Annotated in this window: 87 protein-coding genes (2 of these 87 cut by a window edge); 49 read left to right on the top strand and 38 right to left on the bottom strand. The window is 42.9% G+C overall.

Going from position 1 to position 115,343, the window contains the following annotated elements; genetic code table 11:
• Window positions 1–766, top strand: partial view of a pyruvate dehydrogenase (acetyl-transferring), homodimeric type gene (gene aceE / locus ACT3TH_RS00670; protein ID WP_444753937.1) — the 3' end only. Its footprint begins 2,048 nt before the window's first position; the window shows 766 of its 2,814 coding nt (coding positions 2,049–2,814); its start codon lies off the left edge, out of view; the stop codon is at window positions 764–766.
• 24 nt (window positions 767–790) lie between these two features.
• Window positions 791–2,563 (top strand): 2-oxo acid dehydrogenase subunit E2, encoded by a 1,773-nt coding sequence (locus ACT3TH_RS00665; protein ID WP_444753936.1) that lies wholly within the window; start codon window positions 791–793, stop codon window positions 2,561–2,563.
• A 181-nt stretch (window positions 2,564–2,744) separates the two neighbouring features.
• Here the strand turns inward: ACT3TH_RS00665 and ACT3TH_RS00660 are convergent, their stop codons facing one another.
• Window positions 2,745–3,383, bottom strand: a complete 639-nt coding sequence (locus tag ACT3TH_RS00660) for an OmpW/AlkL family protein (protein ID WP_444753935.1) — start codon at window positions 3,381–3,383, stop codon at window positions 2,745–2,747.
• 794 nt (window positions 3,384–4,177) lie between these two features.
• On the opposite strand from ACT3TH_RS00660, the gene ACT3TH_RS00655 reads away from it, so the two are divergent.
• The gene (locus ACT3TH_RS00655) at window positions 4,178–5,161 is read left to right on the top strand and encodes an ion transporter (RefSeq protein ID WP_444753934.1); all 984 of its coding nucleotides are present in this window, start codon (window positions 4,178–4,180) and stop codon (window positions 5,159–5,161) included.
• A gap of 175 nt (window positions 5,162–5,336) precedes the next feature.
• Here ACT3TH_RS00655 and ACT3TH_RS00650 read toward each other — a convergent pair whose 3' ends face one another.
• The 3 genes from ACT3TH_RS00650 to ACT3TH_RS00640 form a co-directional block, all read right to left on the bottom strand.
• Window positions 5,337–5,984 carry a TerD family protein gene (locus tag ACT3TH_RS00650; protein ID WP_444753933.1) on the bottom strand — a complete coding sequence of 216 codons (648 nt, stop codon included), beginning with the start codon at window positions 5,982–5,984 and terminating at the stop codon, window positions 5,337–5,339.
• Window positions 5,985–6,084: 100 nt separating this feature from the next.
• Window positions 6,085–7,209: a helix-turn-helix transcriptional regulator gene (locus tag ACT3TH_RS00645; RefSeq protein WP_444753932.1), complete on the bottom strand. Its 1,125-nt coding sequence runs from the start codon at window positions 7,207–7,209 to the stop codon at window positions 6,085–6,087.
• A gap of 307 nt (window positions 7,210–7,516) precedes the next feature.
• Entirely contained in the window at window positions 7,517–10,330 is a 2,814-nt protein-coding gene (locus ACT3TH_RS00640) for an AAA family ATPase (RefSeq protein ID WP_444753931.1), read from the bottom strand.
• 558 nt (window positions 10,331–10,888) lie between these two features.
• Between ACT3TH_RS00640 and rsmG the strand changes: the two genes are divergently transcribed.
• From rsmG to ACT3TH_RS00585, 11 genes are all read left to right on the top strand, one after another.
• Window positions 10,889–11,605 carry a 16S rRNA (guanine(527)-N(7))-methyltransferase RsmG gene (gene rsmG, locus ACT3TH_RS00635; RefSeq protein WP_444753930.1) on the top strand — a complete coding sequence of 239 codons (717 nt, stop codon included), beginning with the start codon at window positions 10,889–10,891 and terminating at the stop codon, window positions 11,603–11,605.
• Between the two features lie 282 nt (window positions 11,606–11,887).
• Window positions 11,888–12,670, top strand: coding sequence for a ParA family protein (locus ACT3TH_RS00630; RefSeq protein WP_444753929.1), 783 nt, complete (start codon window positions 11,888–11,890; stop codon window positions 12,668–12,670).
• A 152-nt stretch (window positions 12,671–12,822) separates the two neighbouring features.
• Complete coding sequence (locus ACT3TH_RS00625; RefSeq protein WP_444753928.1) at window positions 12,823–13,956, top strand: ParB/RepB/Spo0J family partition protein; 1,134 nt, start codon at window positions 12,823–12,825, stop codon at window positions 13,954–13,956.
• Window positions 13,957–14,033: 77 nt separating this feature from the next.
• On the top strand, window positions 14,034–14,744 hold the full coding sequence (locus ACT3TH_RS00620) for a MotA/TolQ/ExbB proton channel family protein (RefSeq protein WP_444753927.1): 711 nt from the start codon (window positions 14,034–14,036) through the stop codon (window positions 14,742–14,744).
• A 73-nt stretch (window positions 14,745–14,817) separates the two neighbouring features.
• Complete coding sequence (locus ACT3TH_RS00615; RefSeq protein WP_444753926.1) at window positions 14,818–15,654, top strand: sulfurtransferase; 837 nt, start codon at window positions 14,818–14,820, stop codon at window positions 15,652–15,654.
• 100 nt (window positions 15,655–15,754) lie between these two features.
• Complete coding sequence (locus ACT3TH_RS00610) at window positions 15,755–16,186, top strand: ExbD/TolR family protein (protein WP_444753925.1); 432 nt, start codon at window positions 15,755–15,757, stop codon at window positions 16,184–16,186.
• 91 nt (window positions 16,187–16,277) lie between these two features.
• A complete protein-coding gene (gene msbA / locus ACT3TH_RS00605) occupies window positions 16,278–18,056 on the top strand; it encodes a lipid A export permease/ATP-binding protein MsbA (RefSeq protein ID WP_444753924.1) in 1,779 nt (592 codons plus the stop codon).
• Between the two features lie 71 nt (window positions 18,057–18,127).
• Window positions 18,128–19,249, top strand: a complete 1,122-nt coding sequence (gene lpxK / locus ACT3TH_RS00600) for a tetraacyldisaccharide 4'-kinase (RefSeq protein ID WP_444753923.1) — start codon at window positions 18,128–18,130, stop codon at window positions 19,247–19,249.
• Between the two features lie 73 nt (window positions 19,250–19,322).
• A complete protein-coding gene (gene kdsB, locus ACT3TH_RS00595; RefSeq protein WP_444753922.1) occupies window positions 19,323–20,135 on the top strand; it encodes a 3-deoxy-manno-octulosonate cytidylyltransferase in 813 nt (270 codons plus the stop codon).
• A gap of 33 nt (window positions 20,136–20,168) precedes the next feature.
• Window positions 20,169–21,302 (top strand): DNA polymerase III subunit delta', encoded by a 1,134-nt coding sequence (locus ACT3TH_RS00590; RefSeq protein WP_444753921.1) that lies wholly within the window; start codon window positions 20,169–20,171, stop codon window positions 21,300–21,302.
• Window positions 21,303–21,412: 110 nt separating this feature from the next.
• Window positions 21,413–21,760, top strand: a complete 348-nt coding sequence (locus ACT3TH_RS00585) for a PilZ domain-containing protein (protein WP_444753920.1) — start codon at window positions 21,413–21,415, stop codon at window positions 21,758–21,760.
• A gap of 143 nt (window positions 21,761–21,903) precedes the next feature.
• On the opposite strand, the gene ppk2 is transcribed toward ACT3TH_RS00585, so the two are convergent.
• Window positions 21,904–22,917 carry a polyphosphate kinase 2 gene (gene ppk2, locus ACT3TH_RS00580; RefSeq protein WP_444753919.1) on the bottom strand — a complete coding sequence of 338 codons (1,014 nt, stop codon included), beginning with the start codon at window positions 22,915–22,917 and terminating at the stop codon, window positions 21,904–21,906.
• A gap of 501 nt (window positions 22,918–23,418) precedes the next feature.
• Window positions 23,419–24,819: an acetyl-CoA C-acetyltransferase gene (locus tag ACT3TH_RS00575; RefSeq protein WP_444753918.1), complete on the bottom strand. Its 1,401-nt coding sequence runs from the start codon at window positions 24,817–24,819 to the stop codon at window positions 23,419–23,421.
• Window positions 24,820–25,386: 567 nt separating this feature from the next.
• On the opposite strand from ACT3TH_RS00575, the gene ACT3TH_RS00570 reads away from it, so the two are divergent.
• The 4 genes from ACT3TH_RS00570 to ACT3TH_RS00555 all read left to right on the top strand — a co-directional run bounded on the left by ACT3TH_RS00570 (window position 25,387) and on the right by ACT3TH_RS00555 (window position 30,252).
• Entirely contained in the window at window positions 25,387–26,787 is a 1,401-nt protein-coding gene (locus ACT3TH_RS00570; protein WP_444753917.1) for a 3-oxoacyl-ACP reductase, read from the top strand.
• Window positions 26,788–27,102: 315 nt separating this feature from the next.
• Entirely contained in the window at window positions 27,103–28,020 is a 918-nt protein-coding gene (locus ACT3TH_RS00565; protein WP_444753916.1) for a MaoC family dehydratase, read from the top strand.
• 52 nt (window positions 28,021–28,072) lie between these two features.
• Complete coding sequence (locus ACT3TH_RS00560) at window positions 28,073–28,627, top strand: beta-lactamase hydrolase domain-containing protein (protein ID WP_444753915.1); 555 nt, start codon at window positions 28,073–28,075, stop codon at window positions 28,625–28,627.
• Between the two features lie 179 nt (window positions 28,628–28,806).
• A complete protein-coding gene (locus ACT3TH_RS00555; protein ID WP_444753914.1) occupies window positions 28,807–30,252 on the top strand; it encodes a serine hydrolase domain-containing protein in 1,446 nt (481 codons plus the stop codon).
• An 87-nt stretch (window positions 30,253–30,339) separates the two neighbouring features.
• Here the strand turns inward: ACT3TH_RS00555 and ACT3TH_RS00550 are convergent, their stop codons facing one another.
• The 3 genes from ACT3TH_RS00550 to ACT3TH_RS00540 form a co-directional block, all read right to left on the bottom strand.
• Window positions 30,340–31,584 (bottom strand): cation:proton antiporter, encoded by a 1,245-nt coding sequence (locus tag ACT3TH_RS00550; protein WP_444753913.1) that lies wholly within the window; start codon window positions 31,582–31,584, stop codon window positions 30,340–30,342.
• A gap of 284 nt (window positions 31,585–31,868) precedes the next feature.
• On the bottom strand, window positions 31,869–33,779 hold the full coding sequence (ilvD, locus tag ACT3TH_RS00545; RefSeq protein ID WP_444753912.1) for a dihydroxy-acid dehydratase: 1,911 nt from the start codon (window positions 33,777–33,779) through the stop codon (window positions 31,869–31,871).
• Between the two features lie 210 nt (window positions 33,780–33,989).
• On the bottom strand, window positions 33,990–34,772 hold the full coding sequence (locus ACT3TH_RS00540; RefSeq protein ID WP_444753911.1) for a hypothetical protein: 783 nt from the start codon (window positions 34,770–34,772) through the stop codon (window positions 33,990–33,992).
• A 218-nt stretch (window positions 34,773–34,990) separates the two neighbouring features.
• On the opposite strand from ACT3TH_RS00540, the gene ACT3TH_RS00535 reads away from it, so the two are divergent.
• From ACT3TH_RS00535 to dusB, 3 genes are all read left to right on the top strand, one after another.
• A complete protein-coding gene (locus tag ACT3TH_RS00535; RefSeq protein WP_444753910.1) occupies window positions 34,991–35,431 on the top strand; it encodes an HIT family protein in 441 nt (146 codons plus the stop codon).
• A gap of 273 nt (window positions 35,432–35,704) precedes the next feature.
• The gene (locus ACT3TH_RS00530) at window positions 35,705–37,753 is read left to right on the top strand and encodes a BCCT family transporter (protein ID WP_444753909.1); all 2,049 of its coding nucleotides are present in this window, start codon (window positions 35,705–35,707) and stop codon (window positions 37,751–37,753) included.
• 124 nt (window positions 37,754–37,877) lie between these two features.
• Window positions 37,878–38,894, top strand: a complete 1,017-nt coding sequence (gene dusB, locus ACT3TH_RS00525) for a tRNA dihydrouridine synthase DusB (protein ID WP_444753908.1) — start codon at window positions 37,878–37,880, stop codon at window positions 38,892–38,894.
• A gap of 38 nt (window positions 38,895–38,932) precedes the next feature.
• On the opposite strand, the gene ACT3TH_RS00520 is transcribed toward dusB, so the two are convergent.
• The gene (locus ACT3TH_RS00520) at window positions 38,933–39,322 is read right to left on the bottom strand and encodes a DUF1622 domain-containing protein (protein ID WP_444753907.1); all 390 of its coding nucleotides are present in this window, start codon (window positions 39,320–39,322) and stop codon (window positions 38,933–38,935) included.
• Window positions 39,323–39,523: 201 nt separating this feature from the next.
• Between ACT3TH_RS00520 and ACT3TH_RS00515 the strand changes: the two genes are divergently transcribed.
• Entirely contained in the window at window positions 39,524–40,411 is an 888-nt protein-coding gene (locus ACT3TH_RS00515; RefSeq protein ID WP_444753906.1) for an SDR family NAD(P)-dependent oxidoreductase, read from the top strand.
• Window positions 40,412–40,750: 339 nt separating this feature from the next.
• Here the strand turns inward: ACT3TH_RS00515 and ACT3TH_RS00510 are convergent, their stop codons facing one another.
• Window positions 40,751–41,497 carry an NADPH-dependent F420 reductase gene (locus ACT3TH_RS00510; RefSeq protein WP_444753905.1) on the bottom strand — a complete coding sequence of 249 codons (747 nt, stop codon included), beginning with the start codon at window positions 41,495–41,497 and terminating at the stop codon, window positions 40,751–40,753.
• Between the two features lie 100 nt (window positions 41,498–41,597).
• Here ACT3TH_RS00510 and ACT3TH_RS00505 point away from each other — a divergent pair, with 100 nt between their 5' ends.
• The gene (locus tag ACT3TH_RS00505; RefSeq protein WP_444753904.1) at window positions 41,598–41,969 is read left to right on the top strand and encodes a winged helix-turn-helix transcriptional regulator; all 372 of its coding nucleotides are present in this window, start codon (window positions 41,598–41,600) and stop codon (window positions 41,967–41,969) included.
• Window positions 41,970–42,074: 105 nt separating this feature from the next.
• On the opposite strand, the gene ACT3TH_RS00500 is transcribed toward ACT3TH_RS00505, so the two are convergent.
• From ACT3TH_RS00500 to lipB, 3 genes are all read right to left on the bottom strand, one after another.
• Complete coding sequence (locus ACT3TH_RS00500; RefSeq protein WP_444753903.1) at window positions 42,075–42,545, bottom strand: hypothetical protein; 471 nt, start codon at window positions 42,543–42,545, stop codon at window positions 42,075–42,077.
• A gap of 159 nt (window positions 42,546–42,704) precedes the next feature.
• Complete coding sequence (locus ACT3TH_RS00495) at window positions 42,705–43,235, bottom strand: inorganic diphosphatase (protein WP_444753902.1); 531 nt, start codon at window positions 43,233–43,235, stop codon at window positions 42,705–42,707.
• Window positions 43,236–43,423: 188 nt separating this feature from the next.
• Entirely contained in the window at window positions 43,424–44,203 is a 780-nt protein-coding gene (gene lipB, locus ACT3TH_RS00490) for a lipoyl(octanoyl) transferase LipB (protein ID WP_444754261.1), read from the bottom strand.
• Between the two features lie 508 nt (window positions 44,204–44,711).
• Here lipB and ACT3TH_RS00485 point away from each other — a divergent pair.
• The 5 genes from ACT3TH_RS00485 (at window position 44,712) to pncB (ending at window position 53,522) form a co-directional block, all read left to right on the top strand.
• Window positions 44,712–46,196, top strand: coding sequence for a coniferyl aldehyde dehydrogenase (locus ACT3TH_RS00485; RefSeq protein WP_444753901.1), 1,485 nt, complete (start codon window positions 44,712–44,714; stop codon window positions 46,194–46,196).
• A gap of 401 nt (window positions 46,197–46,597) precedes the next feature.
• Window positions 46,598–48,541 (top strand): glycine betaine ABC transporter substrate-binding protein, encoded by a 1,944-nt coding sequence (locus ACT3TH_RS00480; protein ID WP_444753900.1) that lies wholly within the window; start codon window positions 46,598–46,600, stop codon window positions 48,539–48,541.
• An 84-nt stretch (window positions 48,542–48,625) separates the two neighbouring features.
• On the top strand, window positions 48,626–49,576 hold the full coding sequence (locus ACT3TH_RS00475; RefSeq protein WP_444753899.1) for an ATP-binding cassette domain-containing protein: 951 nt from the start codon (window positions 48,626–48,628) through the stop codon (window positions 49,574–49,576).
• Window positions 49,577–50,062: 486 nt separating this feature from the next.
• Window positions 50,063–51,862 (top strand): bifunctional peptide-methionine (S)-S-oxide reductase MsrA/peptide-methionine (R)-S-oxide reductase MsrB, encoded by a 1,800-nt coding sequence (msrAB, locus tag ACT3TH_RS00470; RefSeq protein WP_444753898.1) that lies wholly within the window; start codon window positions 50,063–50,065, stop codon window positions 51,860–51,862.
• A gap of 433 nt (window positions 51,863–52,295) precedes the next feature.
• On the top strand, window positions 52,296–53,522 hold the full coding sequence (gene pncB / locus ACT3TH_RS00465; RefSeq protein ID WP_444753897.1) for a nicotinate phosphoribosyltransferase: 1,227 nt from the start codon (window positions 52,296–52,298) through the stop codon (window positions 53,520–53,522).
• A gap of 7 nt (window positions 53,523–53,529) precedes the next feature.
• Here the strand turns inward: pncB and xseB are convergent, their stop codons facing one another.
• The 3 genes from xseB to ACT3TH_RS00450 form a co-directional block, all read right to left on the bottom strand.
• On the bottom strand, window positions 53,530–53,775 hold the full coding sequence (xseB, locus tag ACT3TH_RS00460) for an exodeoxyribonuclease VII small subunit (protein ID WP_444753896.1): 246 nt from the start codon (window positions 53,773–53,775) through the stop codon (window positions 53,530–53,532).
• A gap of 99 nt (window positions 53,776–53,874) precedes the next feature.
• Window positions 53,875–55,374, bottom strand: coding sequence for an exodeoxyribonuclease VII large subunit (gene xseA, locus ACT3TH_RS00455; RefSeq protein WP_444753895.1), 1,500 nt, complete (start codon window positions 55,372–55,374; stop codon window positions 53,875–53,877).
• A gap of 284 nt (window positions 55,375–55,658) precedes the next feature.
• Window positions 55,659–56,027 (bottom strand): hypothetical protein, encoded by a 369-nt coding sequence (locus ACT3TH_RS00450; protein WP_444753894.1) that lies wholly within the window; start codon window positions 56,025–56,027, stop codon window positions 55,659–55,661.
• Window positions 56,028–56,290: 263 nt separating this feature from the next.
• On the opposite strand from ACT3TH_RS00450, the gene ACT3TH_RS00445 reads away from it, so the two are divergent.
• From ACT3TH_RS00445 to purF, 11 genes are all read left to right on the top strand, one after another.
• Complete coding sequence (locus ACT3TH_RS00445) at window positions 56,291–56,950, top strand: alpha/beta hydrolase (RefSeq protein WP_444753893.1); 660 nt, start codon at window positions 56,291–56,293, stop codon at window positions 56,948–56,950.
• A gap of 99 nt (window positions 56,951–57,049) precedes the next feature.
• Entirely contained in the window at window positions 57,050–58,150 is a 1,101-nt protein-coding gene (gene zapE / locus ACT3TH_RS00440) for a cell division protein ZapE (RefSeq protein WP_444753892.1), read from the top strand.
• A 147-nt stretch (window positions 58,151–58,297) separates the two neighbouring features.
• Window positions 58,298–58,957 carry a nitroreductase family protein gene (locus tag ACT3TH_RS00435; RefSeq protein ID WP_444753891.1) on the top strand — a complete coding sequence of 220 codons (660 nt, stop codon included), beginning with the start codon at window positions 58,298–58,300 and terminating at the stop codon, window positions 58,955–58,957.
• A 115-nt stretch (window positions 58,958–59,072) separates the two neighbouring features.
• Complete coding sequence (locus tag ACT3TH_RS00430; RefSeq protein ID WP_444753890.1) at window positions 59,073–60,413, top strand: NAD(P)H-dependent glycerol-3-phosphate dehydrogenase; 1,341 nt, start codon at window positions 59,073–59,075, stop codon at window positions 60,411–60,413.
• A 106-nt stretch (window positions 60,414–60,519) separates the two neighbouring features.
• A complete protein-coding gene (locus tag ACT3TH_RS00425) occupies window positions 60,520–60,978 on the top strand; it encodes a SixA phosphatase family protein (RefSeq protein WP_444753889.1) in 459 nt (152 codons plus the stop codon).
• 47 nt (window positions 60,979–61,025) lie between these two features.
• Window positions 61,026–62,357 carry a type II secretion system protein GspL gene (gene gspL / locus ACT3TH_RS00420; RefSeq protein WP_444753888.1) on the top strand — a complete coding sequence of 444 codons (1,332 nt, stop codon included), beginning with the start codon at window positions 61,026–61,028 and terminating at the stop codon, window positions 62,355–62,357.
• A 39-nt stretch (window positions 62,358–62,396) separates the two neighbouring features.
• Entirely contained in the window at window positions 62,397–62,972 is a 576-nt protein-coding gene (gene gspM / locus ACT3TH_RS00415; RefSeq protein WP_444753887.1) for a type II secretion system protein GspM, read from the top strand.
• 147 nt (window positions 62,973–63,119) lie between these two features.
• On the top strand, window positions 63,120–63,653 hold the full coding sequence (locus tag ACT3TH_RS00410) for a DUF4870 family protein (protein ID WP_444753886.1): 534 nt from the start codon (window positions 63,120–63,122) through the stop codon (window positions 63,651–63,653).
• A 280-nt stretch (window positions 63,654–63,933) separates the two neighbouring features.
• A complete protein-coding gene (locus ACT3TH_RS00405; RefSeq protein WP_444753885.1) occupies window positions 63,934–64,968 on the top strand; it encodes a quinone-dependent dihydroorotate dehydrogenase in 1,035 nt (344 codons plus the stop codon).
• A 132-nt stretch (window positions 64,969–65,100) separates the two neighbouring features.
• A complete protein-coding gene (locus tag ACT3TH_RS00400; RefSeq protein ID WP_444753884.1) occupies window positions 65,101–65,598 on the top strand; it encodes a CvpA family protein in 498 nt (165 codons plus the stop codon).
• A gap of 288 nt (window positions 65,599–65,886) precedes the next feature.
• Window positions 65,887–67,422, top strand: a complete 1,536-nt coding sequence (gene purF, locus ACT3TH_RS00395; protein ID WP_444753883.1) for an amidophosphoribosyltransferase — start codon at window positions 65,887–65,889, stop codon at window positions 67,420–67,422.
• Window positions 67,423–67,579: 157 nt separating this feature from the next.
• On the opposite strand, the gene ACT3TH_RS00390 is transcribed toward purF, so the two are convergent.
• The 6 genes from ACT3TH_RS00390 to yajC all read right to left on the bottom strand — a co-directional run bounded on the left by ACT3TH_RS00390 (window position 67,580) and on the right by yajC (window position 74,341).
• On the bottom strand, window positions 67,580–67,939 hold the full coding sequence (locus ACT3TH_RS00390; protein WP_444753882.1) for an AzlD domain-containing protein: 360 nt from the start codon (window positions 67,937–67,939) through the stop codon (window positions 67,580–67,582).
• Complete coding sequence (locus tag ACT3TH_RS00385; RefSeq protein ID WP_444753881.1) at window positions 67,929–68,660, bottom strand: AzlC family ABC transporter permease; 732 nt, start codon at window positions 68,658–68,660, stop codon at window positions 67,929–67,931. Before ACT3TH_RS00385 ends, ACT3TH_RS00390 begins: the two co-directional genes overlap by 11 nt.
• Window positions 68,661–68,771: 111 nt before the next feature.
• A complete protein-coding gene (locus tag ACT3TH_RS00380) occupies window positions 68,772–70,196 on the bottom strand; it encodes an MATE family efflux transporter (protein ID WP_444753880.1) in 1,425 nt (474 codons plus the stop codon).
• Between the two features lie 253 nt (window positions 70,197–70,449).
• Entirely contained in the window at window positions 70,450–71,724 is a 1,275-nt protein-coding gene (secF, locus tag ACT3TH_RS00375) for a protein translocase subunit SecF (RefSeq protein WP_444753879.1), read from the bottom strand.
• Between the two features lie 9 nt (window positions 71,725–71,733).
• Window positions 71,734–73,611, bottom strand: coding sequence for a protein translocase subunit SecD (gene secD / locus ACT3TH_RS00370; protein WP_444753878.1), 1,878 nt, complete (start codon window positions 73,609–73,611; stop codon window positions 71,734–71,736).
• A gap of 400 nt (window positions 73,612–74,011) precedes the next feature.
• Entirely contained in the window at window positions 74,012–74,341 is a 330-nt protein-coding gene (gene yajC / locus ACT3TH_RS00365) for a preprotein translocase subunit YajC (protein ID WP_444753877.1), read from the bottom strand.
• A gap of 676 nt (window positions 74,342–75,017) precedes the next feature.
• Between yajC and ACT3TH_RS00360 the strand changes: the two genes are divergently transcribed.
• The 3 genes from ACT3TH_RS00360 (at window position 75,018) to ACT3TH_RS00350 (ending at window position 80,235) form a co-directional block, all read left to right on the top strand.
• Complete coding sequence (locus ACT3TH_RS00360; protein WP_444754260.1) at window positions 75,018–76,202, top strand: hemolysin family protein; 1,185 nt, start codon at window positions 75,018–75,020, stop codon at window positions 76,200–76,202.
• 348 nt (window positions 76,203–76,550) lie between these two features.
• A complete protein-coding gene (locus ACT3TH_RS00355; RefSeq protein ID WP_444753876.1) occupies window positions 76,551–77,045 on the top strand; it encodes a nuclear transport factor 2 family protein in 495 nt (164 codons plus the stop codon).
• 214 nt (window positions 77,046–77,259) lie between these two features.
• Window positions 77,260–80,235 carry a LysM peptidoglycan-binding domain-containing protein gene (locus ACT3TH_RS00350; RefSeq protein WP_444753875.1) on the top strand — a complete coding sequence of 992 codons (2,976 nt, stop codon included), beginning with the start codon at window positions 77,260–77,262 and terminating at the stop codon, window positions 80,233–80,235.
• Between the two features lie 142 nt (window positions 80,236–80,377).
• Here ACT3TH_RS00350 and ACT3TH_RS00345 read toward each other — a convergent pair whose 3' ends face one another.
• Together ACT3TH_RS00345 and ACT3TH_RS00340 are read right to left on the bottom strand one after the other, a co-directional pair.
• Entirely contained in the window at window positions 80,378–81,583 is a 1,206-nt protein-coding gene (locus ACT3TH_RS00345; RefSeq protein WP_444753874.1) for a transglycosylase SLT domain-containing protein, read from the bottom strand.
• A gap of 1,016 nt (window positions 81,584–82,599) precedes the next feature.
• Window positions 82,600–83,433 carry a Nif3-like dinuclear metal center hexameric protein gene (locus tag ACT3TH_RS00340; protein WP_444753873.1) on the bottom strand — a complete coding sequence of 278 codons (834 nt, stop codon included), beginning with the start codon at window positions 83,431–83,433 and terminating at the stop codon, window positions 82,600–82,602.
• A gap of 326 nt (window positions 83,434–83,759) precedes the next feature.
• On the opposite strand from ACT3TH_RS00340, the gene ACT3TH_RS00335 reads away from it, so the two are divergent.
• A complete protein-coding gene (locus ACT3TH_RS00335) occupies window positions 83,760–85,082 on the top strand; it encodes a S1C family serine protease (protein WP_444753872.1) in 1,323 nt (440 codons plus the stop codon).
• A gap of 182 nt (window positions 85,083–85,264) precedes the next feature.
• Here the strand turns inward: ACT3TH_RS00335 and yfaE are convergent, their stop codons facing one another.
• The 7 genes from yfaE to ACT3TH_RS00300 all read right to left on the bottom strand — a co-directional run bounded on the left by yfaE (window position 85,265) and on the right by ACT3TH_RS00300 (window position 92,867).
• Complete coding sequence (gene yfaE / locus ACT3TH_RS00330) at window positions 85,265–85,531, bottom strand: class I ribonucleotide reductase maintenance protein YfaE (RefSeq protein ID WP_444753871.1); 267 nt, start codon at window positions 85,529–85,531, stop codon at window positions 85,265–85,267.
• Window positions 85,532–85,591: 60 nt separating this feature from the next.
• Window positions 85,592–86,725: a class Ia ribonucleoside-diphosphate reductase subunit beta gene (gene nrdB, locus ACT3TH_RS00325; RefSeq protein WP_444753870.1), complete on the bottom strand. Its 1,134-nt coding sequence runs from the start codon at window positions 86,723–86,725 to the stop codon at window positions 85,592–85,594.
• Between the two features lie 86 nt (window positions 86,726–86,811).
• Window positions 86,812–87,168, bottom strand: a complete 357-nt coding sequence (locus ACT3TH_RS00320) for a hypothetical protein (protein ID WP_444753869.1) — start codon at window positions 87,166–87,168, stop codon at window positions 86,812–86,814.
• A 65-nt stretch (window positions 87,169–87,233) separates the two neighbouring features.
• Complete coding sequence (locus ACT3TH_RS00315) at window positions 87,234–88,415, bottom strand: ComEA family DNA-binding protein (protein WP_444753868.1); 1,182 nt, start codon at window positions 88,413–88,415, stop codon at window positions 87,234–87,236.
• Between the two features lie 140 nt (window positions 88,416–88,555).
• Complete coding sequence (gene nrdA / locus ACT3TH_RS00310; protein WP_444753867.1) at window positions 88,556–90,832, bottom strand: class 1a ribonucleoside-diphosphate reductase subunit alpha; 2,277 nt, start codon at window positions 90,830–90,832, stop codon at window positions 88,556–88,558.
• A 500-nt stretch (window positions 90,833–91,332) separates the two neighbouring features.
• Window positions 91,333–91,710, bottom strand: coding sequence for a YbeD family protein (locus tag ACT3TH_RS00305; RefSeq protein WP_444753866.1), 378 nt, complete (start codon window positions 91,708–91,710; stop codon window positions 91,333–91,335).
• Window positions 91,711–91,940: 230 nt separating this feature from the next.
• Entirely contained in the window at window positions 91,941–92,867 is a 927-nt protein-coding gene (locus tag ACT3TH_RS00300) for a bestrophin family protein (protein ID WP_444753865.1), read from the bottom strand.
• 147 nt (window positions 92,868–93,014) lie between these two features.
• Here ACT3TH_RS00300 and ACT3TH_RS00295 point away from each other — a divergent pair, with 147 nt between their 5' ends.
• From ACT3TH_RS00295 to ACT3TH_RS00285, 3 genes are all read left to right on the top strand, one after another.
• Window positions 93,015–94,775, top strand: a complete 1,761-nt coding sequence (locus ACT3TH_RS00295) for a ShlB/FhaC/HecB family hemolysin secretion/activation protein (protein WP_444753864.1) — start codon at window positions 93,015–93,017, stop codon at window positions 94,773–94,775.
• Window positions 94,776–95,131: 356 nt separating this feature from the next.
• Window positions 95,132–102,205 carry a two-partner secretion domain-containing protein gene (locus ACT3TH_RS00290; RefSeq protein WP_444753863.1) on the top strand — a complete coding sequence of 2,358 codons (7,074 nt, stop codon included), beginning with the start codon at window positions 95,132–95,134 and terminating at the stop codon, window positions 102,203–102,205.
• A gap of 1 nt (window position 102,206) precedes the next feature.
• The gene (locus ACT3TH_RS00285; RefSeq protein ID WP_444753862.1) at window positions 102,207–102,512 is read left to right on the top strand and encodes a hypothetical protein; all 306 of its coding nucleotides are present in this window, start codon (window positions 102,207–102,209) and stop codon (window positions 102,510–102,512) included.
• Between the two features lie 183 nt (window positions 102,513–102,695).
• Here the strand turns inward: ACT3TH_RS00285 and ACT3TH_RS00280 are convergent, their stop codons facing one another.
• The 4 genes from ACT3TH_RS00280 to ACT3TH_RS00265 all read right to left on the bottom strand — a co-directional run bounded on the left by ACT3TH_RS00280 (window position 102,696) and on the right by ACT3TH_RS00265 (window position 109,568).
• Entirely contained in the window at window positions 102,696–103,226 is a 531-nt protein-coding gene (locus ACT3TH_RS00280; RefSeq protein ID WP_444753861.1) for a hypothetical protein, read from the bottom strand.
• Window positions 103,227–103,470: 244 nt separating this feature from the next.
• Entirely contained in the window at window positions 103,471–105,393 is a 1,923-nt protein-coding gene (gene rpoD / locus ACT3TH_RS00275) for an RNA polymerase sigma factor RpoD (protein WP_444753860.1), read from the bottom strand.
• 610 nt (window positions 105,394–106,003) lie between these two features.
• On the bottom strand, window positions 106,004–108,187 hold the full coding sequence (locus ACT3TH_RS00270; RefSeq protein WP_444753859.1) for a DNA primase: 2,184 nt from the start codon (window positions 108,185–108,187) through the stop codon (window positions 106,004–106,006).
• A 157-nt stretch (window positions 108,188–108,344) separates the two neighbouring features.
• Window positions 108,345–109,568, bottom strand: coding sequence for an outer membrane protein assembly factor BamD (locus tag ACT3TH_RS00265; protein WP_444753858.1), 1,224 nt, complete (start codon window positions 109,566–109,568; stop codon window positions 108,345–108,347).
• Between the two features lie 703 nt (window positions 109,569–110,271).
• On the opposite strand from ACT3TH_RS00265, the gene ACT3TH_RS00260 reads away from it, so the two are divergent.
• Complete coding sequence (locus ACT3TH_RS00260; protein WP_444754259.1) at window positions 110,272–111,321, top strand: RluA family pseudouridine synthase; 1,050 nt, start codon at window positions 110,272–110,274, stop codon at window positions 111,319–111,321.
• A gap of 105 nt (window positions 111,322–111,426) precedes the next feature.
• Entirely contained in the window at window positions 111,427–112,326 is a 900-nt protein-coding gene (locus ACT3TH_RS00255; protein ID WP_444753857.1) for a polyphenol oxidase family protein, read from the top strand.
• Between the two features lie 118 nt (window positions 112,327–112,444).
• On the opposite strand, the gene ACT3TH_RS00250 is transcribed toward ACT3TH_RS00255, so the two are convergent.
• Window positions 112,445–113,707, bottom strand: coding sequence for a YeeE/YedE family protein (locus ACT3TH_RS00250; protein ID WP_444753856.1), 1,263 nt, complete (start codon window positions 113,705–113,707; stop codon window positions 112,445–112,447).
• A 610-nt stretch (window positions 113,708–114,317) separates the two neighbouring features.
• On the opposite strand from ACT3TH_RS00250, the gene ACT3TH_RS00245 reads away from it, so the two are divergent.
• Window positions 114,318–114,935, top strand: coding sequence for a flavodoxin family protein (locus ACT3TH_RS00245; RefSeq protein WP_444753855.1), 618 nt, complete (start codon window positions 114,318–114,320; stop codon window positions 114,933–114,935).
• A 379-nt stretch (window positions 114,936–115,314) separates the two neighbouring features.
• Here the strand turns inward: ACT3TH_RS00245 and ACT3TH_RS00240 are convergent, their stop codons facing one another.
• Window positions 115,315–115,343: the end of a translocation protein TolB gene (locus ACT3TH_RS00240; RefSeq protein WP_444753854.1), read on the bottom strand. Its footprint extends 1,264 nt past the window's final position; 29 of the gene's 1,293 nt are visible here — the last part of the coding sequence; the start codon falls outside the window, past its right edge; the stop codon is at window positions 115,315–115,317.

The raw sequence follows: 115,343 nt of genomic DNA, 5'->3' as shown, positions 1-115,343 counted from the left end.
TTACTTGACCTTGATGAACGAAAACTACGATCAGCCTGCGATGCCAGAAGGCGCGGAAGAAGGCATCAAGCGCGGTATGTATCTGCTAGAAGACAATGGTTCAACTCAGGTACAGCTATTGGGTTCTGGCGTCATCTTACGCGAAGTACAAAAAGCGGCGAAGATTTTAAAAGATGAATTCAACATTACATCAAACGTCTGGAGCGTGACCAGCTTCAACGAGCTGACGCGTGATGGTATGGCATGTGATGACTACAATCGTTTGCATCCAATGGATGAAGAGAAGGTGCCTTGGGTTACTGAACAATTGGCACCGCATGAAGGCATTGTAGTAGCTGCAACTGACTATATGCGCAATTACTCAGAACAAATACGTGGATGGTTGCCTGATAACCGTCCTTATACAACTCTTGGTACAGATGGTTATGGCCGTTCTGACACACGTGAAAAGCTACGCAGTTTCTTTCACGTAGACGCGGCTCATATCGTCGTCGCAACCCTAAAACGCTTGGCAGATGAAGGCGAAGTAGAGATGCGTTTGGTGAAAGATGCGATTTCAAGCTTCGGTATTGAAGCGGATCAGCCACCTGCATGGCAGCAGCAGCCTCATTATGATCACTTCCCAGATGCACCAGCACCTGATAAAGTCAATCCAAATCCGGTACCTGAGTTTGTCGGTGAGGAAGACGAGGAAGTCAGCAGCGAAGGCCGTGCTGAAGATCCAGCAGATGCGGCACTACTTAATAGTGGCGATGTCAAAGAATAATAACCATAAGGCGAGGAGATAAACATGGACATTAAAGCCCCCGATTTGGGTGTGGATAGCGCCGAAGTCAGCGAAATTATGGTAGAAGTTGGTGATGTTATCGAAAAAGATGACAACATTGTTTTGCTAGAGTCTGATAAGGCTTCGGTCGAAGTACCAAGCTCTGCTGCTGGTAAAGTCACCAAAATCAGCGTTGCTGTTGGTGATCAGGTCAGTGAAGGTATGGTACTGATTGAGCTTGAGAGCGATACTAGCGAAGGTGATGATGCTAGTAATGACAGTGCAAGTAACGAAAAAGATACTGACGCTGATAGTAAAAATGATGATAGCGACAGCCAAGAACAAGTAGCAGAAGACAAGCAATCGTCTTCTGCCGCTGAAGATGATGCTGAGTCACCTGCACCTGCCAAAAGTGCAAACAATGCAGGTAAGGCAACCACGCACGCACTGCCTGACCTAGGCGTCGATGAAGCGCAAGTGGCTGAGATCATGGTTAGTGTGGGCGATACCGTCACTGCGGACCAATCTATTTTGTTAATTGAGTCTGACAAAGCCTCAGTTGAGGTGCCAGCGCCAGAAGCGGGCAAAATTGAGAAAATACTGGTTGCAGCGGGTGATATGGTCGCCAATGGTCAGGACTTTATTGTCATCATTGGTGGCGGCGCAGATGATGCAGGTAGTGCGAGCAAAGCGGATGAACCTAAGGCTGCTGACTCTAAGTCGCAAGATGCAACGAAAGCTGCGCTGAGTGCCAAGGCCAACAAGCAAACGACTGGTGAGCCCAAGCAAGAAGCAAAATCTACTACGACCAATACTGCCGATAGTGACAAGAAAGGTAAGCTGACTGAAAATCAGGTGAACGAAAAGCTTGTCAATGTATATGCAGGGCCTGCTGTACGTAAGCTGGCACGTCAATTAGGTGTAGACATCACGCAAGTGAGTGGTTCAGCATTGAATGACCGCATTTTAAAAGAAGACTTATTTGCACACGTCAAAGAAAGTCTGAGCACTCAAAAAGCGGCGCCTGCTAGTGCTAGCAGTAATGTGTCTAGTGCAAGCCTACCAAGTTTACCTGACATGAGTAAAACTGAGATTTGGGGTGAGACTGAAACACAAGACCTTAGTCGTCTACAGAAAGTCTCGATACCGCAGCTTAACTACAATACGTTACTGCCGCAAGTGACACAGTTTGATTTATCAGACATCACTGAGACTGAAAAACTGCGCGGTGAGCTAAAAGGTGGTATGAAAGCTGAAGGCATTGGTTTCACAATCTTAGCCTTCGTGGTGAAAGCAACTGCCTACGCCTTAACACAGCATCCACGTTTTAACAGCCACTTAAGCGATGATAATACTCAAATTATCTTGCGCAAAAGTGTCAATATGGGTATTGCTGTGGCAACTGATGATGGGCTTATCGTACCTGTCATCAAAGATGTGCAAGACAAAGGTCTTAAGCAAATCGCTATTGAGATTGGTGAGCTTGCAGTAAAAGCACGTGATAAAAAACTCAGTACCAAAGACTTACAAGGCGCAAGCTTTACGATATCGAGTCAAGGTAACTTAGGCGGCACTGCATTTACACCGCTGGTCAATTGGCCACAAGTGGGTATCTTAGGTGTGTCTGAAGCAAGTATGCAGCCACGCTGGGATGCTAAGAAGCAGAGCTTTGAGCCACGTTTGATGTTGCCGCTGTCATTGTCTTATGACCACCGTGTGATTAACGGGGCAGATGCTGCTGTATTTACCCGTTATATCGCAACGTTACTGGCTGATCCGCGCCGTATCTTAATTTAGATTTAATTATTAACTTATAAAATTATGTTTGAAAAAGACTGTCTACGGATGGTCTTTTTTATGCCTAATATTTCTTGGTAGAATATTTTTGCCGGCACCCTTTTACTCTGTCCCAACATGACATTGGCAAAAAAAAGCCAGCTAATAAGCTGACTTTTTTGTTTATGCTGTTTTCACATTGTTAAAACTGTTTAACAAATGCCATACCGTATACCCAAGGGCTAATATCAACTTCGCCGATATCATTACCGTTCAAACTCGCGTCTGTCTTAATGTCCATGTAACGGGCGTCGATACGGAAGGCTTCGGTCGGTGCAAATGGAATATCAAGGCCGATATGACCAGCAACGCCCACACTGTCATCAAGCTCTAAGTCATTGCCATTACCAAGATAGACTCTTTCTTTGAAGAAAGTTGTATAGTTCACACCTACGCCGACAAAAGGTTTCATATTCATAGGCATATTATAGCCGTCGAAGTGATATTGTAGAGATAGCGTAGGGGGTAGGTGCTGAGTTTTTGCATCCACTTGATTGCCTTCATTATCTGTCAAGGTGATGTCATGATGAAATGGAATCGCTGCCAATAACTCCACACCAATATTATCAGCAATAAAATACTCACCACTGATGGTTGGGCGTACATCACCATCGACGTCAACAGAAAAATCTGTGCCACCCACATTTACAGTGCCATTATCGCTTTTAGGTTCAACATAGTGGGCGCCTGCTGCAACAGACCAAGTTCCGGCAGGGACAGCAAAAGCGGTGGTCATAGTAAGTGCAGTGGCTATCGCTAAAACTAGGGATTGTAGTTTCATCATTGGATTCCTCAACATAATAGATGATGGTTGGTAAATAACTAATGAGGGATGACATTAGTTACCGACACACAATGTTATGATCATTAATTAACCTGTAACATTGTAATTACATTATAGTATAAAACCACTCTAACTGTAAGGTTTTAATTAGACCTTCAAAAATTTAATTAGTGACCACAGATGCTATATTTATCAATACCCTTAGTATTTTTTGAAATCAGTTGTTGTGAGCAAGGAGCTGTCCATAGTGTTACCTCATAAGTAAACTTAGCGTTGCCAACTTTGAACTCTAAAGAGTCATTTCATAGTTCTAAAGGTGGTAACAACCCATTTATTATTCTTTGGATTAATAATGAGGGTACAAGAAGAGGCGTGATATATTATGCTGGGCTATTGTAGTAATTCTCCTCTACGTTGTGAAAATGCACGTTCTATGAAGATACTGAATCAAATAGATTCTTGTTGTCCAGAATGTGATTTGTATTTGCTGCCGGCTCAAGACATAAGCCAGCAATTACGTGCGGAAGAGAGGTTTTTACTATTTGCTGTTCTAGTTATTGCAGTTATGCTGTTTGCGTCTGTCTACATGTATTATTCAAATTTTGTATAAGCAGTTGACTATTACCATTAAGATCAATAAGCCAGCTGTCTTAAACATTGTACATACCTTTTGACGAGATGACAGTTAAGTTAGCGATATGATTTTCGATAATCAAATGCTGATGATATATTTTGTGAGGGTGGTTTTATTTTATTAACACAAGACCGGTGTTTCACCGAATAGGGGCGGCATGCTATTTCAATCTATACGGCGCTTGCGTCTCTTTGTCTACAATATCCTGCAAAACGATGACCACGACACGCTATTTAGCCGTTACGTTGATTACTTTTTAATATTTTTAATCATGACCAACGTAGCAGCTGTCATCGCTGAATCCGTTGATCATTTGTATTACCCATATCAAACATATTTTACTTGGTTTGAAAATTTCTCCATTATGGTGTTTTCTATTGAGTATCTACTGCGGTTGTGGAGTGTCGCTGAAGAAAAACCAGAGCACACAACTTGGCGACAGCGCTGGCAGTGGCTAAAAAGCCCTTCAGCGTTGATCGATTTAATCGCTATTGTGCCTGCTTTCCTGAACTTCTTTGTCACTATTGACTTGCGCTTCTTACGTATTTTACGTCTGTTCCGTATCCTTAAACTGACACGTTATTTTGCCTCTTTGCGTATCTTATTGGTGGTTATCAATAAAGAAAAAGGGTCATTTCAAGCAGTCATTTTTATCTTGATTATTATGATTGTAACTGCCTCTAGCGGGATTTATTTGGTTGAAAATCATGCTCAGCCACAAGAGTTTGAGTCGATACCCAAGGCAATGTGGTGGGCGGTGGTGACACTTACCACTGTAGGTTACGGCGATGTCATTCCGATTACCAATGCGGGTAAAATATTAGGGGCTGTGATTACCATATTGGGTGTGGGTCTAGCGGCACTACCTGCTGGTATTTTAGCCACAGGTCTAGCAAATGAGCTTGCCCAACGCCGTGAAGAGCTTGAACAGCATTTCCGAGAGCAGCTAATCGACAGTGATTTTGATTTGGTACAGAACCAGATGATGATAGATAAAATTCGCCGCGAGCTTGGACTGGATAAAGAACAGGCACAAAACATCGTACTACAGGTATTGCGTGAACAGGAGCTTGAACGCCGCGAAAGAGAAGTAGACGTCAGGAAAAAGAATTTTTGTCCCAATTGCGGCGAAGCATTGTAAGGCCTTGTAATAACGGATAAAACAGCGATATACAATGAAGCAATAAGATATAAATAGATCAGATAATAATTTTTTATAATGGTTGCTAGGGTTTTTGGCGCAAGAAAAAAGGTGCGACGTTATCAAACGTAGCACCTTTTTTTATGTTTTTACGGAATTGAATGCCGTTACGACTCTAGATATCTTGTGGAATAGGGAGTGCCCGTGCCAATTCATGTGCCACTTCTTGCGCTGCGTTTTCTATGTCTTCAGCAGGGAGCGGTAAATTTTGTAAGGTTAGATGCCAATCGTCTACTTCTCGGCGCAAATGCGCAACCCAAAGCGTGGTGCAATCACGCGGGAGCTGCTTTAAATTGACTTCAAAACATCGGTTACCCTCGTCATCACTTAGATGAATTTCACCCTTTTCGACTTTAGAAAATGGATGACTGTGATAAGAGTTGGCAATCATAGCAATGTGGGTAATATGAGCTGGGATTTTATCTAACGACAGTCTGATTTGTTCTTGGTCAAGAGGCGCTTGATACATCGCTTGTTCACCGCGATCTTTACCATTAAGACTGTCGCCTTGATGTTTTACCGATTCTGCTTTATCACGCAATTGTTTGAACCAGACGATATCACTAATGGTGCAATGGTTGTCATACAGCACGCACGCCAAATCGATATCAATCGCATCTTTGCTTTTTTTAAAGCGCTTTAACAGACCTTTTGATTCAATCTTAGTAAACTCGTAATTTAGTGCAAAAAACAAGGTTCCCGCATCTAAACCCAGCCCTCTTAAACTGTTTGAAAGTAATGGTAATGGGGCAGTGGTCGACATAACATTCCTTTTTGGTTCTTAATTTTTTAGATGATTGTAGCCATCTGAATACAGTTAAATTTAAGCGCTGTTCTTATAAAATACTAATTTTCATTAACTGCTATTTATTATTTATAGACTTGTCTAATACAGCTTGATGGAGCAGCTCAGGTTTGGCATTTAATAAACCATTACCAAAGCCACGTAACCACCAAACCAGCTGAGAGGTCAAATTCACTGTGGCACAAATAGTTAGTGTGTCATCATCATTTAGCGTGACAGTTTGATCATCACTGAGCTTACTTTCAGTGAGGCTCCTGCCCGCCTGCTTGTTAAATTGTAGCTCAATGGCTGTATTTTTGCCATGATTAGGCAGTTCACTAAATAACGGATGGCTAAAGCCCATACCGCCTGCATCCAAGTACGTATCGAGGTGGAAGCCATCTGGCGTTCGCGCGGCAGTATCGAGGATCTCAACGCTGGCAAAACGATGCAAGGCAAAGGTGCGAATAACGGCCTCAAAATCATCAGTACGGGTGGCGACTAGATATATGATAACGCCACGTTGGATAATAGCGATGGGGTTTAGAGTATATTCACTCGCTTGGGATTTATCGCCGCGAGTGTAGCAGGCTTTGATTTGTAATTGATAAAACAAAGCATGGTAAATATTGTCTTTACTAACCAAATTAATGTTCGGTGCAATTAATGGTTGGGTGGCAGGTTCGATACGGACTCTATCAATCCATGAATGCGTCACTTTACTGTTTTTAAGCTGGCGTCTGGCCAAATCAAACCAAGGGAACAGCTCATCTAAAATAACAGGGGGTAATAGCTGAGTGAGATTGGCTTCCACCATATTGAAAGCGACGGCTTGCGATAAGTTCATATGCGGTAAGCTTTGCAGGGGAGCATCTTCTTTCCAGCGCCAGCCTTGCGGATTGGCGTTGTTTTTCTCAATCGGAAAACGTTTGGCCAGCGCATTCAAATCACGTTGAACCGTGCGTAGACTGATATCAAAACCTGCCATGATAAGCTGCTCAAACACATGCGTGGTGCCCACCCAGCGATTGCGCTGCAGTTGAGACAGCACTTGCCATTGCCGTGCCGTCGTCGCGGCTCCATGTCGATTATCGCTTGAATCTTCCAAGACTTGACTGTTATCTGTAGCTGCTGGAGTATGAGTCTGCTCATCAGTATCTATCGGAGTTTGAAGAGAGTTGGCGTCAGTAGGATGTACAGTCATCTAGAATAACCTTTATGAAGTTACAGTCAGTTTTTACACGTTTTTAGCGCGCCATGAACCATTTATCATCGCAGAAAAGCGTGGTAGCGTCTAGGCACGTTCGTCTTTGTTTGTGTCCAATTAATGATTTGTGTCTAATTAGAGGCGTTAGTAAACTGGGCTTTTACGGATCACGTTATACAATATAAGCAATCCAAAATAAAAGAGTGACACAAAAAAGCATTACGTTGGTATGAGTTTTTCTCGTTCGCTGTGCCGTTACAGACAGAGATTTCGAAAGACTCATTCCAGCAACACAGTAATTTTTCTAAATGGAGTCGATTATAGCAGGTGATGCTTTATCATTATTTATAAACGCTTCGTCATCAAGCGCAACTTCACTGTCATCTTTTTCATTCCTGTCTATGTCTTTTCTTTTTTTATCCTCTTTTTTCTGACGTTTGGCCTTACGCTTCTTTTCATCTTTCTTTTTTGACTTTTTATGATCAATATCATCATCGCTGTCTTGATTCTCATCCCATAACATCAGACGATTCAAAACTTTGCCAAATAGTGTGTCTTTACGGTAACGACCCTTTTTATTCATTGTGTCGATAGGCAAGCCAGTCATCAATGTTAGAGCTTCACTCAAGGTATGGACACCATAAATATGAAAACGGTCAGCTCTAACGGCTTCAATGATGTCGTCACGCAACATGAGTTGTTTGACATTGGCCATTGGAATGACCACGCCTTGCTGACCAGTCAATTCCTGCTCGCGACACGCATCGAAGAATCCCGCAATCTTTGCATTGATACCGCCGACGGCTTGTACTTCACCCAGCTGATTCATAGAACCAGTAATAGCATAAGATTGATCAATAGGGACGTTTGCTAGTGCAGACAATAGCGCACAGCCTTCACTGACGGTAGCACTATCGCCATCTATATGGGCGTAACTTTGCTCAAAAGCGAGCGAGGCACTAAAGTTCAAAGCATGATGCTGACTAAACAAAGCACGCAGATAGCTGGTCATAATGAGCATGCCTTTGGCGTGTAAACTACCACCCAAGTCTACATCGCGCTCAATGTCGAGAATCTCGCCCGCGCCGATATTTGGTTGAATGACGGCAGTGAGACGTGCTGGCATGCCAAACTCGCTATCGGCATAACTGACCACCGTTAGAGCATTCACTTGTCCGACCGCGTTGCCTTGGGTTTGAATAAGCTGTTGACCGTTTTTGAGCTCATCCCAATACAGATCACGCAAGTATCCTGAGCGCTCATCCATATCGTTGATGGCTTGCGTGACGTGCTCGGCAGTGACAATGCTTTCCTCATTCAAGCGCGCATGACGGTTTGATTCATGAAGCAGCTTAATCAGTAAGTCACTATGTAGGCTCAAGCGATCTTGCTCTTCCGCTTGTAAGCTTAAATGCTCAAGCAAAGTCGCTTGTGCATGACGATCAAAGGGATACAAATTGGCATAATCAATAATGTCAGCCATCTTTGCGACCAGCGCCAATTCGTGCTCGCTAGTACGAACCACATCATCGTGAAAGTCGGCACGTACTTTAAATACCGCATCAAACTCAGGCTCAAGCTCAAGCAGCTCATAATACAAATCCGCTTCGCCTAATAAAATAACTTTAATATCAAGATCAATTGGCGCAGGCGATAATGATAAGCTGCCTGTTAAGGTTAGCATTTGCTCAAGGCTAGACAGTTTGATTTTGCGTGATTGCAAGGCACGCTTAAGCCCTTGCCATGCGTAAGGGTGTTCTAGTAAATGACTGGCCTCTAATAATAGGTAGCCGCCATTGGCGCGGTGTAGGGCGCCTGCTCGAATCATACTGACATCAGTAGTCACCGTTCCCAATTGCGTGATTTGCTCAACATGACCCAATAAGTTTAAATGTGTTGGCAAGTCTTCGAAGATGACAGGTGCACCATTATCAGGCGCGTGACTGACAATCACATTGACCCCATAGCGGCTTGGTGTGGTGGCGAGCACAGCTGTCACAAACTCTTCATCATCGCCATTGACGATGCGTTCTACATGAGTGACCATGTCGGCAAACACCGCTTTTAGGTAGTCAACGACAAGTGGATGAGTGGCAAATTGCTCATAGACAGGCGAAAACAGAGGCTGTAATGCACGCCTTGCAATACTACGATGCAACGTTTCTATAGCATCATTGGCTTCGTCTTCTAGCTGCTCTAAAGCAATAGTCAGCTGACTGAGTCGCTTTTGCATGTGGTTTTTTTGGACAAAGTTACTCAGCTCAGCTTCGTATTCGCTATTACCATATTTAGTATCGCTATCTTCAGTGCCAAGGGCACTCGCTTTTTTGCTGCCATCTATCGCTAATTTATTTTTATAACTGTTAGAGATTTGAGGGTCATCATTATCACTGTCGCTATTTTCTGTCGGTAGCTGACTGGGACGTACAAACACGGCCTTATTATCAAATGAGCGAAACGTCAATGCTAAGTCATATTGCTTGCCTTCTTCATTTAACACCTCGTACGCATGACTTTCTTGCTCATGCGTGTTGTTTTTTATCGCTTCAATTTTGCTTTGATATTGGTCGCTACGAAAACGCTGGCTCAGCCGTTTTTTTGCTTGTTGCCATAAATGATTGACTTGTTGCTGTAACAAATCTGCTTGACCCGCAGGCAAGCGCAGTGCAAGTGGGGTACGTGGATCCGTAAAATTATGGACATAAACCCAATCATCAGGCGTTGGCGTGTCAGCTGCAATGCGGGTGAGCAAGCGGCTAATAATAGTACGTTTGCCCAAGCCGTTTTCGCCAGCCGCAAACACATGATAGCCACTGGCTTTGATGTCCAACGCTGTTTGCAAGGCTTTTAGGGCGCGCTCTTGACCGAAACCTACATCCAAATCAGGTGCAGTACGTGTGTCTGTCGGCAGCTCGTTTGGCTCGCTATAACGCTTAAGTTGTTCTGCGCTAATACGGCAGCGTTCCTTCACCTCAGTAAAAATAGGGTGCGGGGTGTTCGGTGTTGTTTGCTCAGTATCTGTCAATTCAGAAGTGGGCGTTGATATATTAGTGGATGTTGCCATATTAAGAGTGTCTTTTGATACTTGATGGGTAGGAGTACGAAATGGTTCGGTCATAGGCTTATGGTAGATCGTCTTAAAATAGATAAATGATATTTATTTTTTACAGCTTCATTTTTTGCACTTGGACTTTGCACTTAGTTTTTATAGTTAAATGCTTGTACTTAGGTTTTCTGCTCGTTTTTCTATGCTTAATTTTTGATAATAAATAAGACATCTTACAAGATATAGCAGTGCTTTAAACAAGTCATTAAACGCAGTTTTGTATCATAATGAACGATCTAATTGAATCTAGTAAATATAGTCAGTCCTACATAAAATTAAGATAAACGTTATAATGCGCGGCCAAGATAAATTTTCCTTGCTGGCTGTAGCGTTGCTGACAGAAGCTGTGCAAAATTCATCTTAGTAGCAGTGCGTTTATCTTATAGTGGATCGTCTATCAAAACACAACCTCATTAATTGCTGGTTTAAAGGCATTAAAATAGAATAACGCACTTAATGTTAGTGCCGATAGTATAAGATGTCTCACATTGGCGCAATCTGCAACTATTCAATGGGCAGGCTGCATGATAAAATAAACGGTTCACATGTCAAAACTGGATAACTCGTTGTATGTCAGCTTCCGCTAAAACCTCTTCATCTTCTGTCAGCACTGGCAATATCCATATTGATCCGACTGGCTTTGTAAAGCTTGGTTCGCAATTACCAGGGCTCGCCAAGACCTTGTCGCAAGCGATAGATAAGCTAGGTCTGCCTTTAAGCGCAGCACAGCAGCGCACGTTATTATTGTACTTAGACCAGCTTTTATTATGGAATAAAGCGTATAATCTGACCGCAATTACTGATCCAGAAGAAGCATTGATCAAACATGTGATTGATTGTTTGGCTATTATAACGCATTTGCCAGCAGGGTCACTGCTTGATATTGGCACTGGTGCTGGTTTACCGGCCGTTATTATCGCGATTTGTCAGCCTGAACGTCAGTGTACAGCGCTTGATAGTAATCAGAAAAAAATCCGTTTTATCAAGCAGATCAGTAGCGAGCTTGGTTTGACCAATATGCAGCCTATTGCTTCTCGCATTGAAGCACATGAGGCAAGCTATGATGTGGTCACATCCCGAGCATTTGCCAGCTTGATCGACTTTGTCAATGTGGCGCAGCCGCGATTGGCAGAGGGTGGTTATTTGTGTGCGATGAAAGGTAAGGCGCCTAGCGAGGAAGAATTGCAAGCACTTGAGCATAATTGGCAAATCAAAACGATCCCGCTTAAAGTGCCTTATTTGCATGACAGTCGTCATTTGATTGAATTGTCTTACAAAGATGTCTAAGCTATGGACGCTCGTTAGTTATAAGACTGTATTTATAAAACAACGACTGTGAAACCAAATTGACTTTTTTGTGAAACGCAGTTTACGTTCGTCTCCAAATGACATAGCATTTAAATAATAGGTTATTTAAAATGCATTGAGGCAGAGTGGGCCGTTTGCATCATAAATTTCTTGTATAGCTAAGATGTAAGTGTTGCATTGATAAAAGCCTAGTGACCAATTATAAAAAGTAAACCGCTAAAAGAATAACAGTAACAGACCCTAATTAAATTGAGTGAGTGTATGGAAATCATAGCAATTGCGAATCAAAAAGGCGGCGTGGGTAAAACCACGACGGCGGTAAATTTGACCGCCAGTTTGGCTGCTAAGAACAAGCATGTACTGCTGATTGACTTAGACCCACAAGGCAATGCAACCAGTGGTACTGGTGTAGACAAGAATGAATTGGCGCTGACGATAGCCGATGTGCTGCTTGATGGTGTTCCATTAGCGGATACCATTGTCACCAGTCCAGCAGGGTTTGATGTTATTGGTGCCAATCGTGATTTGGCAGGTATGGACATCACTTTGATGAGTAAATCCGACAGTCATGAATTGTTCAAGAGCGCGATGGCCGATCTTGTGGATAGTCAAGTAGCATCGCAAAAACCTACTTATGATTATATCATTATCGACTGCGCGCCCAGTTTGAATTTGCTGACCATTAACGCTTTGGTTGCAACCGATAGTGTTATCATTCCTATGCAGTGTGAGTATTATGCATTAGAAGGCTTAGCTGACTTGTCGCAAACCATTGAGCGTCTAACTGAACTCAACCCTGATCTGTATATTCGCGGCGTGGTAAGAACCTTATTTGACGCGCGTAATACACTGGCTCGCGATGTATCAGCTGAGCTTGAAGCACACTTTGGCGATATTATGTACAAAACCCATATTCCAAGAAACATACGTTTGGCAGAGGCGCCTGCCCACGGTCTGCCAGTTATCGCTTATGAAAGGTGGTCGAAAGGCGCGCGTGCTTATCAAAAACTGGCTGCAGAAGTAATGAAGCAAAGCCGACAGTAATACGGGTTGTAAGCGATCATAACGGGTATGAGAGAAACTGAGCAGTCAAAAGCGCACACACCGTTAGCTCAGAAAACACTTAAAATTGTATGTTTGGTAAGCCGTATCAACAATCATTTGGCTTTTAATTTAGCGTTAGAGGATAGGTAATCATGGCGAAGAAAAGAGGGTTGGCCGCCAATCGAGGCTTGGATGCCTTATTAGGGTCAATCAAAAAAGAAAAGCAAATTACCGCCTCTGCCTTGCAAGATGATATGGCTGCGCGTGAGCATACTTTGCCCGTTGACGCGTCAAATACAGATGAACCTGCTGAAACAGATCAGGCAGAAGCCGATAAAAAATCAGCGGCAAAAACAGTAAATATCGAGACGTCTGAAAACAGTAATCGTAAAGCACGTTTGCCACGTGCTACCAATAAAACACCTGTCAATAAAGTACGTGCTAACGGAGCTGATACGAGTGTAACGGAAGATCAGATCAGCTTGGTGCAAATCGATGTGATGCGTTTGCAAGCTGGTAAATATCAGCCACGCCGCGATATGAGTGAAACGGCGCTGGCAGAGCTTGCATCTTCTATTGAGCAGCATGGCGTGATGCAGCCGATCGTTATTCGTCCACTGCTAGCCAACGAAGATAAGAGCGAAGCGTTCGTTACTCACGAAATCATTGCCGGTGAGCGGCGCTGGCGTGCAGCGAAAATGGCAGGAAAATCTGTTATTCCAGCGATTGAGCGCGCTTTATCTGATGAATTAGCGATTGCTTTGGCACTCATTGAAAATATACAGCGTGAAGATTTATCTGTGATTGAGCAGGCAGCTGCCTTACAGCGTTTTCATACAGAGTTTGGTATGAGTCATGCCATGATTGCCGATGTCGTCGGTAAGGCCCGTACCACAGTATCAAATTTACTGCGTTTGAATCAGCTGCATGACACCGTAAAAGACCATTTAGCAAACAGTGCCCTAGACATGGGTCATGCTCGCACACTACTGGCCTTGTCGTCCGATCAGCAGCCTATCATTGCCCAAAAAATTATTGATGGTGGCATGACAGTACGAGAAGCTGAAAAGCTGGTCAAATCAATTTTGCAACCTGCGCCCAAAGCCACCCGTACCGAACAAGTAAATACTCGCGATGCCGAGCAATTGACACGAAGATTGACAGACATGCTGGGGGCTGAGGTAAAACTCAAGCATAAAAAAGATGGGCAGGGCAGCGTTGAGATATTCTTCCACAGCCAAGACCAATTAGCTGCTTTGATCAAGCATATAGAAGCACAAGCCTAGGAGACTGTTTAGGTTTGTAGTAACGATTTAAATATCTTGATAGTAACTTTTTCATAAGAATCTAGAAGAGAGTTAATATGTGGGAGTTGGTGAAAGCAGGTGGTTGGTTGATGACACCTATCGTGGTGTGCTCGATATTGGCACTGGTTATCATCATTGAGCGTAGCCATACTTTGCAATTTAAAAAAATTGTACCAAGCAGATTGCGTGAGCAGTTAATAACCCGTTTGCGTGAAAATGGCGATATTGGGCGCACACAATTGATGAATGTTAAAGAAAAAACCGCGCTTGGTGATATTTTAGCGACTGGTTTGCTATACCGCCAGTACGGGCTAGAGTCGATGACAATGCATATGCAGAATCGCGCCAGCGTGCAAGTTCATCAATTAGAAAAAAACATCAACATGCTTGGCACCATAGGAGCGATTGCACCGCTACTTGGTTTGTTGGGTACGGTGTTGGGTATTATTTCTTCATTTTTGGCTATTACTGATGGTGCGATGCAAGATCCAACAATGCTTGCCGCTGGCGTGTCTCAAGCGTTGATTACCACGGCAGCAGGTATGATTGTTGCCATACCAGCACTGGTTGCCTATCGTTATTTTCAGCGCCGTATCATTGATATCAACGCTCAGTTTGAGACCCAAGCGGGGCTAATGATTCAAGAGCTATACGATTACCAGTTGCTCGAAAATACGCATACTGCTGGTTTTAATCAGTCTCGTACCCATACGGTAGTAAATGGTGAAGGCTTGAACCATGAGCGTCCAATGAGCGCGTCAAACTAAAATAAAATGGCAATAATTACAGTGTGATGGAGGAAAGTCTAAGCAAAGTCTGCTCTTTCTTAGTATAGCGCTTATGAAAAAAATATTGATTTCAGCACAAGAGCTTGCCAACCAAATGGCAATGGGTAAAAAAATAAAAATTTTAGATGCGTCTTTAGGATCAACGGTTTCAAATACAACGAACGAAATGGCAAGTGGAATAATTCCTCGCGCACTAAAGTTTGACCTTGACGATGGCTTCTCAGACAGTTTGAGCGTCTTTCCTCATACTTTGCCTTCTAGCGATGTGATCGCTGAGTCCTGCCGGAAATTAGGAATTGATATTGAGGATTCTATCGTTGTCTACGACAATAAGGGCATTTACTCATCTCCAAGGGCTTACTGGATGTTAACCGAGTCTGGTTTCAAAGATGTACTAATATTGGATGGTGGACTAAAATCGTGGGTTGAAAGTGGACACAGAGTTGATAATGCTTTCTCAGTGCCTAACGCATTGAAGTCCTGTCCCAATGTGAACTCAATATCAAATGTAAAGAACACGCAAGAAGTCAGAGATAATTTGAGCAGTAAGCATTTCAAATTGATTGATGCCCGTAGCTCTGGTAGGTTTTTAGGCAACGATCCTGAACCTAGAAAAGGTTTAAAAAGTGGAAGCATCCCAAAATCCTTAAACATACCGTTCGCAAATGTTCTGAACGAAGCGTTTTATCTGGACGAAAAGCAGATTTATGACGTTTTTGCCAAAAAAGGAATTGTGAAGTCTGATTCGCTCGTTTTTAGTTGTGGGTCAGGAATAACGGCGTGTATCGTGTTAGTAGCTGCAAAAATAGCTGGTTTTGAGAATACTTCTTTATATGACGGTTCATGGTCTGAGTGGGCGGCAGATGAAAAGAATGAGATTGTTATATAAAGTGGAGCCTTAATGTATTTTAATGGTTTGAACCCTGTCATTAACGCTTAACCAACCATGTCTCAAGGACATTAGTACTACGCGGATTAAAGAGAGTGATATGCGCTTTAGAAAACCAACAGTTGAGCCACTTGAAATCAATCTAACGCCGATGATTGACTGTTTACTGTTTTTGATCGTATTTTTGCTGCTGGCAACATCGTTCAATCACTTTAGTCGCTTAAATATTATTCTTCCTGAAGCTGAAGGCGTCGCACTGACAGAACAAAGCAACAGCATCGAAGTGGCCGTACAAGAAGACGGCAGTTATTTAGTCAATGGCATTACCCTTGCTAGTAGCAATGAGGCTGAATTGACCAGTATGCTACAGCAAGAGGCTGGCAGTAACCGTGATATGCTATTCGTCATTGCTGCGGACGCTAACGCCACCCACCAGTCAGTGGTGCGGGTAATGGATATCGCTGGTAAACTGGGCTTTTTAAACCTTAATATCAGCACCGTCGTGCCACTTGGCCAACCTTTACCACCATAACGCATAGCCAGTTTTGCTATACATTATGCTCTTGTAAAACTGTGCGGTAAGCGCATTCCATTCATTTGATGACACTCAAATCGAGGCTTTTATGAGCCAAATATATCAATCTGACTCTACAAAAACTTCTGCTAAAGCAGCCACAGCAAGCGTATCTAGGTATGAGACATTGCTGCGTCTATTGAGCTACCTAAAACCATACTGGTGGGCCTTACTGCTTACTATTTTAGGGTTTGCTATTAACGCAGCAACAGAGATTTGGATTGCCAAGCTACTGCAATATATTACTGATGCCATTAACCAGAATGATCAGAGTAAACAGGACTTGTTCCCCTTATTGATTATTGGCTTGTTCTTTGTTCGGGGTATTGGCAGCTTTTTGGGTAACTATTATTCTGCTCTTGTATCACGCAATTTGGTCTATGAGCTGCGAGTAGAAGTCTTTAATAAACTGTTACGCTTACCAAGCTCATTTTATTTGGCAAATCCGGCTGGTACGATATCGTCAAAACTGATATTTGACGTTGAGCAAGTAACGGCAGCCAGTACTGATTCAATGAAAACGCTATTGCGTGATGGTTTGACAGTCGTAGCGCTACTAGGCTTTTTACTTTATAGCAATTGGCGTTTGACCTTGATTTTGTTTGTCGTGCTACCGCCTATTTTGTGGTTAATTCGTGTTGCCTCCAAACGGTATCTTAAGCTCTCTAAGGGTATTCAAGAGACGATGGGCGATGTCAGTCATATCACTAATGAAGTCATTGGTGGCTATCAAGTGGTCAAAAATTATGGCGGACAAGCTTATGAAGCCAGTCGTTTTGATACAACATCAAAAAAGAATTTACGCCAAGGTATGAAAGTAGTCGTTACCAACAGTATTAATACGCCAGCAGTGCAGCTTTTAATGGCGGTCGCAATGTCGGTTGTGGTATGGCTTGCATTACGTCCAGCAGTGATAAACGATATCTCAGCGGGTGCCTTTATCTCCTACATTGCTGCGGCGGGCTTACTCAGTAAACCGGTCCGCTCATTGACTGATATTAACCAAAAATTGCAGAAGGGTATTGCCGCAGGTGAGTCGATATTTGCCCTATTAGACGAGCCAGAAGAGGAAGATACAGGTGTGCTTAACCCTACATTGTCAGGACAGATTCGTCTAGACAACGTCGGTTTGGTTTATCCGGATTCGACTGTGGCGCTGCGTAACTTCACATTAGATGTACGAGCGGGTGAGACGGTGGCTTTGGTTGGACGAAGTGGGGCTGGTAAGTCGTCGTTGGTTAATTTATTGACCCGGACTTTATCGACTACTTCAGGGCAGATTACTTTGGATGGCATGCCAATTGAGGACATTACTTTAGAAAGCCTACGTTCGCAAATTGCGATGGTTAATCAGCAAGTAGTATTGTTCAATACTACAGTGTTTAACAACATCGCTTATGGTAGCTTAGCCAATAGAACGCAGGCTGAAGTTGAAAGCGCTGCAAAAGATGCCTTTGCCCACGATTTTATTATGAAGATGCCAAATGGTTATCAAAGTGAAATTGGCGCTGAGGGTTTGCAACTGTCTGGTGGGCAGCGTCAACGCTTATCGATTGCGCGTGCCTTACTAAAAGACGCACCTATTTTAATCTTGGACGAAGCCACCAGTGCGCTGGATAACGAATCAGAATATTACATTCAGCAAGCGCTCGATAACGTTATGAAAGACCGTACAACATTGGTCATTGCGCATCGTTTGACGACTATTGAGTCTGCCGATCGTATTGCGGTAATGGATGGGGGTCAGATAGTGGAGCTTGGCACGCACAATGAGCTGATACAGAAGCAAGGCCATTATGCGCAAATGTATGCCCGAGATTTTAAGTAGATGGGTTGATAGCTCGGAACAACTTTGACGCTTAAACACTACCAAATAAATAGGATAAGTGACCACTAACCATGAGCATTGAGACGACAGTGACGCGTGCATGGCAACGTCAAGCCGCTTGGTTGTGGTTGTTGCTACCTATCAGCTGGTTGTACGGGTTTATCACGATAATTCGTCGTCAAGCTTACAAGATTGGCATATTATCAAGCTATCGTGCGCCTGTTCCTGTTATGGTAATTGGTAATATCAGTGTGGGCGGTAGTGGCAAGACACCGTTAATTATTGCGTTGGTTAACCATTTGCAAGAGCAAGGAGTCAAAGTTGGCGTCATTAGTCGTGGTTACGGTGGCGATACTAGCCAGATGCCAGCGCTGGTCAGTGCTACCAGTCTGCCCAATGTAGTGGGGGATGAGCCATGTTTAATCGTCACTATGACAGGCGCAGCAATGGCAGTCTGCCCAAGCCGTGAACAAGCGATTAACACTCTGTTGAAGGCGTATCCTGATCTGCAGTTAATTATCGCCGATGACGGTTTACAGCATTATGCACTGCAACGCGATATCGAGTGGATTGTGGTGGATGCCGCACGCGGTTTTGGTAATAAGCAACTGCTACCTACAGGGTTCCTACGTGAGCCAGTATCGCGGCTAGAAGGCGCGAGCGTCATCTACCATGAAAGTTTAGAGACGATATTAGCTCAAAATAATAAAGAGGATGGTTATTCCCATCCAGCTAATCGTCTGACCGTGCATCTGGAAGCTGATAATATGCAGCGCTTATGGCAATCAGAATCAACCGATAGTCAAACAGAAACTGAAAGACCTAAAAAAGGTAGCAAAATACATGCAGTGAGTGGTATTGGCTACCCACAGCGTTTTTTTAATACGCTAAAATGGCTTGGTTTCGATGTCATTGGGCATCCTTATCCTGACCATTACGACTTTAGTTTGGCCGAGTTGTTTCAGTATGGCGATTATCCAATCGTTGTGACTACTAAAGATGCGGTAAAAATAAGAGCGTTATTACTAAAACATACCGCTGAACAGGCACTGATAGGTGACTATAAAGCGTTGGTAGATAGGCTTTGGGTACTACCAGTCACCGCCATACTCTCTGATAACTGTTACCTGCACCTAGAGCAGCAATTGAATCATTTGGGTATTGTGACTAAAAGTTATGAAACTAAAAACTGAACAGACAGGCAAAATATCAAAGCAAAAAATGGATGATGCTTTAAACTTTATAAAAACACTATAGGAATAAATTATGTCACTAGCTACTACGCCTGCTAAAACTCATATTGTCATTCCTGCACGTTTCAAGAGCACAAGATTACCAGGCAAGCCATTACTGCATATTCATGGTAAGCCAATGATTCTTTGGGTTGCCGAAAAAGCACAAGCTGCCCACTTCGCCGATGATATGTGTATTGCTACTGATGATGAGCGTATTGCTAAGGTATGCATAGAGGCTGGTTTTGACGTAGTGATGACCAGTAGCGAGCACGCGTCAGGTACAGATCGATTGGCAGAAGTGGCGGCCATCAAAGGCTGGCCTGACCATGATATTGTGGTCAATATGCAGGGCGATGAACCCCTTGTACCGCCGTTATTGTTGGAGCAAGTGAAGGCGCTTTTGGTAGCGGACAATGACAGCGTCATGGCGACTTTATGCGAGCCTATAGAGGATTACGAGACTTTTCATCGCCCATCTGTGGTAAAAGTTGTTAGCCAACAGGTCAAGGGTAATCAGCGTGCGTTGTACTTTAGCCGAGCGCCAATTCCTTGCGACCGCGATGTTGTTTTAAGCAATCAAAATGATGAGCAGCCACCAAAGGATGCTTATCGTCATTTGGGTTTGTATGCTTACCGCGTCAATCTATTGCAGCAGTTCGTGCATTGGCCGCAAACACCGCTTGAAGTACTCGAAAGCTTAGAGCAACTGCGTGTTTTAGAAAATGGCGGACATATTGCGATCGCAGTCGCAGCTTGCCAGTTGCCAGCGGGTGTTGATACCCCAGAAGACTTAGAGCGTTTAAATGCGATGAGCTTAGCCGACTTTCAAAATCCTGTTGAGTAATACTCGAAATAATCAGCAATGTTATAAAGCCATATGAGTGATACCATGGAAAACAAAGGCGCAATAGATACCACTGATAGCATTTATTTTGCGCCGTTATTGCCATGGCAGCAGACATTGTGGTCGCAACTGACGACGCGGGTGCTGTCACAGCAGTCCTTACCTCATGCGTTGCTCGCAGCAGGCATGCAAGGCATGGGTAAGCGCGCCTTTGTGTGGCGGTTGGTCGCTTGGTTGTTATGCCGTGAGCGCCACACTCATCTAGCAGGAGCATGTGCAAAATGTGAGAGCTGTCAGTGGCTAAAATCAGGCACGCATCCAAGTCTGCAAGTATTGCCCATCATCCGTATGCCCATCAGTACAGACAGTACTGATAATGCAGAAAAATTGAGCAACAAAGCGAAGGACAAAAAATCTACTAAGCCTGTCGGCAATAGCGCTCTTAAAATCAAGATCGATGACATTCGTGCCTTGCAGCCTTTTATTTATCAAGGTGGGCAAGGAATGCGTATCTGTGTGTTAGACCAAGCTGAGCAAATGACGGTCGCCGCTGCCAATGCATTGCTTAAGACATTGGAGGAGCCACAATCACAGGTGCATTTGTTCTTGATCAGTGATGCACCTGCTCAGCTGCTTCCAACCATCAAAAGCCGTGTCCAGCAGCTACCATTACAAACAATTGATATAGCAATAGCCGTTGATTATGTGACCAATGCGTTGGGTCATACTGTCAATCGTGAGGTGGTCGGCACAGCGGCGATTGAGCAGCTTATCCAACTAGCAAATGGCGCACCACTAGCTGCAATAGGTATGGCGCAAGCACCGTGGTACAGTAAGCGTGGCTTATGGCTGACCACATGGCAAGCGTTACGTAGTGGTAAGCGCAGTAGCGTGGCCGCAAGTGACTATTGGCAAAACCAGTTAGGTATTGAAGCGTTTATTCAACTGTCTGAGATGATGCTGCTTGACATGCGCCGTGTCAGTCTTGGGCTTAGTGAGTTACAAAAAGACGTTAAGTTATCAACAGTATTAGAGATACATCAACCTATGGCCGCTGGGTTAGAAACATTTGCCAGTAGCTTGCAACAGACCAAAATTGCTCTACAACAAAATGTGCAAGAAAAATTTGCCTATGATAAGCTGATGCAAGAATTGGCATATTTATAGCATCATGTTATAGCGCGTGGTAACGATTCGGCTAATTTTTAAAGCTTTGGTCTATCTACCGCTAATCACTCATACCATATACTAGATCCAACTCATAAAGGAAGCTGACTATGGCAATGCCAGGACGCGGCGGGATTTTAACCTGCCACATTGAAAATATTGAAACGTTATACGCCAGCTATTTATCCTTTGTAAGCAATGGGGCATTGTTTGTGCCTTCGAGTCAACCTCAGCAATTAGGCAATGAGGTGTTTATCGCGATTACGTTGCCTAACTCAAGTGAACGGTTGCCGATGAATGGCAAAGTAGTCTGGGTAAATGCTAAATCGCAAGGCGGTCGTCCCGCAGGTTTTGCGGTGCAGATTGGTACAGACATCGCTGGTCAGAGGATTAAGAACGAGGTTGAGCGATTGTTAGCAGGCAAAATAGATGGTTTGCAGTCGACTTATACCATGTAGTATCTATGCTTTGTGATACTAAACCAAAAATAAACGTGATGTGGATCATAGTTGTTTGGTCCACATCACGCAGTATTTCTATTTAGTCTTTTGTTATTCGAGTTTTGAAACAATTTAGGCCAATAATACAACAACCTCTTAGTTTAGTAACGCGGTGGCACATACATATCATCTGGGATCGGTTCACGATAGTACTCATCATCGCGTTTGCGCTCAGGTAACTCAACCTCGGTACGCGGCACTTCTTTATAAGGAATTTGATCAAGTAAATGCGCAATACAGTTTAACCTAGCACGTTTTTTACTGTTGCCTTCAACAACCCACCACGGAGCTTCAGGAATGTGAGTACGCTCAAACATGGTTTCTTTTGCCTTGGTATAATCTTCCCAACGTCTCCGTGATTGTAAATCCATCGGCGAGAGTTTCCACTGTTTAAGCGGGTCATGAATGCGGCTCATAAAACGCGAATGTTGCTCATCATCAGTAATTGAAAACCAGTATTTTACCAAGCGGATGCCTGAGCGTACCAGCATACGCTCAAACTCAGGTACTGATTGAAAAAACTCTTCGTACTGAGCATCGGAACAAAACCCCATGACACGCTCAACGCCGCCTCGGTTATACCAACTACGATCAAACAAAACAATCTCGCCTGCTGCTGGCAAGTGGGCCACATAACGCTGAAAATACCACTGCGTTTGCTCACGTTCAGTGGGCGCAGGTAGGGCAGCCACTCTACAAACGCGCGGGTTCAAGCGCTGAGTGATACGTTTGATTGCGCCGCCTTTACCAGCAGAGTCTCGCCCTTCAAATATCACAACGATACGTTCGCCGCGATCAACCACCCAATCTTGTAATTTGATGAGTTCTCGCTGTAGTCTTACCAACTCCTGAAAATACGTACGGCGGTTCAGTTTTTCTTTTTCGGTCATCTCGATGCCATCAAAACGAAAATCACGTACGTAATCGTCTACTTCGTTTTCAAGCTCTTCATCATAATTGTCGATTAGGTCCTCATGCATCTTACGCCGCAGCTCATCATTCAGCACTTCTTTGTCCATACGCTCAATAAAATTTTCTTGCTCAAACAGACTAAGCTCCTTGCGTTCTTGCAGCGTTAGAGATTTTGGGTCAATGGCTGAAGGTATGTTACCCATCAAAAGCTCCTAGTAGATGTTGTTATAGTTTTTATTGATTGTGCGTCTTACTTTAGCATATCTATCAGTAAGGCTATAATTCGGCTACGTTTTATTATTGTGTTATCGCGTACTTTACTACGAAATATATGACCCATTCGAAATGAAGTCGAGTCATGGATGCCTACATATTACGAATGACCATTATTTATCGTGCCTTATATAGTGAGTCCAGTATAAAAACGATACATCAATACTGGAATGAATTTTTCGCCGTCTCTGTCCGCGAAGGCACAGCAAGCAAGAAAAATTTATACCAATTCAACGTTGGAATATAATGTATCTGTTTTATTTGGAATCGACTATAGTATTTCAAAGTAAGATCAAAATAATATGCTGCTAATGTAAATTACTTTCACTTACTGCGTTTTTTATATACAAACGTAAAAAACACCCTTTAATCCATCGATTAAAGGGTGTCTCAAATGCCGGGCTTATCTGTTAATCAAATAACACAGTGATTTACTTTTCTAGGATACAAGTCACACCTTGACCGCCAGCTGCACAGATAGAGATAAGCGCACGACCTGAACCTTTTTGATCCAGTAATTTGGCTGCCGTGGCTAAGATACGAGCACCAGTGGCTGCAAATGGGTGGCCTGCTGCTAGAGATGAACCGTTTACGTTGAGTTTGCTGCGATCAATAGATCCAAGTGGGGCGTCAAGACCTAAGCGCTCTTCGCAAAACTTCTGATCTTCCCAAGCAGCGAGTGTTGACAATACTTGTGAGGCAAAGGCTTCATGAATCTCATAGAAATCAAAGTCTTGTAAGGTCAAACCTGCACGTTCGAGCATACGTGGTACTGCGTATGCAGGTGCCATTAATAAGCCCTCTGTGGTTCCAGACTTGCCAATGAAGTCAACGGCAGCAGTTTCTTGATGAACGATATAAGCCAGTGGCTTAAGGTTGTGCTCTTTCGCCCATTCATCCGTACCTAATAATACACAAGAAGCACCATCAGTTAACGGAGTAGAGTTGGCAGCTGTCATAGTTGGGTTGGCATTCTTTTTGCCAAATACAGGCTTTAACTTGCCCAGTTTTTCTAGCGTCGTGTCTGGACGCAGATTGTTGTCACGAGTTAGACCCTTGTATGGAGTGATTAGGTCATCGAAGAACCCTTCATCGTAGGCGCGCGCAAGATTTTTGTGACTATTAAAAGCCAGCTCATCTTGTGCTTCACGGCTGATATTCCATTCAAGTGCCGTAATGGCTTGGTGCTCCCCCATTGACAGACCAGTACGTGGCTCACCGTTTTGTGGCGAATCAATGAGGTCTTTTGGATTTAGACCCATGAGCGCTTTCAGACGTTGCTTGTTATCTTTTGCAGCGCCTAGCTTGATGAGAACCTTACGTAGACCATCGCCAACTGCGATAGGCGCGTCAGAGGTAGTATCGACACCACCTGTAATGGCTGAATCAATAAGTCCCAATGCGATTTTGTTGGCAGAAGCAAAGGTTGCTTGCAGGCCAGTACCACATGCCTGCGAGATGTCATAGGTTGGCGTATGCGGGCTTAGTGCCGTATTTAGTGTCGCTTCACGAGTTAAGTTGATATCGCGGCTCAATTTCATAACTGCACCAGATACCACTTCACCCAGTACTTCGCCTTGTAGGTTGTAGCGTTCAATCAAGCCGTCTAAAGCCGCTGTTAACATATCTGTATTGCTGACATCAGCGTATGAACCATTTGAGCGAGCAAAAGGGATACGGTTGCCACCTAAGATTGCCACACGATTTTGACCTGAGGTAAGCTTTGTTTTGCTGGCTTTGGTCGTTGTCGTGTTTTTATTTTTTTCATCACTAGATTTTACGACAGTGCTTTTAACAACAGGACTATCAGGGTGATTGTTTTTATTACTCATAGTATTATCCTTAAAAAATATGGGCAGAAAAAAGAGTGTTCACAATAAAAAATATGGCTTAATCAATAGAAAAAACAACAAGTAAATATTATCATTTATTAAGGCTACTTATCATGTAGTGCCGCTGTTTATGATAAGGCGTTTTTATGACCTTAATGTATATCTTTAGCAAACCACATGACGCTTATATAACATCGATAACTGCTTTAAAAACAATATTGATGCCTTTTGTAGACTGATGCGTATTACCTGCTAAGATTGCATAACTATGTGTTTGATAATATATTGTTATTGATAATTATATCATACATAACTTATGGGTCTGATTTTAGCACATTAGGGCAATTTTTGACGCGCGTAGACCTGCTACTCTTGTATACTAGCTTGTTTACAGATTGTTGTAGACAGTCGCGATTTTTGGACTTGTTTATGATGAAAGTGTATAGTTAAGACAATTTTAAACCCAATGACCACATATTAATAATTATTAAGGCAACGTACGTGCAAAAGTAGGTACATTGCGTTTTTCTTTTACTATCATTTAACCATTACTCATAGGATTATATTATGTCAGACCGTTATGGTGATTTCGTTCAGTCTTCTATTGGCAAAAAAGTTGCAAAGAACTTAGGTTTACCTTTACCAGTCACACTTGATCGCTTTGAAAGTGGTGAGCATTTGGTACGTGGTAGTGTTTTGGTTGGTCGTGCTGATGGCGAAGACAAAAGCGTCAGTGAGTCAGTCGCACGCATTTTGTCAGATGTTCACGCTGAGGTGTTTGTAAATAGTCGTGACGATATCAAAGACGCACTGGCAGACGCAGGCGTAGAAGCCAAAGCAAACACAGGTGGTGATGATAAGTTCAAGGTTTTATTGTTTGATGCCAGTAACATCAGTAATGCCGATCAGCTCAAGGAAGTGTATGAGTTCTTTCATAGCGTTGCTCGCCGCGTAGAAACGTCAGGCCGAGTCGTCGTTATTGGTCGTCCGCCTGAAGATATCACTGATATCGAAGCAGCATTGGCACAGCGTGCGCTTGAAGGCTTTGTAAAATCTGTTGGTAAAGAGTTTAAGCGCGGCGTTACGGCACAGCTTATCTATGTAGAAAAAGGGGCAGAGAAGAATCTGGATTCGAGCCTACGCTTTTTCACATCAGCCCGTTCGTCTTACGTATCAGGTCAAGTAGTGCGAGTTAGCAAAGGCGTTTCAATCGATGTTGATTGGACACAGCCTCTAGGCGGTAAAACCATGTTAGTAACTGGTGCCAGTCGCGGTATCGGTGAAGCAATTGCCCGTGTATTGGCACGCGAAGGAGCGCATGTTATCTGTCTGGATGTACCGCAACAGCAAGCCGATCTACAAAAAGTCGCAAGCGAAATCAGTGGCTCTATCTTAACTGTAGATATCACAAGCGATGATGCTGGCGCTCAAATTGCAGAAGCAGCGAAAAAGCGTGGTGGTCTGGACTCAATCATTCATAATGCTGGTGTGACTCGTGATAAGACGCTAGCAAAAATGGACGAGAAAAAGTGGGACATGGTAATTAACATCAACTTAGGTAGTGTGGCTAAGCTGAACCGTTACTTGTTGGACAACGATGTACTTAAAGAAAATGCCCGTATCGTCTGCGTATCCTCAATATCAGGTATCGCTGGTAACATGGGCCAAACCAACTATGCGACGTCTAAAGCTGGTATTATTGGCTTGGTTGATGCCACTGCAAAGCAGTTGGAAAGCAATGCAAAGGGAATGACCATTAACGCTGTGGCACCAGGATTTATTGAAACGCAAATGACAGAAGCTATCCCATTTGCCATTCGTGAAGCAGGTCGCCGTATGAACTCAATGAGCCAAGGCGGCTTACCAGTAGATGTGGCTGAGACCATCGCTTGGTTGGCATCACCTGCCTCTGGTGGCTTAAACGGCAACACAGTACGCGTTTGCGGTCAGAGCTTACTTGGCGCATAACATCGATGTCTAAATCGATATAATCGTCATGGAGCTGACAGTAAATTTATGATGTAACCTATCATTTTTAATTTACCTCACATATGCTTACGAAAAAATTGCTGATAAAAGGTAATAAAGCTGCCCAAGGGTGGCTTTTTTATGATAAAAACACAGACACCATATGCCAGATCGTTTTCTGCTGCTACAGTTGCTAATAAGTTTGATTAAACATAGGGCTGATGACATTGCTCGCTGATAGGCTTTAATCAACGTATTCTTAGCATCTTTAAATGCACTCAGAAAATTCGTTCAAGCCCCACTTAGGATTTATTTATGTCAGACAAACATTATGATGCGTTGCCAAAAGCGCATACTACCTACGCCAATATTGTAAAAAGTTTACTGCCTATCGGTAATAGTGGCAAAATTAGCAGAGATCAGTTGCCGCAAGCGACTTACTATGTCGATGATCTGCACATCGATCAGGAAAATTTAAACGACTATCGTAAAATTTGTGGTTTTGCTGATAATGGCAAAGTACCCATCACTTATTTTTCGGTATTGTCTCAAGCGTTACAGATGAATATGATGGTGAAAGAGCCGTTCCCGTTTGCTATGCTGGGTCTGGTACACGTTGATAATAGTGTCACGCAGTATCGTCCTGTTGGTGAGCGCGAAACCGTTGCCATGTCAGTGGCTTTTGATAACTTACGCGACCATGCGCAAGGTCAACAGTTTGACTTCGTGACCACGATCAGATCAGAGAGTGAAGTGATTTGGGAAGGAACGTCTACGTATTTATCACGTAGCAAAAAACCCGCCAGCAGCCAAGACAAAAAGAGTACGCCACGCCCAGTAACGGTTAAACCACTGGTTAATGAGGAAGGCGTACATAGCATATTTGAGGTACCAGAAGACATCGGTCGTCGTTATGCGTTCGTTTCAGGTGACTTTAACCTAATCCATCTACACCCTCTATCAGCACGTGCATTTGGGTTTCCTAAAGCCATCGCTCATGGTATGTGGTCAAAGGCCAAGTGCCTTGGCATGATGGGTGAGTTGCCTGATGCTTGTACGGTTGAGGTGTCATTCAAGCTACCTATCTTTTTGCCAGCTGAAGTAGAGTTGATTGCTGATCCAGTTGCACAGCTTAAAGACGCACAAGATTCTTGCCACTTTGGATTGTATAGCTCAAAAAATGATAAGCCACATTTGGCGGGTGTTGTTAAACTGCAAAAGGGTAGTAAGTAACACACGAAAGCCTTTATCTTTACAGCCATATTTGACGAACAATTTTATTATTATGACTTCACAAAAGAACGCAACAAGTGCAGACCAATTAGATCATTCAGCAGCGATAGAGACAATAGCCGCTAATGACAGCTCCACCAATGACGATGTGTTTGATAATGGTGTTGATCTTGCCGTCATTCTTAAACCTTATTTTCGTCCTGATGCAAACACTATTGTGTGCGGTGCGCTTGACGACGAAAAGATTGTTGCTTTAGCGAAGGCTGGGGTTGATGTAGTTATTAATTTGCAAGCGGATGATGAGCTAATCTTTGATGAATCAGCTTCAGTTGCGCAGGCGGGTATGCAATATGAACAGCTATCTATTAGCGGTGCTGCTGAATTAAAACAGCTTAAGATATTGGCATTCGATAACATATTGCGCCAACATCATGGTAAAAAAATAGCCGTACACTGTGGGTCTGGCAATCGAGTGGGTGCAGCGATTGCTTTGCGAGCAGGCTGGCTACGCGGGCGCAAAATGGATACTGCAATGGAGCGTGGCCGCAGTCATGGCTTGACTGAGCTTGAAGACGAAGTGTATAAGCGTTTGCTAGTACCACGTTAAAAAGTACCAGGTTAAAAAGTATCGCGCTAAAAGACAGACAATATTAAGTAATGAAAAGGCGACCAATAGGTGGCCTTTTTTATTGGCAAATACGTGATTTGTCTCTATCATTTAAACGTTTAGCATTAAGCGTACATGGGTTTTACTGTACTTATTTACGAAGAGGGAGCAGAGCTAGCATGACCGATAATAATCAAAAAACCAGCCAAAGTTTTCATGAACCTATTCATACCAAGTTTCAACAACGCTTGCAGCAACTATTGACGGATTTGCAATTAGAAGATGGGCCAGTAGGTGGCGCTGTGGTGGTTTATCAGGCAGGCAAGTGTATTGGTAAGGCGAGTGTGGGTATGGCACGCTCTGATCTTTCTTGGCGGCCTGATACATTAGCCATTAATTTTTCTACTGGTAAAGGTGTGTTAGCAACGCTGGTGCATGTATTGGTTTCAAAGCAACTGCTTAACTACGATGTGCCCATCACCAACTATTGGCCAGCATTTACTGAGCAGGGTAAAGAGAACATTACCTTGCGTAAAGTGATGTCGCATCAAGCCAACTTGTTTTCTATCCAGAGTATCAATGTCGATAATGAGACGATACTTGATTGGAACGTTATGCTAAGTAAAGTGGCCGCAATGCCAATCACACCTCCCGAAAACGCAGCAGCATATGACAGCGCTTATAGTGCGTTAGTATATGGCTGGGTATTAGGCGGTGTCATAGAAGCGGTTACCAATATGTCTTTGGCAGCGGCTCTAAAGCATTATTTAACCGAGCCTTTGGGTATTGCAGACAGCTGCTATTTTGGCGTACCTGATAGCAAAATAGAACAAGTGGCCACACTGGTCAAAGACTTTGGTGATTCAGAGGATAACAGCTCGTTGTTACGTCATAAGCGTCACAGCCAAAAACCTGTCTTAAAAGCAGACTCTCATAATACCTTACGCACTTATGCCGCTCTGCCAAGTTACTCGTGTTGGCAGCAAAGAATACTAGAAAAGGAAAAAGTAGATGGAAGCCGTAGCAATAATAGTGAAAGTACTGTAAAACTTGAAGACAAACAGCCTGTTCTAAATACTGCGCAGATCAACAGCTTGTATTTCGACAGCAGTCAGTTGAATTTAAAAAATTATAAAGCTGCACTGATACCAGCCAGTAAACAACCTATTGATTATCATAATAGAGAAACGTTACAGGCTGTCATTCCAGCGGCCAATGGCGTTGCCTCAGCTCAGGCACTAGCAACCATTTATGCGATGTTAGCAAGTGGCGGTGTGTGGCAAGGGCAAACGCTGATTGATAGTTCAACCTTTTTGCAGCTAGCTACACCGCAAGTCACAGGTTCAGATGCGGTAATGCCTGCTCAAATGCAGTGGCGCTTGGGTTATCACCGATTGTTTAGCTTATGCGCGCGTGATGGCGACGCTGAGAAGACAGTCAGCTCTGAGTTGTCAGGTTTCGGACACATGGGGTATAACGGCTCAGTTGCTTGGTGCGACCCTGCACGTCAATTGTCATTTGCTTTTATTCATAACTTTGATGTCACGATGCTCAATGATATTCGTCAGTTTGCATTGACAGAAGCGGTGCTCACTTTGATTGATAATGAGTTCTCAGAAAATTAGGGCGTGTCCTCATTTTTAGTCCATTTAGATGACTATCGATTGAATTGCGGACATGCCCTAATATGCTTCCTTAATTGCTTTAATTTATCACAGCTTCTTTGGCGTCATTTTAAGCAGCCTGTTGGCGCTCAGCCCATGTATAAATATGGAAATCAAAATGACGATTGAACAGACAACCCATAATTTAAGGGCATCTTCTTCACCAAAAAACCCTTGATTGAGTGCATAAGATAAATAGTAGAGGGTACCAATACCGCGGATACCCAGTGCTGAAATGGCGTATTTTTCAGTACGGGGCATCTTCAAACCTGATAAAGCAATGAAACCACCAATTGGACGTATTAATAATAAGAAGGCAAAGCTGACGATGTAGACCCGCCACGTTAGCTCAACATCAGATTGCAAACCTTGGCCAATAAATATACCGAAAGTGACCAGTACCAGCGTCATCAACAAACCTTCAGATTGTTCCGCAAAATCATGTAATTTTTCATGATAAGAGTGTTCACGCTCTGAGCGACGAAAAGCAAATGCTGCTACAAATACCGCAATAAAGCCGTAACTGTGAACAAATTCTGCTAGTCCATATGCCACAAGGGTTAAAGCAATGACTAGATAGCCTTGAGAGATGGTCGTCTCTTTACTGTATTTTGAAAATACGAGTTTGGCCATGGCTTTACCAACAATAATACCCACTAGTACGCCTGCACCAATCTTCCATAATACATCGTGAGTAAACCATGACCAAAGCAGTTCACCGGTAATACTCTTACCTTCGCTAAACGCCTCCGCTATCTTTATGGCTAGATAGACAAATGGAAAAGCCAATCCATCATTGAGTCCTGCTTCTGAAGTTAAAGTAAAGCGCGGTGTATCTTCCCCACCTGTATTGGGTGGACCCACTTGAATACTGGACGCCAATACTGGATCAGTGGGTGCAAGTGCAGCTCCTAAGAGAATGGCTGCTCCCATAGTAAGGCCAAACGCATAATAACCCAGTACCGCCATTGAAAAAATACCAATCGGCATAGTAATGAGCAAAAGACGCATGGTCGGACGCCATAGTCGCCAAGTGAGCGGTGTATCAATTTTGATACCCGCACTTACCAAAGATACTATCACCACAAATTCGGTAAGCTTTTCGATAATTAAACCGTTTTCGAGCGGGTCTAAAAAAGTCAGGTTAATCCAAAAGTAGCCTACTATAGCTCCTAAAGTGACTTGTAGCATGGGCAACGAAACAGGGGTTTTTTTAAAAGCAACAGGAAACAGCGCACCAAATAAAAAGGCAACACCGCAAATCAATAAGAATAAGTTGTAGTTTTCTATCATAAGAACGTTACACACCAATATGTGCATTTCAAAGGCTTACAAGCGTTTAAAATGAGCGGTTAATGACAGTTTATCAAGTTTAAAAATTGGCGTACCTAGACAATAGAATAGGCAGTAGTAGAAAAGATTGAGATACGCTTATCATGACGAGAAAACAGATTTAATGTCGCAAAAAATCGTTATCAGAACGACTGCTGTGTTGTTTTTTGGTGAAAAAAAGCCTGCATGGCGCAGGCTTAATAGGATCTTACGGACTTTTTTAAAAGATTGGGACAAACTATGGTTTAACGTTCAACCTGACTGACATCGCGTATTGCGCCAGTATCGGCGCTGGTCGTCATGGCAGCATAAGCACGTAAGGCAGGAGTGACGTGACGCTCACGACTGACGGGCTTCCATGCGTCGCGACCACGAGCTTCCATAGCTTCACGGCGTGCTGCCAAGTCTGCATCGCTTACCTGCATATTGATGGTGCGGTTTGGGATGTCGATATGGATAGTATCGCCTTCCTCGACTAAACCAATAGCACCGCCTTCAGCAGCTTCAGGGCTGGCATGACCGATTGATAGACCGGATGTACCACCAGAGAAGCGACCATCCGTTAGCAGGGCGCACTGCTTACCTAAACCTTTTGATTTTAAGTAAGTCGTTGGATACAGCATCTCCTGCATACCAGGGCCACCTTTTGGCCCCTCAAAACGGATAATGACCACGTCACCAGCAACAATGTTATCGGCTAAAACCGCAGCCACGGCATCATCTTGAGATTCAAAGATACGTGCACGACCTGTAAAGGTTAAGATGCTTTCATCAACACCTGCGGTTTTGACCACACAGCCACGCTTAGCGATATTGCCATAGAGGACAGCAAGGCCGCCATCTTCTGAATAGGCATGCTTTGCACTACGGATACAACCTGATTCACGATTGACATCGAGATTTGACCACTCTTTTGATTGCGAAAACGCTTGGGTTGTACGAACGCCACCAGGTGCTGCAAGGAAGCGTGCGCGTGCCTCATTGTTGTCAGGGTTCATGATGTCCCACTTATCAATCGCTTCTTTCATTGTCTCACTATGGATGGTTGGTACATCAGTCTTCAGCAATCCGGCACGATCAAGCTCGGCCAATAATGCAAAGACACCGCCAGCACGATGCACATCTTCCATATGGTATTTTTGCGAAGCAGGAGCAACTTTTGCTAAACACGGTACACCGCGGCTTAAACGATCAATATCGGCCATTTTAAAATCAATTTCTGCTTCATTTGCGGCCGCAAGCAAATGCAAAATGGTATTGGTTGAGCCGCCCATGGCAATGTCTAAGCTCATCGCGTTCTCAAACGCTGCTTTGGTTGCGATAGAGCGTGGCAATACAGAGTCATCATCCTGCTCATAGCGACGTTTGGCAAGCGAAACAATAGTGCGTCCAGCTTCTAAAAATAGCTCACGACGTAGCGAATGGGTCGCAAGTAGCGAGCCATTACCTGGTAAGGCCAATCCTAACGCTTCGGTTAAGCAGTTCATTGAGTTGGCGGTAAACATGCCCGAACATGAACCACACGTTGGGCAGGCTGAGCTTTCAATTGCCAACACATCTTCATCACTAATACTGTCATCTGCAGCGTCCATCATTGCATCGACAAGATCGAGCTTGCGAATGGCATTGCCTTTGCTATCAGTGGTGTGTACGTCACTACCACCGTCGTTGTTATGGCTGTGTCCAACGGTACTGGCGATAACTTTACCTGCCTCCATTGGACCACCAGAGACAAAGACAACAGGGATATTGAGACGCATGGCGGCCATCAGCATACCTGGGGTAATCTTATCGCAATTGGAGATACAAACGAGTGCATCGGCGCAGTGCGCATTGACCATATACTCTACTGAGTCAGCGATTAGGTCACGACTTGGTAATGAATAAAGCATGCCACTATGTCCCATGGCAATACCGTCATCGACCGCAATGGTATTAAACTCTTTTGCCACACCGCCTGCCTTTTCAATCTCGCGCGCGACCATTTGACCAAGGTCTTTTAGATGTACGTGGCCCGGTACAAACTGGGTGAATGAATTGGCAATAGCGATAATTGGCTTGCCAAAGTCGCCATCAGTCATACCAGTGGCACGCCATAATGCGCGGGCGCCTGCCATATTACGACCGCCGGTAGAGGTTTTTGAGCGATAATCCATGTGATTTTCCTTACTAATAGGCGAGGTTTATTAAAATTTGAATCCTCAGGTGTGATGGTAATAGTGTGCTTTTTATATGGTTTGAGGACTAGTGAATAATACTAAGTTGCTACCATACCATTAGATATGAGTAATCAAAAATGGTTACGCTATATGACAGCTAAGCAATGGCAATGGTCTGATTATGACAAAAAGCATCAAAACAATGGGTTACTCAAGACGTTCGAGTATGGCTTTATCAAACCAAGGTAACTCTGCTTTGTCCGCTTCTAGCTTAACAATGACTGCCAATGCGTGAGTGGCCAAGAGCTGTCGATAATCGCTCCTTGCGTCAATAGTCAGTAAAGATTCAGAATGATCATCTTGCCCATCGATACTAACTAACGTCTGCTTGGCATTTTTATAAAGCACATCCACACGGCCAAAAAACTGCCAGTCTTCAAAGGCCGTGAGAATAGCGTCTGCTTCGTTTTTAGTATAAATTTGCTGAGTGTCTTTGCCAGTATTTGTCCAATGCAATCGCACAGCCAATTGCAATGCTTCACTAAATACTACCAGTGAGCCGATTATCTTTACGTGCCAAGGAGTGGATAAAAGCGCTTCATCGATACCAATCAATTTCGCCGCCTCACGAGCACTCATAAGCGTATTGAACTGAGCAAGTAGGGCAGGTGTTAGCGGATAGGTCGCCTTGATATTGTCATCTAAACTGTCGTAATGATATAAGAATGGCAATGGCAAATCTTGAGTGACGGTTTTTTTGATGATTTTACAATTGTGTATCTGCCAACTGATGGTTTTGTCGGTCAATGCTTCCGCTAAGATGATGGTGTTGGGATCCATGGTCTGAGTTTTATTGCCACTTTCAGTGCTGGCATTTTTTTCCTCACTACCAACGACAGAGTCATCTGATACAGACCTCGGTGGCGTATCATAAGTGTTTTTATCAGCGTTATTCATATCTGGTTGAGTCAGTAAAGTAGACGAATCCATAAACATCACGTTCTTAAAATAGAGCATTAATATAACATTTATAGTACCCGACTCGCCAACAAATTAGCGAGTAGCAGCAAGAGTATGGTTTGTCTTTTATCATGACCATGTTATCGCATCTTGTACTCAAACGCCGTTTCGTTCACTATATTACCAACTGCTTAATTGATTTGAAAAACAATTGCATCATTCAATATCACACCACAAAAGGAATAAATATGAGCCAGACAAATCAGCCAATCACTTATGACGACAATAACATTTTTGCCAAAATGCTAAACGGCGATATCCCTTATCATAAGGTTTATGAAGATGATAAAACGCTTGCTTTTATGGATATCATGCCGCAAGCAAAAGGTCACGTATTGGTGATACCCAAACAAAAAGCAGTTGATTTGGCAGATCTTGAAGCAGAATATGCAGCGGCTGTTTTGATGACTTGCAAAAAAGTCATGCAAGCCCAGCGTCAGGTGTTCGAACGTGAAGGCATTATTCAGATGCAATTAAATGGCGCACAAGCAGGGCAGACCGTTTTTCATTATCATGTGCACCTCATACCATCGAGTATTCATGAGCTAGGTCGTCATGCTGCAACTCAAGTAGAAAGCGATAGACTTGCTGACATCGCTAAGCAGCTTGCAGCAGTCATTGTCGATTAATTCTGTGAAGTTTGGTTTCAGAAATGGCGTTTTTTCAAAAGGTATAAAAAGGCAGCTTACTAGCTGCCTTTTTTATTGTTTGGTAATTTTCATGTAACGTTCCATAAAATATTGTTACAAATGCAAGCCTTAACTGGGGTTTTGAGACATATTATGATAAATATTGTGCCCACTTAAGTTCTGACCTTATTTTTAATTTTATCGCGTTAGGTTTTCTTAAAAAAGCATTGCTATTTTTATCTTATTATTCATTTCTTGAGGGAATCATTTTTTATGAGTAAATTACCTCGTTCTACGATTTTGTTGCCAGTCTTTGTGCCAGCGGCAATCATTATGCTGCTACTGGTAGTTGGTACAGCCATCAATCCTGAAGCGGCAGGTGCGTTATTCAACGACGTGCTTAATTTTACCACCGATACATTTGGGTGGTTTTATATGCTGGCTGTGGCTTTATTTTTACTATTTATTATTGTATTGGCGTTTTCTCCTTATGGGGGAATCAAGCTTGGCCCTGACCATTCCGAGGCCGAATATAAGTTTCTTGAATGGTTTGCCATGCTGTTTTCGGCAGGTTACGGGATTGCCTTGTTATTCTTTGGCGTCGCAGAGCCAGTCATGCATTTTGCTAGCCCTCCTGTATCAGCACCAGAGACCATTGCAGCTGCAAAAGAAGCGATGCAAATTGCTTATTTTCACTGGGGTTTTCATATTTGGGCCATTTACGCGGTAGTAGGCTTATCGTTGGCATACTTCTCTTTTCGCCATGGTTTACCACTGTCCATGCGTTCGACATTGTACCCTTTGATTGGTGATAAAATTCACGGACCTATTGGTCACGCAGTAGATGTGTTCGCCATTGTGGGTACGATGTTTGGTATAGCGACCAGTTTGGGTTTATCAGTATCGCAGATCAATGCAGGCTTAAATTACTTGCTACCTGATTTGGTGCCGATTAGTACTGGCTTTCAGGTCATTGCTATTGTCGCGGTCACCGCAGCTGCATTGATGTCGGTACTGGCAGGTATGGATAAAGGGGTAAAACGGTTATCCATCTTAAATATGGTATTAGCAACTGCGCTGATGCTATTTGTTTTCATTGTTGGCCCAACGCTGTTTATCCTAAATGCTTTTATGGAAAATACAGGTAACTACTTGGGTAATATCGTTGAGCGTACCTTTAGCTTGCAAGCTTACGAGCACAACGATTGGATCGGTAACTGGACGCTATTTATATTTGCATGGACCATCGCTTGGGCACCCTTTGTCGGCTTGTTTATCGCTAAAATCAGTCGTGGTCGTACCATTCGTGAGTTTGTACTTGGTGTGATGTTAGTACCGACGTTCTTTACTTTCTTTTGGTTTGCGGTATTCGGTGATACGGCACTTAATATGATCATGGTTGATGGCTATAATTCATTGATCAGTGATGTGCAAAATAACCAAGCAATTGCGTTGTTTAAGCTATTAGAAAATCTGCCTTTTACTCAGATCGTATCTTCACTAACGGTTTTATTGATCATTACCTTTTTTGTGACTTCGTCGGATTCTGGGTCTTTGGTCATTGATGCATTGGCAGCAGGTGGTCGTAGTGACACGCCTTGGTGGCAGCGCACCTTTTGGGTCGTTACTGAAGGGGCAGTGGCGTCAGCATTATTATTGGCTGGAGGTTTAGAAGCGTTGCAGACAGCAGCAATTGTTAGTGCCTTACCATTTGCCATCATCATGTTGATTGCGATGTTTGGTATGTGGCGTGCGTTACGTATTGAAGGTCATCGTAACCAGAGTTTAGGCAATAACAACAAGCTACCACCGCATTTGCTCAAATCATCAGCGTGGCGTGATCGCATTGATTACATAACCAATCAGCCTACTCGTGATAAGGTATTGAGCTATATTCAACAAGTCGTCATGCCCTCAATGAAAGAGGTGTCAGAGAAGTTCGCTGAGACAGGATGGCAGCCTGCAGTCAACTATGATGAGCTGAATAATCGTGCCATATTAGAACTAAAACGTGGCGACGATGTAGATTTTTGGTACGAAGTACGCTTGTCTGAGCGTGATGTTCCTGACTACTATACAGAAGACGGGGCAAGTGATTTGCCGCAAGAGCATCATCATCGTGCTGAGGTATATTTGCGCCGTGGTGGCCAAACTTATGATCTGTACGGTTATCAACCAGAATCGATCATCAATGACATTATTGATCAGTTCGAAAAATACCTACATTTCTTAAATGTATCACCTGATAGTCTACCGTGGCGTATGCAGGAACATGATGAAGACATTACGCTAGAGCAAGACAATGTGTTCGATAAAAAATAGGTGTCATACTTAATCTTTATTTACGCAAGTTATTAGTGTTAATAGCTTGCAATATGTGTACGATTCCTTAGAATAACGGCTTGTTTTCATTGACTTACTTCAATTAACTGCAAGCCGTTTTTTTATGCCTACTGACTCTTCTTTGCCAAATTCTGATCATCCGTTATTGCAACCGTTAAACATCGGTGGCCTGACGATTGAAAATCGTCTTATGGTTGCACCTATGGCGGGCGTGACTGATAATCCTTTTCGTCGATTGTGCAAATCGTTTGGTGCAGGTCACGCGGTCAGCGAGATGATCATCGCTGATACTGCCCTATATGCACGCAAAAAATCTCTGTATCGCGCCAACTTTGATAATGAGATTGCACCTATTTCTGCGCAGATCGCAGGCGCTGAGCCAGATAAGCTTGCGGAAGCCGCTCGTTATCAGATCGACAATGGTGCGCAGATCATTGATATCAACATGGGCTGTCCTGCCAAAAAAGTCTGCCGTAGGCTGGCGGGGTCTGCGCTGTTACAAGACGAAGATTTGGTGGCGCGTTTACTAGATGCCGCTGTCAATGCAGTTGATGCCCCTGTGACATTAAAAACGCGATTGGGTTTCGAAAATGGGCGAGAAAACATTTTGCGTGTGGCGCGCCGTGCTGAGCAAGCCGGCATTGCGGCGATTGCTATTCATGGACGTACGCGTGAAGATATGTACACAGGCGAGGCGCGTTATGAGCTGATCCGTGAAGTCAAAGAAAGTATCAGCATTCCTGTCATTGCCAATGGTGATATTGATAGTGCTCAAAAAGCTCAGCGTGTCTATGAATTGACCGGTTGTGATGCTGTGATGATTGGCCGTGCGGCACAGGGGCAGCCATGGTTATTTCGTGATATTGGACATTTTTTGCGGACGGGTGAGCACCTTGATGCACCAAGTGTTGGAGAAATAAAAGAGATTGTATTGGCACATTTACAAGAGCTGTATGACTTTTATGGAGAATACTCTGGTTGCCGCATAGCGCGGAAGCACATTGCATGGTATACAACTGGCATTCCGCATTCTAACGCGTTTAGACAAGCCATGTACGGTGAAGAAAGCACAGCTGGACAGTTTCGGGTGGTTGAGGATTTTTTACACGCGCATGAGTGATTAATTCTTAACTTTTAGTAACCCAAAACGTATTATGTTTACTCTGCTGGATTGGTATTGATATTTGGTTTTGCCGCAGTCTCAGACTTTTTGCTTTGCCATGGGAATCGGCCCTCTAGCTCGACCTGTAAAGACAAGCTCAAAAAGGTTCGAATGAGCACAATAAAACCCAATACAAGAATGCTGCGTAGTGTTGGCTCTGTGACTACTGTCGCCATAATATCAGCCGCAATCAGCACTTCTAATCCTAGCAAAATAGACTTGCCAACTATCTGTCTGACTTCGACGTAGGTATCATGATTGAAACCATTAGTAGAGCGAGCGCCTCGATAAAAGGCAAAAAACAACCCAAAAAACATGATGAGTACGCCGATAACTTCTACTATTTTAGCAATTAAATCAATGTAATGAGCCAATTCTGCGATCAAAATATGCACTCCTTAGCGATAATTAATAAAAAGCGGGGATTTTAGCAATAACGCTATTATAAGTCTATGCGCCTTTACATTAGTCAAATTATCTGACTAATTATCTACTGGCGACCGCCGTTTTATTCACTTTACCGCATACTTTTTTGCTATGCTATCACTGATCATTCATAGGCATAGGACAAACGAAAAGGACTTTTTATGGCTAATCCCTCGAAAAAGCAAATAACCGACGCAGTTAAAGATAAGAAAATTGTCATCACAGGTGCCTCAAGCGGTATCGGTGAGCGCACGGCTTTTTTGCTTAGTGAATGCGGTGCTCATGTGATTTTGTTGGCTCGAACCGAAGATAAACTAAAGACGGTAAAAGAAAACATCGAAACACTGGGTGGTAAGGCCAGTTATTATGCGTGTGACCTCACTGATATGGATAACATTGAGGAAACGAGCAAAAAGATTTTGGCTGATTTTCAACACATTGATGTGTTGGTGAATAATGCGGGCCGCTCAATCCGTCGCTCTGTACACGAGTCGGTGAACCGTTTTCATGATTTTGAACGTACTATGGACGTGAATTATTTTGGCGCTGTCAAAATTATCTTGGGCTTTCTTCCAACAATGATTGGACGCCAAGCGGGTCAAATCGTTAATATCTCATCCATTGGCGTATTGGCAAATAGTCCACGTTTTTCAGCCTATGTTGCATCAAAATCCGCACTTGATGCATTTAGTCGTTGTTTAGCAGCTGAAGTCAAAGGCGACAATATCAAAATAACCAATATCTTTATGCCATTGGTGCGCACCCCAATGATCGCACCAACTAAGTTATATCGTTATATGCCAGCGCTGATGCCTGATGAAGCGGCAATGATGGTAGCAAGAGCGATTGTTCATAAGCCGAACAGCATCGCCAGTAACATGGGTAAGTTTGCCTCAGCCAGCTATTCGTTGGTGCCGGCCTTTAATGTGGGTGTTCAGTCTATTGGCTATCGGATTTTTCCAAGCTCGACTGCCGCGCAAACGACAGACAGCAAACCCAATTTTGCTCAGCGTGCATTTGCAAGAATCCTTCCTGGTGAACATCATTAAAATAGGGTTTTTATTGGTTTTAATAGAAAAGAAAAAAAGGATACTGCGGTATTCTTTTTTTATGTTTAAAAAAGTATCAATGCTTGTGTAAACGGGTAGGGTGATAGTACTTTTTTAGCTACATCTTTCTTTATTTCAACGATAAAAACAACCCATGCGACTTTAAGCGAGAGATGATAAGTATCATACAACATGAACCTGAAACGTTTAAAAAGAAACGGCTTGAGAGTTATCTAGCCAAGATAAAATAGGGGAGAATAACGGTAATAGTTCAGAGCAAGTAATTTTGGAAAACGCTACTTGTTCTGAACCAATCGAATACTTACATAGAATAATACTTTACATGAATAGGACACGATTTAAGCTTACAAGATAGTCAGCATCAGGATTTGTCTTACTATCACCCATTCGTTCCAAGATAGCTTCGATAGCGATGTCTCTTCTTTTAGGGAGGTGATTTTTTTCTGCTGTTGCAAGTGCAGGACCAAGCTCCTCATAAGTCAAGTCAGTACAATAAGACGGTGAGCCAGGCTGCTGTCTCCACGATTCTGCAAGCGTACCAGAGTATTTTGCATCGAATCCTGTCTGTTGAACAAGCATCATTCCGATCTCTTTATGTTCCTCATTATCAGCAGCTACAGGAATAGCAATGCGATCAGCGCTATTGACGGGAGATGACTTGGCAGCGAAGGAATGGGAACCGATGGCATTCCATGCCTTGACTACTGGTCTTCCTAATACCTCTGTCACCCACAAACTTTCAACTTGACCCTCATCAATACTTTTTATTCGATCATCCCGATGAGGATAGTAATTTGAAGTATCGACCACAGTTATTTCTGCGGGAAGTTTTCTAATGAGAGGCGCGATATCTGGAATTCTCATTAATGGGATCGATAATATAACGACATCAGCATCTGCTACGGCGTCTTCAGTCGTTGCAGGCTGTGCTCCGTTTATCAGCAAATCCGCTTCGATCGATTCTGGGCCTCGTGAATTGGCTACTTTCACTTGATGACCTGCTTCACTTAATCTTATTACTAGTATTTTTCCAATATGGCCAGTGCCAATAATTCCAATTTTCATGAATGAATACCCCACTATTTATTTACAGTTAAGATATACTCTAACTTCCAAAATAACAAGAACCCACTAAAAAGTATGGTACACACCAAAAGGTAAGTATATGAGTGAACGAGATTGGCGCTGTGAAGATCCCAAACAACAGCTTATCTGGGCTGCGGCAACGAGTGAGACGCTTAGAGTCCTAGAAGGAAAGTGGAAAATGGTGATTATATGCCAACTGTTTGCAGCAAAAAGTCCCTTGCGTTTCTCTGAGCTTGAACGACGTATAGAGAACATAAATCAAAAGATGCTTATCCAACAACTTAAGCAACTTGAGAAGGATGGCATTGTAGAGCGCACGGTTTACCCACAAGTTCCACCTAAGGTTGAATATCACTTAACTCAAATGGGCATTGCTTTAGGGCCGTCAATGGAGGCATTGATCGATTGGGCATTTTTACGACGTGAACAATTTATTCAAGAAGATAATTAATGTATAGAACGCTTAAGTGTCAATCATTTAGATAATTACACTCACAGTTTGTCGCTCATCGATAAAAAGTTTCATAGAAAGTATGACAACCTAGCACTTTTTTACCTAGCCAAACACACGCCACAATATCCAGAACATTCCTAGCATAATCATAGCAATAACGAGCAGCCGCTTCATCCAGTAAGGCACAAGTGGTTTTTTATAACCCAAATCCTTGAGCCGGCTGTCAACGCCCGTTTGCAGTGTTTGAAATTCTTGACTCTGTTTGGTAGTTTTGACGCGGTTTTTTATTAATGGATCAGATTCGTCTTCATCAGGCTCTTGTTCTCTATCAAAACTGATAGCCTGATTAGGGATGCCTTGTTTGCTAGCAATGGTATTAAGCTTTTGCTGCTGTTGTACCTTTAGTTGTGTTTCGTAGGCGTCAATGCGTACCTTAGCCTCATCCATACTGATATTTTCATCGGCCGCCAGTGTCTTAATCGCCATCACCAAGTTGTTTTTTTCTATCATCATGATGACGGATCTTGGCAACTTAGGATTAGCGGGCTTTGAGCTTGGGTCAGAGTTAAACATGATTTTCCTTAGTGCCACAAAAGATATGAATATGGTTCGGTTTATTATAACCATTTTGCACACCTAACATCCAAGCAAAAAAATACCGCAATCATGATGATGACTGCGGTATTTTAATAGTAACTATCTTTGTTAGCATAGATGCCAATTTTTGATAAATTACAGGTCTTTCCAGCGCTGGATAGACTCTTTGATAACTTCTTTAGCTTCTGCTACGTCACCCCAAGATTCGACCACAGTCGTCCCAGCTTTTTTCAAATCTTTGTAATGGCTGAAATGGAACTCTAACTGGTTGATAAGCTGTTTTGGTAGATCATCTAAGCTGTTATAAGCGTTGCCTGTATCACGGTCATCAGCTGGTACGACAACAATCTTATCATCAACTTCGCCATCATCGACGAACTTCATCACACCAATGACTTTGGCTTTTAAGAAAACGCCTGTTGGTAGAGGCTGTTCAGTCAAAATTAACGCGTCAAGCTCATCACCATCTTCGTCAAGCGTTTGCGGGATAAAACCATAGTTGCAAGGCTTAGCAAAAATCTGTGGATCAACACGATCAAGCTCAAACACGGCCAATTCGCGATTCCATTCGATTTTATGGCTGCTACCAGTAGGAATTTCTACTACTACATTGATGATGCCGCCATCTACGTCGCCTGCGTCTAAAATTTTATTAAAGTCTGCCATGAAGTACTCCAATTTGCTTTTGTTTTGAATAATAAGTGATTGTTAGAGGGTTGAGCTGCGGGTACTGCAATATGATCGCTGTACCTCATTTTTTGTATCATTTGCGATTATAACAAGTTTGGCTTGAGTTTTGTCACAATGCTTAAGTCTAAGCGTGCACGATATTATGCAAAAAAAGACTCAAAGAGTTACTTTGGTGCTAGTGCTCGTAATTCAATCAATCCGGCATGCCGCTTGGCAATATTATCGATGAGCTTTTGGGTGACTTGTTCGTAGCTTAAAGAGTGACGCGTTTGCTGGCTGTTATTGTCGTCATTTGCATCGTCCTTTATATTGTCACTTACATCGCGATGCATCGCTACAAAGTCCGATAGGCGTAACATTTGCATGCCAGCATAACCGCAAGGATTGATGGCATTAAATGCTGATAAATCACAATCTAAATTAATTGCGATACCATGGTAACTAAAGCCGTGTTTGATCTTGAACCCGAGCGAGGCCATTTTGCCAAGCATAATCGTATTGTCAACAGAGACATTAGCAGCTGACATATCGGAATCAGTATGATTTTTTTCAGCCATATCAGCGTACAAGTAAACACCTGGCGCATCACGGCGGGCGCGGGCGCTGATATAAGCGCTGTCAGAAGATGTGGTATCGCGCAAGCACTCGTTAATCACATCTTCTATCGCTTGCTCAGCGTGAGAAACCAAATTGCGCACACTCCAGCTTAAGCTGTCCAAATCAAACACCCAATAAATAACGAGCTGACCATGACCGTGCCATGTCACTTGACCACCGCGATCGGTTTTGATGATAGGCGTGTTAGTCCGTTGCAAAATATGCTCTTCTTTACCCGCTTGTCCAAGGGTATAAACGTCATTGTGGTCAACGATCCATAATTCGTCGGGCGTACGCAGTCCCTGTTGTTTTTTTAAATCGATACGCGCTAGGGTGCGCGCCAGCATTGCATCAAGCGTAGGAACATAGTCGGCTGCTGACAGAGATTTACTGATAAGCGTGTCATTAAGCTGTTGCGTAGTGTTTGTCATGAGAAGGGTGATCTTATTATTGTCGGGTTTAAAAGTGCTTATTATCGATGTAAAGTGTAGCAGTTTTAGCGCGCCTCGCCCAAAACTCTTTCTTATGGCCTTTATTGATTTTCTCTTTTAACGCTTTGCTCCTAGGCTCTATAAGTGCTAATAAGAATAGAAAAATAGATGAATAAAGAACTTTAATATCAGGGTCTTAACGGTTTGGTAAACATGCGTCCGCTACAAACGCAATAGTCAGTTTAATGTGCTTTTCATTAGTCAGCCGATACGCTACATTAAAGTATTATGAATAGAGTATTACAAATATTTATGATTAGGAACTGTTATTAAAATCAGTGCCTGACTAGAAATATAGCGTCTTTCACCCAATGTAGACTATCAATGCCAATGCCCCTGACCATGCTTATAACAAGGAAGACACATGACCATCAACGACCAAAGCTTTCACGATCAGACCTTAACCGACACAGATTCTGCGCAGCGAACAGCACCCAAAGCATGTAGCATAGCAAACACTATCGATGAGATGCAGGCGCAATTTTTACACTTAAAAAACTTGAGTCGTACACAGCCGATAAATGACTGGGGCACGCGTGAAACTCAGTTGGACAGTCTAGAGGTCATGCTTAGCGACAACCAAGCAAGTTTTGCGAAAGCGATCAGCGCAGATTTTGGCTATCGTAGCGAGTCAGAAACCCAATTTGCCGAGCTGTTTCCTAGCTTTACTGGTATCAGTCATGCCAAAAAACACGGCAAAAAATGGATGAAGGCACAGCGCGTGTCTATTTCGGCTCTGTATAGGCCTGCCCATAACGAAATCCAGCCACAGCCGCTAGGCGTGGTCGGCATCATTGTCCCTTGGAACTATCCGCTGTACTTGGCCATAGCGCCGATGATTGATGCCCTCACCGCGGGCAATCGCGTCATGATTAAGATGAGTGAAGCTGCGCCAAAATTTGCTCAAACGTTTGCTGATGCAGTTGCTCATTATTTTTCACCAGATATGGTTTGTGTGGTACTGGGTGAGGTGGATATTGCAGCGGCCTTTAGTGAGTTGCCTTTCGATCATCTGCTTTACACAGGCTCTACGGCGGTAGGCAAAAAAATTATGGCAGCTGCGGCGCCCAATTTAACACCAGTGACACTTGAGCTTGGTGGTAAGTCCCCAGTTATTGTACTGGGTGATGCCAACTTAGAGACGGTGGTCAATCGTGTGATGATGGGCAAAACCTTGAATGCAGGTCAAACCTGTATTGCGCCTGACTATGTATTGGTTCAGCGTCAATATCATGAGCAGTTTATCGCTTTGGCAAAAGAGTGGATGAAAAAACATTATCCAAATATAGAAAACAATCCAGATTATTCGCGCATTATCAATGGCGGGCAATTTAAACGCGTACAGGGTTACTTAGATGCACTGTCAGGCGATGAGATTCATGCACTGACTGATGCTGAATCGAATATCGAAACCCGTCTTATGCCACCTGTTATTGTGAGCGATCCTGCCGCTGACAGTGACGTGATGCAAGAGGAGATTTTTGCTCCGATCTTGCCACTAATTCATTACGACACGTTGGATGAGGCCATTCATTTTGTGAACGCACGTCCACGTCCGTTGGCATTATATGTCTTTGGTGACAGTCATAGCGGCATAGAAAAAGTACGTAACCATACTGTCTCTGGTGGTCTATGTATCAATGAGGTAATTATGCATGTCGCGCAGCATGACTTACCGTTTGGCGGGGTTGGTGACTCAGGTACAGGCGCTTATCATGGTAAAGCAGGGTTTGAGCGCCTGAGCCATATGAAACCCATCTTTGTCCAAAACAAGCTAAATGGTATGAATCTGTTGCTGCCTCCTTATGGTGGCTTGTTTAAAAAAGCGATGGCAGTGTTTTTAAAATGATCGCTTTAAAGTCATTGTTTTAAAAACGGTATTTTTAATTTAATGCTTAAAAGTCAGTGTTCTAAGCTGATGGCATATCAGTTAACAGCATCTACTCAAGTAGGTGCTATTTTTTTGTCAAAAAATTTGACTTGGAAAAATTGTCAGGCTTAAGGGTTACTGTGTTATATGTGTTAAGGTTCAAAAATAGGTCTTACCAATTGACGAATAAGTCTCTATTATCAATAGTATAAATTATTACTTTTTATAACAGTCTCAACCAACTGCTGATGTCCGTTTAAAAAAATTTTCTAGTAATAGAAAGCATGGATTAGACCATATGAAGTAAGACAAGTGTTGCCAAAACTTGATTGATTTGGCAATGGGTTTACTACCGATAAAAATAATAAATAGGACATAGCATGCGCCAATGGATCGCGTTAACTTTACTGTGTATGAGTGCGTTGTTACTGCCCATATCAGCCTCTGCTGCTTGCGACACGCCGATTAAATTTGGCACGCTAACATGGGAGAGTGGGCAATTCACCTCTAGCATGCTCAAGTACATCGCTAAAGACGGCTATAACTGTACGGTTGAAGAAGTACCAGGCGCAGGGCCTGCGCTCGAGACCGCCTTGTCACAAAAAGATATCCAAGTCATCGGCGAGCAGTGGGTTGGTCGCTCTCCAATCATGGAACAAGCGCTTAAAGACAATAAAGTCGCAGTGATCGGTGACACATTAAAAGGCGGTGCCACCCAAGGTTGGTATGTTCCTAAGTACGTCTTAGAAGAAAACCCTGGTCTTCGCAGTTATCAAGATTTGCCTAAGTATGCTGAGTTATTTCAAGACCCTGAAAACCCTGGCAAGTCACGCTTTATGAACTGTCCGTCTGGTTGGGCATGTGAGGTTTTTAACACTCGTCTTCTCAAAAACACAGGTTTGGATCGCGTTTTTAACAATGCGCATCCTGGCACTGGCGCGGCGCTTGATGCTGAGATTGCTTCTGCCTTTGAGCAGCATAAGCCGCTGTTGTTTTATTATTGGCAGCCCACGGGGTTGATGGCAAAGTATGACTTTGCGCCATTAGAGTTTCCTGCCCATGATGACGCCTGTTGGCAAGATTTATTACGGGCGGATGGCACATCTGATTGCGTCTCTGGATTTCCAGTCTCTCCTTTAGGTATCGCGGTATCCACGCCGTTTCTTAAAACCAATCCTGAGCTGGCGGAAGTCTTCAAAAAAGTACAGCTGACCTCTGATGAGCTTAATGGTGCTATTTTGGAGATGAGTGAAAACAAACGCAGCGGAGAAGAGCAGGCGTTGGTATTTTTGCGTGAAAATCCAAACGTTTGGCAAGCATGGTTGTCGGATGAAGCGGCGACTAATCTTGCCGATAAATTGGGTATCAGCTTAACAGGCGCAGTGACCGATAACACTGGTGCCATTGATAACAGAGCAGTCAGTAACAGTCCATTGGGTCTGTCATCACGCTTTCCTTCATGGTCACTTGAGTCACCTCTCAATAATACATTAGCAAATGTCGTCCAAAATTATGGGGGTGTGTTTCGTACGATCAGTACGATGGCACTGACCTACTTATTACTACCTATTGAGCGTCTATTGACCGTCATTCCACCTTGGTTGATTATCGCACTTGTGTCTGTATTGGCTTGGTTTGGCGTCCGCAAAATTTGGTTTGCGCTGGCATGCGGGGCTGGGTTGTTCTTAATTGGTGCATTTGGGCTATGGGGCGCGTTGGTCGATACTTTGGCGTTACTTATCGTCTCAGTTTTTGTAACGGTCATTATTGGCATTCCCATTGGTATTGCCATGTCCGGCAGCAGGTTACTTCGTAGAATAGTCACACCTATATTGGATGTAATGCAGACCATGCCAAGCTTCGTATATCTAATACCAGTCTTGATGTTGTTTGGTATCGGTAAAGTGCCCGCGTTATTTGCCACCATTGTTTATGCATTGCCGCCGCTTATCCGTCTGACCATGCTTGGCATCACCCAAGTGAATCATGAAATGGTGGAAGCTGGGCGTTCATTTGGTAGTACGCATTTTCAGTTACTTATTTGGATTAAACTACCTCAAGCATTGCCAAGTATTATGGCGGGTATCAATCAGGCGGTAATGATGTCGCTTTCTATGGTGGTATTGGCGTCAATGATCGGGGCACCGGGTCTGGGTGAGGACGTATTGCAGTCAATACAAACGCTCAATATCGGTCAGGGTTTACAAGCGGGAACGGCCATTGTTATCGTCGCCATTATTATTGACCGTATCACGCAAGCATTTGGTCAAGGCAAACGCGCTCGGCAAAAGACCATTGATGCACGCAGACGTCCAATGGGTTAATAATCTGCTTAAAAGTAAAAGGCAATACCGTAAACCAATCACGAAAATGTTGCCTACCAAACCGTGCCCATAGTGAGAATAATAATGAATCACATCCAACTTGAGAATATTAGTAAAATTTACAATGCCAGTAGCTCACAAGCACAGGCAGCGTTAGCATTACTGGCAGAGGGTATGGACAGCGTCAAAGTAAAAGAGCAGACAGGGTATTCGGTTGGGCTTTATGATATCAATCTGGCGATCAAAGCAGGCGAGTTGCATTGTATTATGGGGTTATCAGGCTCGGGCAAATCGACATTGATACGTCACATCAATCGCTTGATTGATCCCACCAGTGGCAAGATATGGGTCGATACTTCTATTAATGCAAAAACTTCTACCAATACGAAAAATCCTATAAATGACGGTGAACCAATAGCTATTAGCGCGAATAAAAACCAGATGCCGCCAGATACGATAAACGTCTCAGAAGGTGGCAATTCATCTTCGGCTATTGATGTGTTGGGGCTTGACGACAAAGAGTTGCAACACTATCGTCAGCAAACGGTCAGTATGGTCTTTCAGCATTTTGGTTTAGTACCGCATATGACGGTCATACAAAACGTTGCTTATGGTTTGCGTGTGCGAAAAATGAGTATCAAGGAGCGACATGAAGTGGCTCGACATTGGCTAAATGAAGTTGGGCTTTCAAACTTGGAGCGTAGTTATCCTGATGAATTGTCAGGCGGTATGCAGCAGCGTGTGGGTTTGGCGCGAGCTTTGGCCACAGACAATCCAATTTTGCTAATGGATGAAGCGTTTTCTGCTCTTGATCCTCTCATTCGGGCGCAACTACAAGACCAATTGCTGGCGTTACAAGAGCGCTTGAATAAAACCATTGTGTTTATTACTCATGATATCGATGAAGCCGTCAAAGTAGGCCAACGTATCAGTATATTAAATGGAGGGCGCTTGATACAAACGGGCACGCCAATGGACTTGCGTCAAAACCCTGCGGATGATTATGTGGCACAATTTATGAGCACTAAAAGTTAATCCAAACCTTTTTAAATTCTGATTTCATTATTGGCTTATCTTTACTTACCTTTGGCTATCAATTGGAGTTATTTTTATTCAAAATTGATGGTAGTAAAGCCATTGTTTTTTATATCTTTTATCGCCATATACACCATTGTAAGTACGCATTAAAGGGTTGGTTATTTTCCTATATCACGACTCTTACGGCGTTGTTAAAAAAGTGTAGCGCCGCATTATAACTGTTAATATAAACTCCATCGTCGATGTATACTATTAAGATGGTCTAACGCACATAACTGTCTTAGTTTCATAACATTACCTTATACTAGCTTTCTGTCGAACCATCTCACCATTTTAACCGCCTTTGTTTTCACATAGCCAATAGCTATACAGTACGTTTATTTTCTAAAAATCTTATTTTAGCCGACAGCGTAATAAGATCATAAATGAATGCGCTTTTACACTCAGCATTATGGTCGCAAGACTTCGCAAAAAGGACATGTCATGCCAAATAAAAAACGTCGTAATAATAGCCGTATCAATGCTACTGAATCGGCAACAGATTCACCACGAGCCTCATCACGTTGGTTTAAAAATGCCAGTACATTTGGTGTGATGACAGTGTTGAGTGCAGGAATACTGGTTGCCTGTGGGCAAATGAGTAGTGCAGAGAGTAAAGCGAGTAGCAGCAACGGGAAGCAAAAAAGTGAGGCGATCAGTTCTCGCGATATGCTGCCTTCCGATATGCTCAAACAGATGCAAACATTGCCGCAATTGACAGAAGGTTTGGGTGATACGGGTGCGTCTGTGATAGATCCTAACAAACCAACCTTGGTGAAATTTTGGGCAAGCTGGTGTCCGCTCTGCTTGGGAACGCTTGAAGAAACAGAAGAGTGGCGTACTGATCCCAAATTTGCCGACTTGAATCTGGTCACTGTGGTAAGTCCTGGTCATCTGAATGAAAAAGAAGACGGCGACTTTAGTACTTGGTATGCAGGCGTCCAAGCGGACTATCCAAAGTTGCCTGTATTGTCTGATCCGTCAGGTGAGCTGATTAATAAGCTTGGTGTGCAGGTCTACCCAAGCTGGGCAATACTCGACAAAAACGGCAATTTGGTTCACTTGGTTAAAGGCAACATAACCGCTGAGCAAGCTTACGCCCTTGCTGAAAACGCCAACAATGACTTTGCTGAGCTTAAAGCTGGTAGTGCGAAGCCTGCAAACGCGCAAGCCTTAGACAACAATAATAAGATTGAAACCATTAAGGAAAAAGATGGCGTTTACTATAACGATAAAGGTAAAGCAATCAATACGCGCTCGATCTATTTGGCGGGCGGCTGCTTTTGGGGTGTGGAAGCCTACATGGAGCGGGTCGATGGCGTCGTAGATGCGGTATCGGGCTATGCCAATGGCGATACTGCCAATCCAAGCTACGAGCAAGTGATTCGCGGTTCAGGACATGCCGAAACTGTGAAAGTCACCTATGATGCGGATAAAATTGATCTTGATGCGCTTTTAAAATACTACTTCCGCGTTGTTGATCCGACCAGCTTAAATAAACAAGGTAACGATCGCGGCGTACAGTATCGTTCGGGGATTTATTATACTGATAAAGAAGACAAGGCTGTCATTGATGCCGCTCTCAAGCGAGTACAAAGCCAACACAAGCAAAAGGTAGTTGTGGAAAATGAGGCGCTAGATAACTTTTATCTAGCAGAAGCGTATCATCAAGATTATTTGGCGAAAAATCCAAATGGTTACTGCCATATTGATCTGAGCCTTGCCGCTGACAAACCTGAGGGCGCCGCACGGGTTAAGCTTGCACCTGTGAATACAGTTGCCGAAGCATTGGACCCCAAGCGTTATGCTGGTTTTGATAAAGGCGCTCTTAAAAACACACTGACTAAAGCACAATACAATATTACCCAAGATGCGGGTACTGAACGTGCTTTTAGTCATGAATATGATGATTTATTTGCCCCTGGTATTTATGTCGATGTGGTAAGCGGTGAGCCTCTGTTTTTATCGACCGATAAATACCAATCAGGTTGCGGCTGGCCAAGCTTTACTAAGCCGATTGACATGCAAGTGATTACTCAACACGAAGACAAAGCATTTAACATGGTACGCACTGAGGTGCGCTCACGAGTCGCAGACTCGCATCTGGGTCATGTATTCCCTGATGGTCCAAAAGATCGTGGTGGTCTGCGTTACTGTATCAATGGCGGGGCGCTCCAATTTATCCCCGTGGACGTGATGCCGCAGTCAGGTTATGCGCCATTGGTCAAACTGGTTAAATCTTAATTGCTTTAGCATGTTATAAGATAAAAAGTACAGTAATCCTGATAAAAAAGACGTTAAGGTTCTCTTAGCGTCTTTTTTTATTTTATTCAAGAGGAACGAGCTCTAAATAAAATGAGTGCAAAGATTGTAACGCGCTACTGGGATAAATTTTGCTTGCTTGCTATGCCTGCGCAGACCGAGGCTACGCAAAATTTATCTCAATAGCGATGCATTTATTTTATAGGGGATCGTCTGTATCGATAAAAACGCAACCATCGTAGTAATTTTGCTGCAATCAAAAGCGATTTCTGAAATAAACAGCAAACTTCGCTATACTTGACGGTTTATTGTGTGCTCATTGTTGATGAGTACTCACATTTTTCGTCATAGATTATGTCGCTTTGAGTATTAGATGACGTTTATTTCTTATTTTTGCGTTTTTTAAGGCCATAGTATGACCGTTCCTTATGCACCTATTATTACCTCACTACTCGATAATGATTTGTATAAATTTACCATGCTGCAAGCCATGCTACATCAGTTCCCGCAAACGCATGGTGTCTATCGCTTCCGCTGTCGTAATAATGCAGACACGGTCTATCCGTTAGCCGATATTAAAGAACAACTTGAAAAGCAATTAGACAGCTTATGTGAGCTGCGTTTTTTAGAAGATGAGCTTGAGTATTTGCGTGGGCTGCGCTTTATGCGTTCTGACTTTGTGGATTATCTTGAGCTGTTCAAGCTAAAGCGCCGTTTTATCACTGTCAGTACGGATGATAAAAACCGCCTTTCTATCGATATTGAAGGTCCGATGATTCAGGCCATGTTCTTTGAAGTATTTGTATTGTCTATAGTTAATGAGCTTTACTTTAGGGCATTATCAAATACAGATGTGATTGAAGAAGGGCAACGTAGGCTTGATGAAAAAGTCGCATTGTTGCATCACTATGCTACAGAGCAAGCAAAATATGGCTGCGACACACCTCCGTTTATCGTTGCCGATTTTGGTACGCGTAGACGTTTCAGTAAAGATTGGCAAGCTCACGTGGTTGAGACCTTGTACAAAGCTGAACCTAAAGTCGTCAGTGGCACGTCAAACGTTTATTTGGCAAAAAAGCTTGGCATGACACCAATTGGCACCATGGCGCATGAGTTCATGCAGGCTTTTCAGGCATTAGACGTACGTTTGCGTGACTCTCAAAAAGCGGCGCTCGAGTCGTGGGTGCATGAGTACCGCGGTGACTTGGGGATTGCACTGACTGATGTCGTTGGGATGGATGCGTTCTTACGCGATTTTGATTTGTATTTTGCCAAGCTTTTTGATGGCTTGCGTCATGACAGCGGCGACCCCTATGTTTGGGGTGATAAAGCCATTGGTCATTATGAAAAACTAAAGATAGACCCTAAGACCAAACTTCTGACCTTTAGCGATGGCTTAGATCTTGAAAAGGCATGGGAGCTACATCAATACTTCCAAGGGCGTATTAAAACCAGCTTCGGTATTGGCACCAATCTCACTAATGATATGGGGCTTACACCGATTAATATCGTTCTAAAATTGGTCGAGTGCAATGGGCAACCAGTCGCAAAACTGTCTGATAGCCCAGGCAAGACCATGATCAACAACGACACGTATCTTGCCTATCTGCGTCAAGTTTTTGAAGTTGATGAGCCTGAATAAAGCGCATCTAGCTTGTGCTATTGTCGCCTTTATTTTCTTCGGCGAACGCGGCATCTAACGCTTGCTGTACGGCGTTAATACGGGTCTCGCAAACGCGATAAGCGGCAATTGATTCTTCGACAGTGGTCATTAAGTTGTCAATATCAGGCTCGTCTTGTTGTTGTAGTTCAGCTGCATTGGTTTTTAGAATGTCATAAGCCGCCTTAAAGGTTTTTGGGGCGGCTTTTTTGCGTTTGCGAGTAGCGGTTGTCATAGCGTGTCCTAAGTTTCAAAACAGTGTTAAATAAAAAAGTGAATAGATATTTGCTAGGTGATCAAATAGTGTGATTAATCGTACTTGGCTTTAAATAGGTTATAAGGTTTTTACATCGACAATCTGTGCCTTTGCTTTACCATCTTTTAAGACAATATGAATGGTCTGTTCGGGATAAAGCTGGAGGCTGCTGGTAAGTATTTGTTTGCCGTTTTCATCAGTGAGCATGGTGTAGCCTTGCTTAAGCACACGAGACGGTCGATGTAATAGCACAATGTCCCGCAGATGTTCGCTGTCACGCTGTGCTTGTATCAGTTGCTGCTGAGTACTTTGTCGAATGGTTTTTTGGTGATTTTTACTATAAGTCGACGCAATGGACAACTGCTGATAAGCGGAGGCTTGAATTTGCGTGTTTAGCTCAGCGCTTTGTCTGGCTGCTTGCTTGACTTGGCGCTGAGCGCTTTGTTGAATACTTTGCCATGCATAGTCGCTATCTTTTTGTAATGCTGTTAATTGACTAATCGTTTGCGACTGTACTTGACTTAACTGACGTGTGGTTTGTTGTTCTGCAATATTGAGCTGACGCTGGGCCGCTTGTTTGATCTGCGCTTGATAATATAGTGTCTGAGCAACCAGCTGTGCCAAATGACTGCTGATCGCTGCTATGACCTTTGATGGCGTATCAAAGCTGGTGTGCGCCACTTCATCCAAGATGACTTTATCCCGCTCATGACCAATACCAACCCAGACAGGGATAGGCTGCTCTGCGACTAAAGCGGCGAGTTCATAATCATTGAGATAAGCCAAGTCACCAACGGCACCACCGCCGCGAATAATCACCAACAAGTCTGGTAGACTTTGATAAGTATTATAAAACTGCTGCTGGGCCGTGACAATGGCCTCACGTATCTCAGCAGGCGCATGATTGCCCTGAAATGTCGCACTATGGTAATGAAAATGACAAGCGCCTGTACTTGCTAAGCGATCCGCATCGGCTTGAAAGTCTCCCAGTCCTGCCGCTTTTTCAGGAGCGATGACTAAGACATGTTCGATATCAAAAGGAGCGGGCAGTTGCTGATTGAGGTGTAACAATCCTTCACCCGTTAAACGGTCAACCATTTGCGCATATTGGCGTGCTAAGTCTCCTAACGTATAGCTAGGATCAATGTCCTCAATGGTGAGTGAGAAGCCATATTGCGCATGAAAACCTGCTGATACTTTAAGTAACACCGTCAAGTCGCGATCGAGCGGCATACCCGTTGCGCGTTCAAACTTTGACAAGACGCGTGCCGCTTTAAAACGCCAAAGGTTGCCACGACAGCTGGCGACGACTTTGCCATCGTCATCTTTTTCTGCCAATTCAAAATAATAATGACCACCTTTGCTTGATAGGTTGCGAATCTCAGCCTTTACCCATACGCGGTGATCAAAGGTTTTTTTAATGACCATATCGACTGCCGATAGATAATCACTCAAACGCAGAACTGTGTTTTCCAAATGGTCTTCTTGCTCAGCCAATTCAGCCTCTAAAGTCGCCAAGTCTTTGGCAGGCGTCAATACTTTAGCTTGTTTAACATTTGAGAGATTGGGTTTACGCATAATATAAGACCGAAGTAAGTAACGCTAAAAAATTGGTTAAGGCGTAAGGAGCTGGTTAGAACAAGTGAAACTATAGATAGCGTAGTTTAACTCAAAAATTCCAACACAAAAAGTAAAGCCGACAAGCAGCGAGAGAATATCTCACGCAAACTTGTCGGCTACAAAGGATATATCCGTTACAAACTGTCTAGTCGTTCGGTTAATCGGTATCAATAAACAATCGAAATAGAGTGTACCGTAAACGATTCCGATTCACTATTTATCGACAATACGAGTTATTAATATTACTGGCAACGGAAGCTAATCGTGTATTCGTAGTCATCTTTGCGTGACAAGTCTGGTGAGCCAGTACCAAAAATCGAGCCAACAACTGCACCAACTTGACCAACCATACGTCCCGTACGCTCATCCAAAATACCATTATACTTTACAGTGTCATTGACGATAATGACTTGTTTGCTTCGGCAAGTTTTTTGCGCACTGTCTATCGCATTTTGCTGTGCTTTAACTTTGGTGTCTGCGATACCAGTCGTCTCATAAGTAGAGTTGGCACGCTGGATAACAGGCGATGAAGGTGTGCTTTGGCAAGCACTCAAGGCAAGTGCCGCTGCCAAAGTAGCTGTTAACGTAGCAGTTTTATTAAAAGTAATCATAAGGGATTCCTAATGTTGGTAAATTGTCCATAAAAGCTAAGCAAATACTGCGTCAGCACGATACTGGAGTACTTAACACGCCTTTTTGCAAATAACACGAACTGAATCTAACCCATTCGCCCCATAAGTGTCTAGGCGGTTATTGTGTTCTATATTGTCGCAACCTTGCAGATCAACCTGTCATATTGACACAGCAAATGACTTGAAATATAAACCATATCTAGGATAATTGACGGATTCATTCTTAATTAGTAAGTAACTTTATGCAATTGATTCCTGCTCCTGCTGGCGTGCTCGAAGTCGACGCACTGTGGCAACAAAACAATCCCAATGACCCAAACACCGATACAGTGGCGCTGCTTTGCCATCCCAATCCCTTATTTGACGGTACGATGAATAATAAAGTGGTCACGACCATGTATCGTTTTGCCCGTGATAGTGGCATGCATGTGGTACGCTTTAATTTTCGCGGTGTAGGCCAGTCAACGGGCGAGCATGATTATGCTGAAGGTGAGGTAGTGGACGCCATGACCGTGCTACAATGGATTGCTGAACAAACCAATGCCCGCAAACTATGGCTTGGTGGTTTTTCGTTTGGTGGATATGTGACAGCGCGCGTGGCTGAGCAAGTACTTGAAGCTTCTCACATATGGGGTGTTAGTGATTTTGAAATATCCAAGATTGCTCTGATTGCTCCGTCTGTTGAAAAGAACGACAGCAGTGACATAAGCCTGCCCGCGGATAAGACCTTTGAGATTTATGGCAATGCTGATGAAGTCATCGATCCTAAAAACATGCAGGCATTCGCTGAACAATTGGGCATTGCTGTCAGTGTAGTGGATGGCGCTGGGCACTTTTTTCATGGCCGCTTGTCAGAGCTTAAAGAGCTATTAGAAAAACACAGTTTTGGTAGCGAGACGTAGTTTTATTTATTAGCTTATATTTGATCCTAGTATAAGAAATTATCCAATTTATTTAATTTCGTATTTTAATATTCATTTTATCTAATGATGAGTCGTATTATGAGTTTATCTCCATTGCAACGTTACGAGCAAGCCGTCAGTACGGATGAGTTTACTCAAGATGAGCAGCAATTTAAGGCCATGAGCTATCTTGATGAGATTTACCATCAGCTCATCAATAGTGCGCCACAAAAAAAGGGCTTCTTTAGCTTTTTGAAGGCGAAGCCTACCGCGCCAAAAGGCTTGTACATGTGGGGAGGTGTGGGCCGTGGTAAGACATGGATGATGGATATGTTTTATGATTCTCTAACGATTGATCGCAAAATGCGTCTACATTTTCATCACTTTATGCAGCGCGTCCATCAAGAGCTAAATAAGCTGCAAGGTGAAAGTGATCCATTAGAGAAAGTTGCTGATATTATTCATGAAGAAGCGGTCCTCATCTGTTTTGATGAGTTTTTTGTTTCCAACGTCTCTGACGCCATGATTTTAGGCGATTTATTTACCATGTTGTTCAATCGTGGTATTACGCTGGTTGCCACCTCAAACATTGAACCATCAGGATTGTATAAGGATGGGTTGCATCGTGATCGCTTTTTACCCGCCATTGCGGAAGTTGAGCGTCATACAACAGTGATGAATATTGACTCAGGCATTGACTATCGTCTGCGTGTTTTGCAGCAAGCAGAATTGTACGAAGCGCCTTTAACCAAAGGCAATCACCATTGGTTAGCCAACCGTTTCGCCAGTTTGTCTAATAATCAAAAGGTCAGTCATGATCCTATTACCATCAATGGTCGTGAAATCAAGATTAACGCGCGTACAGAAGACATTTTATTTTGCGACTTTCGCCATCTATGTATGGAGCCGCGTTCTGCATCCGATTTTATTGAAATCGCTAAACAGTTCAATACGGTATTAGTGAATTCAGTACCTGCATTAGATGACGATTTACGTGATCCCACACGCCGTTTTATCTACTTGGTGGATGAGTTTTATGATCGCCGTGTAAAGCTGCTGGTTCGAGCAGAACAGTCAATACTGGATCTGTATCAAGGGGAAAAGCTGGCGTTTGAGATTGAACGTACACGCTCGCGCTTACTTGAGATGCAATCGGAAGATTATCTACGAATGGCGCACCGTGTCGGAGATGCAGCATAGTAAATCGTAAATGGCTTTTAACATCAATTGCCAAAACTGAATGTTCTTATACATGCAGTTTTTAGTAGTGATTGATAATGAATAACAAGTAAAGATAGATTTTTATATAAAACAATAGCAACAGATAATAATAAATAAGGAACGATGATGACGGTATCTAACGACAATAATGAAGTGCAAGACGACGAAAAACTGACTGTTGAAAATAGCACGACTGATAACTTACCCTTAGCAGCTGAAACGCTGATCGACTGGATTAACTCGAGACGCAGTATGGGTAATTTGGATACGCCTGCGCCGACTCGTGACCAAATCAAGGCAGCCATTGAATGCGCAGCAACCGCGCCCGATCATAAAAAACTGCGTCCTTGGCGTTTTATCGTAACAGAAGGGGACGCACGTCATGAATTTGGTCACGCATTGGTTAAAGCTGCCAAAGCAAAGGCAAAGCAAGAGGGAGAGACGTTGTCTGAAAAAGACATCAGAAAAACCCAGACTATGCCGTTACGAGCGCCTGTCATTATCACTGTTGTGACGAAAATGCAGGCGCACAAAAAGGTCCCGCCTTTTGAACAGATGCTAAGTGCAGGTTCGGCTGTACAAAACCTAATTTTGGCGTTAAAGGCACAAGGCTTTTGTACCGTATGGCGTACAGGACTGCTGTGTAATGAACCCGCTGTAAAAGCCTATTTTAATGTTGGTTCAGATGATTATGTAACGGCTTTTGTTTATACTGGTACCAGTCCGAAAAGTGAACCCTCGCGTAAACCTATTGATATCGAGTCATTAGTACGATTTGAGTCATAGAATAGATAAGCGCGGCTGAACAAGTGAAATTGTCATTTAAAAAGACAGTGAGTCTTAGCAGCCAAATTATGATACATTTTATTAATAATCAGTCAGTCAACACGGATAAAAGAACATGGCCAGCCCTAAAGATAGCAATAAAGACATTGGTAATGATGACAGTGAGAAAGATAGAAATGCGCCTGAGAAACAAAACAGTCTGCTAGTAGGCATCATCGAACGTGCAACCAAAGCAGGGATTGGACGTAAAAAGCTAAATCCTAGTGCGGTAGAATCAGCCGTTGCAAAAAACATGGCAGAGATTCACAGTAATCCGACCAAGCTGCGTTTGGCATTTTTGGGTGGGGGCAGTTTTGGTACGGCAATGGCGAATTTGGCTGCGCGAAATGGATGTGATACCACGCTGTGGGTACGTAATAAGCGTACAGTAAAGGCGATGGTAAAGACTCAGACCAACAAAAAATATTTGCCTGGGTTTAAACTTGATGACCGTTTGAAGTATAGTCATGACTTGGCTGCGACTGTAAAAGATAAAGACATTGTGTTTATCGCTGTGCCTGGGCTGGCTTTCCGTGAGACTTTAAAAAGCATCGCGCCTTTTATAAGTGGTCAGTCTATCGTGTCATTGACTAAAGGAATGGAAAAAGATACGTTTGCCTTGATGAGTGACATTATCAAGGACGAGTTGCCAGAGGTGAATTTTGGTGTGATGTCTGGACCAAACCTTGCTATCGAGATCATGAAAAACATGCCATCGGCGACCGTTATTGCTAGCGAGTCTGAGCCACTGCGTCATGCAGTACAGGCCGCGCTACACAGTGCCTTCTTTCGAGTATTTGCCAGCGATGATGTGAAAGGCGTTGAGCTTGGCGGCGCACTCAAAAATATTTATGCGATTGCAATGGGAATGGCTGCTGCTTATGATGTAGGCGAGAATACCAAAGCGATGATACTGACGCGTGCCTTGGCAGAGATGAGTCGTTTTGGGGTGGAAGCGGGCGCAAATCCACTGACCTTCTTGGGATTGTCAGGCGTTGGGGATTTATATGCCACTTGTAGTTCAGAATTAAGCCGTAACTATCGTATTGGTACTATGCTAGGCCGTGGTATGAATATCGATGCGGCAGTAAAAAAACTTGGTCAAACCGCTGAAGGTGTTAATACCATTCAACAGGTACATGAAAAAGCCACCAAAGACGGCATCTATATGCCCATTACGCATGCCCTTTATGCTGTTATTTATGAAGACAAGGCAGCACTAGGTGTGGCGCTACATTTGATGGAAGCAGGCTTCCGCAGCGATGTCGAATTTGTCATGGCGCATGATCACAGTAATGCAGCGTTAACGGCTCAAATGCGAACGTCAAACCATAGCACTGAAGATCAAAATACTGAAGAGCAAAGTGTTGAAGAAACTAGTCCTAAAGATAACGATAGCAATGCTGACCAAAAGTAAAACAGTAGATATCAATGAAGCACTGTTTTTTACGTATAAGTAAAGTCAAACAACATTAAAGCCCCATAGCAAAAGCCTGTGCAAAAAAAGGCTGACGAGGACGGTTATGAAAATTATATTAGTACGTCATGGTCAAGCAGAAGACGAGACACGTCCAGACAGCGCCCGTCAGTTGACTGACTTTGGCCAACAGCAAGCGGCGCAAACCGCAGAATATGTAGCGACTCACTACCAGCCAGATTATTTTTTAGTGAGTCCTTATGATCGTGCGCAGCAAACATTGGCAGCGTTTCAATCACGCCTGCCAAAGGTACCCGCGGCTGTACAGGAAAATATCACACCTTCTGATGATGCTCGTAAGGCTTTGATAGATATTGCCGATATAGAAGCAGAGTGTCTTGTGGTGGTTTGTCATATGTCTATCGTTGCCAATATCGCTGGGTTATTGACGGGTGATTACCCTGAGTCGTTCTCTTTGGCAGAAGCTCGCGTGTTTGAGATGGAATTTGTTATGAGCGGTATGGCAAAAGAAATTGATCGTTTTGTGCCTGATCAGCCATACTAAAGGCGATAGTACTTCTATAACAGCTTTAATAATTAAGGACACGCTTAGTGTTACATGTTTGGTTACGAGCGCAGCATAGCCCGCTAGCTGTCTGGCATGACGATGTACAACAATGGCAAACAGTTGATGGGTGGCAACAGCTGCAAGCCATTTATGGAAGCTATAAAGCCAATGCTCAAAAGACATTGTGTCTATACTTTCCTTCAAGTCATGTCTTACAAGTAGACACTGAATTTAATAGCGCTCAGCTAAAGCAATTGGGCAATACTGGCAAGCAGTATCTGTTTGAAGAGATGTCGCTTACGCCTGTGGAGCAATTGGCTATTCGCCAAATTAGTCATGCTGATCGTCATCAATTGTATGCCTTAGCGCAAAGCGATATCGAATCATGGCAACAAAGCGCCAAACTTGCTGGCATGACAATCACGGCACTCCTTCCTGACTTTTTATTGTTGCCAACGCCAGAAGAGGGCGCAGGTCAGCAAGTGACCCTCTATCAAGATACGCAAACCATGCTACTGCGGCAATCCTTACGTCAGGGTATGGCAGTCAGCTACTTGCCATTAATTTTTGAGCGTTTCCCGCATCTGGGTGAAGTTCATATAGTGCCGCCCATAGTGTCTTTTAGTGAGACGTCAGCTCAGTCTGCCAGTAGTAGTTTTACGGACACGCTTAATGAGACTATAGAGCCCAATAGTATTGATCTACAAAAATCGTCAACGCCCAACGATTTTATGGCGCAAACCTCAGCACTTATCACTGATCATCAATTGCTGTTGACCACTTTGGCAACGACGCCAAAACCTGTTGAAAATCCTGACCGTCATGCGCTAAATTTCTTTATCAAATCAACTGATTCGCAGTTGTCACCGTATCTTCGTGTAGCCATGATGGTGGCATTATCAGCCTTAGTACTGCAAATGGCGACCGATGGCGTACAATGGTATCAGTACAATGCAGCAGTAACCGAAACCAAGAGTGAGATTGCTAGGCAGTATCAATCTTGGTTTGCTGATGAGCCGTTAAGTGCTCGTACTAAGCTGCAAGTGCAATTGCAACCCAAGCTACGTAGTGATAGCCAAGCGCCTGCCTCACATATGGCAGTATTGGCTCGGATATCACCATTAATTAAACAGTCCTCATTGCGTGCGCAAGCGTTGGTTATGCAGCCATCCTCGCTCAGCTTTACCTTAACTGCGCCTGATCGAGGTAGTCTTGATCAATTTACTAGCACATTGACCGCGCAGGGATTGAATGCCAAGCTCGAGCAGGTAAATGGCAATGAGCAAGGGCAGTTTAGTGGCCAAGTTACAGTCGATGTGGTAGAAAACAATGTCACAGCAAGCAACGATACGCAGACAAATACAGCGGCATCATAATCTATTAGCTATTGAAGTAATGGTGAACAAGGTCAAAAAATGAAACGATTACAACGTCGCTTTAAACGTAACAAAGTCACTTCTGAGGTTAGCCGTGATATTGAGACCAATGTGCTCTCAAAGCGTATGAACCGTTTTCAAAGTGTTATGGCATCGCGCTGGCAGGCCTTGTCCTCACGCGATCAGTTGGCATTGGCCGTTTTGTCCGCATTTTTACTATTATTTATTGGTGGCTATGGTGGTTATAGTATTCATCAAGCGGCAAACCAAAGTAAAAACAACTATCAAGAGCAAGTGGCTGATTATTTTTGGTTACGCGCACAAGCTGGTAATATCGATAGTAATGCGATGCAAGCTACTAGTACGGCTGATGGTGAAGCAGCAATGCCTCCTGCCAACAGTGTCAGTGCATTATTGAACAACTCAGGTATTGCAGACGCTCAAGTAGTAGCAGCTGGCGATGCTGTACAATTGAGCTTTAATCATGCCAGCCAAGCTGTAGTCAGTGCGGCGCTTGGTAAACTTGAACAGCAAGGTTGGCAGTTTACTCAGCTATCTATGCAGCAAGACCCATCAAATAAATCTATTCAAGTGCAAGCGACCGTTACTTCATAACGTTATCTTCTATGGCAACGACTATGTCTTTATCAAATTCGTATAGAACAAATGCTTGAGACATCGCTTGTTATGGGTGTTGTTGAAAAACCATTAGTCTGGCACAATCAAAGAGCTATTAGTCACTGTCAGATATGGACATTTATAATGAATCATTCTCCTGAACGCAAATCTGATGAGCATACACGTCAGCAGACTCGAACTGCTGACCCTCATTATCGTGAGTCTGTTGGTACAATGTCAGATTATGAGCTTGCCCAACAAGGAAAGCACAACACGATGAGCGACACCAAACGCCGTTCTTTAATCACTTACAATCATATTACGTACTTTTTATATGTGATCAGCTATTTTACGGCCGGTTTGCTCTGGATTGTGCCAATTGTAATGAACTACATAAAGCGTCATGATGCGGATGGCTCGTGGCTGGCCACACATTTCGATTGGCAGATTAAGACCTTTTGGTACAGTATCGTCTGGTTTTTTATAGGCGTTACAATCGTTGCCTTTGCGTTAGGCGGGGTTGGCGTGAGTGTCTTGACCGATAGCGATGGCTTGGTCATTGGCTCAGTATTATTGGCAGGATTTGGTCTGCTTATTTTGACCTTTACTTTTATTTGGCATCTTTACCGCGTGGTACGAGGCTGGATAGCGTTGACTGATAATCGTCCTGTGCCTTAGTCTTGTCTGTACCGTAATCTTGCTCATATTTGGGCCTTGATATAAGACTTGTCTTGTATAGATGGTTTGTATTGACAGACTGGCTTGCCTTTTTACCCGAAGAAACTGCAAGCTTTGATAACTATTTAATCCCGATTCATATTGCCCGATTGCCGCTTAAACTCAGAAATTTACCGCATGAAACTTTGCTCTTATTTCTGTTAAGCTGATATAATCGCAGCGCTTGGTTTTATCCACACTTTTTATTCACTATTTCTTTCGAGCAGGGTTTGTCATTACTATGTCTTATGCCTTACTTCGCCCCTTTTTGTTTAAGATGGATCCAGAACACGCCCACGAGATGACTTTATCTTTATTGGATAAAGCTCACAAAGCACGTGCTTTAGGTTTGGTGTATGGTCAGTCAATGCAGCCCACAGATTGTATGGGATTGCAGTTCTCAAATCCAGTCGGCCTAGCGGCAGGGCTGGATAAAAACGGCGATTATATTGATGCGCTGGCTGAGTTGGGATTTGGTTTCATAGAAGTGGGTACGGTTACCCCGCGTCCCCAAATAGGCAACGATAAGCCAAGACTGTTTAGAATAAAACAAGCAGATGCTATTATTAATCGTATGGGTTTTAATAACCAAGGCATCGATTATCTGATCGAAAATGTCAAACGCTGCAAATACAAAGGCAATATTGGTATTAATATCGGTAAAAATGCTGATACACCAGTGGAGCAAGCGGCTGACGATTATGTCTATTGTCTAGAACGTGCCTATCCACATGCCTCATATATTACTGTCAATATCTCATCACCAAACACCAAAAACTTACGTGATCTGCAAAGTGGCGACGCGCTAACTCAGCTTTTGGATACCATCAAAAATCGTCATAGCCAATTAGCAACCGAATACGGTTTTTATGTGCCTATGGTGCTAAAAGTTGCGCCTGATCTAGAGCCGCTACAAGTGGACTATATCTCAAAACAGCTGATCGAATTTGAGATGGATGGTTTGATCGCGACCAATACGACATTGAGCCGCGTGGGTGTGGAAGATTTGCGTGATGGTGATCAGGCGGGTGGTCTCTCAGGTCGTCCAGTGAGTCATATTAGTACCCAGATTTTACAACAATTCTCGGACCAGCTGGATGGTAAGGTAACTTTGATAGGTGTGGGTGGTATCGATAGTGGTGCCAAAGCTGTTAAAAAAATTGAAGCGGGTGCCGACCTAGTGCAGCTTTATACTGGTCTTATTTACCGCGGGCCTGGGCTAGTACAGTCTTGTATTCAAGCCATTGGCGGTTATTATGATGCTATGGAAAGCTAAAGCATGAATCAAATAGCTTTCTTCTAAATGAGAGTGATTATTTGATCTTAAATAGAACAATCCATGATTCATCTTGTCATAACAACCCAAGTGTACACCTGATAAAAACGAACAAGGTATGAGGCATAAAAGATGAGTGGTCTGGATATTGTGATTGCTATTGTTGTCTTGATTGGCCTATGGCGCGGCTTTCAAGTGGGACTTATTAAGACAGCACTTGGCTTGGTAGGTTGGTTTATAGCTCTTATTGCTGCGACACGTTTGGCAGGTGCAGTCTCGCCTCAGTTATCAGGTATCGTACAGAACCCTGTTTTGCAAATGGCAATGGCCTTTTTAATAGTAGTGATTGTTATATTGGCGATCATGCATTTGGTAGGATTTGTATTCTCAGGCGTGCTCAAAACCTTGCGTTTAGGGGTCGTTGATAAAATGGCAGGCGGGGTGTTAGGTGCTGCCAAAAATGTGTTGATGATATTGGTCGTTCTTAGCGTCAGCGCGCCATTATTGGTACAACTGCCACAATGGCAAACCTCAGTACTTGCACCCGAGCTAATGCCTTATGCACCAATGGGTAAAGCACTGGTTTCAGATGTACTAGGTATGGCTTGGGATCAGGTAAATCAATCATAAGTTTTATGCTTTTAGTTCTTAACACTTCTGCTTTATGACTTTGTTTTTTAGAACATCTGTGACACTGTCTTTGTAATTCATCCTTGATAAAAATTCATTTAATAGCATTTAAGGTCATAGATAACGTATCGATCGTTGCTTTAACCAATCATCAAAGACACAAAGATTTTTTAAATTTTTAATATCATCAGGTTGACGGTGAGTGATGGCTCTAATCTTTAATGATGCGCTGTCAAAAGTTTTGCCGTTATTGTCGTACTAATGTATGGGTCAAAATAGGATATAACTATGTGTGGAGTCATTGGGGTTGCAGCTCATGAGCCAGTCAATCAGATTCTTTATGACGGTCTAACGATGCTACAGCATCGCGGGCAGGATGCAGCAGGCATTGTTACTTTGCAAGATGGACGACTCTATCTGCGTAAAGAAAATGGTATGGTACGTGATGTTTTCATGAACCGTCATATGATGAAGCTGGTTGGTAAGTTTGGTATTGGTCACGTGCGTTACCCAACGGCGGGCACCTCTAGCAGCGCTGAAGCTCAGCCATTTTATGTCAACTCACCTTATGGCATTACGCTTGCCCACAATGGTAACTTGACCAATGCGGAGAGCTTGGCCAAATCGTTGTACATCGAAGATCGTCGTCATCTTAATACTGACTCAGATTCTGAAGTGCTATTGAACGTACTTGCTCATGAAATGCAAAATCTAGGCAAAACCAATCCAACGGCTGCTGATATTTTTGAAGCGGTCAAAGCTGTTTATAGTCGCTGTGAAGGCGCTTATGGCGTGGTGGCTTTGATTACGGGTCATGGTTTGCTCGCGTTTCGCGATCCAAATGGTATTCGTCCGCTTATCTTTGGCAAGCGCATGGCAGAAAATGGCGGCACCGAATATATGGTCGCCTCAGAGTCAGTGGCATTGACTGGATCAGGTTTTAGCATTGTCCGTGATGTGAAGCCAGGTGAAGCCATTTTTATTGATTTGAATCATAAATTACATACGCATCAGTGCGTCGAGCAAAAAGAATATACGCCTTGTATCTTTGAGTATGTCTATTTTGCTCGTCCAGATTCAATCATGGACAACATCTCAGTCTACAAATCACGTCTACGCATGGGCGAAAAACTGGCAGACAAAATCCTTGCTGAATGGGGCGAAGATCATGATATCGATGTGGTCATTCCTATTCCAGACACCTCACGCACATCAGCGATGGAGCTGGCGCTTAAGATGAATGTCAAATACCGCGAAGGGTTTATGAAAAACCGCTATATCGGTCGTACATTTATCATGCCAGGTCAACAACAGCGCAAAAAGTCAGTACGTCAAAAACTTAGTGCCGTACCATTAGAATTCAAAGGCAAAAACGTACTATTGGTGGATGATTCTATCGTTCGTGGTACGACTTGTCATGAGATTATCCAAATGGCGCGAGATGCGGGTGCCAATAAAGTATTCTTCGCTAGTGCTGCGCCACCAGTTAAATATCCAAACGTTTATGGCATCGATATGCCTGTCCGTAGTGAACTGATCGCCTCAGGTCATACGACAGAAGAGGTACGAGACATCATTGGGGCAGATCGATTGATCTTCCAAGACTTAGACGATTTGATTGATGCGGTAAAAGATACCAAACACAGTCGAGTTGAAGGCTTTGATTGTGCAGTCTTTAACGGCTGTTACATCACAGGTCAAATCAACGAAGCGTATCTTGAGTATCTACAAGAACAGCGTAACGATACGGCTAAAACAGGTAAAAAAGGCGTACAGATAGTCGCCGATACGCCAGTCGATATGATGGGTGTCGAAGAGCTTTAAGTAATGTCGTAGGCAACTGTGTTAGTTGCTAATTGACTCAGTATACTCAAAAATAAGAGGCTGGATTCTCATTAGAATCCAGCCTTTTTTGTATTTAAAGTAAAGCATTATGCCATTTCGACAGAGTTTGTTTGCTCTTGAACTGACGGTAGTCTGACTAGCTTAAAGAACCTGTCAATAGCCACAGCAGACCGTTGATCGCAGCAATACCGACCACCATACTGACCAGTAACTGGCGGCTGATATGATAAATAAACAGTACCAAGATCAGAGCACCTATTTGCGCCATGAGTAGATGTAGCTCTGCGCTATGGATGCCAGTCGTTGCAGATATGTCCTGATAAGAAAGGCTGGTCAAAATAAGCAAGACCATAACGGATAGCGGTAAACTCTCATTCAGTCGATGAAGCCAAGGCGTATCCAAAAGCTTTTTGGGGATTAAAGTGGGAAGGGCACGAATAATAAACGTAACCGCCGCCATCGCAAAGGTCGCAAAAATAAGATAGCTACTGGTCATTAGTGTCTCCCATTGAGCGGCGTTGTATCCAAACACCACGTGCTAAAATCAGTAACACACAAATAACAATCGCCATCAATAACAGCCAATTGGTTGTAAATAATGAGGCTATGGCTAACGACACCATAGCAACACCAATTGGAAAATAGCGTTTGATGCTTTGAAACTGCTCATACGCCAAAATGGCAAACAGACAAACCAAAGCAAAATCTAAATGTGGCACCAAATCGTTCAGCGCACTGCCAATCAGTATACCAATCGCACTGGCTATTACCCACCAGCTTTGATTAAACAAACTGATTGGCAGTATTAAGGCTTGTTTTGACTCGTTAGGCAAACTGGTTACGATAGAAAAGGTCTCATCCGTCAGCGCAAACAAGCAATAGATTTTGGCAACCTTACGTTTTGGTAAGTAGGGCAGTAACGGCATACCATAAAACACATGGCGTAAATTAATGGCAGCAATATTGGTTGCGACACTGCCGATCGGTAAACCAGCACTCAGCATTGGTAGGCAAGCATATTGAGCCGCACCAGCATATAAGACGATACTCAGCATCATTATCGCCCATAAAGGAATACCCGCAACTTGTGCCAGCACGCCAAAAGCGATGCCTGCGGGCAAATAGCCCATTGCCACCGGTATGCTTTTTTTAAAGCCTTCAGCCCAATCGTGGTTGGTTTCAAACTGATGATCGAATTCATTTGAACGAGTTGTCACGTAATATCCTAATTTTCTTACTATAATTTTTATGATTTATTTTTTATCAAAAACCAAACTTATTGAAACATTGAACCAAGAAAAGTGCTCAAGTAGTTGGCTAAGAAAGTATTAAGCATCAGGCTGTAGTTTTTCATAACTGCCTGTTTGGTGCGCACGATATAAGAAGCCACTTAAAATAATGAGTCTTAATAGCAGTAAACCCCATACACTTAGCCAAATGCCAGTCATATCCCATTGTTGATACAAAAACCAACTCATAGGAAAAAAGACAGCGGCCAGTATTAGGGCGGCATTACGAATCACACTGCCAGCCGTCAAGCCAAAAAATATGCCATCTAGCCAATAAGCGCCGACACCGACGAGAGGCAGCAACACGGCATACAGACGGTAATCATAAGCCAGTGCAAAGACCGATTCGATGTTGGTCATAAACTGTAAATACGTTGGCATCAAAATCCACCATATCGCGCTTAAGGCAATGGCCAGTCCATAACTGACGATACCTGTGCGTTTCACAATAAGGCGAAAACGTGGCCAATCGCGTCGTCCTGCTGCTTGACCACTTAAGGTCTCGGCAGATACGGCAACGCCGTCCAGTGCAAAGGCTGAAATACTCAGTACTTGAAGTAAAATTGCGTTGGCAGCCAGTATGACGTCGCCACTTTGAGCAGAAAGACGTGTAATCCAAGCAAAGCTCAACGTTAAAATAAACGTACGAATAAAAATATCTTTATTCAGTGAAAATAGCCTAAGCATTTTTTCTTTGGTAAAATGCTGTGAATCGGCCTGAAATAACGCTGACCAAGATATTCCTAAATGCTGACGGCTTAACCACAATGCCAATAAAATACCTAACCAAAAGGCAATTGTAGTGCCCAATGCCACACCGACCAATCCCATCTGCATCCAAAAAACAAAAAACAAGGTCAAAGCAATATTAAGTATGGCAATGAAGCCTTGTTGATAGAGCATATAACGTGTCTTGCCTTGACCTGCAAACCAGCCAATAAAAGCGAAGTTCATCAGCTCAGCAATAACGCCCCAAAAACGTACATCTAGGTATGTCTTTGCTGCAAGCCCGCTATTGGGGTTGGCGGATAACGCTTGCAAACCAAAATCGATTAACCAAGGTTTGGCTAATAGCAGAACAGCCCCAATCATAAATGCCAATAACAAGGCACGTTGTAAGATAGATAAGAGGGGAGACGGCATCGAAATTGAAGATCTGGTCATATCGTTTGTAGGGCTGTCTACAGAACTGGCCAATTGCCCCAGCGCTTGAGCCGACAGTCCGGACGAGGCGTATTGTAAAAAGTTAAAACTGACCAGTAGTAAAGACAACAGCTGTATCGCCAAACCCATGCCAGCAAGCTTAGCAGTATCATTCATGTTGCCTACAATGGCAGTATCAATCACGCTTTGTAGTGGCATCGCCAAATTGGCCAATAATACTGGCAAGGCGATAGCGATGATACGAGCATATCGTGTATCAATTGGTGGCATCGCGCTAGAGGGCGGCGTAGTAATAGGCATTGGCGGCTCGTTTATACTTAAACAATAAAGAGAGTACGGTTTTCGATCAATACTACTAATAGGTTGATATATGACGTCAGCGTGGGATGTCTGATAGTTGAAAAACAGCTACAAAGACAAAAGCACCTAGACTCATTTTTATGAGTCAGGTGCTTTTATTTAACCGGTTTTACTGTTCAATCAACAATGAATATTAAGAACATCTAAACTTATTGAGAGGGTTATCAACTCAATAAATTATGATTGAACCGTATTAAGGCTTTTCCTGTTCAAACATTTTTGGATCATTGAAAGTAACAATTTCTTCTTCAAACTCTGGTTTTACTTTTACGATAAAGTCATCGCGAGATAGACCCATATGTAATGGGATAGAGCTTGCAATGTAAGTAGACGAGTAAGTACCAGCCAGCAACCCGATGAATAATGCCACTGAGAACCAGAACAGTCCATCACCGCCTAAGAACAGCATAGCGAGTACGACCAATAAAACAGTTGAGATGGTCATGATTGTACGGCGCAATGTCTCAGTCAAAGACAAATCAATGGTCTGACGCGGCGTGATACCTCGAACGCGTCGAAAGTTTTCACGAATACGGTCGTAAACAACAATGGTATCGTTCAACGAGTAACCAATCAATGCTAAGACAGCTGCCAAAACAGTTAAATCAAAAGGAAAACCAAACAAGGCGAAAAAGCCAATGGTGACGATAGCATCATGGAAAAGTGACAGTACCGCACCAAGCGCTAGCTTAAACTGAAAGCGTAAGGCGACATAGCCAAGCATACAAACTAACGCTAGCACAAGCGACATCACTGAGTTTAAGTAGATCTCATTACCAACTTGGCTACCAATAATGTTCACGTTACTGATTTCAACGTTATTGTTAGGAAGCGCCAATGCTGCACTAAGATCAGCATTGAGACCGTCCACATTATCAGATTGAGGTGGCAAGCGGACAAGTAACTCTTCCCGCGTCCCAAGGTACTGCACTACTGCATCATCAAAACCATTGGCTGCCAATGATTGTACAACTTCGGCCTGCTCGACAGGTTGCTCATAACGTATGTCCGCTGAAACACCACCAGTAAAATCAAGACCTAAGTTTAGGCCGTTCACTGCGATAGCAATAATACTGCCAATCACCATCAATAAAGATAGAAGTGCCATTGGCTTTTCTATATTCATAAAAGGAATGATGCGTTGGTTACCAACGGCTTTGATACCGCCTTCAGCTGCTGCCGCCGCATCATCAGCGTCCCCAAATCCTAAATTCGGATCCATAGTTGTGGACGCATCTGCTTGAGTAGTTAGTACTTGATTGTCTTTTGCGCTGCCTTTACCACCGCGACGAGTCTGGCTTTTGTCTAATGTGGCAGGCGTAGAATTATTGGTTTGGGTATTGCTACCTTTGCCGTCGCGGCGTGGCTTCTTACGGCGGCGCGTACTTGCATCACTGTTTGAACCATTCGAACCATTTCGATCAGGGTTGTTCTGCTGTTCTAAAGGATTATTTTTATCAATCGTCATAATGTTCTCCTAACCGATGCTCAAACGTTTGATAGATTTACGCTTACCGTAAGCAATCTGTATCAGCGCACGTGTCACCAAGATAGCAGTGAATAGTGAGCTGACAATACCAATAGCCAGCGTAATCGCAAAGCCTTTAATCGGACCAGTGCCGATCGCAAATAGAATGAATGCGACCAATAAGGTAGTGATGTTGGCATCGAAAATACTACTAAAGGCTCGGTCGAAGCCTGCCACGATAGCGGACTTTGGCCGTACCCCGTTTGCAAGCTCCTCACGTATTCGCTCAAAAATCAGAACGTTGGCATCGACCGCCATACCAATGGTCAAGACGATACCTGCAATTCCTGGTAGCGTTAGTGAAGAGCCTAAGATTGACATAATCGCAATAATAATAATCACGTTTACTGCCAGCGCCACGTTGGCGATAACACCAAACAGACGATAGAAAATAATCATAAATGCAAAGACTAATAGATAACCGACCTGAGTAGAGAACAAACCTTTATCGATATTGTCCTGTCCCAGTGATGGACCAATAGTACGTTCTTCTACGAAGTACATTGGTGCAGCAAGAGCGCCTGAGCGTAATAAAAGCGCAAGCTCAGCGGCTTCAGCACTGCTATCTAGACCAGTGATTCTAAAAGAAGAACCAAGTACCGCTTGGATGTTGGCGCGGTTAATGACTTTGGTCTCAGCATAAGGTGTTCTGACTTCGACAGTTTCCCCAGTTGCAGGGTCTTCTTCATAAGTGATTCTTTGCTTGTTTTCAATGAACAATACGGCCATTTGTTTGCCAACCGCGGTGCGAGTGGCATTTTGCATCAGTTTGCCACCAGCACTGTCCAACGTGATACTAACTTCAGGAGAGCCGCTTTCATCGATGCCAGTTTGAGCATTGGTCACCTTATCACCAGTGACAATCGCTTGGCGTTGTAGCAGTACAGGCGGACCATCAAGGGTCTCAAATGGGAACGCTTCCGTACCCGCTGGAGGAATACCGCCAGTGAAGTTTGCGCCGTCTTCAGCCACCATGCGGAACTCAAGGTTTGCCGTACGTCCAAGGACACGTTTCGCTTCAGCTGTATCTTGTACACCCGGTAGCTCTACGACAATACGATTAGCACCTTGTGATTGTACTAAAGCTTCAGTAACACCAAGCTCAGCAATACGGTTACGTAAGGTCGTCAAGTTTTGATTGACCGCATAGCTATTGATCTCGTCAAGCGTCGCCTCGTTATATGACAAAACTAAGGCAGGACCTTGCGCGTCAATAGATGATTGCAAACTGAATGTGTTACCCATTGAGCTTTGTAAAACATTCTGTGCACGGTTACGAGCATCTGTATCAGCAAAATGTATTACGACACCTTGAGCTTCAGTCTTAATGCCTTTAACAGCAACTTGCTCAGCACGTAGTTCACGACGCATATCGCGACTGGCACTGTTCAAACGTTGTTCAAGCGCTTTATTCATATCGACTTCAAGTACAAAACGTACACCGCCGCGTAAATCAAGGCCGAGCTTCATCGGTCTTGCACCGATGTCACGTAGCCACTGCGGAGTAGTTTGTGCCAAGTTGAGTGCGACCACATAGTCTTGACCCAAGTTCTGACGTAGCACTTCTTGAGCCTTCAGCTGATCAACTGGATTATTAAGACGTACCAGCGCGCTGTTGCCCTCAAACGTACCATCATGGTTATCAATACCTGCCTCTTCAAGCAAGCTTTGAGATTGAGTCAGAATACCTTCAGACAGCTGTGTACCTGCGGCAGCACTAGTAATCTGCACGGCAGGTTCGTCAGGGTATAGGTTGGGAGCAGCATATAGACCGGCAATGATTAGCACGACGGCAATAAGTAAGTATTTCCAAGCGGGATATTGCATAATCACTTCTTTAGGTTGATAAACGACTGGCGACATGGGCCACAAGTTAGCAGATGGGAAGTTAGCGATAGCAATGGTTGAGTGTCATTGTTAGCACTCTTGATAGGTGCCATTGCGATCATCCGCGATAAATAATAAAGCGTAAAACAGAAAAGCAAATAATACAGACGTATCTTTATCCAGTCATCAGAAATATAAGTATCAGAAATATATTCATCAAGAATGGATGGTATTAAGAGAGACAGTATACTCAGTAGAGACCAATTCTGAACTTATAAAGTGCTTTTATGGCACTATGTTACAGTAAAGTTATAGCAAAAAATGACCGTAAACAATATACGGTCATTCTTAGTCATTGCATATACTGATGATGATATGACCATCAAACGCTAATAAATAATTAAACGCTTTCGATAGTACCAGCAGGCAATACTGAGATAACTGACGCACGCTGTACTTTAACATCAGTGTTGTTGTTTAAACTAACCACTGCGTAATCACCTTCTAATCCTTTGATTCGACCCATCAAGCCACCAGCAAAAATGATTTCGCTACCGACTGTTAATGAATTAACCATTGCACGGTGCTCTTTGGTACGCTTAGATTGTGGGCGGATAACCAAGAAGTAAAAAATCGCGAAAAATGCGACAGGCAACAGGATTTGACCAAATAACGACGCCGCGCCAGCAGTTTCTGGTGCAGCATGGGCAGCTTGGATAAATAAGCTCATAGTTTCTCTCAGTAAGTCATGAATAATAATAAAATTAAACGCATAGTAACAAAAAATCTCAGACTTGGTAACTGTTAATCATAGGCTGAGGATGTTTTTCTTAAGAAAATCCTATCAAAGAGGCCAGTTAACGCGATAACATTTTCGATAGATTACACAGATGACCACTCACATAAATAAAGACAAAACACTGAAAGCGGATCAAAATTCAAATATCGACTGGTTATTAGGCAAACGTGTTCCTATAACAAGTAGGATGCTATAGAAATTATAAAAAATAAACGTCTAAAAATGGCGAATTATTGTGAAATATCGTCATCAATGCTACTATCAAATGGTAATAATTACTTGTATTTAGCATACGGTCTGCTGAGATGTGATAAAGTCTAATATGAACTAATAAATCAGTTTTGGGCAGTTCGTCATCGTCGCTTTTACAGATGTTTTTACCTGCATCGGGACGTGCTTTTAATTTCCGATGTGGCTTGCCCATCACATTCCTTTTTCCTTTTTTCTGTTTAGGTTACCCAACTTGTTCAACACTTTTATGTTTGTACCTCGATTATGTCGTCCACGCGCTTATAAAGAAGCGTCTGCCAAACCTCCTCCGACGACACGCCATTTCGTGCAATTTAATAATCCTAAGTCAACCTTTGGAATATCGGCATTGCTAGCGATGCTTATATTATTGTTGCCTAATGCCGCTTTTGCAGCAGGGGCACCAGCCGCCGCAGAAGCACTAGCAGCGCCAACAGCGATGAGTGTGTTGTTACTTATACTTTTTGTCGCTGTTGCTATCGGTATCTCGTTTATCTGTTCTTTAGCAGAAGCCGCATTGCTTAGTATGACGCCGTCATATATTGCGGATATTCAAGAAACCAATCCAAAAAAAGCAAATATGCTAAAACGCTTAAAGGTTGATAATATCGACCAGTCGTTGGCGGCGATTTTGACTTTGAATACAGTGGCTCACACGTTGGGTTCTATTGGCGCAGGTGCTCAGGCCACTATTGTATTTGGTAGTGCTTGGTTTGGACTATTTTCTGCGTTTATGACATTGGCTATCTTGTTTTTATCTGAGATTATGCCAAAAACGCTTGGAACTATATACTGGCGTCAATTGGGCGGCATGGTTGCTTATTTTGTCCGAGGTATTATTCTGCTCCTGTATCCTCTTATTTGGATATCGGAAAGACTCACAAAATTACTGGTACGCGGAAAAGAACCACAAGCGTTTAGCCGCCGTGAGTTTGCTGCACTTGCTAGTATTGGTGAAGAGTCAGGACAAATTGATCCGCTAGAGTCGCGTATTATTCGTAACTTATTGGCTTTTGGTGCTATTAAAGTCGAAGATATTATGACACCGCGCTCGGTAATGCTGGCGTTTGAAGAAAACAAAACGGTGGCTGAATTGTTGGTTGATCGTCCAAAGCTTACGTTTTCACGGTTACCGATTTATGATGGTGACTTAGACAACATTACAGGCTTTGTGCTGAAGACAGACATGTTATTGGCGAAAGTTAATCATGCCATGCATAAGCCTTTGACTCAGTTTAAACGAGAAATTACCTTTGTATTCTCGAAAATGAAACTGTTTGATTTGTTAGAGCTTATGCTAAAAAACCGTATTCATATTGCAATTACTGTGGGTGAGTATGGCGAAGTCAAAGGACTTGTGACGTTAGAGGATGTGTTTGAAACGTTATTGGGTCTTGAGATTGTAGATGAAATTGATCGTGTCGAAGACATGCAAGCATTGGCTCGTCAAATGATGGATAGACGCGTTGAGCGTCTTGGTATGAAGCTTAGCGATGATGAACAGTACGAAGATAATGGCACTGGTAACAATGCCAAGTCTTAGTAAAGGTCTGTAGACCGTTGTAGCTGATTCAATTGATGCTGTTTTATATTGAGCATACAGACGGTCATCATTATCTTAGAGATATTTTTTAATAGAAGTCGTATTTAAGTATTCGCAATAATTACACAGGGTGTCACATAGCTGTGAGAATTGAATGATACGCTCACTCTATGATACAAGTATGCTGTCATCAGTAATAACGGCGCCATTATTAGATTAAAGCAGATATTGTAAAAGTACTTGATGGATTTATTAAGCCATCGGCGCTTAACCTACTTAAATAAAAGCTAGAAAAACGTTAATTGTCACTATCTGACAATAATGAAAACAGTATCGCTAAGGATTATCATGAAACTATTATGGGGAAAAGGCCTGTTGGCACTATTAATGAAAGGGGCGAGTGCTGCGACTGTGGTTGCAGTGGCAAGTACCGTGAGTGTCAATGCGCAAGCAGCAACCATGACTGAAGCTTTGGTGCAGAACTATATAGCAGCAATGAAGTCGTCAGCGAATAGCCAGAGTATCAATCAGGTCGCTCGTCTCGTTTCTGATGATGCCCTGATTTCGCTATCTCGAAAAGGTAAGTCTACCAGCTTGGATAAAGATGCTTATTTGAAGTTATTGCAACGCAGTTGGAATGATACGTCCAATTATAATTACGATATTTCTGTCGATAACATTGTGATTACAGGTACGCAGGCCAAAGCCAATGTAACGACCAATGAGAGCTGGGTGAAGAATGGTCAAAAAGTCTCATTTGTTACGACATCAAGGGTGACATTGACCCTGTCCACTGGTAATGCGGTGCTACTACGTGCGGTATCACAAGTGACTATTAATTGATAATTGGCTACTTTATCCGTATGCAACGTTAAGTTATCAAAGGACTGAATAATTCATTGTTGCAACTGATCGTTTGAATGCTGACTGATTTTTGATTACCGTTTTCGTATACTGCTGTCTTTTAATATCGCAGTAGTTTTTGCTCTACATTGCATACTATACTATTAATCAATTTTATCTTATTACTTTTCGTCGTTAGGAAACTTCCAATACCATGTCTACTGTGCTATCAAAATCTCGCTCATTTATTGCGTTGCCATTGACGCTTGCGGTATCCACTTTACTCATCAGTGCTTGTAGTAACACGTCAGCAGTAAAAAATAATGGGGCGACCAATAGCTCACCGGTCATTGTCAAACGTCCCGTTACTCAAACCGCAACGCCAAGCGGTGGTACTGACTATTCGACCGCGTATCTGGATGCGGAAAGTTTGGATGAGTTGGCAGATCTACTAGAAGCCAGTGACATGACCATGGTGGAAGGCAACAAACTTGCTATTCAGCAATACGGCGATTTGTGGAATCGTTTACGTGCAGGCTACCGTATGAACGGTGGTCAGCCGATTTATAACCAACGTATCGAAGGACAAAAAAGTTGGTTTACCAGTCGTCAAGACTATTTAAACCGCTTAACAGCACGTGCCAGCCGTTATATTTATCATACGGTGAGAGAGGCGGAGCGTCGCAATATCCCAACGGAGCTTGCCTTGCTACCTGTTATCGAAAGCTCCTACGATCCAAGTGGTACCAGTAGTGCGGCCGCAGCAGGCTTGTGGCAGTTTATCCCAAGTACAGGTCGTATCTATGGTCTAAATCAAAGCAGCACCTATGATGGTCGCCGTGATGTTATCGAATCAACGCGCGCCGCTTACGACTTTTTGACCGCGCTACACAATCAATTCGGTAGTTGGGAGTTGGCGCTAGCGGCTTATAATGCAGGTCCTGGTCGTGTCCAAAAAGCCATTGATGCCAATGCTGCACGCGGGTTGCCAACCGATTACTGGTCACTTAGGTTGCCGACTGAAACCATGAACTATGTGCCGCGCTTTTTGGCAGTGGCTGAAATCGTCGCAAAACCTGAACAATATGGCGTGTATTTGCCAGCCATTGCCAACCGTCAGCATTTCCGTAGCGTGCCTGTGAATTATGGTGTCAGTCTGGCGGAAGTATCGCAGTTGACGGGCGTTAGTTATGATGAGCTAGAGAGATTGAATACTGCGTTAACTTCTGGACGTGTTGACTCTTCAGGTCCTCAGCGTATTATTATTCCTAATGATGTTAGTCTTAATACTGACGCTAAGCTAAGCACATTAAAAGGCAATGGTACAGGTAATGTACTTGCATCAAACAATACAAGTACTCCAAGTACGACGCCAACCACACCAAGTTATAACAGCAAGCCATATACTGGTACTACCTTACCATCGACAGGTAGTGCATTGGCCGATTACGCGGCAAGCGCCAGCGTGCCTCAGCAAACGACAAGTTACATTCCACCGTCAGTAACACCAACCAGCAGTTCTGCTTATAGTAGCAACCCCTCAGTCCGTACTGAGCCGCCATTGACGACTGCAGAAACCAATAAGATTAATGCTGAACTTAAGAGTACCAATACGCTCCCGACCACCTCTGCCCAAATCACACAGAACAACACGATTGTCCAAGAACCGCCATTAAGTAAAGAAGAGCGTGACTTCATTGCCAATCAAATTCGTACCAGTACTTCTGAGACCAATGTTGTCAATGCAGACGGTAACATTAACTTGTCAGCAGTCCAGACCCAGCAATCTATTCTAGAAGCCAGCGGTGCCGAGAAAAAACTAAGCTTTGCAAATTCATCGACAAGCAAACCAAAACCACAAGGCACGCGTACCACGTATACGGTGAAGCGCGGTGATACGTTGTCTAATATCGCGACCCGTGCTGGTGTGAGCTGGCGAGATATCGCTGAATGGAACCAAATAGATGCCAGCGCTAACTTGCTATCTGGCAGCACTCTATATCTATACAATGCCAAAGCTATTGAACCTTTAAGTAGTAATGCAACATCAAAACAGCCGGACAGCTATGTAGTACAAAGCGGTGACACGCTGATCGGTACAGCCAATCGCTTTGGCTTATCAGTCACCCAGCTGGCAAGTTATAATAATCTAAGTAGCCGTGCTGACCTGCTTAGAGGGCAAAAGCTGTGGTTAATACCGGGTAAAGTATCGGCTCCTGCCGTGACGCCTGCTGCGCCATCTACCAGACCAAGCAAGTCAAGCACTGCTACCAAAAACTATAGAGTAAAAGCGGGTGATGGCTTAATTGCATTGGCGCGTCAATTCAATGTATCAACGGATACACTCGCCACGCTTAACGGTATCGGTGCTACAGATTCGTTGTATGTCGGTCAAACGCTAAAAGTTCCTGCTACTGTCGATTTTAATTCTGCTGCCACAAGTGCAAGTAGCTCAAACTCAAGTTCAGTAGCGACGACTAACTATAAAGTCAAATCAGGTGAGACCTTAATCGGCATTGCAAATAGTGTCGGTGTTAGCCCAGCTGAGATTGCGGCGGTAAATAGTAACTTTGATGCTAGAGCACGTTTGCAACGCGGCCAAACCATTAAAGTGCCAGTGTCTAAACAACTGGTAGATCGCCAACTGAATGACAAAGCCGTCAGTTATAAAGTAAAATCAGGTGATACTTTGACAGGTGTGGCTAAACGTTACAATATAGGTGTCAGTGACTTGGCAACAGCCAACAATCTGAAAACCAACTCGAACCTAATACTCGGTCGTACCATTACTATTCCTGCCAGTGGCAGTGCTGTAACACCTGCTAGTGCGCCAAGTAGCAACCAATCAAGCAGTAGTAGTTCTGCCAGTAATAGCGGCAAAAAACTTGGCAATACTGAGAATTATAAAGTCAAGTCAGGCGATGGTTTGATTGCGCTTGCTCGTCAATTTGGCGTATCAGTAGAAGACTTGGCAGCGACCAATAATCTGGCAACCAACGCCCAACTACAACGTGGCCAAACCATCAAAGTACCGAAGGTAACAGTCAGCTATACAGTTGGATCAGGGGACAGCTTGATTGGTTTAGCGCGTAAATATGGAGTATCTACGCAAGAGCTTGCTGAGATGAACAATATCAAAGCAGATACGATGCTACAGCGTGGTCAACGTTTGACAGTGCCCAATCGCTAATTGATTATTAAAATTTAGCAAAGTTAATTCCTAATACAAAAAAAGCTGCTCTTTATAGAGCAGCTTTTTTGTTGGAAATTGTCTAATGAAATTTTAAAGCTGTAAAATTTAGAATCTTTAAAACCTTTACTAAAACCTATTACTACACAGTTTGAGTCTTTATCGTCTCAAGATAGCTTCTGATATTACTGACGTAATGCATCGCTTGACCATAACGGCTATTGGAGGCTCTATTATCAGCTAAGTATGCATAAACGTTTGCCCAACTTTTATCATCAATACCTTGATCTCGCAATTTACGCTGAATACTCTTGACAGCATTTGGCCCCATGTTATAACCAGCCAGCGCAAACCAAATACGATCCGTTTTTGGCACATCAGCAAAATCCTCTTTCATCTGCTCTAAATAGCGCGCGCCGCCGCCGATACTTTGATAAGGGTCAACACGATCTGAGACTCCCATGGCTTTAGCTGTATTGTTGGTCAGCATCATGAGTCCGCGCACGCCAGTTGGCGATACCGCATTGGCATCAAGATGCGACTCCTGATAGCCCATTGCCACAAGCAGTTCCCAATCATGGTTATAATTACGAGCTTGCTCCTCAAAGGAGGACTGATAATCGGGCAACTTTTCTGTCAGCGTCTTTTTAAAATGGTCTTGACTGTAGGCATCTTTTAACAAGTTTTGATTATAGAAGGCCGCAAGCTTCTGAGTGTTTTGCAGCTTGATACTATCACACAAGAAATAGCTGGCCTTTTTTGATAGTGGGTCACTTGGGGAGCTAAACGTCCAGCTTACTTTTGGGTGCAAACCGTTTTTGGTCAAGCTGGCATCATAACCACAGCTGACATTAACGGAGGCCAAATTCATCGTGTTTTTTAACTGAGTACTGGCGGTCGTCAATGCCATGTCAGCTGCACCCAATCTCACTGCTTTAAGTGCCGCTTCTTCATTGGCATAAGCCTTTAGATTGATATCAACACCAAGCTCATCGGCATAAGTACGCACCAAATCAAAGCCAAAGCCATGTTGGAAGCCGTCGGTAGCAAAATACGTGCTGTCACCTGGGACAGCCGCAATGGTTAAAGTGTCCTCTGACATGACACGGTCGTAGGCTGGCATTTGCACACCCATCGTCGTCAGACTCTGCGCGGGCAGAGAGAGCAGAGCGATACTAGAGACCTGCGCCAATTTTTTGGTTCGAGAAAAACGAGTCGAAATAGGGGTAACGGATGAAACGATGTTACTTTTAGTGTTCAGTCGTTGCTTGGATGGACGCAGTAAATAAGAAATACGGCGTTTAGCCCCTTGCGCAGATACTTTTACACGATAAGTAATACGCTGCATGGATGTCTCCTGATTTTAGCCATCCTACTTACCTTAAAATAAGAACAAGTGCTGCTTATAGAACACATAAGCATGAATGTTACATTTTAGATGGTTTCGCACTTATAAATGGTTCAAGCACAATACCACCTTGTTTGATCATCGTACCGCTACTAGATACCTTGTAAAAGTTAGCGGCACAGTTGCCCAATGATTACTTAGTCATTTTCTATTGGCATAAAAATAGACAGTTTAAAAAACCCTGTCAAAATCTAAACGCACAATAACGCGAAGGAAATAAATCGGATGATCCCTTCATCGATATAGATAGAACCAGTAGTAATTACAACGACAGATCAAACATAGGTAAGGTCATGAATAAATTATCAAAACAAGATCGTAGAGCAATTGTGCGAAGGATTCACTGTTGACACCCTTTAGTCGCTCAATTTTTACTACGATAATATCAACATCAGTAACTCTTAATATCGTTTATGACAGAGTAAAAAGATATTGATATGTCATTGTTCAGCCATAATGGTAGGCAATTAATATAGATAGATAAACAGCAGGTAGTAAAACTGTCTACCTATCCATATGTGTAAAACCACTATTGAGACGCTAAAATGAAGGCATATCGTACTGTTAAAATAGATTAGCAGCAGAATAAACCGATGGGTAATCAGTCTAAAATCTCATTAATCGTATAAGACGATATGTATAAAGCAATGAGATTTTAGATGTTTACCCGTATTAAAGCGCCATAACCGGAAGCTATAATAAATGGGAAGTCTCATGACAAGACGTTCTTTGTTCAGGAAGTAATATGCAGATATAGGTTGCATTATTCAAGTATATTTAAGAAACCAGCGATAAAACTTAACAATCGAGCCATAGACGGTTAGAAACAGTCTTGTTTTCTATACAGTTAGTAAAGAGAAAACAATAAAAAACAATTGCTATAAGAAGAATGACCTTTTTTAGTTTAACTAAGATGTTTAAAAATGGAGATAAAACGCGACATGGTAATTCCATTATTAAGCAGGATTATCAATATCAATAAACATCACAGGCAATCCAAATTGCTCAGCAATAACATCGCCTAATGCTTGAATACCGCCACGTTCTGTCGCATGATGACCACAAGCAAAATAATCAATGCCAAGCTCACGAGCAATATGCGTGGTACGCTCTGATATTTCTCCAGAAATAAAGGCATCGCAGTTCATAACTGCCGCTTGTTCAATCATATCTTGTGCGCCGCCCGTACAAATACCAACGCGTTCGATGATCTTATCATTGCCTTTCGCATTAGCAGCAGGGTCAGCATGATTGTAATGGGCAGAGATATTTAACGGTGTACGCCCTAAAGCTTTGGTAATTTGAGCAATAAGGCTGTCAGCATTTTGCGGCACACAGGTGGCGATATTGCCTACAGGATGGGACTCGTTAGGATAGAGCGCGCCAATAACCTTCATGTTTAGCGCCTCAGCGAGTTTGGCATTGTTGCCGACTACTGGATGCGCATCAAGGGGCAGGTGATAACCAATCATAGAGATGCCATGTTGCATCAGCTTACGGATACGGCGACCTTTCATACCCGTAATGGTGTCAGATTCACCTTTCCAAAAGTACCCATGATGCACCATGATGGTATCTGCATTGACAGCGATAGCCGCATCAATCAACGCTTCACAAGCAGTAACACCTGTGACAATACGCTGAACGGGTCGTCCACCGTCTACCTGTAAGCCATTTGGTGCGTAGTCTTTAAATGCGCTTGCTGACAAGTAGTCGTCGCAAAATTGCGTTAGCTTTTGTACGCTAATAGCCTTAGAAAAAGTGTCTGTTGAGACAGAATTGGCAGTCATTTTATTCTCCTTATGTAATTCATTCTAAATAATAGAAGCACAATAGTTGCATGTGGTAGAGTCTGCATGATTTTTTTAGAACCGTCAGTTTATCATGACGCTGCAAAAGAGTAGATAAGGGTAATAACTGAAATGGTACACGATACGTTACAATTTGGCGGTGTTGACGGTTATAATTTACATACGTGAGCCTGTTTAATGTGGCATCCATCATTGAGTTGGATGGCATTGACCACTGGTTTGCATTTGATGTGTTGTATTGAGTGAGTTATTCTTTTTACTTAATTTATTTTCGTCTGTTTGTATCAAATTCATAGAGGTTATATATGTCGCCATCTCGGAACACCAATAACAAGGCATCTTTAATAAAGTGGTTACCTTGGATTTTATTGCTAATAGTGATTGCAGCATTTATCTGGTTGTTTATGAGTATGAAGTCGACGTCTAAGAATGCGTGGGAGCCGCCGAGAACTACGGCTGCCGAACAGCAAGCATCAGCCCCTATCAGCGATACACCAGCACCTATTTCTTCTTATCATAATGCGGTCGCCCGTGCATCGCAGTCGGTCGTCAACATCTATACCACGCAAACGATGGCAGAACATCCTTATATGGATGATCCAGTGTTGCGCCGGTTTTTTGAGTATCATGGTGGCCCATCACAAGAGCAAGGCAATACCAATTTAGGCTCTGGCGTGATTGTGTCGGAAGACGGTTATATCGTCACCAATGCTCATGTGATTGAAAAAGCGGATGAGATCACCGTGGCTTTCAATGATGGTCGTAAAAGCCGTGCTACAGTGATCGGTACAGATCCAGACAGTGATTTGGCGGTTATTAAAGTAGATATGACAGGATTGACGCCGCTTGGCTTCCGTGAAGATCCTATTCGGGTGGGTGATCTGGCCTTGGCGATTGGTAATCCATTCGGTGTGGGACAGACAGTGACGCAAGGTATTATTTCAGCGACTGGTCGTACTGGCCTTGGTGTCAATAAGTTCGAAGACTTTATTCAAACGGATGCAGCGATCAATCCTGGTAATTCAGGCGGCGCACTGGTAGATGCCTATGGTGAGCTGGTTGGGATCAATACTGTGATTTTCTCACGTTCTGGTGGCTCTATGGGTATTGGGTTTGCCATTCCTACTTCTATCGTTGAACAGGTTATGAATGCGCTGATTAAAGATGGTAGAGTGAGTCGTGGTTGGTTGGGTATCGAGATACAATCACAATTGCGTGATCCGACGCAGCTTGAAACGTCCACAGGCGTAGAAGTCTTAAACGTGATTGAGGGAAGTCCTTCTGCTAAGAGTGGATTACGCGTTGGTGATATTATTCTCACCATTGATGGTGTTGAGATGACAGATGCCAATACACTGATTCAGTACGTCGCTCGTAAACCGCCCAATACTAAACTGAATGCACAAATATTGCGTCAAGGTAAAAACGCGCAAGTAGAGATATTATTAGAAGAGCGTCCAGTACAAGAGCCGCTTGAACGTCCCGTCGTCATGATGCAAGATGGTAGTATGGGTCAACCAAGTATACAAGGTGAGCAGCAAGAAGTGCCCATGATGTCAGAGGCAGAGCGTGACCGCATGCGTGAAGAGTTACTAAAATTGTTTGAAAATGGCGGCGCACCTCAGTAATTGCCTAATACAAAATGAATGTAGTGGTGTTAGAAAAAATTGTTTTAGCGCCACATTATGATGACGGTGTTATGTCTCTTTAAGATCAATCTTATCCAACAAAAAGCGCGCTATCTTGACAGGTAGCGCGCTTTTTTAATGTTTGTTTTAATAAGTAGGGGCTTGTCTTTACAAATAGGCAATTACTTAACGGTAAGCTCATGATTGATGTAAACAACCCCTTGCACACGGCAACAGCAAGGGAGGATTTCGTCATCCTCAATCATGGCAAGCGGGATAAAGGGATAATCAATGGTGTGCGAGCTGGCAATGCGCTTGACTCGGCAACTACCACAATATCCCTCGCGGCATTGATAATTTACCTCGTGTCCTGTGCGTAGCAACCCATCGAGCAGGCTTTCATCATCATGTAAGTAAAACTGTTTTTTACTGGTCATTACCCAAGTCATAGTGTTGATCCTATTGGGATATGTCTTTGTTATTACAGCTACTATTAAATCTTAAAACTGTTACAGCTCAAAGTCATCAAAGTCGCTGTCTGATAAGTCAGAATCAATCTGACCAACCAAGTACGAGCTGATTTCTGTCTCTTGCGGCGCGACTTGCACATTATCAGAAGACAACCACGTATTGATCCACGGAATCGGATTTGATTTTGAGTTCGGGAATGCCGCTGGCAAGCCGACCGCTTCCATACGCAAGTTAGTGATGTATTCGATATACTGGCAAAGAATGTCTTTATTTAGTCCAATCATCGAGCCGTCTTTGAACAGATAGCCTGCCCATTCTTTTTCTTGTTCGGCGGCCTTACGGAATATCTCAATACTTTCTTCATAACACTCTGCGGCAATCTCGACCATCTCAGGATCGTCACGGCCATTGCGCATAAGGTTAAGCATATGCTGCGTACCAGTCAAATGTAGCGCTTCGTCACGAGCGATCAGTTTGATGATCTTGGCATTGCCTTCCATCAATTTGCGCTCAGCAAAGGCAAACGAGCAAGCAAATGAAACATAAAAACGAATGGCTTCTAAGACGTTGACGGCCATGATGCATAAGTACATCTGCTTTTTCAGTGATCTTAAATCTACGGTAACTTGTTCGCCATTGATGGTGTGCGTGCCAGCGCCGTACAAGCTGTATAGCTGTGAATTGCGATACAGCTCGTCATAGTACTGAGCAATATCAGAAGCGCGCTCTAAGATGTGCTCGTTTCGCATGATGTCATCAAAGATAAGGTTTGGGTCATTGACGATATTGCGAATGATGTGCGTGTAGCTGCGTGAGTGAATAGTCTCAGAAAACGACCACGTCTCAATCCACGTCTCAAGCTCAGGAATAGACACCAGTGGCAATAACACCACGTTTGGACTGCGACCTTGGATAGAGTCGAGTAGGGTCTGGTACTTGAGGTTGCTCAAAAATATGTGCTGCTCGTGGGATGATAGATTACTAAAGTCCATACGGTCGCGTGACACATCAACTTCTTCTGGACGCCAAAAAAAAGACAGCTGCTTTTCAATCAATTGCTCAAAGATCGGATGCTTTTGTTGGTCATAGCGTGCCACGTTGACTGGCTGACCAAAGAACATCGGCTCTGTTAGGGCATTGTTTGGCGTTTGAGAAAAAATCGAGTAAGTCATGGGACTGCCTTTATAAGTGATACGGTTATTAATGTAAATGTTAAAAATGCTGCTGTAAAAATACTGGGTTGAATGTATCGACGATATTATAGATTCTCTAATGATATCTGTGATGATTCTTGTCCATCGTTCATATACGCTTTGAAAATTTCGCTCAGCTCACTATCATCTAATGCCTCTAATTCATCAAGCGCGCTCTTGCGCAGTGTACCCAAGTCAGCATTTTCCACGGCTTTTTGTACTTCTTTTTTAGTCTGCTTTTTTACCTGTTTTTTAGGTACTCTTGGCGCGTCTGTCTTTGGCTGAGTATCTAAACTTAACTGCTGACGAACGTCGTCGATATCGACAGTGACTTGGACAACATGCGCCTGACCATCGTTTAGGTCTGAAAATACGTTAGGGATAAACAAACCACCGTCTTTGATGATTGCGGTATATTGCACATGACCTCCGTCATTTTAGTTCTGTCTGTGTTTTAATTATAGCGGTAAAGGCGAAATGTTTTTAGCTAAAACTCTATAACTTCTTTAGCCTTTTCTAAAGTTTTGTTCCCTATACCAGATACTTCGCCGAGCTGCTTTAAAGTTAAACCACCATTTTTAACTCGTGCCTTAATTATATCTTTAGCTATATTTCTATTGATATTTAGCAAAGCCTCAAGTTCATCGATGGTAACTTTTTTAGTATGTGGCTTTGCATTTGAAACGACTGAGCTATCTAAATATTCCAACAAATCTGCTAGCATAAGATATATATGGAAAACAAACTTTGTAGCTTCTAATTGAGTGACCTCATCATGAACTCCTTTATTAGTAGCTTTATTATTTCTTTCTAACCACGATCCAAGATAATCAACATGAGCTTTGGCTAAAGTTTTATTCGTATCTGACTGTATAGCTTCATGCATAAACTGCCATAAACGATTAACATATTGATTTTGTTTGAATGTTCTATTATTGATAACTTTATCGTTAGCTGGATAAAGATTGTCAGCTAAGCTTTCTAGCAAACGTCGACAAGTAGTTAGTGCCTGTGACCATTCTTCCTTATTATCAGAAGAAATCGATTTGAATGCTAACATCATCTGTTCTGCTAGCTCAGGATCTATTTCTAAAAATTTATCGTCAACGGCTTCTTTTAGTATGTCAAAACTAATTTTAATAGTACCTGAATATTTTAATTTATCGATTAAGGATGAAATGTAGGAGTAGCAATATTTGTTGATATAAGATAAATGAGCATTTATATTATAAATATAATGTGTACCATCATTGCCTTTTTTTAGTTTTAACAAGCGTTCTGCTATCTGTTCGATTAATACAACAGAATTTAAGCCTCCGGCACCTTCATTAGCTTTATAACCATATAACTCATTTATATCGTTGCTACCACTAAAATAGATATTTATTTTATTTGCGCTCTCAAATATATCTTTATATTTATCTTTTTTTAATTGAACGGCCCCATCTTCTTTTGGAGTTTCGTTAATAACTTTAAAAAGGCTGGCTAAAATAGCTGTGTATTGAACATTTCCTAACTGCAATTGTGTCCAAGCATACACTTCATCTTCGCCTAGCATCAAGGATGCCCTTGCTAGTTTTTGGACAGCTGTGGAAATATTTCCTTTCTTTGATTCTAATTCACATAAAGCTTCTTCTAATATATTTAGTACATCTGTTTTCTTGTCCATAATTAATCTTGTCCTTGATCTGCACTATATATAGGTTCAGAGATAAATAGCTTAGCTTATAGAACTGCTCAATGTACCAAGTAATAAAAAACTAAACAGCGAGCTTAACCCAAGAGCCAAACCCGCCATTCATCAATGTCTTAAATCTTACATGCACCGCCAGCACAATCATCTTCCATATCCGCTTGCGCATCGTTCGCACCATCACGCGTGTTATGGTAGTACAACGTCTTCACACCCATCTTATAAGCGTTTAGCAAGTCTTTTAGCAGTATCTTCATTGGTACACGGCCACCTGCATAACGAACTGGATCGTAGTTGGTGTTGGCAGAGATACTTTGATCAACGAATTTTTGCATGATGGCGACCAGTTTTAGGTAACCGTCATTGTTTGGCATTTGCCATAGTAACTCGTACTGATCTTTTAATTTATCGATCTCAGGCACGACTTGCTTTAAGATGCCATCTTTTGACGCTTTGATAGAGACCAGACCACGTGGTGGCTCGATACCGTTGGTTGCATTGGCAATCTGACTTGAGGTTTCAGACGGCATCAAGGCGGTTAGGGTAGAGTTGCGCAGACCGTGCTCAGTGATCTCGCCACGTAGCGTTTCCCAATCGAGATGTAGCGGCTCTTGGCAGATTTTATCCAAGTCGGCTTTGTACGTATCAATCGGCAAGATACCTTGTGAGTACGTCGTCTCATTAAAGGCAGGGCACGCACCTTGCTCTTTTGCCAATTTGTTTGACGCTTTCAATAGATAGAACTGCAATGCTTCAAACGTCTGATGCGTCAGACCAAGCGCGCTATCATCTGAATAGCGCACGCCATTCTTAGCCAAGTAATAAGCATAGTTAATCACGCCCACACCGAGCGTACGGCGACGCATACTGCCGTTTTGAGCCGCTTTGACGGGATAGTCTTGGTAGTCGAGCAGGGCATCAAGCGCACGCACGATTAGCTCAGCTGGCTCTTCGATGTCGCTGACGTTTTCGACTTTACCCAAGTTGACTGCTGATAGCGTACAAAGCGCGATTTCGCCTTCTTCGTCATTGATGTTATCAAGTGGCTTGGTCGGTAGGGCGATTTCCATACATAGGTTTGACTGGCGAATCGGCGCAACCGTCGCGTCAAATGGGCTGTGGGTGTTGCAATGGTCGACGTTTTGGATGTAGATACGACCCGTACTGGCGCGCTCTTGCATCATTAGGCTGAACAAGTCTGCCGCTGGGATTTGACGGCTACGAATAGCAGGGTCATTTTCATACTTGGTGTATAACTCTTCGAACTTGTCTTGATCTTCAAAGAACGCATCATACAAGCCAGGCGTGTCACCTGGTGAAAATAGCGAGATATCTTGGCCTTTGATCAGGCGGGTATACATGGTTTTGTTTAACTGTACGCCGTAGTCCATGTGACGGACACGGTTGTCTTCCACACCGCGGTTGTTTTTGAGTACCAATAGTGACTCAACTTCTAAATGCCATAGTGGGTAGAATAATGTCGCTGCACCACCGCGCACGCCGCCTTGAGAGCAGCATTTAACCGCAGTTTGGAACAGTTTATAGAATGGTATACAACCAGTGTGTTGTGCTTCACCGCCACGGATAGGGCTACCAAGGGCGCGAATACGGCCTGCATTGATACCGATACCAGCGCGCTGCGACACATAACGCACGATGGCGCTGGTGGTGGCGTTGATTGAGTCTAAGCTATCACCACATTCGATCAATACGCACGAGCTAAATTGACGAGATGGCGTACGCACACCTGACATGATAGGCGTTGGTAGCGAGATTTTGAACTCTGACGTCGCATCATAGAAGCGTTTGACATAGTTCATGCGCTCTGACTTCTCATAACGGCTAAACAAGCACATACCAACGAGCATATATAAGAACTGCGGGCTTTCATAAACGGTTTTGCTCACGCGATCTTGGACAAGGTATTTGCCAGCCATTTGCTCAACGGCTGCATAAGCCAAATTCATATCGCGCCAGTGGTCGAGGTATTCTTCTAGCTCATCAAATTCGGCACGGCTGTAATCAGCCAAGATATGCTCATCATATTTGCCAGCGTCTGTCAGTTTTTTGACGTGATCATAAAGGTGCGGTGGCGTGAATCTATTGTAAGCAATTTTACGCAGATGGAAGATCGCCAAACGTGCCGCTAGATACTGATAGTCAGGCGTCGTTTCAGAAATAAGGTCAGCTGCTGACTTGATGATGGTCTCGTGGATATCGCGAGTCTTGATGCCTTCATAAAACTGAATATGCGACTTTAGCTCAACTTGTGATACTGACACATTTTCTAAACCATCAGCGGCCCACGCGATAACCTTATGAATTTTGTCTAAATTAATAGGTTCTAAACGTCCATCACGTTTGGTTACTTGGATTTTATCAATATGTGTCATGTTACCCTCTTAAGTGGATTGCTATAGTGATGCTGCGCGAGTCATACTCGGCAAGCATTCTTTATAACGCTACAATGCTTGGTTGTGGCAGCCAGTTTTTTTAGGCAAAAAGCTACCACTACTCATGGTGATGGTTAAAATCACTGAGTACTACATATAGCGTGTTTGTTATTAGGTAGGCACAATATAGCGGGAAAATTTTGAAAATACTATATTGATTTTAGGGTAAAACTATGTTGCTGCGAGGTTGTGCTGTGTCCAAATTTTGGCAAAGGACGATGGGATAAGGGTTAAGCGCAAAACAGAAAAATAATAAATTTTTTGTAAAAATTGGCTAGCCGTTTGCTTTTTATTCTCTCACAAATTATCGACCGATAAAGCGCGTGATGACGGCAATAATGAGGGCGCAGATTGTACATCAAACCACAAAAAATCGCCACCCATATGAGTGACGATTTGGACAAAGAGGGACTGACGTTTTTTAAACAAGCGCTGTATATTTAGACAACCATACGTACGGTTTTGGCATTATCAAGTGAGGCATAAAGCACATTTACTTGATCGGCCGCCGTTAAGTATAGATTGACGCGTGCTGAGTGAAAACGTCCCGTTCTAGACGGTTTAACTTCGATAGAGGCCAAATCAAAATCTGGGAACTGACTGCCCAAGATAAGCTTTACTTCATTGAGTAAGCTCTCATGCTCTCCTTCGTGACCAATGATACTCAAAGGATAGTTCATTGGGAAATCCCAAAGCTCAGGGTTTTGGATATCAGTCTTTTTGCCCTTTAAAGTTGCTTGGTTGGTTGCCAATTCAGTCACATTAACCGATCTTTTATTTGCCGGATTTTGGTCATTGTCTTTTGGATCATCGCTCATAACGCTGCCTCACTTTTGTAGGATTATTAATTAATAAACTACCGCACTTAATATTGCTTTTAATAACGCCAAAATATTGAGACATACTCAGTTTTTAAGAACCCAGCGCTCAGATTGGTGTCTTTATTAAGGATAGTTGTTTTATTTCCTCTTTATAATGGCATATGTGAGATTATTCAAGTGCTGTGACGGCTTAGAGAGTTAACAGTGCAACGGGCCATATCACACGATTACGGTAAATAACCTTTTATAGGCGCGATATCAGTTGGAATACTTGTTTCTCCCAAGGCATCTAATAGATTGATTTCGATGGTGCGTGATAATGCCAGCAAGGGCAGTTGATTGGCTGCCAAACCAAATGGCTCTTCGAGCTCCTCGCTCAGCGCATCAAGACCAAAAAAGGTATAGGCAATCACCGCGCTGATTAATGGCGTCGCCCAGCCGAGTGACGCCACCAAGCCAAAAGGCAGCATGATACAGTATAGATAGGTCGTGCGATGCACCAATAGCATGTAAGCAAAAGGTAGTGGTGTGTTATGAATGCGCTCGCAGGCCGCCAGTACTATAGTCATAGACGTCAAACGTTCGTCCATATTTTGTACCATGTGCTCTGACGTCAGCTGCTGACGCCGAATATCCCCAAGCTGTTTACCCATCAAACGCATGAGATAATCGGGCAAATTGTGCGCTTGGCGCATGCTGACGTGATGGATAGGGTTTACGAAGCGTTCGATATCCTGCCAAGGCTCAGTACCACGCAGCCTGTGGCGTACAGCATGAGCAAAGGCGATGGTCAAATGCACCATACTTTTCTGTGAATTATGTCCAGTCTCGTCTTTGTCATCTATAAAGGAGAGCAATTGGCGGGTTAGGCTGCGCGAATCATACACCAACTGTCCCCAGAGTCCTCGTGCTTCCCACCAACGCTGGTAGCTTGCATTGTTCCGAAATCCTAGAAACAGCGATAAAGCAATTCCTAATAAAGTAAAAGTTGCCGTACCATAATAAGGAAAGGAGTCGGGGACCCAATGTTGAATAATTGTGATGACAGTGCTGAGGACAGTAACCAGTAGAACCTGCGGATAGATTTTTGGAATGATTGAACCGCGAAAGGCGAAAAATATTTTGAAAGGGTGGGGTTGCTGCCGAACAATCATGTCAGTTTCCTAGCGGTGGGTGTATATATTTTACGTAATGATACTAAAAGACTATTCTAATTTATCTAAAAACGCTCAATTAAAAAATATAAAAAAAGTTATAAATAATATACAATTATTGTTTACTTTTCTATTATAGACAAATATATGTTATTAGCTGACCATCTAAAACCTGTTTTGATAACAACTATTCAATTATGCAGCTTAGGTGGCCTGACCTGTCACGTCTACGCTCAATCTGACCTTACTCAAATAGAGCAGCAACAATACAATCAATATCAGCAGCGGCTTGAAAATTTTGAGGATAAAACCTCTAAACCGTTTGTCAATCTCAGTGAACCCACGTTAGACACTAGCTTAAAACAACCACCACTTGGTGAAACCCCTTGCTTTAATATCAATCAAGTCAGCCTTCAGCTCCCTGATGAATCGCAGCTTAAAAAAGAGTTTGCTACTATCTTGGGACCTATAAAGTATGGGCAAGGATCTATATTAGGCAAATGCATTGGTCAGCAGGGCTTGAATTATGCCATGCGAAATGTCCAAAACGAGCTGATCAAACAAGGGTTTATCACCACTCAAGCGACTATTGCACCTCAAGATCTAACAAGTGGTGTCCTTAACATCACTATTATACCAGGACGACTCCATAAGGTATGGCGATCTGAAGACGGTCACCCAAAAACGAATATCAGTAATGCGCTCACGCTTTCAGAAGGCGATCTCATCAATCTAAGGGACATTGAAACCAGTTTAGAGAACTTTCGCTTGCCTCAATCGGCGATTACAAATATTGATATTATACCTAGCATCAATACTAGTGATGATGAGCAATACGGCAGTAGCGACTTAGTCGTCGCTCAAAAACGCACTACGCCCATACAATGGCAACTCAGTATAGATGACTCCGGAAATGAAGACACCGGTAAGTACCAAGGCACATTGACCACCAGTATTGATAATCCTTTGAGTGCGAATGATGCGTTAAGCTTATCTTATACCCACTCTATAGATCCTTGGAACGACATAGACCAGCTTTCTAATAATAATAGTCTCTATGTCAACTACCGTTACCCTTATAAAAAATGGCAACTGCAATTGCTTTATAGTGACTATGACTTTAATCAAACCTTAGCGGGTCTTAACCAAGACATCGTCTACAAAGGTAAGTCCAATCAAAGCTCGGTTGGGCTACAAAGGCTGATTCATCGAGACCGTTACTCTAAAACCAGTGCCAGCTTAGAGGGCTATCATAAAAATTCAAAAAACTATTTTGATGACCAAGAAATTGAAGTACAAAGACGTCGTACCTCTGGCTGGAAGGCAGGTATTGAGCATCAGCGCCAAACCTCTTTAGGCGATATGACAGCAAGCTTGCAATATCAAAAAGGGACAGGTGCATTATCGGCTATAGATGCACCTGAAAGCTATATTAGTGAGGCCACCTCTCAGCCCAGTATTTGGAACGCCCAAGTAAGTTTAAGCCATCCATTTAACGTGGATCAATCTTCTTACCAATACACATTTCAATGGCGCGGACAATATAGTCCGCAGTCCCTTATCCCTCAGGATAGATTTAGTATTGGCGGGCGGTACACGACTAAAGGGCTTAGCGACGATCAGAGCCTGTCAGGCGAAAATGGCATGTTGTTACAACAAGAAGTCGCTCGTATCGTACCGCTAACGGGTCAAGTGACCATGATGCCATACGTGACCTTAGATCAAGGCTGGGTTGGTGGCGACAGTGCTCAGTATCTAGCAGGGAAGTATCTTATGAGCACCAGTCTCGGTGCCCGTCTATATGCAAGTAATATAAGCATAGATGGCTTTATTGGTAGAGGGCTCCAAGCGCCTCGGTCCATCGATAAAGACACCACTGGTGGTTTTAGAGTAACTATCTACAACTAGATTTTTGCTAGGTAAATATTCATAGAGCCTATTAGTGTCCTAATCAAGCTAGAAGACTGGCCATTATAATAGTAGTGGCCAGTTTTTTCAGCATTGTCTATAGTTTTTGCCCAACCCTCTAGTCACATACTAATTTATAACATCAATAATAAAAGAATATAAAAATCAATGTTTTATATAATATAAAGTTTTTAGATAAGTATTTGGACCCCCACTTTTTCTATCAAAATAATAGACTTTAAGTAAATCTAAAAAAACTTATAAATTTGTGAAGAAAACGCTAGTCTTTACAATAGTTTATAGATACAATCGCTTACATTTTTTGACATTTATCAACTTTTAAGAGCGATCCTGAGATGAACAAGCAATGCTATAGAGTAGTGTTTAATAAAGCCCGTGGGATGTTCATGGTCGTAAGTGAAATCACGAAAAGCCAGAATAAGACAGCGGGCAATGGTAGTAGTAAGAAGTCTACCGCTATAAAATCAGAGTCGCAATCAGGCACAAAATTATCATATAGCCGTTTGGCTGTCGCAATTTTATGCTGTCAAAGCATGATCTACACTCAGGTTCAGGCCGCCAATAGCCAAATACAAAATACGGCTAGCAATGTCCCAGCTGCCCAACGAGCGGCACTCTTAAAAGCAACCAATGGCACGCCTATTGTTAATATCCGCACCCCTAACAGCAACGGCTTGTCTCACAACACTTATAACCAATTCGATATCGGGTCTAATGGCGCTATACTTAACAACAGTATAGGTGTCGCGAACACCCAATTAGCAGGCGCTATCACAGGCAACCAATATCTGGCTAAAACCGCTGCCAATACTATCTTGAACGAAGTCCGTAGTAGCGCTCCAACCAAGTTTCAAGGCAATCTTGAGATTGCAGGACAGCGCGCAGACGTCATCATTGCCAGCCCATCAGGTTTGCAAATACAAGGTGGCGGCTTTATCAATGCCAATCAAGCAACCCTAACGACTGGCAAACCTAAGATTGACAGTGCTGGCAATCTAACGGGGTTTGATGTCAAGCAAGGTGAGATTCAGTTTGATAATGCGGCGACAGGCAATGCATTAGGTGGTGATCTATATGATGGTAAAAACAAAAACCAAGCCAATTATGTAGATGTCCTAGCAAGGGCGGTGACAATCAATGGTCAAATTCATGCCAATCAAGATGTCAATATCGTTAGTGGTAGTAATACTGTTGATTACGACACGGGCGAAGCGACTAAAATCACTGGGACAGGCACTGTACCGACATTGGCAGTCGATGTCAGTACGCTTGGTGGTATCTACGCAGGCTCTATCAATCTAGTCGGTACGGAGAACGGCTTAGGTGTTAGAAACGCCGGTACTATCAACGCCACTCAGCAGATTGTACTGACCAATTCAGGCAAGATTGAGAACACAGGTGCTATACAGACTACCAAAGCACAGACCAGTTTATTGAGTATCAATGCCACAGGCACGACAGGGAGTATTGAGCATAGTGGCACCATTGGCAGCTATGGCATGATTGATATGCAAGCCGATAAAGATATTACCCTTAATAAAGGCCTTATTAGAAAGAATAGTGCAGGAACAGCCGTACAATTGATGCCAGACATTATACGTATCGATGCTGGGGGTACTCTAAAAGTATCAAACATCTCAGATATTCGTAATAAAAATATTGATGATCAAACTAATATCTATACACATTCAACCCTAGATACGATAGTCGATAGTAAAAGCGCTATCGCATCAAACGGCGGTGTCTCTATTGATGCCGATCGTTATGTACGTCTTTTGGACACTAGTAGCACTTCTGTGGGCGTTGCCGCATTAAACATCAGCTCAAAAAGTGGTACTACGGTTGACAATGCGACGGTCGCTGGGAGCGGTGATGTCTATATCAATTCTCGTATCGCTGATACGACCATTAGTAACAACAGTAAAGTAAGTGCTGTAAAAAACTTGACCATTAGCGCTAATCGTAATGCCACCGTTAGCTCAGGCACCACTATATCAAAAGCTGAGAATCTTATCTTACAAGCAGGTGGTAATGCTCTTATCGACAACAGCGGTAGCATTGTAGTCACTAACGACGCTGCTATGCAAGCTGGAGAACTGGCCTACCTAAAAAATATAAGCCAACCCACTAATATTGGTAAGCAGCTTATTGTTCAAGGTAAGCAAGCAACGGTACTCAATACGACTGCCAATGCCAACGAAGGTATTTATATCAATAGCCAAGGTAAAGATACAACGATTACCAATAGTAATTTAAATAGTGCCAAAGGTGCAATTACTGCTATAGCAAATCAAGCGGCACTAAATGTCAATAAGCTGAATACTAATGCGAATAGCACGATATTAGCGGCTACAGGTGATGTGAGTATTGTAGGTAATAGCAAACTCACAACAGACAATATTGCGATTGAATCTGGACAAAATCTAACCGCTACTCAACTTACTACTGTTAATAAAGACAGCAAGCAAATAGGTAGTATCAATACAAAGTCTAAAGGAACAACGGATATTACAAGCAGTCAGTTGAAGAATACTGGCAATATTTCTGTCAATAGTGATAAGTATCTAACCATCATTGATACTGGCATTGACTCAGGAAAGAACTTAAATCTACAGAGCAAGCAGGCTATCTATAGTAACGCTCGCTTAGATAAAAATGCTGAAGGCGTTGCTTTTAACAATTATGATGTCAGCACCAAGCAAAACACTTTTACGGCAGCCGACGTATTGATTTTGGATAGTACGGGACTACAGAGACATAAAGATACCGATTTTAAAGGCAGTGCTATGCTTTTGAATGCAGGCTCAAGTTATAGCTTATCAAGCAATCTTAATTTCACCACGACAGGCGCTAGCACCAACGTTGACAAAAATATCAATGGCAATATCCAATTTGCGAATAAAGGGGTGATTGCTTTAAATCAGAATCACACTATAAGTGCTAAGAACGATCTAACTATCCAAGCAGACAAAGGCATTACGATAACAAAAGCGCCCAAGATCGTAGCGCAAAATATTGCGCTAAAAACGACAGCAGCAGGCACTGTAAAAAGTGATAAAGGTGTGGACAATACCTTTGGTGATGGCGATATCAATATTGTAGGTACTGAGCTATCAGCAACTGGTACGACAGGTAACGGCCTAGTCATAGATGCAGCCAATCATTTAAATGTGATAGACAGTCAAACTAAATCTGTCGGATCAACTACGATGAAGTCTGGCAACTTAATGCGCTTAAACAATAGTGATATCAGTTCTGGCCAACATCTCACAATTGATAGTAAAAATCAGTTAATCACTAATGGTGAGCGCTATGCCAAAAATGTAGGGACTCAGGAAACACCAAAGTGGCGTAATAGCTTAAAACATATAGCAGGCGATACAATACTGCATGCAGATGAAATCGTTTCGATAAATAGCATTGAGGGGCAGCCATATCAGAATACAGGCATAACTGGCGGCGCTGTCATCATAAATTCCGGTAGTACAATTGGCTTAAACACCAATACAAATATCAATGCCACAGGCAATGCAAAACTTGCAAAAAATACGACCAAACTAAGCGATGGTAGAGTTGCCAATACTTTAAACGGTGATCTAATTATTAGTAGTGCCGCTGGTACCTTAACCGTTGATCCAACTAGAGTCACTCTAGGAGCGGCAGGCGATGCAACGTTAGCGGCGCGTGGTGGTCAGCTTTATCTAAAAGGCTATAAAGGTACGCAAGGACTTGGTTCTGAAAAAGTAGTGAAGCTAACCGCTGGTGGTGATATCAATCTGAGTGGTAAAGAGGTGGTCATTGAAGGCAGTGATCTCATTTCAAAGAAAGGATTTAGCGGAAGTAATGTCGTTTTAGTCGATGGCAAGTCAGTAACTACAGCTGGAATCAGTATCACTGCCACTGATGGGAGTGTCGAGTTAAAGGCTATTAAAAACAGTTTTAGTAATTATGTGTCGCCTTACAAGATTAAAAGTATCAATGCTGAAATTGATAAGGCTAAAGCGGAGCTAAGTCAGTCATTTCATAATACTAAATGGGAGGAAGATTATAAGTCACAAACACGTGGCTTTCTGAGGCATGTAAAGCTTCAATGTGAGGACGGTGGCATGATTGGTGGCGGAGAAAGCCACTGTGCTTCTGTATTACAGAAAGATAGAAGTTTCATTAAGGAGTATAGTCCACAATATCTTAGAATGATAGAAAGCACTATTTATAAAGAGTATGGAGCTTATTTGACGCAGCAGAGTGACTTAAGAATTTTAATAGCCGATCTTAATCAAACACTCGAAACCTCTAAAAAAGCATCAACGGGGTTCGAGCACAAAACTGGCTCATTAACAGGTAGCAAAGATATCAATATCACTGCCAAGCAAGGCGTATTAATTGAAGGCACTGAAATAACTAGTAGCGCTGGTGGTATTACTATTACAGCAGAAGGCAATCTTGCACCTGTAGAAGTGAAAGATGATAATGATAAGACAATTGGTATTAACTACGACAGTATTCGTATCACAGGGCTTGCAGACATTTATCAGCAAGGTGATGTAAATAAAGCAGGTAAGGTAACAGGACCCAATTATTCTTATCATCAGCTCATTAATCAGCCGAAACTTACCGCAGATAAAGACATAAAGATACTGGCACAAGGTGGACGTCCTTTAAATTCAGCTTCAATAGTTCTCACTGACAATAATGCCGTGAATATAAACAGCGCTGACATTCAATCAACGAACGGTGATGTGCGTATTGATGCTGCTCGAGGTGACATCAACTTGGAAGCTTCACAAGTTGCCTTTATGGACGGCTCTCAAGCCACCAGTACCTCACGTTCATGGTATGGTAAAAAGAAAACTAAGACGACCACTAAGACCTCTGAGAATAGCAATGCCGTTACTACAGACATTCAAGCCAATAATATTACTTTAAATGCAGACGGTAATATTAGGGTTTACGGCTCAGAACTAGCAGCCAACGCATCTACTGGCCAAATTAATTTGAAAGCTGGTGATGCCTCATATATATATGCCGTTGAAAATATTGATAAAAATACTATTGATATTAAGAAAAAATCTAGCTGGTTAGGCGTTCGCTATAACAAAGAGCATACTAACGATACTAGACAAGAGCTATCGCAACTGCCTGCCAAATTGGTTGCGGATAGTACTCACCTCAAATCAGGTGGTAATACAGTCATACAAGGTGCCATCTTCAATTCAAATAGCGATAATATCCAAGTTGGTGTTGGAACATACGCAGATGCTAATGCAAAAATCATATTAACGACTGTCATTAATCAAATCACAACCACTCACAACCAAGAAAAAGAAAGCACGGTTTGGATGAAGACAGTAGACCAAGGCAGTGTTGTGACTACGGCCTCCCTACCTAAATTTAATCAAACACCGACTATGACAGATGCAAACGGTAAACCAGTAGAAGTATCTATTGACGTTCCTGTCAGTGTTAATAATGATGCTAAAGCTAGCATTCAAAAGGGCACAGAAGAACTAGGAAAAATCGCCCTCAATCTGTCTAAACAACCGGGTTATGAGTATTTGGCAGCACTTGATAAAAACAATGATATCAACTGGGTACAAGTTGACCTGATTCAAAAGAATTGGAACTATACGCAAGAAGGATTGACGCCAGGGGCTGCAGCTTTAATCGCTATTGCTATTACTATCGCAGCAGGTCCAGCAGGTAGCGGCCTTACCGCATCCATGATAGCTACCAATGCTGCTGGTATTGCTTTGCAGACGCAAGCAGTTATTACACTTATTAATAATAAAGGTGATATTAGTAAAACGTTAAAAGATATGGCCAGTAGCGATACCATACGCAATATGGCAACTGCAGCGTTAACCGCAGGTGTAGGTGCCAAATTAGGACTTGGTAGCAGTGTAAATGACACCTTTGCTCAAAAGCTTGCTAACGGTGTCGGTACAGGTGTTACCAATGCTGTTGCTGACGCGGCACTTAATGGTGCAAGCTTCGAAGAGGCTTTAAAAAACAGCTTACGTGGTGCATTGGTTGATGTATTTGCCGCTGAAACGTTCGGAAAGTTTGTAAAAGATTTCGAAGGTGATGACTTTGCGAGCAATTTGGCTCACAAATTAGTCGCTGCTGGTGTTGGCTGTGCTACCGCTAGTGCCAAAAAGCAGGATTGCAATGCGGGTGCTATTGGCGCTGCTGTTGGTGAAACAATAGCGCAGTTTGCTACCAGTGCAGAGGATGAAGTATTTCTTTCTTTCGGTCTATTACCACCTGACGAAATGGATAGGATAGAGAATATATCGAAATTAACAACAGGTGCTATTGCACTTCTTCTAAACGTAGACGTTGATATAGCGGCAAATAGTGCAAGTTTAGCTGTCAAAAATAATCATAATTTTGGAAATAATACTAACCTGAATGAAGGTGTATTAGAAGCTTATGCTTTCGCAGTAGGTATAGTCCTTACTCCTGTAGGTATTCTTCAATCTTACGCAGATTATAATAAGGCTAGTACAGATAAAGAAAAAGCAGCAATTCTAGTTGGATTAGGGTTTCCACCAGCAAAAGCAGCAAGGTTTGTTTCAAAGGCAAAAAAAATAGAGGTACCAAAACAAGTAGCTAAAACATGTTCTTTCCGTGGAGATATGTTAGTTCAAACGATTACTGGTTATAAGCCTATTTCTGAAGTTCAAATCGGTAATATGGTATTGTCCAAGAATGAGATAACTGGTAAGTTGACCTATCAAAGCGTATCTCAGCATTACAATAATGCTTATAGTCAAACCGTATATATTAATATTGAAGATGAGAATGGCAATACGCAAACTATTGTTTCTAACAAAATCCATCCTTTCTTTACTCAAGTTAATACAGGTGATTCGTTACCATCTTCATCAGAAGGGCATAACTATCAAGGTAATATTAATAACGCTCAGTGGATAGATGCTAGCAATCTAAAAGCAGGTTATAAGTTATTATCTGAAGATGGTCAGTGGCAGGTGGTTCAAAGTGTTAGGCAAACTGAAGAATCTTTATCTGCGTACAATTTGACTGTTAATAATGATAATACTTACTTTGTAACTGGCAGTAATAGTACGTATGGGGTTTGGGTTCATAACACGTGTGTTACAGTCTCTAGTTTGGTAAAAAATGACACCTTATTACTTCGTGAAGCTAAAAAATTATCTCAACAGGAAAGTCAGGGTATTAATCAAATGTTAGAGCAGGTTCGTAAAGGCAACAATAATCCTGGAGTAGGCACAAAGGTATTCAATGGTATTACTGAGTTTAGACATGCCAATGGAGGAAGACTTTATGCTAGAAAAAGCGGTTCAAGTTGGGAAATTTTAGGGTATTCTGGAAAAGGTAATCAATCAACAGTTATTAATAGATTAATAACTTTATATGGTAAATAATATGATGTATCAAACAGACTTATTCCATATCGAAACTTCGGATTTTGAACTTACTAGTGATCATTTTTGTGAAATGGTTGATTTTAATCTGTATTACGATAATAAGAAATACTTTGGGAGCGGGTTTACAACCAAGCATATAGACTTTTATTTGAATTCAGTTGAACCAGTTTTTAATAACTATTTTTGGTGTACTAGTTCAATAGTTATTAAAGATTTTACTGTTGATTCATTGATTAGTGCATTAGAAGATATATTCGAAAATCCTACGGCAAGCTTAGAAGATATTTTTACAAGAATAGAATAAAAAGTGTTATTAGAGAATTTTAAGTCGAATATATCCGTTTATATATAACGGATTGACATTTTAAAATCTTTCGTGACTAATAGGCCTATTGCAAGACAAAATTTCGCTGATTAATATTAACAAAGTGCCAAGTACTGACAATAAATTATACAAAAACTCTAATATAGTTATTTATCAAAGTATTTACTTACTACTACTAATAATAGGATAAGAAACAACCCTTGGCTCAGGTGGTGGCGCAGTTCGCATCACCTCGGTCACGGGTTTTTCTGTCGCTTTGTCTTTGATCCAAAAGTCGACATAGCTGTCTTTACTAAACCATGCAGTACCAATATCAGTAGCGAAGTCCAGCTGATAGTTAGTGTTAGCTTTGGCATCAAACATAATCTTAGTAGGCAGAGTATAGTGCCCTGCCATGCGATAAGTGACGGTCAAGGTATGCTTACCCGTCGTAAGCGGATAGATATTATCCCAAGTATCGCTGTAAGTCTCTTTTTTATCTTTAGGTACACGCTTACCATCAATCTCCATGATATAGGCGATACGATCACCAACAAGCTTGGTATGTCGTGGTTCCATTTTACCCATAATCGTTGCGTTAGTGCCTGATACGGGTGGCTGATAGATCAGCTCGCTTGGTAACTCTTTTACATTTTTCATGCTCATACAAGCGGTCAACAAGGGTAACGCACACACCAATACAGTCCACTTCATCACTTATCCTCTATAGAATTTATCTGATAATATAGCTAATTTTTCAAAACATCGGTCGATAAAATACAGCTGGTATAGTTTACCTATTTCTCCTTAAAACAGTAACGTTTTTATTAACAAGTAATGAAAATTTATCTAAATAGCGTGTTGAAATACCTATAGTCAGTTTATCTAGGTTTGATTTTATAACACCCACAAAAAAGCCGAGATAAACTCGGCTCTTTTATATTTAGATTACTAGAAATTAGTCGTTTTCAAGGAAAGAGCGCAGATGCTCAGAGCGTGATGGATGACGCAGTTTACGTAGGGCTTTTGCCTCAATCTGACGAATACGCTCACGGGTTACGTCGAACTGCTTACCGACTTCTTCAAGCGTATGGTCGGTTGGCATGTCGATACCGAAGCGCATTTTTAATACGCGCGCTTCACGCTCAGTCAAGTTACCTAGTACATCACGAGTTGCTTCACGCAGGCCAGCTGATGTTGCATCATCGACAGGACTTGAGATAGTCGAGTCTTCAATGAAGTCACCTAAATGCGAGTCTTCATCATCACCGATTGGCGTCTCCATTGAGATAGGCTCTTTGGCGATTTTCAATACTTTACGGACTTTGACTTCGTCCATTTCTAAGCGTTCGCCTAATTCCTCAGGCGTTGGCTCGCGGCCCATTTCTTGTAGCAACTGACGTGACACACGGTTGATCTTATTGATGGTCTCGATCATGTGTACAGGGATACGAATGGTACGGGCTTGGTCAGCGATAGAGCGGGTAATCGCCTGACGAATCCACCAAGTGGCATACGTCGAGAACTTATAACCACGGCGATATTCAAACTTATCGACCGCTTTCATCAGACCGATGTTACCTTCTTGGATCAGATCCAAGAACTGTAGGCCGCGATTGGTATATTTTTTGGCAATAGAAATAACCAGACGTAGGTTGGCTTCAACCATTTCTTTCTTAGCGCGGCGAGCCTTTGCTTCACCAACTGCCATACGGCGAGCCACATCTTTCATATCGTGGATTTTCATGTCGAGCTGCTGCTCATAGTCACGAATTCGACGTTGTAACAAGATAACGTCATCGGTGACTTTTTCTAGCGTACCAGCAAACGCAGGCTTGCCTTTGATGCGCTCAATGAGCCAATCAACGTTGGTTTCATTGCTTGGGAAGGTTTTACGGAACTCTTCGCGCGGCATACGACCACGACGAATAACCAAACGCATGATTTGACGCTCTTGCTTACGCACATCGTCATAAACGTCATGCATGATAGCCATGACTTGATCTGATAAGCGGTTGTTAAGCTTTAACATCATAAAGCGTTCAGCGAGTAGAGCATAAGCGTCATCAGCTTCGACACTACCACGGCCATAATCTAATAAGGCTTGTTTGGCTTTGATAAATAAATTTTCGATCTCTTCTAGACGCAAGCGTACTTCTTCTGGATCGATGCCGCTGGTTTCTTCTTCAGCTTCGTCCTCAACGTCGTCTTCGTCCTCATCCTCATCATCAAGTGCCAATGCCTTGGTACTGGCTTTTGGTTTGATGATAGGCGGGTTTTCTTTCTCTTCTTTGATTCTCTCTCGCTCTTCTTTTGCCGCCTCTTTTGCTTCTTGAGCAGCAATCTTGTCTTCTTCGGTTTCAGGGTCTAAGAAACCAGTGATGACATCAGAGAGTTTCTTCTCGCCATCTTGTACTTTTTGGTACTCATCAAGGACGAACTGTACCGTACCCGGCCAGTATGACATGGCATGCTGCACATCACGAATACCTTCTTCGATACGCTTAGCAATGGCAATCTCACCTTCGCGGGTGAGTAGGTCAACCGTACCCATCTCACGCATATACATGCGTACAGGGTCAGTAGTACGACCAGGCTCAGTCTCAACTGAAGCCAATACGGCTGCTGCCTCATCCGCCGCCATATCGTCATCACTTGAATCATCGTTCATCAAGATGTCATCGGCATCGGGGGCAGATTCAAAGATTTTAATACCAACGTCGGTTAGCATCTGCACAATATCTTCGATCTGATCGCTTTCGGTAATAGAGTCGGGCAGTTGGTCATTCACCTCAGCATAGGTGAGATACCCTTGCTCTTTTCCCATCTGGATTAAGGTGGCCAGTTGAGATGTGGACTTAGAAACTGACTTATCGTTCATAAATACTCGCTTACTTGCATCGGACATTTTTATATTGTGACTCGCTATCGCTTGCTGGGCGCGTTGATCTTATCAATCGATTGATCAAAATGGGGCGTAGAGGTTGTCAATAATATCAAAAATGAGTTGATATGAATAAAGGATCAAAACACTGCTTAAAAACAGCTAAACATTCAAAAAGGCTTCAAAACAACATGGTCCAAACAATACCACTGTTTAAAAATATATTATTCAAAAATAAAAATAATAGTGCCTAAAAAACGATTTCCTAAAAAATATAATAAAAACGTGCTTAACGGTGGGTGCGCATAGCCATTCACCAAGCAACGCTGCAAATACACAGCGACACAGTTTAACACAGACCGCTGTAATCAAACACGAGGTAGTGATACCTACCCACCATTTTTTGCTGATTATTTGCTTTTACTGCTTATCGGTCGTCAGCAAAACAAAAAAGGATGTACACGCTACTGGGCATAATTATTAATAGTGGGGGCAGTCTTGATACTTTTAAAGGGTTGTCATTTTAGAAGTAAAAATTAAGGCTACAGTCAATCCTAAATAAGATAAGGACAAAAATGATATGGCTAAGTCAATTTATATATAAGCGCTAAGATTGAACAGTGACCATTTGCGCTGACTGCTCCGCTTGCTGGGCACGTAACCAATCATTTAATAACTGAGACTGTTTACGGACAATCGCAAGCTTAATATGATCTGGATTCTTTATTAGCTCTTGCATTTTCTTTTGCAAATGCAGTTTGAGTAACTGCATCACCAAGTTTTCGATCAGCTCATCCAAGCTCAAAACGTTCCTTGCCGTCAACGTCTTATAAAACCCGCCCCAACTACGGCTTAACGTTTCTTGGGTGGTTGATTTCAAATTGGACAAAACAAAATGCGCGGCAGCATTGGCATCTTTTGGCAAATAATTGAGACATCGTTTGATGGTGCTGACGATATCAATCAAAGCCGTATCTTTTAAATCTTCCCAAGCTACAGGACGGAGGATATCAGGCGACGCTTTTTGTTTGATATGGGCAGGTAAGTGCAAGGCATTGATACCAGCTCGTTGCCAAATCACGTCGATAGGATCATCAATCAGTGCCCGCGGCTGAAACAAAAAACAAAGTTGTAGCTGCTGACTGATGGTCATATCCCCATCAAAATCGAGCAGTGCATCTTTTGCCTCAACGTTTTGACTGCGCTTGCCGCCAAGCTTTTGATAAATATCGTTATTAAGTAGATAGCGAAAGCTACTGCCTTTGGGTAAAGCAGTGGTCAATGAGCGCACTTGCGACATCAGCTTGGCTTTACCTTCTGCCAGCGTTAAGTCATAACGCTCACTCAAATAGGCAAAAATATACTGTGACAGCGGCATGGCATTGGCGATCTGCTCACGCATGGCATCGCTGCCCTGACTTTTAATAAAAGTATCTGGGTCATGATTGTTCGGTAAGGTCAAAAACCGCAGTTCTTTATCGTCCGCCAATACAGGTAAGGCTACTTCAAGCGTACGCCAAGCCGCTTTTTGTCCGGCACTATCGCCATCGAAACTTAAGGTCAACGTCGGATTGAGCGTCAACAGTCGCGATATTTGACTCTCATTAATCGCTGTCCCCATGGACGCAACTGCACCATAGATACCCACTTGGTAAAGGGCGATCACATCCATATAGCCTTCGACCACCAGCCAGTTGTTGGCGCGCTGCTGGCGTGATTCATAGTAGCCATACAGCACATGCTGCTTGTGAAAAACGGGAGAATCAGAGGAATTAATATATTTGGGTTTTACTTCGTTGTCGAGCGCACGTCCACCAAAACCAATGGTACGACCTTGATTGTCTCGAATGGGGAAGATCACGCGATCACGCAAGAGATCGTAATCTCGCCCAGATTCTGATTGACGCACCAATCCTAGAGCTTTGAGTCCCTCGATGTCTTGCGGAAACTGATGCTCGAGATGCTGCCAACCGAATGGCGCATAACCCAAACCAAAGGTCTCGAATATCTCTTCTGTAATACCACGCGATAAAAAGTAATGTTTGGCATGAGGGTGAGTGGTGAGATTGTGCTGATAAAACCGCTGTATTTGCTCTAATAGCTCATATAAATTGCCATCTTCGTCAGCAGGGTTATTGATACTGTGCAGATCTGTGATCTCATCACTATCTGTCAGCCACTGAGGTGGATACCCGTTGTCGCCACTATTGGCACTGATGTTATCACTACTGCTTTGATATTCTGAACCATACGAGTCGGCTAGATAAGGCGCTGAGTCATAAGCGCCTAACGGTGGATAATCCCCGTAGCCACTATTATCATCGTAGGCAGGCGAATCTGCATACGCTTGCGAATTCTGAGCTACATTGCTTTGATTTAAGTGATCGTTATTTACGCTATTTTGATTTACGCTATGGTGAGCTATAGTCGGGTTAGGCACAGGTGGCGGGGTAGCAGGTTTAGGTGCACTGCGCTGATAACTGACGTTTTGTTGCTCTTCTTGCGGTACTTCGATGCCTGTTTGTTTTGACAACTCATTCACCGCTTCAATGAACGTTAAGCTCTCATAATCGCGCAAAAAACTGATGGCATTGCCACCGACGCCGCAACCAAAACAGTGATAAATGTTTTTTTGTGGATTGACATAAAAAGAAGGCGATTTTTCGCCATGAAAAGGGCAGCAGCCTTTGTACTCGTTTCCCGCTCGTTTGAGCGTAGTATGACGCCCAATAATACTGATTAAGTCAGCTTGGCTATTTAGTTGCTCAAGAATATGGTTAGGAATGCTCATACAAAAAACAGTTTACCATAGGTCAATTAGGTTGGGACACAGACGATAAAGTAGTGATGGAGAAATAGTAGCGATAGAAAAATAAGGCCAACAGAATGTTGACCTTATTATTTATAACGCGCAATAGACGGTGTGAAATCCATTCAAAGAATCGGACTTAATCCATCATATCTGTATCAGTGTTGGAAGGGGTTAGCAAAATACTGTCACGTTCACCCTCAGGTAGGGTCGTGCGGCGCGTTGGATTGATGTTTTGTGGATCAACGTTCGCTTCTCTGGCTGTAGAGCCGACACTTGACTGGCTAGTGACTCGTTCCGTTGTCGCTTCAGGCAAACCTAAACCTATATTGATACCGTTATTACTCGCAGGAGCAATGCTGGTTGCAGGCGCGCGGGTTGGAGCAGTACTGGCAGCATTGTCGCTTGGCAGTCTTAATTGGTTGGCGTTACGAATTATCTGAGTCTTGGTTGCGCCATTGTATTGACCAGTTGCAGCTGATGTGTCGGTCATGCTTGAGCGACCAAGCTTTCCAAAGGTTATTTTGTTCAGCCAAGTGCTATCACGTTTGGTTTTTAATCTTACACGGCCGTCATTGGTCAGCCAATTCGGGTAGTTAATTTGCAACAGTGTTTTGTACTCGTTTGCCAAGTCCGTCAGACCCAATTTACCATTGCTATAAGCTAGAACGGCGATGGCTTCTGGGATTGATTCACTAAGTGGGTAGTATTGAAATACCCATTTTGCACGGTTTACAGCGGCAACATATGCTTCACGCTCGATATACCAGTTAGCAGCGCTCATCTCGCTCTCCGCAAACTGATTGTAAATAAAGGTCATGCGTTGAGCGGCATCTGGTGCGTAAGGGCTATTAGGGTATTTATTAATAAGCTCTTGGAAGTTGGCAAAAGCAATGCGTAAATAAGCAGTGTCACGCTCCGCTTGATTGAGCTTGAACAGCTTTAAACCTTCTGATGAGCCTTCCATGTTGGCCACGCCGCGTACATAGTAGGCGTAACTTACTTGCGGGTTAGAAGGATATAGACGAATAAACTGATCGGCGCTGGCTGCTGCCATTTCGAACTTACCACTTGCATACTGTGCGTACATCATATCGAGCAGGGCTTGCTCAGCATACTGTCCAGTAGGGTAGAAGGTGCGCAAATTGGTCAAGTCTTCGATAGACTGGTTGTAGCGACCTTTATCAATTTGAGCGATGGCGTCGTTATAGTAACCTTGCTCTGACTTTTCGGCAGTCTCTACCGCATCGGTGTCTTTTTTACCAGTCAGGTTCTTAAAAGTCTGACAACCTACTAGGTTTACGCTGAGCGCAAGTAAGGTGATTGAGGACAGTTTGATAAACGTATTGCCAACAGCTTGCATACTTCTTCTCCGACACAGGACGCACAATAGCAGCGCCATTATGCTATATAAAAGGTTAATAATAAAAAACGATGCTTATGACATCAGTTAACTGTCTACTATTGAGTCTGCTTAGGGTTAAGCAGACTCATCATTAATATGACCTTACATCGAATGCGGTTTTACTATGGTTTTTATGACTTGTGCATTAGATAAAAATCACATTTTATTCTGATAAAATAGGGTTATTGTAAACTACAGTGCCATAGCATACAGCAAAATATGACCATACTTTATAGAATAACGTTTGCTTCGTCTATTTTTTCGTATTTTAACATGCACGGCTAGCGTGAGCGATATTGAATGTCACTGACATGGATAAATATACAGTAAATTACAGCAATGTCATATTTTAGATAGCTAATCATTAATGCCGGCTTGATCAGTCGTACATTGAATTATCATCAAAAATTCCAGATAACGTACCTCGTCTATAGGGCTTGAGCGCGCGACATGGTACACTATCGCGATTATAACTACCCATTTACCACCGAATCAATCGTTAGATACTGATTCATAAGCACAAGAGTCACCAATGCCAAATGACGTTTTAAAGAATAGTGAATTACCTGACAACAATCAGCCAGCACTTGATGAGCAAGTGTATGACGGGGCTATTTCAGAAGAAACGCTCTTAGAAGACAGTGATGCGCTTGATGATGACATGATTGATAGCAACGACGAAGACGATGATATTGATATTGATGACAGCGATGATGATGAAGCGCCAATTGCGGGTCAAGCGGTACCTGTCGTGGTTGATATGACGCATATCGTCACAGAAGATCAGGCAGGTTTGCGTATCGATAAAGTAGCCTCGCAAGTATTTACAGATTTTTCTCGGGTACAGCTGCAAGGTTGGATTACTGATGGTAGTTTGCGTTACAACGACACTGTCCAAAGACCGAAAGTTCGTGTCAAAGCCGATGATGTATTGCATCTATCAACGACTTTGGAGCAACATAGTGAAGATCAACCAGAGAACATAGATATCGATGTCGTCTATGAGGACGATGACGTGTTGGTGATTAATAAACCGGTCGGTATGGTGGTTCACCCTGGTGCAGGCAATCAGACGGGTACTTTGGTCAATGCGCTTTTGTATCATTATCCGCAGCAACATCATTTGCCGCGTGCAGGTCTTGTGCACCGGATCGATAAAGACACCTCAGGGCTATTGCTGATTGGTAAGACCAAGCCTGCCCAATTGGCATTGATGGAGCAGCTAAAAGATAAGTCAGTCTATCGTCATTATCAATGTGTGGTGGCAGGGGATGCGGCAAGCTTACTTCGTCACAGGCGTATTGACGCGCCGATTGGTCGTCATCGCAATCAGCGTACCAAGATGACGGTTATGACAGCAGGACGTGAGGCTGTTACGCATTTATTAAACGTCACCCCTCTTAATGACAATTACTGCCTATTAGATGTGGGGCTTGAAACGGGAAGAACCCATCAGATTCGTGTGCATTTGAGTCATATTACGTATCCGATAGTTGGTGACCGTGTGTATGGTGGTCGTCGTCAACTGCGATCAGGCCTAACAGAAGCTCAGCGTCAAGCGATTAATGGCTTTTCACGTCAAGCCTTGCATGCCTATACTTTAGGTTTTGTGCATCCAACGACAGGCGAAGACATTGAGGTCACGACACCAATGCCAGACGATATGCAACAATTGATGGCAGTGCTAAGCGGCGATTATGGTGACGAGTGAACAGTTATTCGTAACAAGGCCTGTGAATGATTGTCGTAAGAAATAAATAAGTCTCAAATCAGTGCCAGTAACCTAAAAGCAATTCATTAAGATGGTAAATCAGCCATGACTCCTAAGTTTCCTATGACGTTGCTTGCGCAAATTGATGATGTGGCTGTTTTTCAAACGGCGGCGTTTATCAGTGATGATGTTAATAGTCCTCACTTAAAGAATGGGCAAATAGAATCGGACAACCAAGCCAGTTACGGCGAGCTAAACTTAGGATTACATGTCAAGGACGATGCGTCAAAAGTATTGAATAATCGCATGCGTTTATTGACTGCCATTAACGAGCAAATAGCTGGTATATCTTTAAAGACTGAGCAACCTACAAGCATCAAAAGCTTGCACTGGGTTAGTCAAGTTCATGGCAAACACATTTATGATGTCGATGCTACTGCACTAGGTATGAAGCCAATGCCCGCTGATGCGATAATTAGTCAGCAGCAAGGTCTTGGTCTTGCCATAATGACAGCTGATTGTGTTCCCATCGTATTATATCAACCAGCAAGTGGTCAGATTGCAGCAATTCATGCAGGCTGGCAAGGGCTGGCATGCGGTGTTATTCAAGCAACGGTTCAGCGTTTTAGAGAGTCTGGGCCGATAAGTGCTTGGATTGGCGTTTGTATCAGTCAAGAAAACTATGAGGTTGGTCGCCAAGTCCGTGACCAATTGTTAGCAGGCTGCGTAGAAACTCAGTCATTAACGGTATCTGATATTGAGAATTTTGACCAACTGTATGTTGTAAATAGCGAGGCAGACAATGCTGATAAGCTCAAACTTGATCTACCAAAGCTGGCTGCCGATCAATTAAAGACGACTGGCGTAACGTTAACTGGTGGACTGCCGAAGCATTGTAGTTATGCTGATAATCGATATTACTCTTATCGTCGTCAGACACATTTGAACCAGCCTGCTACGGGACGTATGGCGCTGGTGATTGTTCGTGGTCTTTCTGCGCATTGATAAAAGTTATTTATTGATAGAAGCGATGTAACGATGGTTATCAATTGACAATAACAGCGCAAAAAAATAGCAGACTTAATATAAGTCTGCTATTTTTTATTCATAAACTATTGATTTTTTAGCATACAGAATCACTAGATTTTGGTACAGACAGCCCAAATAACGGACGCAGATATAAGGCTAAGAAAGTCCCTGCCATTGCCATGATGCCCCAAATATAACCATGAGCACTGAAAGAGGCAATGCCGCCAAAGTAAGCACCGATATTACAGCCAAAAGCAAGACGTGCGCCATAACCCATCATTAATCCGCCAATCACGGAAGCCGCAAAATTGCCTACAGTAATCTGGGTAAATTTGAATAAGCCGCCTGCTGCTGAGGCAATAAAAGCACCGATAATAATACCGATATTCATGACCGTGGTCGAATCAGCAAAGATGGAAGCATTCAGCGCAGCTGCATTTGTTCCTTGCCAATAGCCCCAGCTAGCAACATCAACACCAAAGGTGCTTGCAATTTTGGAACCCCATAATGAAAATGCAGAGGTTATACCCCATGGTTGACCACGCGTAATCAATGTTAAAGCATTAAGTATGGCCAAGACAATCGCTGCTGCGAATAGAGGCCAAGAGCCGCGAAAGACGCGCTTCCAACCTTTTTCAGTTGGCACAGGTGCCATCTTAGGGGCTTTGGTTTTTTTCTCAACAATAAGTGTGACCCACGCAATCACAGCAAATAATGCCAAAGATACCATCCAGGCGCCACTATAACCAAGACCCGTAGATGTCGCTAAAGAAAAAGGGGCCAAGGAGGGCATCTCTTCTGTCCAAAAAGGTAAATGATAAGCACCAATAGTTGCACCAATAATGAAGAATATAAAAGTAATAAACATCACTGAGCGTCCACCACCGACTGCATAGAGCGTACCAGAAGCACAACCGCCACCCAGCTGCATACCAATACCGAATACGAAAGCTCCTACGAGTAAACTGACGCCAACTGGTGACACATAACCTGCGACCGATCCTCCAAAAAGGGTCGTACCATAAGCAAGAATAGGGGCGAATAAACTAACAGCAACTGCTAACATTAACATATGAGAACGCATTGCTTGTCCATTGCCCACTGACATCAGACGCCTAAATGCAGAGGTAAAACCAAAGCGCGCATGAAACAAGGTATAGCCGAGCAATAAGCCAATAACAAAAAGTAGGGGCTGGGCCATAGGCTGAGTATTGAACAGATAAACCAACATAATAAATCCGGCAAGCGCGCCGCCTACTACCAGTAGCTTCTGTGGGTCATTTAAAGTCAGAGTACCTCTAGAAATCGGGTCTAGTGTATCGTTCACAGGTTGGACTTTCATCGTTGTAGTAGCCAAGGGAATACATCCTTCTCTGATATATGGTTTCAGAGTTAATCGTTTGAAATAGTGTTTTGGAATATTTAAATGAGATATTCAGGGATAGTCGAATAAGCGCCCTATGATAAACCTGTTTTTTAAAAGGGTGACAAAAAGAGAGGGAATTAGCATATTCTATTATGGAATATAATAAAGACTGACATGAGGAGTCGACTATATCTCTTTGTCTGGTGTATCGTTTGTTTGATTTTGCATTTGGTTTAGTCGTTGACAACCATCGAGATAGGCTGGGTAATGATTTATTAAGAAGAGTTATATTGTTAGTGCGTTAATTAAGTTTTTATAAATATAGCAGCTGAGATAAGGTTGAATTTATAAAAGCTTACCTCATATTGATTACTACGTTTACTACCTTATATCGTAGCCAGTGATTTATAGCTAAATAAATAAGATATTTATAAAATACGTTTTTAGCATTTTAAAAAAATAATACCATAGTCTGCTCAAGATAGACTGCATACCAAATAGGCGAATAAAGGTGCTGCAAATAGTAGCCTGATTGAGTCCGACGCCGTATGCATTTTATATGAGATTGACTATATTCAATCAATCCATTATTAGAGTTTGTATGAATACATCTGTCGAATCGTCTTTAACATCCGGGCCCACTGATAACTCACCTAATGTGTCTATTGCTGTCATTTTTCACAGCAATTATGGCCATACTAAGCGAGTCGCTGAAGCAATCGTCAAAGGCGCACATCAGCAATTGCCAGAGGCACAGGCTAAAGCTGTCGATGTCCATGATGTCGATTGGGAGTATTTGGACCAAGCCGATTTATTGGTATTCGGTAGTGCTGTATATATGGGCAGTGTGACGGCTGAATTTAAGACTTTTATGGATGAAACCTCAAAGCGTTGGTATCATCGCAAATGGGAAGGCAAATGGGCTGCCGCTTTTGCGAACTCTGGTGGACTCAGCGGTGACAAACTTGCCGTATTACAGCAGATTTCTTTATATGCGATGCAGCACGGTATGAATTGGATTGGTTTACCATTGATGCCGACAGGTCATGAAGTGCATGATTTAAATCGGCTATCCAGCTTTTTGGGATTAATGACTCAGTCACTTGATGGACCACCTGAAGAGACGCCAGGGGTTGGCGATATTGATACGGCTGTCTGGTTTGGCGATCACTTAGCCAAAACTATCATCAAACATCAGCCAGCTTCTTCAAAAAGTTAAGACAAGTTGATACGAAATCGCTCGTTTCATTTGTGAAATAAAAAAACAGATATCAAATTGATATCTGTTTTTTTTGTTTTACTGAGCATATTTTATTGGCTATTACTTTGTCCGGCAATGGTTGTAGTGGGAGTCGCCGTAACAGGTATAGGACTGTCGACAAATTGAAACGATTGGCAACCAGTAAATAGCATTGTCGATGATAGTAAGCAGGTCAGAGTAAATGACTTCATAATAGAATCTCAAAAAGCGCTCAATGACTGTAAAATTATGCTTGTTACAAATAACTAAGCTGTTAAGTCATAACATAATAAATATCTAACGGGGTTTAAAATATAAAAAAGCGCCGAATGATTCACTGGGCGCTTCTTTAAACATACTATTTGGGACTAGATGACCATACTGGTG

Origin of the sequence: Psychrobacter sp. AOP22-C1-C5 (assembly GCF_052378885.1) — a bacterium.
Taxonomy (GTDB): domain Bacteria; phylum Pseudomonadota; class Gammaproteobacteria; order Pseudomonadales; family Moraxellaceae; genus Psychrobacter.
Note: the sequence above shows the minus strand (reverse complement) of the source record. Positions and strands in the feature narration are given on the sequence as shown.

Bases quoted from the DNA above. Each gene is read 5' to 3' on its own strand.
- ACT3TH_RS00665 (WP_444753936.1), top strand. From the start codon at position 791: ATGGACATTAAAGCCCCCGATTTGGGTGTGGATAGCGCCGAAGTCAGC.
- ACT3TH_RS00660 (WP_444753935.1), bottom strand. From the start codon at position 3,383: ATGAAACTACAATCCCTAGTTTTAGCGATAGCCACTGCACTTACTATG.
- ACT3TH_RS00655 (WP_444753934.1), top strand. From the start codon at position 4,178: ATGCTATTTCAATCTATACGGCGCTTGCGTCTCTTTGTCTACAATATC.
- ACT3TH_RS00650 (WP_444753933.1), bottom strand. From the start codon at position 5,984: ATGTCGACCACTGCCCCATTACCATTACTTTCAAACAGTTTAAGAGGG.
- ACT3TH_RS00645 (WP_444753932.1), bottom strand. From the start codon at position 7,209: ATGACTGTACATCCTACTGACGCCAACTCTCTTCAAACTCCGATAGAT.
- ACT3TH_RS00640 (WP_444753931.1), bottom strand. From the start codon at position 10,330: ATGACCGAACCATTTCGTACTCCTACCCATCAAGTATCAAAAGACACT.
- rsmG (WP_444753930.1), top strand. From the start codon at position 10,889: ATGTCAGCTTCCGCTAAAACCTCTTCATCTTCTGTCAGCACTGGCAAT.
- ACT3TH_RS00630 (WP_444753929.1), top strand. From the start codon at position 11,888: ATGGAAATCATAGCAATTGCGAATCAAAAAGGCGGCGTGGGTAAAACC.
- ACT3TH_RS00625 (WP_444753928.1), top strand. From the start codon at position 12,823: ATGGCGAAGAAAAGAGGGTTGGCCGCCAATCGAGGCTTGGATGCCTTA.
- ACT3TH_RS00620 (WP_444753927.1), top strand. From the start codon at position 14,034: ATGTGGGAGTTGGTGAAAGCAGGTGGTTGGTTGATGACACCTATCGTG.
- ACT3TH_RS00615 (WP_444753926.1), top strand. From the start codon at position 14,818: ATGAAAAAAATATTGATTTCAGCACAAGAGCTTGCCAACCAAATGGCA.
- ACT3TH_RS00610 (WP_444753925.1), top strand. From the start codon at position 15,755: ATGCGCTTTAGAAAACCAACAGTTGAGCCACTTGAAATCAATCTAACG.
- msbA (WP_444753924.1), top strand. From the start codon at position 16,278: ATGAGCCAAATATATCAATCTGACTCTACAAAAACTTCTGCTAAAGCA.
- lpxK (WP_444753923.1), top strand. From the start codon at position 18,128: ATGAGCATTGAGACGACAGTGACGCGTGCATGGCAACGTCAAGCCGCT.
- kdsB (WP_444753922.1), top strand. From the start codon at position 19,323: ATGTCACTAGCTACTACGCCTGCTAAAACTCATATTGTCATTCCTGCA.
- ACT3TH_RS00590 (WP_444753921.1), top strand. From the start codon at position 20,169: ATGAGTGATACCATGGAAAACAAAGGCGCAATAGATACCACTGATAGC.
- ACT3TH_RS00585 (WP_444753920.1), top strand. From the start codon at position 21,413: ATGGCAATGCCAGGACGCGGCGGGATTTTAACCTGCCACATTGAAAAT.
- ppk2 (WP_444753919.1), bottom strand. From the start codon at position 22,917: ATGGGTAACATACCTTCAGCCATTGACCCAAAATCTCTAACGCTGCAA.
- ACT3TH_RS00575 (WP_444753918.1), bottom strand. From the start codon at position 24,819: ATGAGTAATAAAAACAATCACCCTGATAGTCCTGTTGTTAAAAGCACT.
- ACT3TH_RS00570 (WP_444753917.1), top strand. From the start codon at position 25,387: ATGTCAGACCGTTATGGTGATTTCGTTCAGTCTTCTATTGGCAAAAAA.
- ACT3TH_RS00565 (WP_444753916.1), top strand. From the start codon at position 27,103: ATGTCAGACAAACATTATGATGCGTTGCCAAAAGCGCATACTACCTAC.
- ACT3TH_RS00560 (WP_444753915.1), top strand. From the start codon at position 28,073: ATGACTTCACAAAAGAACGCAACAAGTGCAGACCAATTAGATCATTCA.
- ACT3TH_RS00555 (WP_444753914.1), top strand. From the start codon at position 28,807: ATGACCGATAATAATCAAAAAACCAGCCAAAGTTTTCATGAACCTATT.
- ACT3TH_RS00550 (WP_444753913.1), bottom strand. From the start codon at position 31,584: ATGATAGAAAACTACAACTTATTCTTATTGATTTGCGGTGTTGCCTTT.
- ilvD (WP_444753912.1), bottom strand. From the start codon at position 33,779: ATGGATTATCGCTCAAAAACCTCTACCGGCGGTCGTAATATGGCAGGC.
- ACT3TH_RS00540 (WP_444753911.1), bottom strand. From the start codon at position 34,772: ATGGATTCGTCTACTTTACTGACTCAACCAGATATGAATAACGCTGAT.
- ACT3TH_RS00535 (WP_444753910.1), top strand. From the start codon at position 34,991: ATGAGCCAGACAAATCAGCCAATCACTTATGACGACAATAACATTTTT.
- ACT3TH_RS00530 (WP_444753909.1), top strand. From the start codon at position 35,705: ATGAGTAAATTACCTCGTTCTACGATTTTGTTGCCAGTCTTTGTGCCA.
- dusB (WP_444753908.1), top strand. From the start codon at position 37,878: ATGCCTACTGACTCTTCTTTGCCAAATTCTGATCATCCGTTATTGCAA.
- ACT3TH_RS00515 (WP_444753906.1), top strand. From the start codon at position 39,524: ATGGCTAATCCCTCGAAAAAGCAAATAACCGACGCAGTTAAAGATAAG.
- ACT3TH_RS00510 (WP_444753905.1), bottom strand. From the start codon at position 41,497: ATGAAAATTGGAATTATTGGCACTGGCCATATTGGAAAAATACTAGTA.
- ACT3TH_RS00505 (WP_444753904.1), top strand. From the start codon at position 41,598: ATGAGTGAACGAGATTGGCGCTGTGAAGATCCCAAACAACAGCTTATC.
- ACT3TH_RS00500 (WP_444753903.1), bottom strand. From the start codon at position 42,545: ATGTTTAACTCTGACCCAAGCTCAAAGCCCGCTAATCCTAAGTTGCCA.
- ACT3TH_RS00495 (WP_444753902.1), bottom strand. From the start codon at position 43,235: ATGGCAGACTTTAATAAAATTTTAGACGCAGGCGACGTAGATGGCGGC.
- lipB (WP_444754261.1), bottom strand. From the start codon at position 44,203: ATGCTGGCGCGCACCCTAGCGCGTATCGATTTAAAAAAACAACAGGGA.
- ACT3TH_RS00485 (WP_444753901.1), top strand. From the start codon at position 44,712: ATGACCATCAACGACCAAAGCTTTCACGATCAGACCTTAACCGACACA.
- ACT3TH_RS00480 (WP_444753900.1), top strand. From the start codon at position 46,598: ATGCGCCAATGGATCGCGTTAACTTTACTGTGTATGAGTGCGTTGTTA.
- ACT3TH_RS00475 (WP_444753899.1), top strand. From the start codon at position 48,626: ATGAATCACATCCAACTTGAGAATATTAGTAAAATTTACAATGCCAGT.
- msrAB (WP_444753898.1), top strand. From the start codon at position 50,063: ATGCCAAATAAAAAACGTCGTAATAATAGCCGTATCAATGCTACTGAA.
- pncB (WP_444753897.1), top strand. From the start codon at position 52,296: ATGACCGTTCCTTATGCACCTATTATTACCTCACTACTCGATAATGAT.
- xseB (WP_444753896.1), bottom strand. From the start codon at position 53,775: ATGACAACCGCTACTCGCAAACGCAAAAAAGCCGCCCCAAAAACCTTT.
- xseA (WP_444753895.1), bottom strand. From the start codon at position 55,374: ATGCGTAAACCCAATCTCTCAAATGTTAAACAAGCTAAAGTATTGACG.
- ACT3TH_RS00450 (WP_444753894.1), bottom strand. From the start codon at position 56,027: ATGATTACTTTTAATAAAACTGCTACGTTAACAGCTACTTTGGCAGCG.
- ACT3TH_RS00445 (WP_444753893.1), top strand. From the start codon at position 56,291: ATGCAATTGATTCCTGCTCCTGCTGGCGTGCTCGAAGTCGACGCACTG.
- zapE (WP_444753892.1), top strand. From the start codon at position 57,050: ATGAGTTTATCTCCATTGCAACGTTACGAGCAAGCCGTCAGTACGGAT.
- ACT3TH_RS00435 (WP_444753891.1), top strand. From the start codon at position 58,298: ATGACGGTATCTAACGACAATAATGAAGTGCAAGACGACGAAAAACTG.
- ACT3TH_RS00430 (WP_444753890.1), top strand. From the start codon at position 59,073: ATGGCCAGCCCTAAAGATAGCAATAAAGACATTGGTAATGATGACAGT.
- ACT3TH_RS00425 (WP_444753889.1), top strand. From the start codon at position 60,520: ATGAAAATTATATTAGTACGTCATGGTCAAGCAGAAGACGAGACACGT.
- gspM (WP_444753887.1), top strand. From the start codon at position 62,397: ATGAAACGATTACAACGTCGCTTTAAACGTAACAAAGTCACTTCTGAG.
- ACT3TH_RS00410 (WP_444753886.1), top strand. From the start codon at position 63,120: ATGAATCATTCTCCTGAACGCAAATCTGATGAGCATACACGTCAGCAG.
- ACT3TH_RS00405 (WP_444753885.1), top strand. From the start codon at position 63,934: ATGTCTTATGCCTTACTTCGCCCCTTTTTGTTTAAGATGGATCCAGAA.
- ACT3TH_RS00400 (WP_444753884.1), top strand. From the start codon at position 65,101: ATGAGTGGTCTGGATATTGTGATTGCTATTGTTGTCTTGATTGGCCTA.
- purF (WP_444753883.1), top strand. From the start codon at position 65,887: ATGTGTGGAGTCATTGGGGTTGCAGCTCATGAGCCAGTCAATCAGATT.
- ACT3TH_RS00390 (WP_444753882.1), bottom strand. From the start codon at position 67,939: ATGACCAGTAGCTATCTTATTTTTGCGACCTTTGCGATGGCGGCGGTT.
- ACT3TH_RS00380 (WP_444753880.1), bottom strand. From the start codon at position 70,196: ATGCCTATTACTACGCCGCCCTCTAGCGCGATGCCACCAATTGATACA.
- secF (WP_444753879.1), bottom strand. From the start codon at position 71,724: ATGACGATTGATAAAAATAATCCTTTAGAACAGCAGAACAACCCTGAT.
- secD (WP_444753878.1), bottom strand. From the start codon at position 73,611: ATGCAATATCCCGCTTGGAAATACTTACTTATTGCCGTCGTGCTAATC.
- yajC (WP_444753877.1), bottom strand. From the start codon at position 74,341: ATGAGCTTATTTATCCAAGCTGCCCATGCTGCACCAGAAACTGCTGGC.
- ACT3TH_RS00360 (WP_444754260.1), top strand. From the start codon at position 75,018: ATGCTTATATTATTGTTGCCTAATGCCGCTTTTGCAGCAGGGGCACCA.
- ACT3TH_RS00355 (WP_444753876.1), top strand. From the start codon at position 76,551: ATGAAACTATTATGGGGAAAAGGCCTGTTGGCACTATTAATGAAAGGG.
- ACT3TH_RS00350 (WP_444753875.1), top strand. From the start codon at position 77,260: ATGTCTACTGTGCTATCAAAATCTCGCTCATTTATTGCGTTGCCATTG.
- ACT3TH_RS00345 (WP_444753874.1), bottom strand. From the start codon at position 81,583: ATGCAGCGTATTACTTATCGTGTAAAAGTATCTGCGCAAGGGGCTAAA.
- ACT3TH_RS00340 (WP_444753873.1), bottom strand. From the start codon at position 83,433: ATGACTGCCAATTCTGTCTCAACAGACACTTTTTCTAAGGCTATTAGC.
- ACT3TH_RS00335 (WP_444753872.1), top strand. From the start codon at position 83,760: ATGTCGCCATCTCGGAACACCAATAACAAGGCATCTTTAATAAAGTGG.
- yfaE (WP_444753871.1), bottom strand. From the start codon at position 85,531: ATGACTTGGGTAATGACCAGTAAAAAACAGTTTTACTTACATGATGAT.
- nrdB (WP_444753870.1), bottom strand. From the start codon at position 86,725: ATGACTTACTCGATTTTTTCTCAAACGCCAAACAATGCCCTAACAGAG.
- ACT3TH_RS00315 (WP_444753868.1), bottom strand. From the start codon at position 88,415: ATGGACAAGAAAACAGATGTACTAAATATATTAGAAGAAGCTTTATGT.
- nrdA (WP_444753867.1), bottom strand. From the start codon at position 90,832: ATGACACATATTGATAAAATCCAAGTAACCAAACGTGATGGACGTTTA.
- ACT3TH_RS00305 (WP_444753866.1), bottom strand. From the start codon at position 91,710: ATGAGCGATGATCCAAAAGACAATGACCAAAATCCGGCAAATAAAAGA.
- ACT3TH_RS00300 (WP_444753865.1), bottom strand. From the start codon at position 92,867: ATGATTGTTCGGCAGCAACCCCACCCTTTCAAAATATTTTTCGCCTTT.
- ACT3TH_RS00295 (WP_444753864.1), top strand. From the start codon at position 93,015: ATGTTATTAGCTGACCATCTAAAACCTGTTTTGATAACAACTATTCAA.
- ACT3TH_RS00290 (WP_444753863.1), top strand. From the start codon at position 95,132: ATGAACAAGCAATGCTATAGAGTAGTGTTTAATAAAGCCCGTGGGATG.
- ACT3TH_RS00285 (WP_444753862.1), top strand. From the start codon at position 102,207: ATGATGTATCAAACAGACTTATTCCATATCGAAACTTCGGATTTTGAA.
- ACT3TH_RS00280 (WP_444753861.1), bottom strand. From the start codon at position 103,226: ATGAAGTGGACTGTATTGGTGTGTGCGTTACCCTTGTTGACCGCTTGT.
- rpoD (WP_444753860.1), bottom strand. From the start codon at position 105,393: ATGAACGATAAGTCAGTTTCTAAGTCCACATCTCAACTGGCCACCTTA.
- ACT3TH_RS00270 (WP_444753859.1), bottom strand. From the start codon at position 108,187: ATGAGCATTCCTAACCATATTCTTGAGCAACTAAATAGCCAAGCTGAC.
- ACT3TH_RS00265 (WP_444753858.1), bottom strand. From the start codon at position 109,568: ATGCAAGCTGTTGGCAATACGTTTATCAAACTGTCCTCAATCACCTTA.
- ACT3TH_RS00260 (WP_444754259.1), top strand. From the start codon at position 110,272: ATGATTGATAGCAACGACGAAGACGATGATATTGATATTGATGACAGC.
- ACT3TH_RS00255 (WP_444753857.1), top strand. From the start codon at position 111,427: ATGACTCCTAAGTTTCCTATGACGTTGCTTGCGCAAATTGATGATGTG.
- ACT3TH_RS00245 (WP_444753855.1), top strand. From the start codon at position 114,318: ATGAATACATCTGTCGAATCGTCTTTAACATCCGGGCCCACTGATAAC.